Below are 115,343 nucleotides of genomic sequence, written 5' to 3' on the forward strand. Positions count from 1 at the left end.
ATGTCATGCAGCACCAACACCGCGCCGCTAAGTTTGCCCGCGTGCAAGATCGGCGCGCCGGTCAGGGTGACCGCTACGGTACTGCCATCCATGCGCTGGATAAACCTGGAGTTCTCATTGTTGCTGCCCAACTGACCGCTGAGCACATGATCAATCAGCTTGAAGCCTTCATCCGGCCTGTTGTCATCCAGGATTTTGAACAGCGCCCCTAAAGGCACGCCCCGGGCCTGTTCAGACTGCCAGTGAGTCAAGTGCTCGGCAGCTGGGTTCATGTACACAATAGCGCCATCAACATCGGTACTGATCACACCATCACCAATGGATTCCAGGGTGATTTGCGCCCGCTCCTTCTCGAGTTGCAGCGCTTCGGCAAATATGCGGCTCTGAACCAGAATCTTGTGGGTGCGCAACAACGCCAGGCAAATCAATCCCAGGGCCACGGCCAGGTTGACCGCTACCAGCAACTTCAAAATAAACCGCGAAGCCTCACCCAAGGCATCGCTGAACGCCTTGGCTGCGGGGGTCACCGCGTCGTTGATGGCATAAATCTGCGCGCGCCATTGCGCGACATCGGCCTCTGACACCTGATTCGTGCTGACCTGGCGGTGTATCTCTTGCGCCAGATTATCGAGCTTGTCCAGATACTCGTCGCCCACGCTCCATTTCGCGATGGCTTTTTCGAGGTAGCTGAAATGTCGGAAATTTTGATAAAGCCAAATCAGCCCATAGACGTCTTCGGGGCGATTGCCGCCTTGCAGAATACCTTCGCGTGCGGCCTGCATATCCGGCTCGGGCTGGTCCAGGGCTACCCGCAGTTTATGGCCGCCCTGAGGCACGCGAATGGCTTGCTGATACTGCGCATAGGTCGCGGGGTCGCGATTATCCGCATACAAGCTCAAGAAATAGATGGCGTCTTTCTGGCCCTTGGACCACAAGCTCTCGCCTGCGACATAGCCCCTTACGGCCGATAGCATGTAGAGACTCATGCAGCCCAATAAAACCTGAAACAGTACAACCGCAATAAAGGGCCAGACAATCCCGAGCAGGTGGGGCGTCCCGAGCGTACGTTTTGGCTTCATGAGTTCCCTTTGCATCACGCAGTCAGATGAAAACCAGAGGAAAAGCCTCAAAGAACTGAGACTAGGCCAACAACCGACATTAGGGATACCTCAGAGTGCTAACTAGCCCTCAAAAAACACATTAAGGGCAAATACGCTGCGCCCTCAACTTTGCTGCAAGTGGCCATACAACTGCGCGTAGAGGCCACCCTCGGCGATCAACTGGTGATGCTCACCGTCTTCGGCAATGCTGCCACCGTCAAACACCAGCACCCGGTCTGCCTGTTTTACCGCAGACAGCCTGTGCGCGATGATCAGCGTCGTGCGCCCGCTCAAAAAAGCGCCTAACGCGTGGTGCAAGTTGTATTCAGTGGCCGCGTCCAGTGCGCTGGTGGCCTCGTCGAGAATCACCACACGGGGCTCGGCCAGAACCATGCGCGCTATCGCCAGGCGCTGGCGCTGACCACCCGACAAACGCACCCCGGAACGCCCAACGATACTGTCCAGACCTTGCGGCAGGGTCATGATGGTGCCATCCAACTGAGCGATTTCCAGAGCGCGCCAGCAGGCTTCGTCCGTGCGCTCACGGCCCATGGTCAAGTTGGCGCGCACCGTGTCGTTGAACAGCGCCGGATGTTGCAACACCACCGCCACATGCTCGCGAATGGCCTCAAGGCCAATATCGGACTGGCGCACACCGCCAAACGAAATACTCCCGGACTGTGGCGTGTACAGCCCCAGCAGCAATTGCACCAAAGTGCTTTTACCACCGCCGCTGGTGCCGACAATCGCTACTTTCTCGCCAGGAGCGATGCTCAGATTGAGCGTGTCCAGCACCCGCTCTTCGCCGTAACTGAAGCTCAGGTCGCGGATATCGATGCCGACTGTTTCACGCCCGGCAAACGGATCAACGCCGCCCGGATAGTGAGGTTCATCCTCACGCGCCAGCAACTGGTTGATGCGTGTCACCGCGCCGTCCGCCGCGTAAAAAGCGTATTGCAGGTTCAGCAACTGCTCGACCGGGCCGATCATGAACCAGAGATAACTGAATACCGCCAGCATTTGCCCGATCGACAGGTCAGAGAACAGCACCGTCAACATCGCGGCCGCGCGGAAAATATCGATGCCGAACTGGAACAACAACCCGCTGGCCCGGTTCGAAGCGTCGGTTTTCCACTGCGAGTTGGCAGCAAAATCCCTGACTTCACGGGCACGCTGCTGTAAGCGACCGAGGAAAAAGCCCTGACGATTGCCTGCTCGTACTTCCTGGATTGAATCCAGGGTTTCGGTCAGCGCCTGGGTGAAACGCCCAGTGCTGTCGTTTTCGAGCTTTTTCAAATGTTTGACGCGTTTGCCCAGTTGCACCGTGGCGTAGATCACCAACGGGTTAAACAACAGGATCAGCAGCGCCAACTGCCAGTTCATCCACAGCAGAATCGCCGAGGTGCCGATCAAGGTGAGCATGGCCACCAAAAACCGGCTGAGGGTTTCGCCGACAAACTTGTCGAGGGTATCGAGGTCGGTGACTAAATGCGTGGTCACCGTGCCGCTGCCCAGGCTCTCGTACTCCGCCAGCGAGATGCGCTTCAAGCGCTCAATCAAGCGCACCCGGATACGGAACACGATGTCTTTGGCCAGCCGTGAAAACAGCCGCGATTGCAGGACGTTAAACAACAATGCGCCAACGCGCAGCAGCAACGTCACTACCAGCATCAGGCCGATGTAGCCCACCGAACTCTGCCAGGCGACTGGCAACCAGTGGTTCATGACTTTCAGGGCCGCGTCGCCATGCCCCAGCAGCACTTCGTCCACCAACAGCGGCAGCAGCAACGGAATCGGCACACTGCACAGCGTGGCCAGCACAGCCACACCATTGGCAATCCACAGGGCTTTTTTATGCCGCAGGGCCAGACGGCGAATGTCAGCCCAGCCCAACCGGTCTGGCGTGCGGGCAGTTGACGGTTTAGCCAGGGGATCAAGCACTCGTGGCACGATCCAGCCAGCGGCCGAGCAATTCAGACAACGGCTCAAGCGGTTGATAGCCATTGGTCAGCAAGGCTAATTGACCATTACACTCGGCCAGCAACGTCGGGAACCCGGCAATGCCCAAGTCCTGTACCCAGGTAAAGTCCGCAGCCGTCGCCGCCTGTTGCTCGACGCTGTCAAAGGCCGCCGCAAACTCAGCCCGTGGCAACCCGGCCTGCTCGGCCAACTCAACCAAAACACTGCTTTGCGTGACATCCCGGCCTTCAGCGTAAAACGCCTGCTGGATAAGCTTGAGCAAGCACCAGGTTTTCTGCGGTGCCAGGGCGCGTGCTGCCACTATCGCCCGGCAAGCGGGCTCGCAGTCGTAAACAAAACCCTCGGGCAAGGCTCCCTCAAAGTTGAACGGTTGCCCGGTGGCGTCAGCCACGGCCTGCCAATGCTCAAGGATGTAGCGTCGGGTCGAAGGCTCAAGCGCCGCACTGTTGCCGGTGCGCAAACCACCCACCACCAGGTGCAGTTCCACACCTGCGGCTTGCGCCTGCTCGATCAGAGCGTGCGCGACAGGCGCAAAACCCCAACACCATGAACACATCGGGTCCATCACATAGAGCAGGCGCGCAGACATATCAGGCCTCGGCAGATTTACGGTAGTTATGACCAATCGGGTGCGGCTGATTGCGGGCCTTGGCCAGTTCAATCTGCTTTTGACGATCTATCGCGCTGCGACGGGTTTTCTCGCTCAGCTTGTCCCAGCAATGCGGGCAACTAATACCCGGCTGGTAGTGCTCGGACTCACGATCTGCAGCGTTGATCGGCGTGCGGCAAGCGTGGCACTGATCGTACTCGCCTTCGCTCAGGTCGTGACGCACCGTGACGCGGTTATCAAATACAAAGCAGTCACCTTCCCACTTGGACTCTTCCTGCGGCACCTCTTCGAGGTACTTCAGAATGCCGCCCTTGAGGTGATACACCTCATCAAACCCTTGGCTGAGCATATAGCTCGAGGCTTTTTCACAGCGAATGCCGCCGGTGCAGAACATCGCGACTTTTTTGTGCACAGCCGGGTCGAAGTTGGCTTTGATGTAGTCAGGGAACTCACGAAAGCTCGTGGTTTTAGGGTCGATGGCGCCTTCAAAGGTGCCAATCGAGACTTCGTAATCGTTACGGGTGTCAATCAGCAACACTTCTGGGTCGCTGATCAAGGCGTTCCAGTTTTCGGGGTCGACATAGGTACCGACTTTTTTGTTCGGGTCTACGCCTTCAACGCCGAGGGTGACGATCTCTTTTTTCAGCTTGACCTTGGTCCGGTAGAACGGCTGGTCATCGCAGTAGGATTCTTTGTGGTCAATATCGACCATGCGCGGGTCAGTCTTGAGCCATGCCAGCAGGCCGTCAATGCCTTCACGGCTACCGGAAACGGTGCCATTGATACCTTCTTCGGCGATCAGCAAAGTGCCTTTGATGCCGTTATCCACCATTGCCTTGAGCAACGGTTCACGCAGTTCAACGTAGTCTTGCAGGGTGACAAATTTATACAGTGCAGCAACAACAATTGGCGCGGTCATCGTGAATCTCTCCAGGTGGCTACCCTCGCAAAGGGTGAACCGGATGCAAAAAAAACGCGCCGACTAAGCGGCGCGTTGCGGATTCTAGCAAAAACGTGTGTTAGTGCCCACCGCCAGCGCAGGTCGGCGAGGCCGGGGCTGCGTCGATTTTCGCCCATTCTTCAGGCGTGTACGTGTGCAGTGCCAACGCATGGAACTCACCCATCAGGTCACCCAGGGTGGCGTAAACCTTTTGGTGACGCTTGACACGGTTGAGCCCGTCGAACTGCTCGCTGACCACCACTGCCTTGAAGTGAGTCTGCAACCCACGGCTGTGCATGTGGCTCTCATCCAGCACGCTCAAATGCTCGGGTTGCAACGCGCTCAGCGTCGTTTCAATACGTTGTTGCATGCTCATTCAGACTCCGCTTACTTCTTTTTGGCCGGGGCCGGTGCAGCCGGTACCAGTTCGTTGGTCATGTCTTCCAACAACTTGTTGACCACAGGCACGGCGCTTTCCAGCTTGGCCTGAGTCATCTGGGCAGACTGTTGAGTCAGTTGCGGCATTTTTTCCAGCACTTTCTTGCCCAATGGCGACTGGTAGAACTTCACCAGGTCATTAAGCTCGGACTCGCTGAAGTTGGCGGTGTACAGCTTGACCATGTCCGGCTTCAGCTTGTCCCAGCCAATGGCTTGGTCCAGGGCAGTGTTGGCTTTGGCCTGGTAGGTTTCCAGCAAGGCTTTTTTCGCAGCCGGCGCTTTGGTTTGTTCAAAGCGTTGAGCAAACATTTGCTGCACTTGCATGTACACCGGCGTCCCCAGTTTGTCGGCGTGTGCCAGCTTGAGGAACGTTTCAGCACTGGCAGCGTGGCTGGCAGCATCGGCGAATACCTGGCCGCTGGCGCATACCAGAGCAACTGCAGTACAGATGGCGCGAAGACGAGTCATCGAGTTTCCTTTATCTAGCAAGCGAGGTCGTACCCCAGGGGCCACTATTCTGCGCCTAACAAAGTGTGTCACTCAACCCCGAGACTGATAGCGGTTCTCAACAATCCGACAAAAACCAATAAAACTAAAGTTTGAACTCCTATAGGCGATTGAGCGCCTAAGCTCACTGATCAACCTTTAGGAGAAACGACCTGATGAGCCGCATCGAAACCGACAGCCTGGGTGAAGTGAACGTACCGGATGAGGCCTATTGGGGCGCTCAGACTCAGCGCTCGCTGATCAACTTTGCCATCGGCAACGAAAAAATGCCGCTGGCCGTACTGCATGCCCTGGTGCTGATCAAAAAAGCCGCGGCCCGCGTCAACGACCGCAACGGCGACTTGCCAGCCGACATCGCGCGCCTGATTGAACAGGCGGCCGACGAAGTGCTCGGCGGCCAGCACGATGATCAATTCCCCTTGGTGGTCTGGCAAACCGGCAGTGGCACCCAAAGCAACATGAACGCCAACGAAGTGATTGCCGGGCGCGCCAACGAACTGGCCGGCAAAGGCCGTGGCGGCAAATCGCCAGTACATCCGAACGACCACGTCAACCGCTCGCAAAGCTCCAACGACTGCTTCCCGACGGCCATGCACATTGCGGCGGCCAAGGCGGTGCATGAGCACCTGCTGCCGGCGATCAGTGAGTTGTCCGGCGGGCTGGCCGAATTGTCGGCGCGCCACATGAAACTGGTTAAAACCGGTCGCACCCACATGATGGACGCGACCCCCATTACGTTCGGCCAAGAGCTGTCGGCTTACATCGCGCAACTGGATTACGCAGACAAAGCCATTCGCTCAGCCCTGCCGGCCGTTTGCGAACTGGCTCAGGGCGGCACCGCCGTGGGCACCGGGCTGAATGCGCCACACGGCTTTGCCGAAGCCATTGCCGCCGAACTTGCCGCCCTGTCGGGCCTGCCGTTTGTCACCGCCCCCAATAAATTTGCCGCGCTGGCCGGGCATGAGCCGCTGACCACCTTGTCGGGCGCCCTGAAAACCCTGGCCGTTACCTTGATGAAACTGGCCAATGACTTCCGCCTGCTGGGTTCCGGCCCACGCGCAGGGCTGGCCGAAATCAAACTGCCGGCTAACGAACCGGGCAGCTCGATCATGCCGGGCAAGGTCAACCCGACCCAATGCGAAGCGTTGTCGATGCTCGCCTGTCAGGTGCTGGGCAATGACGTGGCGATTGGCTTTGCCGCCAGCCAGGGGCATTTGCAGCTCAACGTGTACAAGCCGGTGATCATTCATAACTTGCTGCAGTCGATCAAACTGCTGGCCGACGGTTGCAGCAACTTCAATGAACACTGCGTGACCGGGCTTGAGCCGGACGCGGGCAAAATGGCCGAGCACCTGGAGCGCGGCCTGATGCTGGTGACTGCACTCAACCCCCATATCGGCTACGACAAGTCGGCGCAAATCGCCAAAAAAGCCTATGCCGAAGGGTTGACCTTGCGCGAAGCGGCGCTGGAGTTGCGTTACCTGACCGACGAAGAATTCAACGAGTGGGTACGCCCGGAAAATATGCTCAGCCCCGGCAAGCATTAAAAACAAACGCCATAACCCCGTAGGAGGGGCCGCCCCGTCTTCGACGCCGCGCTGTCGCGCAGCAAACAGGACAGCGAGTATCTTCAGCATCCCCCAATCGGTTCCCTCTCCTTCGGGAGAGGGCTAGGGTGAGGGGGCTCTTGATTTTTTGTACATATCCGTTGCTGCGGCAACGGCCACTTAGGGTTCCGCCCTTACGGCGCGTCACTTTGAAAGCGCAAAGTAACCAAACGCTTTTTGCCCCAACCCCTCGGTGCCTCGCTGAGGCTCGGCATGCCCTCACCACAGGCATTGCTCCGTGGGCCCGCCGCGATCGGCCATCCCTGGCCGTGTCGCGGCTAACCCGGCGTCCTGCCGGGTTACCCTCTGCGCAACACCTGCGTTCGGCCAGCGTGGTTTAACGGGGCCTCTAAGATCAAGATCAAAAGCCAGATCAAGATCAAAAGATCGCGAGACAAGCTCGCTCCTACAGGGTCTTTAGAATCAATAACTTATTTTGTGTTTGATAAGAGGGGCCGCAGGCTGCGATCTTTTGATGTTAAAGGTCAAAAGATCGCAGCCTGCGGCAGCTCCTACAGATCGTATGAAATCGAATTCAGGAGGCGTAGCGCGGCTCAACGCCTAGATACGAATCATGGCCTTGCCCTTCTTGACGTGTTTGTCGCTTTTGGCAAAGGCGGCTTCCAGCGCTTCGTTGATGGTGCGCAACACTTTGACCCGTGCACAGCGTTTGTCATTGGCCGCTACCAGTGTCCAGGGCGAAATCTCCGTGCTGGTGCGGTCAACCATGTCGCACACAGCGGTGCGGTACAGGTCCCACTTCTCGCGATTGCGCCAGTCTTCTTCAGTGATTTTAAAACGCTTGAACGGGATTGTTTCCCGCTCCTGAAAACGCTCCAGTTGCGTGTCTTTATCAATCGCTAACCAGAACTTGACGACGATCACCCCCGAGTTTTTCAGTTGTTCTTCGAAATCATTGATTTCGCCGTAGGCGCGCATCCAGTCGGCCTGGGTGCAAAAATCCTCGACCCGCTCTACCAGCACCCGCCCATACCACGAGCGGTCAAAGATGGTGAATTTGCCGCGCCCCGGGATCTGTCGCCAAAAGCGCCAGAGGTAAGGTTGTGCGCGCTCGTCCTGCGACGGCGCAGCAATCGGCACGATGTTGTATTGACGCGGGTCGAGTGCCGCCGCAACGCGGCGAATGGCACCGCCCTTGCCCGCTGCATCGTTGCCCTCGAACACCGTAATCAAGGCATGACGACGCATGCGCTTGTCACGCATCAGGCCCGATAGCCGTGCCTGTTCGGTGACCAGTTGCTCTTTATAGTCATCCTTCTCCAGCACCTGGGTCATGTCCAGGCAGTCGAGCAGGCTCAACCCATCTCGGCTTTCTGGCAGCAACGGCACGTTGATCGAACGCGGGCGTGCTTTGGGCGCGCTTAACGCGGCTTGCAGCCCTTCGAGTAAAATCTTGCCCACGGTCAGGCCGCGGTAGTGCGGGTCTACACCCTCAACGATGTGCCAGGGCGCGTAATCACGGCTGGTGCGACGCAGTACACGTTCGCCGTAACGCACAAACTTGTCGTAGGTTTTGGATTGCTGCCAGTCCAGCGGGCTGATTCGCCAGCTGTGCAGCGGGTCATCCTTCAAAGCTTTGAGCCGTGCTTTCATTTGTTTTTTGGACAAGTGAAACCAGAATTTGAAAATGACCGCGCCTTCGTCACAGAGCATGCGCTCCAGGCGCTCGGCCCCGGTAATCGCTTGATCCAGCACCGCGTCCTTGATCACCCCGTGCACCCGGGCCTGGAGCATCTGGCTGTACCAATTGCCGAAAAACACGCCCATGCGGCCTTTGGCCGGCAAATGACGCCAGTAACGCCACGCCGGCGGACGCGCCAGTTCTTCGTCCGATTGCTGATCAAAGGTACGCACCTCAATCAGCCGCGGGTCCATCCATTCACTCAGCAGCTTGACTGTTTCACCCTTGCCGGCGCCCTCGATGCCGTTGATCAGCACAATCACCGCTGCGCGCTTTTGCTGATGCAAGTCGTACTGTGCCTCAAGCAAAGCCTCGCGTAGGGCAGGAACTTCTCTGTCGTAGGTTTCTTTGTCGACGCAATGACCGATTTCTGCAGATTCGAACATGGAAAGCTCCCTGGCAAGATGCCACAAGCCTAGACGATTGATGCCTGCGCGTAACAACAAAACGCATAAAACTGTCATCAATCCGTCGTGCTGTGGCCGATCGGCTAGAATGGCCGCCTTGCCGATGCAGAGCCTCACATGACCATTGAAATGCCCAATGCCCAGCTCGACTGGGATGACCAGGGTCGCCCCCATTCGCGACTGTTTGACGACGTGTATTTTTCAGACAAGTCCGGCCTTGAAGAAACCCGTTACGTCTTTATTGAACAGAATGCCTTGCGCGAGCGCTTCAGCGCCTTGCCCGCAAACGCGCATTTTGTGATTGGTGAAACCGGCTTCGGGACCGGCCTCAACTTTCTCTGTGCGTGGCAACTGTTCGACGAAACGGCGCACCCTGAGGCCCGGCTGCATTTCATCAGTGCCGAAAAATACCCGCTGACCCGCGATGACCTGCAACGCGCCCTCGCTCTCTGGCCAGAGCTGGCGCACTACAGCGAGCAACTGCTGGCCAGCTATTGGGCCATCCATCCGGGGTTCCAAATCCTCAGCCTGGTCAATGGCCGGGTCACGCTCACGCTGCTGATCGGCGATGCGCTGGAGCAACTGCCACAGCTCGATGCGCAGATCGACGCGTGGTTTCTGGACGGCTTCGCCCCCGCGAAAAACCCGGACATGTGGACGCCCGAACTGTTCGCACAACTGGCCCGTTTGGCCGCTCCCGAGTCCACCCTCAGCACCTTTACCAGCACCGGCTGGGTACGCCGCGCGCTGAATGAGGCCGGGTTTAAAATGCGCCGCACGCCGGGTATCGGCCATAAGTGGGAGATCCTGCGCGGGGTCTTTCTCGGCTTGCCAGAAACCGCTTTGCCCGGCGCCACGGTCAAACCCTGGTTCGCTCGCCCACCACAGATCAGCGGCCCGCGCACCGCGCTGGTGATCGGCGGTGGATTGTCGGGTTGCGCCAGCGCCAACAGCCTGGCCAAGCGCGGCTGGAAAGTGCTGCTGCTGGAGCGTCACGAACGCTTGGCCAAAGAAGCCTCCGGCAACCCACAAGGGGTGTTGTACCTCAAGCTGTCCGCCCACGGCACGGCACTGTCGCAAATGATCGTCTGTGGCTTTGGCTACACCCGCCGCGTGCTCGAGCACTTGCAGCGCGGACGCGACTGGGATGATTGCGGCGTGTTGCAACTGGGCTTCAATGCCAAAGAGGCCGAGCGTCAGGAGCAACTGGCCGCTGCCTTCCCGCCCGCGCTGGTGCACGTGCTGGATCAACCCCAGGCACAAGCCTTGGCAGGTATAGACCTGGCCCATGGCGGGCTTTTTTACCCGGAAGGCGGCTGGGTGCATCCGCCCGCTTTATGCCAGTTTCAGACGCTGCACCCCAACGTCAGCGTCTTGACCCTCCATGATGTGCTGCAACTCAATAAAGTGCAGGGCCAATGGCAGGCATGCCAGGGTGAACAGGTACTGGCCAGCGCACCTGTGGTGATTCTGGCCGGGGCGGCCGAGGTCAAACGCTTCCCGGCCAGCAGCGGTTTGCCGCTCAAACGCATTCGCGGGCAAATCACCCAACTGCTCGAAACCCCGCAAAGCGCAGTACTTAAAACCGTGGTCTGCGCCGAAGGTTATGTGGCGCCGGGGCGTTTGGGCGAGCACACGGTGGGCGCCAGCTTCGATTTTCACAACGAAGACCTGACCACCACACCTGAAGGCCATCAGGGCAATCTGGATTTGCTGGAAGAAATTTCGCCTGACCTGGTACAGCGTCTCGGCGAAGCAAACCTCAACCCGCAGACCTTGCAAGGCTGGGCCGCGTTTCGTTGCACTAGCCCCGACTACCTGCCGATTGTCGGGCCGCTGGCCGATCCAGAAGCATTCAGCCAGGCCTATGCCGTGCTCAGCAAGGACGCCCGGCAGGTGCCCGATACCCAATGCCCGTGGCTTGACGGTTTGTACGTCAACAGCGGCCATGGCTCACGCGGTTTGATCACTGCACCGCTATCTGGCGAACTGCTTGCCGCCTGGATCAACGACGAACCCCTGCCTCTGCCCCGCCCGGTCGCAGAAGCTTGCCACCCTAACCGTTTTGCCGTGCGCGCCCTGGTGCGCAGGCTTTAAAACCGGCCTTCAATCCGGCAGTGCGCCCCCGCGCTGCCGGGGCCAACCGCCCCTTGCGTAGACCCGATCCGCGCCGCGAACAAGCACCGTTGGTAAATTTTATTGAACGATCCAGACCACGATCACTCGATAAAACACGGTCATTCATCGCGGCGCGCGGCATTTTTATCGCCTGTGCGTCGCTTGGGCTGAAGGCATGGCTAGCCGCTATGCCTTCTCTAAACCGTGCCCGCGCTGCCCACATCCCCTAGGGATGGCGACTGAAGCGGTAGTGACACACATGCCGAAATACCAAGGATTTACACACCATGTGCGGATTAGCTGGCGAGTTACGTTTTGATCATCAACCTGCCGACCTGGCGGCCATCGAACGCATCACCCACCACCTTGCTCCACGTGGCCCCGATGCCTGGGGTTTTCATAGCCAGGGGCCGATAGCCCTGGGCCATCGTCGTCTGAAAATCATGGATTTATCGGACGGCTCAGCGCAACCCATGATCGACAACCAGTTGGGCCTGTCGCTGGCGTTCAACGGGGCGATCTACAACTTCCCCGAGTTGCGCGCCGAACTCGAAGCGCTTGGCTACGCCTTTTACTCCGGCGGCGACACCGAGGTCTTGCTCAAGGGCTACCACGCCTGGGGCGAAGCCTTGCTGCCCAAGCTCAATGGCATGTTCGCTTTTGCCATATGGGAGCGAGATGCAAAACGCTTGTTCATTGCCCGCGACCGTCTGGGCGTAAAACCCCTGTACCTGTCACGCACCGGCGAACGCCTGCGCTTTGCCTCCACCCTGCCCGCCCTGCTTAAAGGCGGCGATATCAACCCGATGCTCGACCCGGTCGCGCTGAACCACTACTTGAACTTCCACGCCGTGGTCCCGGCCCCGCGCACGCTGATTGCAGGCATTGAAAAACTGCCGCCTGCTACGTGGCTGCGCATTGACGCCGACGGCACCACCGAGCAGAAAACCTGGTGGACACTGCCCTACGGCCCGCATGCAGATGAGACCAATCTAACATTTGAAGACTGGCGCGAACGCGTACTGGACAGCACCCGTAAAGCCGTCGCCATTCGCCAGCGCGCTGCGGTCGATGTCGGGGTGCTGTTGTCAGGCGGTGTCGACTCCAGCCTGCTGGTCGGTTTGCTGCGGGAAGTCGGCGTACAAGACCTGTCGACCTTTTCCATTGGCTTTGCAGACGCAGGCGGCGAGCGCGGGAATGAATTCGAGTATTCGGATCTGATTGCCGAGCATTACGGCACCCGTCATCACCAGTTACGCATTGGCGAAAACGAAATCATCGAGCAATTGCCGGCGGCCTTCCGGGCCATGAGCGAGCCGATGGTCAGTCACGACTGCATCGCCTTTTACCTGCTGTCGCGCGAAGTCGCCAAACATTGCAAGGTGGTGCAAAGCGGCCAGGGCGCTGATGAATTGTTTGCCGGTTACCACTGGTACCCGCAAGTTGATGGCGCCAGCGATCCTTACGCGGCCTACCGCGAGGCCTTTTTTGATCGCAGCTATGCCGAGTACCAGGCCACGGTGCAGCCACAATGGCTGACCGCCAACGATGCTGCCGGTGACTTTGTGCGCGAGCACTTTGCCCAGCCCGGCGCCGATGCGGGCGTCGACAAGGCGCTGCGTCTGGACAGCACGGTAATGCTGGTGGATGACCCGGTGAAGCGTGTCGATAACATGACCATGGCCTGGGGCCTTGAAGCGCGTACACCGTTTCTGGATTACCGCCTGGCGGAACTGTCGGCGCGCATCCCGGCGCGTTTCAAGCTGCCCAACGGCGGCAAGCATGTGCTCAAGGAAGCCGCGCGCCTGGTGATCCCCAGCGAAGTCATCGACCGCAAAAAAGGCTACTTCCCGGTACCCGGTCTCAAGCATCTGGAAGGCAACACGCGCAATTGGGTACGCGATCTATTGCTGGACCCAAGCCAGGATCGCGGGCTGTTTCAGCCGGCCATGCTGGATAGCTTGCTGAGCCATCCGCAAAGCCAACTGACGCCACTGAACGGTTCCAAACTGTGGCAATTGGCAGCCCTGAATCTGTGGCTGAGCGAACAAGGAATTTGATCAATGAAACCCCTTGCCACCGCCTATAGCCAACGTTTACTGCGCGGGCAAACGCCCTCCTACGAGCGACTCCAGGCGCGCTTTGCCGAAGATGGCAGCGCGCTGGATACGCAGCCGGTCGCCGTGCACTGCGGCTGGGGCCGCTTGCTGATCGGGCACACCTTCCCCGACCCGGCACGCCTGGCCAACGAACTGCTGAACGAACAAGCCGGGGAACGCGATATCGCCCTATATGTGGCCGCGCCGCAACAGGTCTTGGCGCAGTCACCGCAACAACTGTTTCTCGACCCTTCGGACACCTTGCGCCTGTGGTTCACCGATTACCGTCCGGCAACCCGGGTGTTTCGTGGTTTCCGCATTCGTCGAGTGCGCAGCGAGGCCGACTGGAGCGCGGTCAATGCCTTGTATCAGGCGCGCAACATGCTGCCGGTCGACCCGGACTTGCTCACCGCACGTCATAACGGTGGCCCGGTGTACTGGCTGGCCGAAGACGAGGACAGCGGCGTGGTAATTGGCAGCATCATGGGCCTGAACCACCACACGGCATTCCATGACCCGGAAAATGGCAGCAGCCTGTGGTGCCTGGCGGTTGACCCACATTGCTCGCGCCCCGGTGTTGGCGAAGTGCTGGTGCGGCATCTGGTCGAACACTTTATGAGCCGCGGTTTGAGTTATCTCGACCTGTCGGTGCTGCACAACAACCAGCAAGCCAAGAACCTCTACCGCAAACTGGGCTTTCGCACCCTGTCGACATTTGCCATCAAACGTAAAAACGGTATCAACCAACCGTTGTTTCTCGGCCCTGGCCCGGAGGCAGGACTTAACCCGTATGCGCAGATTTTGGTTGAGGAAGCCTACAAACGCGGCATCGATGTGCACATCGATGACGCCAACGCCGGGCTGTTCACCCTCAGCCATGGCGGACGGCGTATTCGCTGTCGCGAGTCGCTGACCGATCTGACCAGCTCCATCAGCATGAGCCTGTGTCAGGACAAGAGCCTGACCCACAAAGTGCTCAGCGCCGCAGGTTTGAACGTGCCAACCCAACAACGCGCAGGCAATGCCGATGACAACCTCGCGTTTCTCGAAGAACACCTGCGGGTGGTGGTCAAACCGCTGGATGGCGAGCAAGGCAATGGGGTAGCGGTTGATTTGCAAACCATTGAACACGTGCAGGATGCGATCAAGGCGGCGCAGGCCTTTGACAGCCGGGTGTTGCTCGAAAGCTTCCACGAAGGCCATGACCTGCGCATCGTAGTGATTGGTTATGAAGTGGTCGCGGCCGCCATTCGGCGCCCGGCCCAGGTCATCGGCGATGGCCAGCACAACGTCCGTCAACTGATCGAAGCCCAAAGCCGTCGCCGTCAGGCCGCCACCCAAGGCGAAAGCCGCATCCCGCTGGACGCCGAAACCCTGCGTGCCGTGCAAGCGGCTGGTTACGACTACGACAGCATCCTGCCTGCTGGCCAGTTGCTGGCGGTGCGCCGCACGGCCAACTTGCATACCGGCGGCTGCCTGGAAGACGTCACGGCCATCCTTCACCCGGTTCTCGCCGATGCGGCCGTGCGGGCCGCCCGGGCACTGGATATCCCGGTGGTTGGGCTCGACATGATGGTGCCCGGCGCCGACCAGCCCGAGTACGTGTTTATCGAAGCGAACGAGCGCGCCGGGCTGGCCAACCATGAACCGCAGCCCACCGCTGAGCGCTTTATCGACTTGCTGTTTCCGCACAGCCAGCCCGCCCCCTGAACGGTGGGGTCTGTTGACGTTTCTTCGCGCCTGCATTGAAACGTCAACAATCCCTATGTACTGCCTCTCCCGCAAAAGGAGCTTTTATGAGTCATGCCCTGCCAGAACCTGACCTTGAGTACCTGCAACGGGTTCTCCTGGAAATGCTTGCCATCCCCAGCCCGACCGGGTTTACCGACACCATCGTGCGTTACGTCGCTGAGCGGCTTGAAGAATTGGGCATCCCCTTTGAACTGACCCGGCGCGGCACCTTGCGCGCCACGATTAAAGGCCAGCAGAGCGGCCCGGACCGCGCCGTGTCAGCTCACCTGGACACCATTGGCGCCAGCGTTAGGGCCATCAAAGACAACGGCCGTCTGGTGCTGGCCCCGGTTGGTTGCTGGTCCAGCCGCTTTGCCGAAGGCAGCCGGGTCAGCCTGTTTACTGACAACGGCGTGATTCGCGGCAGCGTGTTGCCATTAATGGCGTCCGGCCATGCGTTTAATACCGCCGTGGATGAATTGCCGGTGAGCTGGGACCACATTGAGTTGCGCCTGGACGCCTACTGCGTGACGCGTGCCGACTGCGATTCATTGGGGGTCAATGTTGGGGATTTTGTCGCCTTTGACCCGCTGCCCGAGTTCACCGAAAGCGGCCATATCAGCGCCCGGCACCTGGACGACAAAGCCGGTGTTGCTGCCTTGCTGGCCGCACTCAAGGCCATCGTCGAGAGTGGTGAGCAACCACTGATCGACTGCCATCCGCTGTTCACCATCACCGAAGAAACCGGCAGTGGCGCGGCGGCAGCCTTGCCGTGGGACGTGAGTGAGTTTGTCGGCATTGATATTGCGCCCGTCGCCGAGGGCCAGCACTCCAGTGAACATGCAGTCAGCGTGGCCATGCAGGATTCGGGTGGCCCGTATGACTACCATTTGTCACGGCACCTGTTGGGTTTGGCGACCCACAACGACATACCGGTACGCCGCGATATGTTCCGTTACTACTTCAGTGATGCGCATTCAGCCGTCACGGCGGGGCACGACATTCGCTGTGCCTTGCTGGCATTTGGTTGCGACGCGACCCACGGTTATGAGCGCACGCACATTGATAGTCTGGCGGGATTGAGCCGCTTATTGAGTGCTTACCTGCTGAGCCCGCCGGTTTTTGCCAGCGACGCCCAACCGGCGCAAGGCTCACTGGACCGTTTTAGTCACCAGTTGGAGCACGATGCCCAGATGGAAAGCGATACCCGCGTGCCGTCGGTCGACAGCCTGGTGGGGGAAAACAGGAGCTGAAAATAATTTGCAGGAGCTAACTTGCCTCGTGATCTTTTAAAGGATCAAAAGATCGCGAGACGAGCTCGCTCCTACAGTGTTTTGCACCGCAGTTAAACCTGCGACTGGGCGCCTTCGAACCACGCCAGCTTCTCACGCAGCAACACCACTTCGCCGACGATCACCAGGGTCGGGGCATGCACTTCGTGCTCTGCGACCAAGGTCGGCAGGTCTTTCAACGTGCCGGTAAACACTCGCTGGTTAGAGGTGGTGCCTTGCTGGATCAATGCAGCCGGGGTGTCCGCCGAGCGACCATGGGCAATCAGTTGCTCGCAGATAATCGGCAAGCCAATCAGGCCCATGTAGAACACCAAGGTTTGCGCCGGAGCGACAAGATCGTTCCATGGCAAGTTGCTGGTGCCGTCCTTTAGGTGGCCTGTCACGAAACGCACGGATTGCGCGTAGTCACGATGGGTCAACGGAATACCGGCATAGGCCGCGCAACCGCTGGCGGCGGTAATGCCCGGCACCACCTGGAAGGGAATCCCGTGGGCTGCCAGCTCTTCGATTTCTTCGCCACCACGGCCAAAGATGAACGGATCACCGCCTTTGAGCCGCACCACGCGCTTGCCTTGCTTGGCCAAGTCCACCAGTTGCTGGTTGATCTGGTCTTGCGGCACTGCGTGATCAGCACGTCGCTTGCCTACGTAGATACGCTCGGCATCGCGGCGGCACAGTTCCAGAATCGCCGGTGCCACCAGACGGTCGTAGAGCACCACGTCCGCCTGTTGCATAAGGCGCAAGGCGCGGAAGGTCAGCAGATCCGGGTCACCCGGCCCGGCGCCCACGAGGTAAACCTCACCCGTGGTCACCGTCGCTTCGCCATTGATCTTGGCCTCTAGCAGACGTTCTGCCTCAGCACCCTGCCCGGCCAACTGACGGTCGGCAATCGGGCCCTGAAACACGTCTTCCCAGAAGCCGCGACGCTGTTGCACATCCGGGAACAGGTTTTTTACCTGACTGCGAAAACGCGCAGCCAAGCCCGCCAGTTGCCCATAGGTCGAGGGGATCCAGGTTTCAATCTTGGCCCGAATCAATCGCGCCAGCACCGGCGCATCGCCGCCACTGGAGATGGCAACGATCAACGGCGAGCGATCAACGATGGCAGGGAAAATCACGCTGCACAGCGCAGGCGCGTCGACCACGTTGACCGGCACGCAACGTCGATGGGCATCAGCGGACACTTGAGCGTTGAGCGGCTCATCGTCGGTGGCGGCGATGACCAGCCCGCACCCGTCAAGGTCGGCCTCGACATAACCGCGCAACACCTGCTCACCGCCGCTACTGTTTACCAACTCGCACAACTGTGGCTCTATCGCGGGCGCAACGACCCGCAACACCGCACCGGCATCGGCCAGCAGGCGAGATTTGCGCAAGGCAATCTCGCCACCGCCGACCACCAGCACACGGCGGCCACGCAGGTTATGAAACAGCGGCAGAAACTCCATTTAGCCGATGACCTCAATACCGCCCATGTAAGGCTTAAGCACTTCTGGCACACGGATCGAGCCGTCGGCCTGCTGGTAGTTTTCCAGCACGGCCACCAGCGTACGACCGACCGCCAGGCCGGAACCGTTGAGGGTGTGAACCAGCTCAGGCTTGCCGGTTTCGGTGTTACGGAAACGCGCCTGCATACGACGGGCCTGGAAATCGCCGCAGTTGGAGCACGACGAGATCTCGCGGTACTTGTCCTGGCTCGGGATCCACACTTCCAGATCGTAGGTCTTGCTTGCGCTGAAGCCCATGTCGCCGGTGCACAGCGCCAAGGTGCGGTATGGCAGTTCGAGCAGTTGCAGAACTTTTTCGGCGTTGCCGACCAGGCCTTCCAGCGCGTCCATCGACGTCGAAGGCTCGACGATCTGCACCATTTCAACCTTGTCGAACTGGTGCTGGCGAATCATGCCGCGCGTGTCGCGGCCCGAAGCACCGGCCTCACTGCGGAAGCATGGCGTGTGCGCCACAAACTTGATCGGCAGCGATTTGTGATCGACGATCTCGCCCGCAACGATGTTGGTCAGCGACACTTCAGCGGTCGGGATCAAGTACAGATCGGCTTCGCCTTCGCGGCTGATCTTGAACAGGTCTTCTTCGAACTTGGGCAACTGGCCAGTGCCCTGCAGCGCAGGTGCCTGAACCAGGTAAGGCGTGTATGCCTCTTCGTAGCCGTGTTCGTTGATGTGCAGGTTGATCATGAACTGCGCCAGGGCGCGGTGCAGGCGAGCGATCGGCCCACGCAGCAAGGCAAAACGGGCGCCGGACAATTTGGCGGCAGTTTCAAAATCCAGCCAGCCGTGTTGCTCGCCCAGGGCGACGTGGTCCTTGATCTCGAAATCAAAGGCTTTTGGCGTGCCCCAGCGGCGAACTTCGACGTTGTCGTCTTCGTCCGCACCCACCGGTACCGATTCATCCGGCAGGTTCGGCAGGCTCAACAGAATCGAGTCCAGTTCGGTCTGGATGGCATCCAGTTCAACCTTGCCGTTGGCCAGATCGCTGCCCATGGTTTCTACACTGGCCATCAGTGGCGCGATGTCTTCGCCGCGCGCCTTGGCCTGGCCAATGCTCTTGGAGATGGCATTGCGCTCAGCCTGCAGACGCTCGGTCAGGGTTTGAACTTCTTTACGCTTGGCTTCCAGCGCGTCGATGCGCGCCACGTCCAGCTTAAAGCCACGGGATGCCAGGCGATCCGCTACGTCCTGCAGGTTCGTACGTAACAGTTTGGAATCGAGCATGTCGGTTTCTCGTTTATCAAAGTTTGGTCAGGGACAGGCCAGCCCAGGTTGCAAGCAGCCCGCCGAATACGCTGATGGCTGCATAGCCCAGTGCCAAAGGCACTTGCCCGCTTTCCAGCAGGCGCACCGTATCCAGTGAAAAGGATGAAAAAGTGGTCAAACCACCCAGGAAACCGACCATTAATCCGGCGCGGACTTCAATCGGTACTTCCGGGCGGATTAAAAAAAGTCCGTAAAGGATGCCAATCAGCAGGCAGCCCACGATATTAACGGCCAATGTCGCGGTATAGAAGTGCTTTGGCCAATTGGCGTTCACCCAATTGCCCGTGGCGAAACGCAACAATGTACCTGCAATACCGCCCACCGTTACCGCAGCGATCAAAGGAATCAAGGTTTTCTCCGCTGTAGAGGGCTGGCCCGATCAAGTGCAGCCAGGTGTTTAAGCTTCTCGCCAATCTTCAATTCGAGCCCGCGCGGGACGGGCTGATACAACGGTAACGGCTCCAGCTCATCCGGGAAGTAGTCTTCACCGGCAGCATAGGCATCAGGCTCATCGTGGGCGTAACGGTATTCGTCGCCATAACCCAATTGCTTCATGAGCTTGGTCGGGGCATTGCGCAAATGCAGCGGGACTTCGAGCGAACCGTATTCGGCGGCGCTGCGCAGCGCGGCCTTGAAGCCCATGTACACCGCGTTGCTTTTCGGCGCACAGGCCAGGTAAGTAATGGCCTGGGCCACGGCCAGCTCGCCTTCGGGGCTGCCTAGACGCTCTTGCACGTCCCAGGCTGACAGGCACAGGCTCAAGGCCCGCGGGTCAGCGTTGCCGATATCTTCACTGGCCATGCGCACCACCCGGCGCGCGATGTACAGCGGGTCACAACCGCCGTCGATCATGCGCGCAAACCAGTACAACGCACCGTCCGGATTGGAGCCACGCACCGATTTGTGCAAGGCCGAGATCTGGTCGTAAAACGCTTCACCGCCTTTGTCGAAGCGCCGCTGGGTATCGCCCAGCAAGTCATGCAACAGGTCGACGCCGATTTCACTGTGGTCTTCGGCCAGGTCAGAGGCGTTTTCCAGCAGGTTGAGCAAACGTCGGCCATCGCCATCAGCGGCCCTGAGCAACGTCTGGAAACCCTCATCGCCCAAGGTCAAGCCGCGTTTGCCCAGGCCTTTGTCTTCGGTCAACGCCCGGTGTACCAACTTGCGCAACGCCGCCTCGTCGAGGCTTTTGAGCACGTAGACCCGCGCCCGTGACAACAGGGCGTTGTTGAGCTCAAAGGAGGGGTTTTCGGTGGTCGCACCGATAAAAATCAGGGTGCCGTCTTCAACGTAGGGCAAGAACGCATCTTGCTGCGACTTGTTGAAGCGGTGCACTTCGTCGACAAACAGAATGGTCCGCCGCCCGTACTGGCCGGCTTGCTGCTTGGCGATTTCCACCGCCTGGCGGATCTCCTTGACCCCGGCCAGGACGGCCGAGACCGTTTCAAAATGAGCATCCGAGACTTCAGCCAGCAGCCGCGCCAGCGTGGTTTTACCCACACCGGGCGGCCCCCAGAAGATCATCGAGTGCAGCGCGCCCTGCTCCAGCGCTTCACGCAGGGGCTTGCCCCGGGCGAGCAGGTGTTGTTGACCGACATACTCATCCAGATTGGTCGCCCGTAGACGGGCGGCCAAGGGCTGGGCAATCGGTGCACTTCGAAACAGATCCATAGCGGCGTTTGAAACCTCGTCCAGGGCTTATTCCTGGATGACATCAGCCCCTTTCGGGATATCGAACTTGAATTTGGACGCCGGGATCGGCTCGTTGGCCTTGACCCCGGTGAACAGCAGATCAGTGCGCTGACCTACGCTATCAACCAGACGCATGTTGTTGATCAGGCCACTGCGAAACGACAGGTTCAGCGAGTCAAACAGGGTGTCTTTGGTTTTTGGCTTGAGCGTGAAGTCGATCACTTCACCCGATTGTTTGGAGGTGATATCAAAGCTTTCGCTGATTTTTGAGACATCACCCGAGAGCAGCAAGGCCGGGGTCTGGGTCAGGCGCTGATCAAGCTTCTTGATGGTGACCTGCTCCAGGTCCGGGTCCCACAAAGTAACTTTCTGGCCATCGGAAACCATGGTCTGCTCGTTCGGCGCATCAGTGTGCCAGTAGAACAACCCCGGACGCTGCAAGGCCATTTGCCCTTTGGTGTCTTGCAACTGGGTGCCGCTGCCATCGAGGGTCAACTGAGAAAAATTGGCCGTCAAGGTTTTCGACCGTTCCAGAAGGTTGGTCAGGCTCTGTACATCCGCCGGAGCGGCACTGGCGGAAAAGGCAGTCAACGCCAAAACCGGTAGCAACAACATGCTGACAAAACGCATGGAAATCCTCATTGATTAGTTAAACCCTGCTTGCAGCTTACCTGCGAGCAGATCAGTCGCGCATTGGAGCCGGCGCTATCACTTCGCGCGAGCCGTTGGTATTCATTGCGGTCACGACCCCGGCCATTTCCATGGACTCGATCATGCGTGCCGCGCGGTTGTAGCCGATCTTCAGTTTGCGTTGAACCGCAGAGATCGAAGCGCGACGGCTTTCGAGCACGAACTGCACAGCCTCGTCGTACAGCGCATCGGTTTCAGCGTCATCGCCGCCTTCACTGCTACCGCCATCAAAGCCGCTACCCGGCTCTTCGACGCCCGCCAGAATGTCATCGTTATAGTCCGGTGTACCACGCTGTTTCCAGGCTTCAACCACACGGTGCACTTCTTCGTCAGACACGAACGCACCGTGTACCCGAATCGGCAAACTTGTGCCTGGCGGCATGTAGAGCATGTCACCGTGGCCCAGCAGTTGTTCGGCGCCACCCTGGTCGATGATGGTACGCGAGTCAATTTTGCTCGATACCTGGAACGCCATACGGGTCGGGATGTTGGCCTTAATCAGACCGGTGATCACGTCTACCGATGGGCGCTGGGTCGCGAGGATCAAGTGAATCCCGGCAGCCCGCGCTTTCTGGGCAATACGGGCAATCAGTTCTTCGACCTTTTTGCCGACGATCATCATCATGTCGGCAAATTCGTCGACCACCACCACGATGGTCGGCAGCTTGGTCAGCAGCGGCGCTTCGTCATGGATGCTTTCGCGCTTGTACAGCGGGTCGCTGATCGGCTCACCCGCCGCTTCGGCATCTTTGATCTTCTGGTTGAAACCGGCCAGGTTACGCACGCCCATCTTGGCCATCAGCTTGTAGCGGCGCTCCATCTCGGCAACGCTCCAGCGCAGGGCGTTGGCCGCGTCTTTCATGTCGGTCACAACCGGGCAGAGCAAGTGCGGAATGCCTTCGTAGATCGACAGCTCAAGCATTTTCGGGTCGATCATGATCAGCTTGGCGTCTTCCGGGCCCGACTTGAACAGGATCGACAGGATCATCGCGTTCACGCCCACCGACTTACCGGAACCGGTGGTACCGGCCACCAACAGGTGCGGCATTTTTGCCAGGTCGGTAATCACCGCCTTGCCGCCAATGTCATGACCCAAGGCCAAGGTAACTGGCGATTTGGCGTCATCGAACTCTGGGGTCGACAGCACTTCGGAGAAGCGCACGATCTGGCGATCTTCGTTGGGGATCTCGATGCCCACCGTGGTTTTACCCGGAATCACCTCAACCACCCGCACGCTGGTCACGGCCAGCGAACGTGCCAGGTCTTTGGCCAGGTTGGCGATACGGCTGACCTTGACCCCGGCCGCTGGCTGGATTTCATAACGGGTAATGACCGGACCCGGATGAATCGAGTCCACCGCCACCTCGACCCCGAATTCCTTGAGCTTGATCTCAAGCAAATGGCCAACAGCCGCGAGGGATTCAGGGGAATAGTTGAGCTGTTTCTTCTCGGCCGGGTCCAGAATCGAGATCGGAGGCAAGGTGCCTTCAACCGCGCTGTCGACAAACAACGGCACTTGTTTCTCTTTTTGCACACGCTTGCTCGGCTCCGGCGCTTTGGCCGGTGCCGGGGTAATTACAGCCGGCACGTGTTTTTCACGCTCGGTCATGTGCTTGGTCAGCGCCTGTTCACGTTCGATCAGGCGTTCTTTGGCCTTGGCCTGCTCACGCTTGTCGGGAACGCTTGGGGCGACCACTTCGTTAACCCGTGTGTCGACTTCACGCAATTGTGCAACCAGTTGCTTGCGCTCATTACGGTCAGACCACCAGCGATTCGCGGCGCCCTGGATCAACTCGAACAGATCAAGGGTGATTTTGCCGGTCACGTCCATGACCTTGAACCACGACAAATCGGTAAAAACAGTCAAACCGAACAGGAACAAGGCAATCAGCAGCAAGGTACTGCCTTGAATGTTAAGCGCGTTCTTCGCCAGATCACCCAGGCTTTCGCCCAGCGCACCACCAGCACCGGCGGGCAAGCCGCTGGCAGAATGGAAGTGAATGTGCGCCAGCGCGGCACCTGAAAGCACCAGAAAAATCAGGCCGACCAGCCGCCACGAAAACAGCAGGCCGCTCCACTGCCACGGCTGATGCCGCTCGCGGAAAATCTGATACGCCTTGATCGCCAGCAGCAGCGGGAAGATGTAGGCAAAATAGCCGAGCACCATGAACAGGATGTCCGCACTGTAGGCGCCCGCAGGCCCGCCAAAGTTCTGCACATCCACCACGCGGCTATTGTGGCTCCAGCCGGGGTCGTCCTTACCGTAGGTCAGCAAGGCCATCATCATGAACAGGCATAGAGCGCCAATAGCGAGCAATGCACCTTCCTTGAGCCGGTAGTGCAATTGCTGACGCCAGAGTGGAACTGTTTTAGGTGCTGCTGTGGATTTCTTCAAAACGCGTCTTTTCCTGCGCCTGTGGCGCGCCCAACAATTGATTGACTGCAAAATACTGCTCAATTCGAGCAGGTGACAAGTTCAGACATGAAACTGGACTAGCCTTGCACACAGCCTTGTAATATGACTCGTCACCCCAAGACCAGCCCGCCAGGGAGTGAGGCGAATGTTGTGCAGTTTAGAACAGCTCAAACAGGCGGGCCATTGTACGGGTTTAAGCCGTGGATGCCACGCTGACGCCAGCGCCGGGCGCGATCATCATGTGCCCGCCCGAGAGCCGCCAATTTGAGCATGCATTGCCTTGTGTGACAAAGACTTATAGCGCTGTCGCGACAGCCACGGATCCGCTCGACTCAGACCGCGGCAACGCGACAGAGTTGCAGCCCCCCTCCCCTCTTCTGTAAGACCGATTGCCATGCTGACCTGGTTAAAACGCGACACCCTGACATTCCCGCCACTGACAACGGCCATGCGCGAACCCAATGGCTTGCTCGCCGCCGGCGGCGATCTGTCCCCTGACCGGCTGATCCAGGCCTATCGCCATGGCTGCTTCCCGTGGTTTTCCGAAGGCCAGCCGATACTCTGGTGGTCGCCAGACCCGCGCACGGTGTTATTTCCGCAAGAGCTGCATATCTCGCGCAGCCTGGCAAAACTATTGCGCCAGCAACGTTACCACGTGACGTTCGACCGCGACTTCGAAGGGGTTATTCGAGCCTGCGCCGAACCGCGAAGCTATGCCGACGGCACGTGGATTACCGAAAAAATGCAAGATGCCTACATCGAGCTTCACGCACGCGGCCACGCGCACTCGGTAGAAGTCTGGGACAACGGCGAACTGGTTGGCGGCTTGTACGGCCTGGCGATGGGCCAATTGTTTTTTGGCGAGTCCATGTTCAGCCGCGCAGACAACGCCTCAAAAGTGGGGTTTGCGACGCTGGTCAGTCACTTGAAGGCCTGGGGCTTTGTGCTGATTGACTGCCAGATGCCGACCAATCACCTCGAAAGCCTGGGCGCCCGCTCAATCCCACGACAACAATTCGCCGATTACCTACACAAACATCTCGATCTACCTACAAACGCAGAGTGGGTTTGATAGGCGAGTTTTGCTGGCTGGCTTACACTTAATTCAAAGATTTCCCTGAGGGCCCATCATGACCGAGCTGGCGCGCTTGAAGTTTTATGCCACTCAACCTCACGTTTGCAGCTACCTGCCCGATGAACAGGCGACCACGCTGTTCCTCGATCCCAGCCAGCCGATGGATGTGCAGGTCTATGCCGACTTGTCCGAAATGGGCTTTCGTCGCAGTGGCGACCACCTTTATCGACCCCATTGCGTGAATTGCGATGCGTGTACACCTGCGCGCATCCCGGTACAGACGTTTATCCCCAATCGCCAGCAAAAGCGTATTTTCAAACGCAATACCGACCTCCAGGTCAAGGCCGCCAAGCCCAGTTTTAGCGATGAGTACTTCGCCCTCTACAAGCGCTACATCGAACTACGGCATGCAGACGGCGACATGTACCCGCCAAGCCGTGAGCAATTTTCGACGTTTTTGGTGCGCGACTTGCCGTTCTCGACGTTTTACGAGTTTCGTCTCGACGGACGGTTACTGGCCGTGGCGGTCACTGACGTGCTGCCCAATGGTTTGTCGGCGGTGTATACCTTCTACGAGCCTGACGAAGAGCGCCGCAGCCTGGGCCGTTACGGGATTCTCTGGCAAATTGCCGAAACCCGCCGCCTGGGGCTGAATGCGCTGTACCTCGGGTACTGGATCAAGAACTGCAAAAAGATGAATTACAAGACTGAATATCGGCCCATTGAGCTGCTGATTAATCAGAGATGGAGCACTCTTTACTGAACCCCTTGGCTTAAACCCTACTTTTCGGGCACAATGCACGCCGCTTTTGCCTGGCGCAGTTGCACCGGGCCATTCACTGGACACCGAGGGCTTTACTGCATGTCGAAAGAAGACAGCTTCGAAATGGAAGGCACTGTCGTCGACACCCTGCCCAACACCATGTTTCGTGTGGAGTTGGAAAATGGGCACGTCGTAACCGCGCATATTTCCGGCAAGATGCGCAAGAACTACATTCGTATTCTTACCGGTGACAAAGTGCGCGTCGAACTGACGCCCTATGACTTGAGCAAAGGGCGCATCACTTACCGCGCTCGTTAATCAAGTCAATACAAGACGCCCGGCTCTGCCGGGCGTTTTTGTTTGCCTGCGATATGACGAACGCCTGGCCTGACTGTAGGAGCGAGCTTGCCTCGCGATCTCTTGATCTAAGCCCCCCTCACCCTAGCCCTCTCCCGCAGGAGAGGGAACCGATTGGGGGATGCTGAAGATACTCGCCGGCCTGCTTGCTACGCGACAGCGCGGCGTCGAAGACGAGGCGGCAGCTCCTACAGGGTTTACCTATAAAAAAAGCGCCTTTCGGCGCTTTTTTTATTTCACGGTCACATCAAGCCATTTCAACGTCTGTTTCAAACTCGAAGACCAACTCGCCGTCTTTGAGGTCGATGTTAACCACACCGCCGTGATCAGCCAGCTCACCAAAGAGAATCTCTTCAGCCAGTGGGCGCTTGATTTTGTCCTGAATCAGACGCGCCATCGGGCGGGCGCCCATGGTCACGTCGTAGCCGCCAGCCGCCAACCAGCCGCGCGCGGCATCGGTCACCACCAACTGCACGTGCTTGTCTTCCAACTGCACTTGCAACTCGGTGAGGAACTTGTCCACCACGTGTTTGATCACTTCATGGCTGAGGCGACCAAATTGAATGATGGTGTCCAGGCGGTTACGGAACTCAGGGGTGAAGCTCTTCTTGATCACTTCCATTGCATCGGTGGCGTGATCCTGCAAGGTAAAGCCGATCGAGGCCCGTGAAGCCGTCTCTGCACCCGCGTTCGTGGTCATGATGATGATCACGTTACGGAAGTCAGCCTTGCGCCCGTTGTTATCGGTCAGCGTGCCGTGGTCCATGACCTGCAGCAGCAGGTTGAAGACCTCAGGGTGCGCCTTCTCGATTTCATCCAGCAGCAGTACGCAGTGCGGTTGCTTGGTGATGGCTTCGGTGAGCAGGCCGCCCTGATCAAACCCGACATAGCCTGGAGGCGCACCGATCAGACGCGATACGGTGTGGCGCTCCATGTACTCGGACATATCAAAGCGAATCAGCTCGACGCCCAGCGCCTTGGACAACTGGCGCGCAGCTTCGGTTTTACCCACACCGGTCGGGCCTGCGAACAGGAACGAACCGACAGGCTTGTCTGGCGACTTGAGCCCGGCACGCGACAGCTTGATGGCCGTCGACAAGGAATCAATCGCCGCATCCTGACCAAACACCGTCAGCTTGAGGTCGCGCTCAAGGTTACGCAGCAGCTCTTTATCGGAGCTGGAGACGCTCTTAGGCGGAATACGGGCGATTTTCGCCACGATGTCTTCGACCTGTTGCACATCGATACGCAGAGCGCGTTTTTCAACCGGCTGCAGGCGCTGATACGCCCCCGCCTCGTCGATCACGTCAATGGCTTTGTCCGGCATGTGCCGGTCATTGATGTAGCGTGACGCCAGCTCGGCCGCCGCACGCAGGGCCTCATCAGTGTATTCAATACCGTGATGCTGCTCGAAACGCCCTTTAAGGCCACGCAGAATACCGATGGTGTCTTCAACCGAAGGTTCGGACACGTCGACTTTCTGGAAGCGCCGCGCCAGGGCACGGTCTTTTTCAAAGATCCCGCGAAATTCCTGGAACGTAGTCGAACCAATGCAACGGATCTCACCCGAGGACAGCAGGGGCTTGAGCAGGTTGGAAGCGTCCATTACGCCACCGGACGCCGCGCCCGCACCAATAATGGTGTGGATCTCGTCGATGAACAAAATGGCCTGCGGACGCTTTTTCAGCTCGCCGAGCAACGCTTTGAAGCGCTTCTCGAAATCGCCGCGGTACTTGGTGCCGGCCAGCAAGGCACCCAGATCCAGCGAATAGACGATGCTGTTGGCCAGCAGGTCCGGCACCTGGTTATCAACGATGCGCTTGGCCAGGCCTTCGGCAATCGCGGTTTTACCCACGCCCGCCTCGCCCACCAGCAGCGGGTTGTTTTTACGGCGACGCGCCAGAATCTGCGCAACGCGCTCAACTTCGTTTTCACGCCCCACCAGCGGATCAATCCGGCCCTGGCGGGCCAGCTCGTTCAAGTTGCTGGCGTAAGCATCCAGAGGATTGCTTGAAGACGACGACTCACCGCCCTCTTCATCCTGCATTTCGTTCTCGTTTTCAGCGTGATCGCCATGGCCCGGCACTTTGGAAATACCATGCGCGATGAAGTTGACCACATCGATGCGGGCAACGCTCTGCTGCTTGAGAAAGAACACCGCCTGGCTTTCTTGCTCACTGAAAATCGCCACCAGCACATTAGCGCCGGTAACTTCACGCTTGCCGGAGCTTTGTACGTGGAACACAGCGCGCTGCAAGACGCGTTGAAAACCCAGGGTTGGCTGAGTTTCACGGTCTTCGTCGTGGACAGGGATCAGGGGGGTGGTGGAATCAATAAACTCTTGCAGGTCATGCTTGAGTTTGTCGAGGTTTGCGCCACAGGCGCGTAGAACGGTTGCGGCCGCCTCATTATCCAGAAGCGCTAGAAGGAGGTGCTCGACCGTCATGAACTCATGACGCTTTGAGCGTGCTTCCTTGAAGGCCAGATTGAGGGTGACTTCGAGCTCGCGATTTAACATGGCTTCACCTCATACCCAAGTGGTCGGCGTTAACCGTCCTTCTCGATTTCACAGAGTAGCGGATGCTGGCTTTCGCGTGCGTACTGGTTTACCTGCGCCGCCTTGGTCTCGGCGATGTCGCGGGTAAAGATGCCGCACACTGCCCGTCCTTCTGTATGAACGGCCAGCATGACCTTGGTCGCCAATTCGCGATTCAAGTTAAAAAACACCTCAAGCACTTCGACAACGAAATCCATGGGTGTGTAGTCATCGTTGAACAAAACCACCTTGTACATCGGCGGCGCCTGAAGCGCAGGCTTAGCCTCTTGCACAGCCAAGCCAGCGGAATCTTCGTCATCATAATCGGGCTGATCATGATTGGATGTTAGTCGAATCTGGCTGATTGCATGCATGGAAAGAAAGGTTCGTCTTTGATCGATTACAGTGATGGAGGCAGACGTAGCAAATTTCAACTGCGCCGCCGCGTGACCTTGACTATCGGTAAAACGGTGTTACAACCAATAGAACCCACAGTGGGTAATAAAGGTCCGTGCAGTCAACCATATTTCGTGGTTTCTGCGCGAGTGAACTGGATGATACTCCAGTGATGGAGTTGTTTGCAGCAGAGGGAGATGAGTATGCAAGGCAAGGTCAAGTGGTTTAACAACGCCAAAGGCTTCGGCTTTATCAATACGGAAGCCAAGGAAGGCATCGACGAGCATGGACATCCAATCGACTTCTTCGCCCATTTTTCCGCCATTCAGATGGACGGCTACAAAACGCTGAAAGCAGGCCAGCCTGTCAGCTTTGAAATCATTCAAGGGCCCAAAGGCCTGCACGCTGTGGCAATCACCGACGCCAAGGTGCTGACGCCGCAACCCGTGACTGCATCAGGGGCCACCCGCCTGTCGGTCTGAGCCCGCGAGCACAGCCCGTCATGAAGAACGGCCGATTCTCACACACGAATCGGCCGTTTTTTTATTGCGTTTGCCGCCATGCACGTGCACACCCCACCTTAAAAACCCCAGAAAAACCCTGTAAACACGGGGGCATCAAGCCAAAACCAAGGGCATTTTGCCGCAGGTTCTTAGACCAATTGATGATTTGTGTTAGGCCACCCCCCTCGCAGCAACCTTAGTGACCTATGTATACTGCGCCGGTGACCACGGAGTCACTCAGCAACACCTACTGGAATGAGTCTTTCAGGCCTAGAAAGGCTGAGCCGTTACCCCGGCTCGACCGCTTGACGCTCTACTGATGCATTCACATCACAGCGAAGAACCTCGACTTTCGGCTCATTGTTCACTGTGTACGAAAGCGCCTACCCTGCGCATCTCGAGTATCTGAGCACGCTCAGCAAAGAAGAGAGTTAATCCGAAATGCCCAACCGTTCGAAGATCATCTACACCTTCACCGACGAAGCTCCGGCGCTCGCCACCTATTCACTGCTGCCTATCATCGAGGCTTTCACCGCCAGCGCTGATATTGACGTTGAGACGCGCGACATCTCTTTGGCAGGCCGCATCCTCGCCAGCTTCCCCGAGCAATTGGGTGACAAGGCCGTAGCAGACCACCTCGCCGAACTGGGCGCCCTGGCTGTTACCCCTGAAGCCAACATCATAAAGCTGCCTAACATCAGCGCCTCGGTTCCTCAGCTGCAAGCTGCCATCAAGGAACTGCAAGCACAGGGCTTCAACATCCCTGACTACCCGGACACCGCGACGACTGACGCCGAGAAAGACATCAAGGCGCGTTACAGCAAAGTCATGGGCAGCGCCGTAAACCCGGTACTGCGCGAAGGCAACTCGGACCGCCGCGCACCACTGTCGGTTAAAAACTACGCTCGCAAGCACCCGCACAAAATGGGCGCCTGGGCTGCAGACTCCAAGTCCCACGTGGCCCACATGAGCGAAGGCGACTTCTACGGCAGCGAAAAAGCGGCCCTGATCGAAGCCCCGGACAGCGTTAAAATCGAACTGATCGCTCAAGACGGCACCACCACCGTCCTGAAGGAAAAAACCGCCGTACAAGCCGGCGAGATCATCGATTGCTCCGTCATGAGCAAAAATGCCCTGCGCAAGTTCGTAGCGGCCGAAATCGAAGACGCCAAGAAACAAGGCGTGCTGTTCTCGGTTCACTTGAAAGCCACCATGATGAAGGTTTCCGACCCGATCATGTTTGGTCAGATCGTGGCTGAGTTCTACAAGGACGCGCTGGCCAAACACGCCGACGTCCTGAAAGAAATCGGTTTCAACCTGAACAACGGTATCGGCGACCTGTACGCCCGCATCAAGGCACTGCCAGCCGAGAAGCAAGCTGAAATCGAAGCTGACATCCAGGCTGTCTACGCCAACCGCCCTGCTCTGGCGATGGTCAACTCTGACAAAGGCATCACCAACCTGCACGTACCAAGCGACGTGATTGTTGACGCCTCCATGCCAGCGATGATTCGTGATTCCGGCAAAATGTGGAACACCGAAGGCCAACTGCAAGACACCAAGGCCATCATCCCGGATCGTTGCTACGCAACCATCTACCAGGCCACCATCGAAGACTGCAAAAAGCACGGCGCTTTCGATCCGACCACCATGGGCAGCGTGCCAAACGTTGGCCTGATGGCGCAAAAAGCCGAAGAGTACGGCTCGCACGACAAAACCTTCCAGATCAAAACCCCTGGCGTTGTTCGGGTAACCGACAGCAACGGCAACGTGCTGATGGAACAAAAGGTTGAGGAAGGCGACATCTGGCGCATGTGCCAGGCCAAAGACGCGCCGATCCGCGACTGGGTCAAACTGGCCGTTAACCGCTCCCGCGCCAGCAACACCCCGGCTGTATTCTGGCTGGACCCTAAGCGTGCCCACGACGCAGAAATGATCAAGAAGGTTGAAACCTACCTGAAAGATCACGACACCAGCGGTCTGGACATTCGCATCATGTCGCCTGTCGACGCCATGAAGTTCACCCTGGAACGCACCCGCGCCGGCCTGGACACCATCTCGGTAACCGGTAACGTACTGCGCGACTACCTGACTGACCTGTTCCCGATCATGGAACTGGGCACCAGCGCCAAAATGCTCTCGATCGTCCCGCTGATGAATGGCGGCGGCCTGTTCGAAACTGGCGCAGGCGGTTCGGCACCCAAGCACGTGCAACAACTGCTGGAAGAAAACTTCCTGCGTTGGGACTCGCTGGGTGAGTTCCTGGCACTGGCTGCTTCCCTGGAGCACCTGGGCACCACCTACAACAACGCAAAAGCGTTGGTGTTGGCCAAAACCCTGGACCAGGCCACTGGCCAGTTCCTCGACAACAACAAATCGCCATCGCGCAAAGTCGGCAACATCGACAACCGCGGCAGCCACTTCTACCTGGCGCTGTACTGGGCTCAAGCCCTGGCGGCCCAAACTGAAGACAAAGAGCTGCAAGCCCTGTTTGCCCCAGTGGCAAAAGCCATGACCGAGAACGAGGCAAAAATCGTTGCCGAACTCAACGCCGTGCAGGGCAAGCCTGTGGACATCGGTGGTTACTACCACGCCGACGCCGACAAGGTGAGCACCGTAATGCGCCCTAGCGCCACGCTGAACGAGATCATCGCTTCTCTGGTGTAAGAGCAACTGGCAACAGCACAGACCCCGGCCCACGACGCCGGGGTTTGTGTTTTCAGGGTGCTCGCAACCCTGTAGTCGCTGCCGAAGGCTGCGATCGACGGTGAAGCCGGCGTAAAGCCACACCACGCAGTATTGCTGTAGTTTACGGTCGCTTCGTAACCGATCGCAGCCTTCGGCAGCGACTACAGTTTTGGGCTTGGCGCAAACTTTCTGTAGCATCCAGAAAACTCTCCCAAAAAACCGAGACCCCCCTTAATGGAATGGAAACCCCACATCACCGTCGCCACGGTCGTTGAAGACAATGGCCGTTTTTTGATGGTCGAGGAGTACAGCGGCGAGCGCGCCGTTCTTAACCAGCCCGCCGGGCACCTGGACCCGAACGAAACCCTGATTGAAGCAGCGATCCGCGAAACACTCGAAGAAACCGGCTACGACGTCGAGCTGACCGGGGTCATCGGCATTTACTTGTACACCGCCCCAAGCAACGGCGTGACGTATCAGCGCGTATGCTTTGCCGGCAAAGCTGTCAAACATCACCCCGAATACACCCTGGACACCGGCATCATCGGCCCGCAATGGCTGACCCGCGACGAGCTGATAGCGCAACGCCAGCGCTGGCGCAGCGAGCTGAGCTTGCAGTGCATCGACGATTATCTGAGCGGCCAATTGTTCGACCTCACGTTAATCCGCCCTTCGGTTTAGCCTTGAGCGCTCGGGCCTGATAGAATCGCGTCCTTTTTCAAGGCACTCATTGAAACCCTATGCGTGATCCAGCCTTAGTCGCCCCCGAACAACAGCGCGTCATCGTCGGCATGTCCGGCGGTGTAGACTCTTCCGTTTCCGCCGTTCTGCTCATGGAGCAGGGCTATCAGGTGGAAGGCCTGTTCATGAAGAACTGGGAGGAAGACGACGGAACGGATTACTGCACCGCCATGGATGACCTGGCAGACGCCCAGGCCGTGTGCGACAAAATTGGCATCAAGCTGCACACTGCCAACTTTGCCGCCGAATACTGGGACAACGTGTTTGAGCACTTCCTGGCCGAATACAAGGCCGGGCGCACGCCCAACCCGGACATCCTGTGCAACCGCGAAATCAAGTTCAAGGCGTTCCTCGACTATGCCCTGATGCTCGGCGCAGATCTGATCGCTACCGGCCACTACGTGCGCCGTCGTGACATTGACGGCCGCACAGAGCTGCTCAAGGGCCTCGACCCGAACAAGGACCAGAGCTATTTCCTGCACGCCGTCGGTGGTGAGCAGATTGCCAAGACCTTGTTCCCGGTAGGCGAACTGGAAAAACCGGAAGTGCGCCGCATTGCCGAGAAACACGGCCTGGCCACCGCCAAAAAGAAAGACTCCACCGGTATCTGCTTTATTGGCGAGCGCCGCTTCAGCGACTTCCTCAAGCAGTACCTGCCCGCGCAGCCGGGTGAAATCAAAACCACCGAAGGTGAAGTCATCGGCCGCCACCACGGCCTGATGTACCACACCATCGGCCAACGCCAGGGCCTGGGCATCGGCGGCCTCAAAGACGCCAGTGACGAGCCGTGGTACGTGCTGATCAAAGACCTTGAGCACAACGAGCTGATCGTTGGCCAGGGCAATGACCACCCGTGGCTGTTCTCCCGCGCCCTGCTCGCCTCAGAGATCTATTGGGTCAACCCGATCGACCTGAGCAGCCCGCTGCGCCTGACCGCCAAGGTCCGCTATCGCCAGAGCGACCAGCCGTGCACCCTTGAAAAAACCGCTACCGGCTATCGCGCCACCTTCGACGACCCGCAACGCGCGGTCACCCCCGGCCAGTCCGTGGTGTTTTACGACGGTGAAGTGTGCCTGGGCGGCGGCGTGATCGAAGTGGCCGAGCCGTGGACCAGCAAGGGCCACCGCGCATGAACCCGATTCAGGAGCAACTGGTAGCCTTGGGCGGCGTGTTTTTTGCCGCGGTGCTGGTCGACAAGATCGCCAAGACCGGCCAGATCAGCGAAGCCGACCTGGCCTGCATGCTGGGCAGCCTGCTGGTACGCGACCCCAAGGACACCCTTGAGGTCTATGGCGGTGACGACAGCAACCTGCGCGAAGGCTATCGGGCACTGATTGGCGCCCTTGAGCGCGACCCGAACACCCTGCAGCGCGAGCCGCTGCGCTACGCCCTGTCGATGCTCGGGCTTGAGCGTCAACTGGCCAAGCGCGACGACATGCTTGAGCTGATTGGCAAGCGCCTGCCGCAAATCCAGTCCCAGGTTGAGCATTTCGGCCCCGCCCACGAAAACGTGGTGGCGGCCTGCGGCGGGCTGTATCAGGACACCCTGAGCACCCTGCGTCAGCGCATCCAGGTACATGGCGACATGCGCAACCTGCAACAACCGAACAATGCGGCAAAAATTCGCGCGCTATTGCTGGCCGGTATTCGTTCCGCGCGGCTGTGGCGCCAATTGGGCGGTCATCGCTGGCAGCTGGTTTTCAGCCGCCGCAAGCTGCTCAAAGAGCTTTATCCGATGCTGCGTGGCAACTGAAACACGCCAGTACGAACACGTTGCAACCTCGTTACGCGTAAGACGCCGGTCAGTTGGCAGCGGACCGGCTGTTTTTTTCATGTATGATACGCGCCCCATTTCGTTGCCCGACTGTCCGAGAACACCCCATGCAGCTCTCTTCGCTCACTGCGGTTTCCCCTGTTGACGGCCGCTACGCCGGCAAAACCCAGGCCCTGCGCCCAATTTTCAGCGAGTACGGCCTGATCCGTGCCCGCGTTCTGGTTGAAGTTCGCTGGCTCCAGCGCCTGGCCGCTCACGCTGCCATCCCTGAAGTCCCGGCCTTTTCCGCCGAAGCCAACGCCGTTCTGAACGAACTGGCCGAAAACTTCTCTCTGGAGCACGCCGAGCGCGTCAAAGAGATCGAGCGCACCACCAACCACGACGTTAAAGCCATTGAGTACCTGCTCAAGGAACAAGCCGCCAAGCTGCCTGAGCTGGCCAACGTCAGTGAGTTCATCCACTTTGCCTGCACCAGCGAGGACATCAACAACCTGTCCCACGCCCTGATGCTGCGCGAAGGCCGTGATGACGTGATGCTGCCGCTGATGCGCCAGACCGCTCAAGCCATCCGCGAACTGGCCATCCGTTTCGCTGACGTGCCAATGCTGTCGCGCACCCACGGCCAACCGGCTTCACCTACCACTCTGGGCAAAGAGCTGGCCAACGTGGTGTACCGTCTGGAGCGTCAAATCGCTCAAGTCGCTGCAGTACCGCTGCTGGGCAAAATCAACGGCGCTGTCGGCAACTACAACGCCCACCTGTCGGCCTACCCGCAGATCGACTGGGAAGCCAACGCCCGCGCCTTCATCGAAGACGAGCTGGGCCTGGGCTTCAACCCGTACACCACGCAAATCGAACCGCACGACTACATCGCCGAGCTGTTTGACGCCATTGCGCGCTTCAACACCATCCTGATCGACTTCGACCGCGATATCTGGGGCTACATCTCCCTGGGCTACTTCAAGCAGCGCACCATCGCGGGCGAAATCGGTTCGTCGACCATGCCGCACAAGGTCAACCCGATCGACTTCGAAAACTCCGAAGGCAACCTGGGTATCGCCAACGCCTTGTTCCAGCACCTGGCCAGCAAACTGCCAATCTCCCGCTGGCAGCGCGACCTGACCGACTCCACCGTACTGCGTAACCTCGGTGTCGGCTTCGCCCACAGCGTGATCGCATACGAAGCCAGCCTCAAAGGCATCAGCAAGCTTGAGCTGAACGCTCAAAAAATCGCTGCTGACCTGGACGCGTGCTGGGAAGTATTGGCCGAGCCAATCCAGACCGTGATGCGTCGCTACAACATTGAAAACCCGTACGAGAAGCTCAAAGAGCTGACGCGCGGCAAGGGCATCAGCCCTGAAGCACTGCAAACGTTCATCGACGGTCTTGAAATGCCGGAAGCGGCCAAGGCCGAGCTGAAGCTGCTGACGCCTGCCAACTACATTGGCAACGCGGTCGAGCAAGCCAAGCGTATCTGATCGCTGCAACGACCTATTAACGCCCGGCCGTGCCGGGCGTTTTTATTCCTGATTACAAAGCGCATTTTTTCAATAGGTTACACATGAATCCTGATACTCCTCTTCAACTTCTGGGCGGCATCACGGCGCGCGAGTTCATGCGCGACTACTGGCAGAAGAAACCACTGCTGATCCGCCAGGCAATTCCTGACTTCGAAAGCCCTATCGATGCCGACGAACTGGCCGGTCTGGCGCTGGAAGAAGAAGTCGAATCGCGCCTGATCATCGAGCACGGCGAGCGCCCATGGGAACTGCGCCGCGGCCCGTTCGCAGAAGACGAATTCGGCAAACTGCCAGAGCGCGAGTGGACCCTGCTGGTTCAAGCCGTTGACCAGTTCGTACCGGAAGTCGGTGAACTGCTGGAAAACTTCCGCTTCCTGCCAAGCTGGCGCATCGATGACGTAATGATCAGCTATGCAGCCCCGGGCGGCAGCGTTGGCCCGCACTTCGACAATTACGACGTGTTCCTGCTGCAAGGCCACGGCAAACGTCATTGGCAGATCGGCCAGATGTGCGACGCCGACAGCAAGCTGCTGGAACATGCCGACCTGCGCATTCTGGCTGAGTTCGAGGCCACCGATGAGTGGACCCTGGAACCCGGCGACATGCTCTACCTGCCGCCACGCCTGGCCCACTGCGGCGTTGCCGTGGACGACTGCCTGACCTACTCGGTCGGTTTCCGTGCCCCGAGCGCAGCCGAAGTGCTGACTCACTTCACCGACTTCCTGAGCCAGTATCTGCCAGACGAAGACCGCTACACTGACGCCGACGCGCAACCGGTGAGCGATCCGCACCAGATTCAGCACGACGCTCTGGGCCGCCTGAAGAACCTGCTGACAGAGCACATGAGCGACGAGCGCATGCTGCTGACCTGGTTCGGCCAGTTCATGACCGAGCCACGCTACCCGGAACTCGTGGTCGGCCCGGAACTCGAAGAGCCCGAGCTGATCGACAGCCTGGAACAGGGCGCTATCCTGATCCGCAATCCGAGCGCCCGCTTGGCCTGGTCTGAAGTGGACGAAGACCTGCTGTTGTTCGCCAGCGGCCAAAGCCGCCTGTTGCCGGGTAAACTGCGCGAGTTGCTGAAAATGATTTGCGCGGCCGATGCCCTGCACAGTGATAACCTCGGCCCATGGCTGGCCGATGAAGACGCAAGCAACCTGCTCTTCGAGCTGGTTAAACAAGGAAGCCTGGGGTTTGCTGATGAATAAGACTCACGTAAGTGTCGCCGACTGGAAAAAGGACAACTCCGATATTCGACGCATTCGTGAGGCAGTGTTTATTGCCGAACAACAAGTCCCGCCAGAGCTTGAGTGGGACGCAGACGACGCAGATGCCGTGCATTTTCTGGCTTATGAGGGCGACTTTCCGATTGGCACTGCCCGGCTGTTGCCGGACGGCCACATTGGCCGGGTGTCTGTCCTCAAAGACTGGCGTGGCCTCAAAGTGGGCGACGCTTTGATGCAGGCCGCGATCAACGAAGCTGAAAAGCGCGGCCTCAAAAAGCAGCAGCTCAGCGCGCAAGTGCACGCCACGTCGTTTTATGAACGCCTGGGTTTCAAAATCGTCAGCGAGGAATTCCTCGAAGCAGGCATTCCGCACGTTGATATGGAACGCGGTAGCTAACCACTACGCCCACCTTTGTGGGAGCGGGCTTGCTCGCGATACGGATAACGCTGCTTTGCAGAAAGAATGAGTCGTCTGCATCGCGAGCAAGCCCGCTCCCACATGCGTGACAACAAAACGCCCTGCCATCTTCGGATCGCAGGGCGTTTTGCTATCTGCCACACTCCGGGGATACTTTTCACGTATTGCGGAGATAACGGACATGTCCCTACGCGCCTTCATCGCCAGCCTGCTCATGGTCTTCAGCATTAGCGCACTGGCCGATACTAAAGTCATCACCTTACAAAACCGTACCAGCGCCGATCTACTGCCGATTGCGCAGAACTTTATTGGTAAAAACGGCAAAGTCAGTGCCTACGGCAATCAACTGATTGTCGAAGCAGCCCCCTCAAAAATTCAAAATCTGGAAAACCTGCTGGCGCAACTCGACACACCCGCCAAGCGCTTGCTGATTACGGTCGACACCCGCGATAACAACCTCCCCGAATCCAACTCAGACACCCGCGTAATCAGCACCGCCAGCCGTGAAGGCGGTATTCAGCAAATCGAGGCCACTGAAGGTGTGCCCGCGCAAATCCAGATCGGCCAGAGCGTGCCCCTCACCAGCACCCAGACAGACGCCTATGGCCGACTGCTCACACAGACCGAGTACCGCGATGTCACCCAGGGTTTTTTCGTCACCGCCACCGTCACAGGTGAAACGGTACACCTCGCGATCAGCACGCATCTGGACAGTATGAGCCAGGAGCGTCCCGATGTAGTGAACATGCAAAATGCCAACACACAGATCAGCGGCCCCCTCGGCCAGTGGATCACCGTGGCAGGCAGCAGTAACCAGAGCCAGACCGAAAATAACGCTACAACCCTTACGTACTCTACTCAAGGGCGCAACGACATGACGGTGCGGGTCAAAGTAAACACTCTCGACCAGAGGACCCAAAACTGACTGACGGGTCGTATTAGACTAAATATGTAGTGCTGTGAAAAAAGCACTACAAAGTGTTTGACGACACAAAAATGCAAAGGCATGATGGCCCCGCTCCCGCCAATCAGAGCCCCGTAAAAGGGCCCAGGATGACTCTTGGCGAGCAGCCATTCACGCACTTACACAAACATAATTGCTGTGTGCTGGCGGAGCAAATTTTTCAACCCAGACCTATGCGACGAGGTTTATCTCCATGGCACTGACACGCGAACAGCAAATTGCAGCCCTTGAAAAAGACTGGGCCGAAAACCCACGCTGGAAAGGCGTGAAACGCGATTATTCCGCTGCTGACGTGGTCCGCCTGCGTGGTTCGGTTCAACCCGAGCACACCTTTGCAAAATTGGGCGCTGACAAGCTGTGGAAACTGGTGACACAGGGCGCACACCCGTCCTTCCGTCCTGAGAAAGATTTCGTCAACTGCATGGGCGCCCTGACCGGGGGCCAGGCAGTTCAACAGGTTAAAGCCGGCATCCAGGCTATCTACCTGTCGGGTTGGCAAGTGGCAGCAGACAACAACTCTGCTGAATCCATGTACCCCGATCAGTCGCTGTACCCGGTGGACTCGGTTCCAACCGTGGTCAAGCGCATCAACAACTCGTTCCGTCGTGCCGACCAGATCCAGTGGAAAGCTGGCAAAAACCCGGGCGACGCAGGTTACATCGACTACTTCGCTCCTATCGTGGCGGACGCTGAAGCCGGTTTCGGCGGCGTACTGAACGCTTACGAACTGATGAAGAACATGATCGAAGCAGGCGCCGCCGGCGTTCACTTCGAAGACCAACTGGCCTCGGTGAAAAAATGCGGCCACATGGGCGGCAAAGTACTGGTACCTACCCAGGAAGCCGTACAAAAGCTGACTGCAGCGCGTCTGGCTGCTGACGTGGCTGGCGTACCGACCATCATCCTGGCCCGTACCGACGCTAACGCCGCAGACCTGCTGACTTCTGACTGCGACCCGTACGACCAGCCGTTCGTGTCTGGCGAACGCACCAAAGAAGGCTTCTACAAAGTACGTGCAGGCCTGGACCAAGCCATTGCCCGCGGCCTGGCCTACGCCCCTTACGCCGATCTGATCTGGTGTGAAACCGCCAAACCGGACCTTGAAGAAGCACGCCGCTTTGCCGAAGCGATCAAAAAGGAATACCCGGACCAACTGCTGTCGTACAACTGCTCGCCTTCCTTCAACTGGAAGAAAAACCTGGACGACGCGACCATCGCCAAGTTCCAGCGCGAGCTGTCGGCCATGGGCTACAAGCACCAGTTCATCACCCTGGCCGGTATTCACAACATGTGGCACAGCATGTTCAACCTGGCGCACGACTACGCCCGCAACGACATGACTGCCTACGTGAAACTGCAAGAGCAGGAATTCGCTGACGCAGAAAAAGGCTACACCTTCGTGGCACACCAACAAGAAGTGGGCACCGGCTACTTCGACGACATGACCACCGTTATTCAAGGTGGCTCTTCATCGGTAACCGCCCTGACCGGCTCGACCGAAGAAGAACAGTTCCACTGATAGCTGCTCCTCAGTGATTGGCGCCCCGACTGGTTCGGGGCGTTTTTTTTTGTGTGTGGGTATCGCTCATCTTTGTAGTCGCTGTCGAGGCACGCAGGCTGCGAGCTGTTTATAAGCAGCCATGACGATCAAGAGCTCGCAGCCTGCGTGCCTCGGCAGCGACTACGAGATCAGAGGGGGGATCAGGTCAATCCAACAAAACCCTGACTCAGATCCATAAACTGAAACGTGAAGCAGGTTACAAAGCCAAGTTCAAAACTTGCCAAGTGCGTCTATATAAGCCAAGTTCAACGGGTTAACCGTACTGCGTCACAACAGCGCAGCGCTTAAACGATATTAATTATCATTTAGAGTTGCTTTTGTTGATTACCTGCGTCGTAAAACATAATCCTTGAAACACGCTGTAATCCACGGAACACAAGGCCTGCGTAGACTTTGAGGAGTGCTATACCACTAAAGGATTGAATTAATTCATCTTAGAAAATTTACTTGCTGGGTGTTTAGCCATAAAATCCCGGCAATCAATAGCGCTGCGACATATCGTCACTGCTTTATTACCTTTTTAAGCTCAGAGACCTTTGCTCTCTGTTAAGGATTTCCAGCATGCCCGAAGCGACAGGACTCATAGCCCACAACTGGGGCTTTGCCATTTTCCTTCTCGGCGTTGTCGGCCTCTGTGCCTTCATGCTCGGCGTCTCCAGCCTCCTTGGGTCAAAAGCCTGGGGCCGCAGCAAAAACGAACCGTTCGAGTCCGGCATGCTGCCTACCGGTGGCGCCCGCTTGCGGCTCTCTGCAAAATTCTATCTGGTCGCGATGCTGTTCGTGATCTTCGATATCGAAGCCCTCTTTCTCTTTGCATGGTCTGTGTCTGTTCGCGAAAGCGGCTGGACCGGATTCGTCGAAGCTCTCGTTTTCATAGCAATTCTGTTGGCAGGCCTTGTCTACCTATTTCGGGTGGGTGCTCTTGATTGGGCACCGGAAGCTCGTCGTAAGCGGCAGGCCAAGCTGAAACAATGAGGCTTTGGCAATGCAATACGAACTCACCAGGATCGACCCGGATGCTCCTAACGAGCAATACCCGATCGGCAATCGGGAAACCGTTGCCGATCCGTTAGAAGATCAAGTCCACAAAAACATTTTCATGGGCAAGCTGGAAGACGTGCTGAACGGCACGGTCAACTGGGGGCGTAAAAACTCCTTGTGGCCGTACAACTTCGGCTTGTCGTGCTGCTACGTGGAAATGACCACCGCCTTCACGGCGCCCCACGACATCGCGCGCTTTGGCGCCGAAGTGATCCGGGCATCGCCGCGTCAGGCGGATTTCATGGTTATTGCCGGTACCTGCTTCATCAAGATGGCGCCGATCATTCAGCGTCTCTATGAGCAAATGCTTGAGCCTAAGTGGGTTATCTCCATGGGTTCTTGCGCCAACTCCGGTGGCATGTACGACATCTACTCCGTGGTTCAAGGGGTCGACAAGTTCCTGCCCGTGGACGTTTACGTGCCAGGCTGCCCACCCCGCCCAGAGGCTTTCCTGCAAGGCTTGATGCTCTTGCAAGAGTCGATTGGCCAGGAGCGTCGCCCACTTTCCTGGGTTGTCGGTGAACAAGGCGTGTACCGCGCCGAGATGCCGTCCCAAAAGGAACAGCGCCGCGAACAGCGTATTCAGGTCACTAACCTGCGCAGCCCCGACGAAGTCTGATCCAGCGCCGTTTCTATAAATAGAACGAAACACTGGCTTCATTCTTTACGTTGAACGAAAGCGATAAAAAAACCATGACTACAGGCTCCGCTCTGTACATCCCGCCTTACAAGGCTGACGACCAGGATGTGGTTGTCGAACTCAATACCCGTTTTGGCCCTGAAGCGTTCACCGCACAGGCCACACGCACCGGCATGCCGGTGCTTTGGGTTACCCGCGCAAAACTGGTTGAAGTACTGACCTTCCTGCGCAACCTGCCAAAACCTTACGTCATGCTCTATGACTTGCACGGTGTGGACGAACGTCTGCGCACCAAGCGTCAGGGCTTGCCATCGGGTGCAGACTTCACAGTCTTCTACCACCTGATGTCGCTTGAGCGTAATAGTGACGTAATGATCAAGGTTGCCTTGTCCGAGAGCGACCTCAGCCTGCCGACCATCACCGGTATCTGGCCAAACGCCAACTGGTATGAGCGTGAAGTCTGGGACATGTTCGGTATCGACTTTAAAGGTCACCCGCACCTGTCGCGCATCATGATGCCGCCGACCTGGGAAGGTCACCCGCTGCGCAAGGACTTCCCGGCGCGTGCGACCGAGTTCGATCCGTACAGCCTGACCCTGGCCAAAGTACAGCTGGAAGAAGAAGCCGCGCGCTTCCGCCCTGAAGACTGGGGCATGAAGCGTTCCGGCGAAAACGAGGACTACATGTTCCTCAACCTGGGCCCGAACCACCCTTCGGCTCACGGTGCCTTCCGTATCATTCTGCAACTGGACGGCGAAGAGATCGTCGACTGCGTGCCAGACATCGGCTACCACCACCGTGGTGCCGAGAAGATGGCCGAGCGCCAGTCCTGGCACAGCTTCATCCCGTACACCGACCGTATCGACTACCTCGGCGGCGTGATGAACAACCTGCCGTACGTGCTCTCGGTCGAGAAGCTCGCCGGGATCAAGGTGCCGGACCGGGTCGACACCATCCGCATCATGATGGCCGAGTTCTTCCGTATCACCAGCCACCTGCTGTTCCTGGGTACCTACATCCAGGACGTGGGCGCCATGACCCCGGTGTTCTTTACCTTCACCGACCGTCAGCGCGCTTACAAAGTGATCGAAGCCATCACTGGTTTCCGTCTGCACCCGGCCTGGTACCGCATCGGTGGCGTTGCCCACGACCTGCCAAATGGCTGGGAGCGTCTGGTCAAGGAATTCGTCGAGTGGATGCCAAAGCGTCTGGACGAATACCAAAAAGCCGCATTGGACAACAGCATTCTGCGTGGTCGTACCATCGGCGTCGCCCAGTACAACACCAAAGAGGCCCTGGAATGGGGCGTCACCGGTGCCGGCCTGCGGTCCACCGGTTGCGACTTCGACGTGCGTAAAGCGCGCCCGTACTCCGGCTACGAGAACTTCGAATTCGAAGTCCCGTTGGCAGCCAATGGCGATGCCTACGACCGCTGCATCGTGCGCGTCGAAGAAATGCGCCAGAGCCTGAAAATCATCGAGCAGTGCATGCGCAACATGCCAGCCGGCCCGTACAAGGCGGATCACCCGCTGACCACGCCGCCGCCTAAAGAGCGCACGCTGCAGCACATCGAGACCTTGATCACGCACTTCCTGCAAGTTTCGTGGGGCCCGGTCATGCCGGCCAACGAATCCTTCCAGATGATCGAAGCGACCAAGGGCATCAACAGTTACTACCTGACGAGCGATGGCGGCACCATGAGCTACCGCACCCGGATTCGCACCCCAAGCTTCGCCCATTTGCAGCAGATCCCTTCGGTGATCAAAGGCGAAATGGTCGCGGACTTGATTGCGTACCTGGGGAGTATCGATTTCGTTATGGCCGACGTGGACCGCTAAGCATGAACAGCACGCTTATCCAGACAGACCGTTTCGCCCTGAGCGAAACCGAGCGCTCGGCCATCGAGCACGAGATGCATCACTACGAAGATCCACGCGCAGCGTCGATCGAAGCCCTGAAGATCGTTCAGAAGGAACGCGGCTGGGTGCCGGATGGCGCGGTATACGCCATCGGCGAACTGCTGGGCATCCCTGCCAGCGACGTTGAAGGCGTGGCCACGTTCTACAGCCAGATCTTCCGTCAGCCGGTGGGCCGCCACATCATTCGCGTGTGCGACAGCATGGTGTGCTACATCGGTGGCCACGAGTCCGTGGTTGGCGAAATCCAGAGCAAGCTGGGCATCGGCCTGGGCCAGACCACTCCGGACGGCCGCTTCACGCTGCTGCCGGTGTGCTGCCTGGGCAACTGCGACAAGGCGCCGGCGTTGATGATCGACGACGACACATTCGGTGACGTGCAGCCTGCTGGCGTCGCTACGTTGTTGGAGGGCTACCCATGACCCTGACTTCTTTCGGCCCTGCCAACCGCATTGCGCGTTCGGCAGAAACCCACCCGCTGACCTGGCGCCTGCGTGACGACGGCGAGCCTGTATGGCTCGACGAGTACCAGGCCAAAGACGGCTACGCGGCGGCGCGCAAGGCGTTCGCGGACATGGCGCAGGACGATATCGTCCAGACCGTGAAAGACGCGGGCCTTAAGGGTCGTGGTGGTGCTGGCTTCCCCACGGGCGTGAAGTGGGGGCTGATGCCTAAAGACGAATCCATGAACATCCGTTACCTGCTGTGTAACGCCGATGAAATGGAACCCAACACCTGGAAAGACCGCATGCTGATGGAGCAACTGCCCCATCTGCTGATCGAAGGCATGCTGATCAGTGCCCGCGCGCTTAAAACCTACCGTGGCTACATCTTCCTGCGCGGTGAGTACACCACCGCCGCCGTGCACCTGCGTCGTGCCGTCGAAGAAGCCAAGGCAGCCGGCCTGCTGGGCAAAAACATCCTCGGTTCGGGCTTTGACTTCGAACTGTTCGTGCACACCGGCGCCGGGCGTTATATCTGCGGCGAAGAAACCGCACTGATCAACTCCCTCGAAGGCCGTCGCGCCAACCCGCGTTCCAAGCCGCCGTTCCCGGCCGCTGTGGGCGTATGGGGCAAGCCGACCTGCGTGAACAACGTAGAAACCCTGTGCAACGTACCGGCCATTATTGGCAACGGCGTTGACTGGTACAAATCCCTAGCCCGCGAAGGCAGCGAAGACCACGGCACCAAGCTGATGGGCTTCTCCGGCAAAGTGAAGAACCCTGGCCTGTGGGAACTGCCGTTCGGCGTGACCGCACGCGAGCTGTTCGAAGACTACGCCGGTGGCATGCGCGACGGCTTCAAGCTCAAGTGCTGGCAGCCAGGCGGCGCCGGCACCGGCTTCCTGCTGCCAGAGCACCTGGACGCACAAATGTACGCCGGCGGCATCGGCAAAGTCGGTACCCGTATGGGTACGGGCCTGGCGATGGCGGTGGACGACAGCGTCAATATGGTCTCCCTGCTGCGCAACATGGAACAGTTCTTTGCCCGTGAATCGTGCGGTTTCTGCACCCCTTGCCGTGATGGTTTGCCATGGAGCGTCAAGCTCTTGATGGCCCTCGAGAAAGGCGAAGGTCAGCCCGGCGATATCGAGACCCTGCTGGGTCTGGTCGGCTTCCTCGGCCCAGGCAAAACCTTCTGTGCTCACGCACCGGGCGCCGTGGAGCCATTGGGCAGCGCGATCAAGTACTTCCGTCCAGAGTTCGAAGCCGGTATTTCGCAAGCAAAACCTGGCGCCGTACCGCTGGCTCGCCCGATTGTAATCGGCGCGTAACGCTTTGACTGAGGGTGGTCCGTGCCACCCTTTGATCGTTCGATGACGCCGTAAAGGCTGTGTTGATTCGAACGCATAACAAGATTCCATTAGCCACGCCCGCTGACACCGGGCCAACGAAGAACTTTGAACCATGGCCACTATCCACGTAGACGGCAAAGAGCTCGAAGTCGATGGGGCAGACAACCTGTTACAGGCCTGTTTGTCGCTAGGACTCGATATTCCGTATTTCTGCTGGCACCCTGCCCTGGGCAGCGTCGGCGCCTGCCGCCAGTGCGCAGTCAAGCAGTACACCGACGAGAACGACACCCGTGGTCGTATCGTCATGTCCTGCATGACCCCGGCCACTGACGGAAGCTGGATTTCCATCGAAGACGAAGAAGCGAAAGTGTTTCGCGCCAGCGTCGTCGAATGGCTGATGACCAACCATCCGCACGACTGCCCTGTGTGCGAAGAAGGCGGTCACTGCCACCTGCAAGACATGACCGTGATGACCGGCCACAACGAACGCCGTTATCGCTTCACCAAGCGTACCCACCAGAACCAGGAACTCGGCCCGTTCATCGCTCACGAGATGAACCGCTGCATCGCCTGCTATCGCTGCGTGCGCTACTACAAAGACTACGCAGGCGGTACCGACCTGGGTGTGTTCGGCGCTCACGACAACGTGTACTTCGGTCGCGTTGAAGACGGCGTGCTTGAAAGCGAGTTCTCCGGCAACCTCACCGAGGTCTGCCCGACCGGTGTGTTCACCGACAAAACTCACTCCGAGCGCTACAACCGTAAGTGGGACATGCAGTTCGCGCCAAGCATCTGCCACGGTTGCTCCAGCGGCTGCAACATCAGCCCGGGCGAACGTTATGGCGAGCTGCGCCGCATCGAAAACCGTTTCAACGGTTCGGTGAACCAGTACTTCCTGTGTGACCGTGGCCGTTTCGGCTATGGCTACGTCAACCGCACCGACCGCCCACGTCAGCCGCTGCTGGCCGACGGCACCAAGCTGGGCCTGGACGCTGCGCTGGACAAAGCGGCTGAGCTGCTGCGCGGTCGCAACATCGTCGGCATCGGTTCGCCACGCGCCAGCCTCGAAAGCAACTACGCGTTGCTTGAACTGGTCGGCGCCGAGCACTTCTACTCCGGCATCGAAGCCGCTGAGCTGGAGCGCATCCGTCTGGTGCTGCAAGTGCTGAAAGACAGCCCGCTGCCAGTGCCTAACCTGCGCGAGATCGAAGATCACGACGCCGTGTTCGTACTGGGTGAAGACCTGACACAGACCGCCGCCCGTATGGCGCTGTCGCTGCGTCAATCGGTCAAGGGCAAAGCTGAAGACATGGCCGACGCCATGCGCGTTCAGCCTTGGCTCGACGCTGCGGTGAAAAACATCGGCCAGCACGCGTTGAACCCGCTGTTTATCGCCAGCCTGGCTGAAACCAAGCTCGATGACGTGGCTGAAGAGTGTGTACACGCTGCCCCTGAAGACCTGGCGCGCATCGGTTTCGCCGTGGCTCACGCCATTGACGCCAGCGCTCCGGCCGTACCTGGCCTGGACGCCGAAGCCCTTGAGCTGGCCCAGCGCATCGCTGACGCCCTGCTCGCGGCCAAACGCCCACTGATCGTGGCCGGTACTTCGCTGGGCTCCAAGGCCCTGATCGAAGCCGCAGGCAACATCGCCAAGGCCCTGCACCTGCGTGAAAAAGCCGGCTCCATCAGCCTGGTAGTGCCAGAGGCCAACAGCCTCGGCCTGGCCATGCTCGGCGGTGATTCGGTTGATGCGGCGCTGCAAGCGGTTATCGACGGTAAAGCCGATGCCATCGTGGTGCTGGAAAACGACCTGTTCACCCGTGTTGACGCGATCAAGGTGAATGCGGCACTGGACGCTGCCAAAGTCGTCATCGTTGCCGATCATCAAAAGACCGCAACCACAGACCGCGCTGACCTGGTTCTGCCAGCCGCCAGCTTCGCCGAAGGCGACGGTACCCTGGTCAGCCAGGAAGGCCGCGCCCAGCGCTTCTTCCAGGTCTACGAGCCGCGCTACCTGGATTCGAGCATTTTGATCCACGAAGGCTGGCGCTGGTTGCACGCCCTGCGCAGCACCCTGCTGAACAAGCCGGTTGACTGGACGCTGCTCGACCACGTAACTCAAGCCACTGCCGCCAGCACCCCGGAACTGGCCCAGATTGTTGATGCTGCGCCGTCCGCTGCGTTCCGTATCAAAGGTTTGAAACTGGCCCGTGAACCGCTGCGTTACAGCGGCCGCACGGCCATGCGCGCCAACATCAGCGTGCACGAGCCACGTATTCCACAAGACCCGGACACCGCGTTCGCGTTCTCGATGGAAGGTTACTCGGGCTCGGTAGAACCGCGCAAACAAGTGCCGTTCGCCTGGTCGCCGGGCTGGAACTCGCCACAAGCGTGGAACAAGTTCCAGGACGAAGTCGGTGGTCACATCCGCGCTGGCGACCCGGGCACCCGCCTGATCGAAAGCAAAGGTGATGCACTGAGCTGGTCCGCCAACATTCCGGGCGCGTTCAACCCGGCACGTGGCACCTGGCAAGTGGTGCCGTTCTATCACCTGCTGGGCAGCGAAGAGAACTCTTCGAAAGCCGCGCCGGTGCAAGAGCGTATCCCTGCCGCCTACGTGGCCCTGGCCAAGTCCGAAGCCGACCGTCTGGGTGTCAACGACGGTGCGCTGCTGAGCTTGAACGTGGCGGGCCTGACCCTGCGTCTGCCGCTGCGTATCAATGAAGAGCTGGGTGCAGGTCTGGTGGCATTGCCAGCCGGTCTGCCAGGTATTCCGCCCGCTATCTTTGGCCTTACCGTTGACGGTTTGCAGGAGGCAGCCCAATGAGCTGGTTTACGCCTGAAGTGATCGACGTGATCATCACGGTGGTGCAGGCCATCGTGATCCTGCTCGCCGTGGTGGTGTGCGGCGCGCTGCTGAGTTGGGTCGAGCGTCGTTTGCTCGCCCTTTGGCAAGACCGTTACGGCCCAAACCGCGTAGGCCCGTTCGGCGCGTTTCAGATCGCCGCCGACATGATCAAGATGTTCTTCAAGGAAGACTGGACCCCTCCGTTTGCCGACAAGATGATCTTCACCCTGGCACCGGTTGTGGCCATGAGCGCTTTGCTCATCGCCTTTGCGATTATCCCGATCACCCCGACCTGGGGCGTGGCGGATCTGAACATCGGTATCCTGTTCTTCTTCGCCATGGCCGGTCTGTCGGTGTACGCGGTGTTGTTCGCTGGCTGGTCCAGTAACAACAAGTTCGCCCTGCTCGGCAGCTTGCGTGCTTCGGCTCAGACTGTTTCGTACGAAGTGTTCATGGGCCTGTCGCTGATGGGCATCGTGGTACAGGTTGGCTCGTTCAACATGCGCGACATCGTTGAATACCAAGCGCAGAACCTGTGGTTCATCATTCCGCAGATCTTCGGTTTCCTGACCTTCTTCATCGCTGGCGTCGCTGTGACTCACCGTCACCCCTTCGACCAGCCGGAAGCAGAACAGGAACTGGCCGATGGTTACCACATTGAATATGCCGGCATGAAATGGGGCATGTTCTTCGTCGGTGAGTACATCGGGATCGTGTTGATCTCGGCGTTGCTGGTGACTTTGTTCTTCGGTGGCTGGCACGGGCCTTTCGGCATCCTGCCGCAGATCCCGTTTATCTGGTTCGCCCTGAAGACCGCGTTTTTCATCATGATCTTCATCCTGCTGCGCGCTTCTATTCCGCGTCCACGGTATGACCAAGTGATGGATTTCAGCTGGAAGTTCTGCCTGCCGCTGACCCTGATCAATTTGCTGGTAACCGCTGCAATCGTGTTGATGAACACGCCTGCAGTCGCGGTTCAGTGAGGATAGAGACCCATGTTCAAGTACCTGTTTGACATCGTGCATGGCACCTACACCCAGCTTCGCAGCTTGGTGATGGTGTTTGGCCATGCCTTCCGCAAGCGTGACACGCTGCAATACCCGGAAGAACCGGTCTATCTGCCACCGCGTTACCGTGGCCGAATCGTCCTGACCCGCGACCCGGACGGCGAAGAGCGTTGTGTAGCCTGTAACCTGTGCGCCGTAGCGTGCCCGGTGGGCTGCATCTCGCTGCAAAAAGCCGAAACCGAAGATGGCCGTTGGTACCCGGAGTTCTTCCGCATCAACTTCTCACGCTGCATTTTCTGCGGTCTGTGTGAGGAAGCCTGCCCGACCACCGCGATCCAGCTGACACCGGATTTCGAAATGGCCGAGTTCAAACGTCAGGATCTGGTCTACGAGAAGGAAGATCTGCTGATCTCCGGCCCGGGCAAGAACCCTGATTACAACTTCTATCGTGTTGCGGGTATGGCCGTAGAAGGCAAGCCGAAAGGCGCTGCCCAGAACGAAGCCGAGCCGATCAACGTGAAGAGCTTGCTGCCTTAAGGAAGAACGATGGAATTCGCTTTCTATTTCGCATCGGGTGTCGCTGTCGTGTCCACGCTACGCGTGATCACCAACACCAACCCTGTGCACGCCCTGCTCTACCTGATTATTTCGCTGATTGCCGTGGCGATGACCTTTTTCAGCCTCGGCGCACCGTTTGCCGGTGTGCTCGAAGTGATCGCCTACGCCGGTGCCATCATGGTGCTGTTTGTGTTCGTGGTGATGATGCTCAACCAGGGCCCGGCCTCGGTGACGCAAGAACGCCACTGGCTCAAGCCCGGCATATGGGTTGGCCCGAGCATTCTGTCGGCCTTGCTGCTGGCTGAACTGCTGTATGTGCTGTTCGCTCACCAGAGCGGCGCGGCTATCGGTCAAACCACCATTGATGCAAAAGCCGTGGGCATCAGCCTGTTCGGCCCGTATCTGCTGGTGGTCGAACTCGCCTCGATGCTGCTGCTGGCTGCAGCGGTGACGGCGTTCCACTTGGGCCGCACTGAGGCGAAGGAGCAATAAGATGCCTGGAATACCTTTGGAACACGGGCTTGCGGTAGCAGGCGTACTGTTCTGCCTCGGTCTGGTTGGACTGATGGTTCGCCGTAACATTCTCTTCGTATTGATGAGTCTGGAAATCATGATGAACGCCGCTGCACTGGCGTTCATTGTGGCCGGTGCACGTTGGGCGCAGCCGGATGGACAAGTGATGTTCATCCTGGTGATCACCCTGGCAGCTGCCGAGGCCAGTATTGGCCTGGCGATCTTGCTGCAACTGTATCGCCGCTTCCACACGCTTGATATCGATGCTGCCAGTGAGATGCGCGGATGAACCTTCTCTTTCTGACTTTCGTATTCCCCCTGATCGGCTTTTTGCTGCTGTCGTTCTCCCGTGGACGTTTCAGCGAAAATCTCTCGGCACTGATCGGCGTCGGCTCCATCGGCCTGTCAGCCATCGTTGCCGCGTACGTGATCTGGCAATTCAACGTTGCACCACCTGAAGGCGGCCACTACAGCCAAGTGCTGTGGCAGTGGATGTCGGTAGGCGACTTCAAGCCTAGCTTCACCCTGTACCTCGACGGCCTGGCAGTGACCATGCTCGGCGTTGTTGTCGGTGTGGGCTTCCTGATCCACGTATTTGCCTCCTGGTACATGCGCGGTGAAGACGGCTACTCGCGCTTCTTCTCCTACACCAACCTGTTTATCGCCAGCATGCTGTTCCTGATCCTGGCCGATAACCTGCTGTTCGTGTACTTCGGCTGGGAAGGCGTGGGCCTGTGCTCTTACCTGTTGATCGGTTTCTACTACAGCAACCGCAACAACGGTAACGCCGCACTCAAAGCCTTTATCGTGACCCGTATCGGTGACGTGTTCCTGGCCATCGGCCTGTTCATCCTGTTCCAGCAACTGGGCACACTGAACATTCAGGAACTGCTGGTGCTGGCGCCGCAGAAATTCCAGGCCGGTGACTTCTGGATCGTTCTGGCGACCCTGATGCTGCTGGGCGGTGCGGTCGGTAAGTCGGCGCAATTGCCCCTGCAAACCTGGTTGGCAGACGCGATGGCGGGCCCGACACCGGTTTCGGCACTGATCCACGCCGCAACCATGGTAACCGCCGGTGTTTACCTGATCGCGCGGACCCACGGCCTGTTCACCCTGGCCCCTGAAGTGCTGCACCTGGTCGGCATCGTCGGCGGTGTGACACTGGTGCTGGCAGGTTTCGCAGCGCTGGTTCAAACCGACATCAAACGTATCCTCGCCTACTCGACCATGAGCCAGATCGGCTACATGTTCCTGGCGCTGGGCGTTGGCGCCTGGGACGGGGCGATATTCCACCTGATGACCCACGCCTTCTTCAAGGCCCTGCTGTTCCTTGCATCGGGTGCAGTGATTGTTGCCTGCCACCACGAGCAGAACATCTTCAAGATGGGCGGCCTGTGGAAAAAACTGCCACTGGCTTACGCCAGCTTCATCGTCGGCGGCGCGGCCTTGTCGGCCTTGCCATTGCTGACAGCTGGCTTCTACTCCAAGGACGAAATTCTTTGGGAAGCCTTCGCCAGCGGTCACAGCGGTCTGCTGTATGCCGGTCTGGCGGGTGCGTTCATGACCTCTCTGTACACCTTCCGTCTGATCTTCGTCACCTTCCACGGTGAAGCCAAGACTGAAGCTCATGCAGGCCACGGCGTAACCTACTGGCTGCCACTGAGCATCCTGATTGTGCTGTCGACCTTCATCGGCGCCCTGATCACGCCTCCGTTGGCTGGCGTACTGCCACAAAGCGTTGGCCATGCTGGCGGCGAAGCCAAACACAGCCTGGAAATCGCCTCGGGTGCCATTGCCCTGGCCGGTATCCTGCTCGCTGCCCTGCTGTACCTGGGCAAACGTCGTTTCGTTACCGCTGTTGCCAATAGCGGCATCGGTCGCTTCCTCTCGGCCTGGTGGTTCGCTGCCTGGGGCTTCGATTGGCTGTACGACAAACTGTTCGTCAAACCGTACCTGTTGATCTGCCGCGTGCTGCGCAAAGATCCGCTGGACCAGACCATTGGTTTGATCCCGCAGATGGCCAAGGCCGGGCATAACGCCCTGAGCCGCAGCGAAACCGGTCAACTGCGTTGGTACGCTGCTTCCATGGCCGCCGGTGCTGTACTGGTCATGGGCGCCATCGTACTGGTAGCGGTCTGATATGAACCTTCGACATTGCGAAAGGAATTGAGCCCGTCATGATTCTGCCTTGGCTAATCCTGATCCCCTTTATCGGCGGCCTGCTGTGCTGGCTGGGTGAGCGCTTCGGCCCTACCCTGCCACGCTGGATTGCGTTGCTGACCATGTCCCTCGAACTTGCCCTCGGCCTTTGGCTGTGGGCGCACGGGGACTACCATCTGGCACCGAACCCGGGCGCTGCCCCGGCGTGGGCGCTTGAGTTCCAGCACACCTGGATCGAGCGCTTCGGCATCAGCGTGCACCTGGCGCTGGACGGCCTGTCGCTGCTGATGATCCTGCTGACCGGCCTGTTGGGCGTGTTGTCGGTACTGTGTTCCTGGAAAGAAATTCAGCGTCACGTGGGCTTCTTCCACCTGAACCTGATGTGGATCCTGGGCGGCGTAGTTGGCGTGTTCCTCGCCATCGACCTGTTCATGTTCTTCTTCTTCTGGGAAATGATGCTGGTGCCGATGTACTTCCTCATCGCGCTCTGGGGTCACAGCTCGTCCGACGGCAAGAAAACCCGTATCTACGCCGCGACCAAGTTTTTCATCTTCACTCAGGCTTCCGGCCTGATCATGCTGGTGGCGATCCTGGGCCTGGTGCTGGTCAACTACAATGAAACCGGTGTGCTGACCTTCAGCTACGCCGAGCTGCTGAAAACCAAGATGTCGCTCACCACCGAGTACATCCTGATGCTTGGCTTCTTCATTGCGTTTGCGGTGAAACTGCCGGTTGTACCGTTCCACTCCTGGTTGCCGGACGCTCACGCCCAGGCACCTACCGCAGGTTCGGTCGACTTGGCCGGTATCCTGCTCAAGACCGCTGCTTATGGTCTGCTGCGTTTCGCCTTGCCGCTGTTCCCGAATGCTTCGGCCGAGTTTGCGCCGATTGCCATGACCCTGGGTCTGATCGGGATTTTCTACGGTGCTTTCCTGGCCTTCGCACAAACCGATATCAAGCGTCTGATCGCGTTCTCCAGCGTTTCGCACATGGGCTTCGTTCTGATCGGCATCTACTCCGGCAGCCTGCTGGCGTTGCAAGGTGCAGTGATCCAGATGCTCGCGCACGGTGTTTCGGCAGCGGCGCTGTTTATCCTCAGCGGCCAGCTGTACGAGCGCCTGCACACCCGTGACATGCGTGAAATGGGTGGCTTGTGGTCGAAGATCGCTTACCTGCCGGCCATCAGCCTGTTCTTCGCTGCCGCGTCGCTGGGCTTGCCAGGCACCGGTAACTTCGTGGGTGAGTTCCTGATTCTGATGGGCTCGTTCGCCAGCTTCCCTTGGGTCACGGCCATTGCAACAACCGGTCTGGTGTTTGGTTCGGTTTACTCGCTGATCATGATTCACCGCGCCTACTTCGGCCCGTCCAAATCGGACGCGGTACTGGCCGGCATGGATGCTCGTGAACTGATCATGGTGCTCGGTCTGGCGGTACTGCTGATTTTCATCGGCGTGTACCCGCAACCGTTCCTCGATGCCTCTGCTGCGACCATGCATGGCGTGCAGCAATGGCTCGGCACCGCCTTCACTCAACTCGCTTCGGCCCGGTAAGAGCGCTATGGAATTCACGATCCAACACTTTATCGCGCTTGCTCCACTGCTGATTACCAGCCTCACCGTTGTGGTGGTGATGCTGGCAATCGCGTGGCGCCGCAATCACTCACAGACCTTCCTGCTTTCGGTGGCGGGTCTTAACCTGGCACTGCTGTCGATTTTCCCGGCATTAAAAGTGGCACCGCTGGCTGTCACCCCGCTGTTGATGATGGACAACTTCGCCTATCTGTACACCGGGCTGATCCTGGTCTCGACGCTGGCCTGCGTCACCCTCGCCCATGCTTACCTGGGCGAAGGCGGCACCGGCTACCCGGGCAACCGCGAAGAGCTTTACCTGCTGATCCTGCTGGCTGCGGCTGGCGGTATCGTGCTGGTGAGCGCGCAACACCTGGCGGGTTTGTTCATCGGCCTGGAGTTGCTCTCGGTTCCGGTCTACGGCTTGGTGGCTTACGCCTTCTTCAACAAGCGTTCGCTGGAAGCCGGCATCAAGTACATGGTGCTGTCGGCTGCAGGTTCTGCGTTCCTGCTGTTCGGTATGGCCCTGCTGTACGCCGAAGCCGGCAGCCTGAGCTTCAGCGGTATCGGCCACGCCTTGGCGTCGACTGGCGCGCCAAGCGCCATCGCACAGCTGGGTCTGGGCATGATGCTGGTGGGTCTGGCCTTTAAACTGTCGCTGGTACCGTTCCACCTCTGGACCCCAGACGTGTACGAAGGTGCTCCGGCGCCTGTGGCGGCTTTCTTGGCCACCGCTTCGAAAGTTGCCGTGTTTGCCGTCATCGTGCGTCTGTTCCAGATCTCCCCGGCCGCGACTACCGGTGTGATGAGCGACGTACTGACCGTGATCGCGATTGCTTCGATCCTGTTCGGTAACCTGCTGGCCCTGACCCAAAACAACCTCAAGCGTCTGCTGGGTTTCTCGTCCATCGCCCACTTTGGCTACCTGCTGATCGCCCTGATTGCGAGCAAAGGCATGGCCGTTGAAGCGATCGGCGTGTACCTGATCACCTACGTGCTCACCAGCCTCGGTGCGTTCGGCGTCATTACCATGATGTCGTCGCCGTACAAAGGCCGTGACGCAGACGCACTGTACGAGTACCGCGGCCTGTTCTGGCGCCGTCCGTACATGACCGCCGTACTGACCGTGATGATGCTGTCCTTGGCCGGTATCCCGCTGACCGCTGGCTTTATCGGCAAGTTCTACATCATTGCGACCGGCGTTGAAGCTCACCAATGGTGGCTGGTCGGTTCCCTGATCCTGGGTAGCGCCATCGGCGTGTTCTACTACCTGCGTGTGATGGTGACCCTGTACTTGGTCGAGCCGAAACTGCATCGCCACGATGCTCCGCTGAACTGGGAGCAGAAAGCAGGTGGCGTGATGCTGCTGGCGGTTTCGATTCTGGTGTTCGTACTGGGCGTGTACCCACAACCGATGCTGGAACTGGTGCAACACGCAACGCTGTACCTGCACGGTTAAGCGTTAAACGGTTGTCCCGATACCCCGTGAAGGCCCGGCCTTCACGGGGTATTTTTTTTGATCCTGCCAGCCCCTTTAGGAGCGAGCTTGCCTCGCGATCTTTTAAAGATCAAAAGATCGCGAGGCAAGCTCGCTCCTACAGTTAGGTGGGGCTGTGATTGTCTGACAGTTGCGAGTGATTACGGGCTTGTATAGGCTGGCGCGCCGCCCGCCCATCGTCCTGGAATGCCTGTTAATGCGATCTGCCTTGTCTTCGTTTCTGCCTTTGGCGCTTGTCTGCGCTGCGCCCGCTTATGCTAACCCGCTGGAGTTGGGTGAGGTTCAGGTTCGCAGTGAGGAAAGCAGCGACCTGCAAGCCGCACAGGAGGCGCTCAAGCAGGTGCCCGGCGCCAGCAATGTGATCGACATGAACGCGGTCGAACAGGGCCGCGTCGCGACCAACAGTGATGTGCTGGCGTATCAACCCGGTGTGTATGCGCAATCTGGCGGTAATGAGGGCACCAAGGTCTCGGTGCGCGGTTCGGGCATCAACCGCGCCCCCGGCGCCCACGGCTCGGGCCTGTATGTGATGTTTGATGGCCTGCCGCTGACCGGCCCCGGCGGTACGCCCTATGAGTTGTTCGAGCCGTTGTGGCTGAGCCGTGCTGAGGTGTTGCGCGGAGCAAATGGTTTTGATGTCGGCGCGCTGGCCTTGGGTGGCTCGATCAATTACGTCACCCACACCGGCTATGACGCCGCGCCCCTGCAAGTGCGCTATGAAACGGGCAGTTATGGCTACCAGAAACGCCAAATCAGTTCCGGGCAAGTGTTGGGGGATCTGGACTACTACGTGTCGCTGAACGACGCTGAGACCAACGGCTATCAAGACCACACGTCAGGCAACAGCAAAGGCATCGCTGCCAATATTGGCTATCGTTTCAGCCCGCAGTTGGAAACACGCTTTTATCTGCGTTATCGCGAAACCGATAACGAACTCGCAGGCCGGGTCACCAAAGAGCAAATCAAGCATCACCCACGCGCTGCCAATCCGGCGTATATGAGCGGCGACTACACCCGCCCGCAACCCGGCAGCACCTGGCTGGGCAACAAGACCACGCTGTACCTGGACGATGATTCGCAGCTGGAAGTCGGGCTGGTGTACCACGATTACCCCATGGATCTGCGCGAAGGGCCTAACCGGCTGAAGGTTGCCTACTCCGACGTCAGCGGTACCTTGAACTATAAGCGCCGCGACACCCTGTTTGGCCTTGAAAGCAAAACCACGGTGGGTCTGCGCAGCAGCAAGCATTTGCCCAACAGCGGCGCGTCGGAATACGTGCGCATCCCGCGCGGCAATACCGCCAGCTATGCGCCGGGCACCAAAATGCGCGACTTCAGTTATCAGGGATCGGACAGCGTGCTGCACGCCAGCAATGATCTGGAGCTGATGCCCGACCTGTGGCTGACCACGGGTATGGCGCTGATCTATACCCGCCGCGAAAGTGAAGTGAGCTACCCCGACAGCGGCGGCAAAGTCAGCCGCCATGATTGGGATTACGCGCCGCGCCTGGGCTTGCGCTATGAGTTCAACCCGCACTTGCAGGTGTACGGCAACCTCAGTCGCTCGGTCGAGCCGCCGCACCCGTGGTCGATGATCTGGAGTTCGCCGTACGTATTCCCGGTGGGCAGCGGCCCGGCCACCGGGCGCCAAAGCACCCCGATTGCCATGCAGAACCAGACCGCGACCACCCTTGAGCTGGGCACACGGGGCGACTCGGGGATCGGCCAATGGGATCTGGCCTGGTACTACTCGGCCGTGCGCCATGAACTACTGACGGTTGAGCTGCAAGCTGCCACGGCTGACCTGGCACCGATTGTCGGCGAGTCCAACGCCAGCCCGACCGTACACCAAGGCATTGAAGCCGGGCTCAATAGCCGCTTGTGGGAGCGCGATAGCGTGGGCAGCCTGTCGTTGCGTCAGGCCTACACCTTCAGCGACTTCCATTACCGCGATGACTCACGCTTTGGTGACAACCGCTTGCCGGGCATCCCACAGCACTACTACCAAGCGGAGGTCCGCTATGACCACCCGCAAGGCTTCTACGCGGGGGTCAACACACAAGTGGCCTCACGCATGGCGGTGGACTATGCCAACACCTACTACGCATCGTCTTACACGCTGTGGGGCGCAACGCTGGGCTACGCCTCCCCCAAGCGCGACTGGCAGACCTGGATCGACCTGCGCAACCTCACCGGCGAGCGCTACGCCGCCACGGTGACACCGGGTTACGACGACAAAGGCCAGGACGCCGCCCGTTCCACCCCCGGCGAAGGCCGGGGCGCCTACGTCGGGGTTTCGTACAGCTTTCGTTAGTCGAGGGTGATTTTGTCAGCGGGCAAGCGGACCTTGCGCCGGGTGCCGCTGAACAATCCCCAGCTCGACAGGAACAGGGCGGCGATCAATGGCCCGATGACAAAGCCATTGAGGCCGAAAATCGCCATGCCGCCCAAGGTCGAGATCAGGATCAGGAAGTCCGGCATTTTCGTGTCTTTGCCCACCAGGATCGGGCGCAATACGTTGTCGACCATACCGATGACGAAGACGCCAAACAGCGCCAGCACCACGCCTTGCCAGATCATCCCGGTGGTCAGGAAGTAAATCGCCACCGGCGCCCAGACGATGCCCGCTCCGACGGCAGGCAACAAGGACAGGAACATCATCAGCACCGCCCAAAACAGCGAGCTCTGGATGCCCAGGATCCAGAAGATTACCCCGCCCAGCGCGCCCTGCACCACGGCCACCGCCAGATTGCCTTTGACTGAAGCCCTGACCACGCGACGCAATTTGATTTGCAACAGGCGCTTGTGCTGTTCAGCCATGGGCACCGCGTTGCGGATCAAACGCACCATGGCCTGGCCGTCACGAATAAAGAAATACAACAGGTAGAGCATGATGAAAAAGCTCACCACCAGCTCAAAGGTGCTCTGACCAAAGTTGAACACTTGGGTTGCAAAGAACTGGCTGCCTTCAAGCGCGCCCTTGGAGATTTTGTCGCTGACGCCTTCAATGCTTCTCAAGCCCAGCCGGTCGAGCCATTCAATGACCTGATGGGGCAAGCTGCTTTGCAGTTGGGCGATATAACCGGCGACGTTGATCTTGCCGCTTTGCACATCGCTATAAAGGGTGGCCACTTCTTGCACCAGCAGGATCGTGGTGAAAATCACCGGCAGAATCGCGATCAGGGTGCAGGCTGTGAGCGTGACAAAGGTGGCCAGGTTACGCCGACCTTTGAACCTGAGGAGCAGCTTGCGCTGCAGGGGCGCGAACAGAATACCCAGCGCCACCGCCCAAAAAATCGCCCCATAGAACGGCAGCAAAATCCAGATAAAGGCAACGGTGACGAAGGCCAGAAGCAGGAGCAGGGTTTTACGTTGCAGACTTGTTTCGTTCATACACCTTCCATGTCTTAAGTAGACCTGTAGTCGCTGCCGAAGGCTGCGATAAGGACCGCAGGACCTTCGCTGTTGACTTCAACGGTGAGGGCCGTTGCGCAGCCCATCGCCGCCCATCGCAGCCTTCGGCAGCGACTACAAGTGCAGTTCTTTAGCCCTGCGCCTCTGGATCTTCATGCGCATGGCGCAGGCGTTCGCGGCTGTTGGTCAGGTGTAAACGCATGGCCGCACGGGCGGCGTCGGAGTCCTGGCGGGCAATGGCGGCGTAGATTTCTTCGTGTTCACGGCCCAGGCGGCTCATGTACTGCCCCTGATCATCATGGGCCAGGCTCGCCGAGTTGAGGCGGGTGCGCGGGATGATACTGGTGCCCAGGTGGTTCATGATGTCGGTGAAATAGCGGTTGCCGGTGGCCAGCGCAATCTGCAGGTGGAATTGAAAATCCGACGCCACGGCATCGCCGTTACGGGCAGTGTTTTCGTTAAGGGCATCCAGGGCGGCACGCATGGCGGCCAACTGTTCCGGGTTACGACGCTGCGCGGCCAACCCGGCCGACTCAACCTCCAGGCTGATACGCAACTCCAGAATCGCCAGCACGTCGCGCAATGTCACCACGGTGGCCGGGTCGATACGAAAGCCGCTCGGGCTCGGCGTGTCCAGCACGAACGTGCCGATGCCATGCCGCGTCTCGACTTGCCCTGCCGCCTGCAAACGGGAGATTGCCTCGCGCACCACAGTGCGGCTGACGCCATGGGCTTCCATGATCGCGGACTCGGTGGGCAGCTTGTCGCCGCGCTTGAGCAAGCCGTCGCGAATTTGCTCGGACAGCACCGTCACCAATTCCTGCGCGAGGCTACGGCGTTTGCGAGGAAGGCGTGGAACGTCAGTGGGGTTTTCCATGGTCAACATTTATCTCGGGGTCTAAGTGCGAACTGCAAGTTATCGCATGATAGCTCATGGCGGTTGTACGATCACCCTTCGCCAGTGAGTTCAACCACCCCCTGCCCCGATGAAACCCTGATTTGTTTGCTTGACCCTGCATTGACAAAGGCCTCCGAAGGTGCAAATAATCCGCCAAAGTTGTACGACAACGGATAACACAACAATAATAATCAGGGAATTCCGTATGACCGCACTCTCTCGCATTACGCCCCTCGCACACCCCGGTCGAGCCCGATTGCACACGGGCCGATTGCCTGCCGCTTTTGCTGAACGTCTGTCTGCAGCAAAAGACTCTGCCGTCACAACGGTTTGAGTCAGCGCCCTGACACCAGGGCAACACACACCGCCTTCACATTGCAGGCCGCTTCTGTCGGTCACGTGAGGACGGCTTTGTCAAAAATGGGAGCACAACAATAATGAGATCTCACAACACCCGTTCATTGATTCTTATGGGGCTGGGCAGCATGTCGTTTACGCTGCCGCTGACAGGCATGGCAGAAGGGTTTATCGACGACACCAAAGCGACCCTTACCCTGCGTAACGCGTACATCAACCGCAACTACACCAACCCGGACTACCCCAACAGCCGCGCCCCGCAAAGCAAGGCCGAAGAATGGACGCAAAACTTCATTCTTGACGTCAAATCCGGCTTTACCCAAGGCACCGTCGGTTTCGGGGTGGACGTGCTGGGGATGTACTCGCAAAAACTTGATGGCGGCAAAGGCACGGCGGGCACGCAGTTGCTGCCGACCGGCAGTGATGGCGAACCGGCCAAGAATTTCGGGCGCCTGGGTGTCGCCGCCAAAGCCAAGTTCTCGAACACTGAACTGAAAGTCGGCGAGTGGATGCCGGTGCTGCCAATTTTGCGTTCAGATGACGGTCGCTCGCTGCCTCAGACCTTTCGCGGTGCACAGATCACCTCTAAAGAAATCACCAACCTGAACCTTTACGGCGGGCAGTTCCGCGCCAACAGCCCACGCAATGACGCGAGCATGGAAGACATGTCGCTCAACGGCAAAGGCGCCTTCACATCAGACCGCTTCAATTTTGCCGGCGGTGATTACACCTTCAACGAAAAGCGCACCCAGGTCGGCGCCTGGTATGCCGAACTGGAAAACATCTACCAGCAGCAATTCCTCAACCTGATCCACAGCCAGCCGGTGGGCGATGTCACCCTGGGCGCGAACCTCGGTTACTTCTGGGGCAAGGAAGACGGCAGCAAACGTGCCGGTGAACTGGACAACAAAACCGCATCTGCCCTGCTCTCGGCCAAATACAAAGGCAACACCCTGTATGTCGGCCTGCAAAGAGTGTACGGCGACGACGGCTGGTTCCGCGTCAACGGCACCAGCGGCGGCACCCTGGCCAACGACAGTTACAACTCCAGCTATGACCTGGCCAAGGAACGCTCCTGGCAACTGCGTCATGACCTTGATTTCGCCGTACTTGGGGTCCCGGGTCTGACCATGATGAACCGCTATATCAGCGGCAGTAACATCCACACCGCCACCACCACTGACGGCAAAGAGTGGGGCCGCGAATCGGAACTGGCCTACACCGTGCAAAGCGGCACCCTCAAGGACCTGACAGTGCGCTGGCGTAACGCGAGCATCCGTCGCGACTACAGCGCCCATGAGTTTGACGAGAACCGCATCTTTATCAGCTACCCGCTGTCGTTGTTGTAACCCGCCCGCTTGTCTCGTGATCGGTTTAAAGATCGCGAGGCAAGCTCGCGCCTGCAAAGGGTTGAGGCGCAATGATGGCACTTGGCAAAATCGCGCATTGACAACACCGCCCAGGGCTGTGAATAATCCGAACCAAGTCATACGACAACAGATGACATTAATAAGAAATGCAGGGGTCCTTGATGACTAACACTCGTACTGTCCAAACTCCCTTCAATCGCCTTCTTCTCACCGGTGCTGCGGGTGGTTTGGGGAAGGTGCTGCGCGAAACCCTCAAGCCTTATGCCAAGGTGCTGCGACTGTCTGATATTGCGCCAATGGCCTGCGCAGCCGACAGCCATGAAGAAACCATCGTGTGTGACCTCGCCGACAAACAGGCCGTGCACCAGTTGGTCGAAGGCGTGGACGCCATCCTGCATTTTGGCGGGGTGTCAGTTGAACGCCCCTTTGAAGAAATCCTCGGCCCCAACATCAGCGGCGTGTTTCATATTTACGAAGCGGCGCGCCGACACGGGGTCAAGCGTGTTGTGTTTGCCAGCTCCAACCATGTGATCGGTTTTTACCAGCAAGACCAGACACTCGATGCCCGCTCCCCTCGCCGCCCCGACGGTTACTACGGGCTGTCGAAGTCGTATGGCGAAGACATGGCGACCTTTTATTTCGACCGTTATGGCATCGAAACCGTCAGCATCCGCATCGGCTCTTCCTTCCCCGAACCGCAAAACCGCCGAATGATGCACACCTGGCTGAGCTATGCCGACCTCACGCAGTTGCTCGAACGCGCGCTCTACACGCCGAATGTCGGGCATACCGTGGTCTATGGCGCCTCGAACAATTTGAACGTGTGGTGGGACAACCGCTATGCGGCGCACTTGGGTTTCGCCCCCAAGGACAACTCAGAGATCTTCCGCGACAAGGTTGAAGCTCAACCCATGCCGCCTGCCGGTGACCCCAGCAGAATTTATCAAGGCGGTGCCTTTGTGGCAGCCGGCCCTTTTGGCGACGAATAAGAACAACAACGCAGGGATCAAGCCGCATGACTGCCGAACTGATTCTAGACGCACGCAATGCCACGGGTGAAAGCCCGGTCTGGAGTGTTGCCGAACAAGCGCTGTACTGGGTTGATATCCCGGCCCGGCGTCTGCACCGCTGGCAGGCCGCCGATGGCTTCAGCCAAAGCTGGGAAGCCCCGCAAATGCTTGCGTGTATCGCCAGAGGCCATGATGGCCACTGGATTGGCGCAATGGAAAGCGGCGTTTTCACCCTCACGCCCCAGACCGATGGGCGCCTGAATACCCGCCTGTTAAGCAGCGTGAACCATGCCCAAGCGGGCATGCGTTTCAATGATGGTCGCTGTGATCGCCAGGGCCGCTTCTGGGCCGGCACCATGCTGCTGGACATGGCCGCAGGGGTGCCCGCCGGTGCGATGTATCGCTATGAAGCCGGGCAACACGAACCTCTGAAACCGCAGTTGACCGGGTTTATCGTGCCTAACGGCCTGGCGTTCAGCCCCGACGGCCTGACCCTGTACCTCTCGGACTCGCACCCGGACGTGCAAAAGATCTGGGCCTTCGATTACGACATCGACACGGCCACCCCACACAACCGCCGCCTGTTTGTCGACATGACACAACATCCGGGCCGCCCTGACGGCGCCGCTGTCGACGCCGACGGCTGCTACTGGATTTGCGGCAACGATGCCGGGTTGATTCACCGGTTTACCCCCGAAGGCACACTTGACCGCTCGCTGGCCGTCCCGGTCAAGAAGCCTGCGATGTGCGCCTTTGGCGGTGCGAATCTGGACACCCTGTTCGTCACCTCGATTCGCCCCGCAGGCGACCTCAGTGACCAACCTTTGGCGGGCGGCGTGTTTGCCCTTAACCCTGGTGTTAAAGGGCTGGCGGAGCCCGCGTACACAAGCTGACTGTTTAATCCTGCTGATCCAGAACCTTTAAATAACAAAAACAATATGTGGAGTGACCCATGGATTTCAAACGCACCTTACTCATCGCTGCATTGCCGCTTGCCTTCTGCCTGTCGGGCGTAGCCCAGGCCGAAATCAAGATCAAATTCGCTGAAGTTCACCCGGTCGGCTATCCGCCGGTAGTGGCTGAACAAGAGATGGGCAAAAAGCTGGCGGCGCAAAGCAACGGCGACATTTCGTTCAAGATGTTTGCCGGTGGCGTGCTCGGCTCCGAGAAAGAAGTGGTTGAACAGTTGCAGTCTGGCGCCGTGCAAATGACCCGTGTCAGCCTCGGCATCCTGGGCCCGGTGGTGCCGGAAACCAATGCCTTCAACCTGCCTTTCGTGTTCCGCGATCAAGCGCACATGCGCAAAATCATCGACGGCGAAATCGGCCAGGAGATGCTCGACAAAATCACCAACTCCGACTTCAACATGGTCGCTCTGGCGTGGATGGACGGCGGTACCCGCAACCTCTACACCAAAAAACCCGTGCGCGAGATAGCCGACCTCAAAGGCATGAAGATCCGCGTGCAAGGCAACCCGGTGTTTATCGACACCATCAATGACATGGGCGGTAACGGCATTGCCATGGCCACCGGCGAGATCTTCAGCGCCCTGCAGACGGGCGTGATTGATGGCGCCGAAAATAACCCGCCGACTTTCCTTGAACACAACCACTACCAGAACGCCAAGTACTTCACCTGGACTGACCATTTGATCCTGCCGGAACCCATCGTGATTGCCAAAACCACGTGGAACAAGCTCAACCCCGAGCAACAGGCACTGGTGCAGAAACTGGCCCGCGAAGCGCAGATGGAAGAGCGCGTGATCTGGGATAAAAAATCGGCCGAGAGCGAAGCCAAGCTCAAAACCGCCGGTGTGGAGTTCATCACCCTCACCCCGGACCAGAAAAAAGCCTTCTACGACGCCACCCAACCGGTTCGTGACAAATACGGCGCCAACTACAAAGAGCTGATCTCGCGTATCGAAGCTGTTCAGTAAGCCTGTCCGATAACGCCGCGGTGGCGGGCGCCAGCCCGTTCACCGCCACAGGGGTGAGCCTCCATGAAAAATGCCGTGCTGCGTTTTAACGACTTACTGTACAGGGTCTGTATTGCGATCGCCGGGTTGTCGGTGTTGACCATGACCCTGATCATCCCTTGGGGCATCTTCGCCCGCTACGTGCTGGGCTCAGGGTCCAGCTGGCCAGAACCCACCGCCATTTTGTTGATGGTGGTGTTTACCTTCTTCGGTGCGGCAGCCAGCTATCGCGCAGGCGCACACATGGCCGTGGCCATGGCGGTTGAGCGCATGCCGCTGCACGTGCGCAAACCGGTGGCGGTGCTGGTGCAAATCCTGATGGTCATCGTCTGCCTGTTCATGGCGGTCAAGGGTTTCAAACTCTGCGCCACCACCTGGAACCAATTTCTCGGCGAAATGCCGTCCATGCGGGTCGGCATTTCGTACTTGCCCATCCCCATCGGCGGCTTGATCACGCTGATCTTTGTCCTGGAAAAGCTCTTCCTGGGCGACCAGAGCCACCGCCGTGTTGTGCGGTTCGACATCGTAGAAGCCAGCGAAGAGGCCGTATAAATGGACGCTTTGGTACTGTTAGGCAGCTTTGTTGCGCTGATTCTGATTGGCATGCCGGTGGCTTACGCGCTGGGCCTGTCGGCGTTGATCGGCGCCTGGTGGATTGAAATTCCGTTCGACGCGCTGATGATCCAAGTGGCCGGGGGCGTGAATAAATTCTCGCTGTTGGCGATCCCGTTCTTCGTTCTGGCGGGCGCGATCATGGCCGAAGGCGGCATGTCGCGCCGGCTGGTCGCCTTCGCCGGGGTGCTGGTGGGCTTTGTGCGCGGTGGTCTGTCGCTGGTCAACATCGTCGCCTCGACCTTCTTTGGTGCCATCTCGGGCTCGTCGGTGGCCGACACCGCCTCGGTGGGGTCAGTGTTAATCCCGGAAATGGAGCGTGCGGGCTACCCTCGCGAGTTCTCTACGGCGGTGACGGTCAGCGGCTCGGTACAGGCCCTGCTCACGCCGCCGAGCCACAACTCGGTGCTGTACTCGCTGGCGGCCGGTGGCACGGTGTCAATTGCTTCGCTGTTTATGGCCGGGATCATGCCGGGGCTGTTGCTCAGTGCGGTGATGATGGGCCTGTGCATGATCTTTGCGCGCAAGCGCAACTACCCCAAGGGTGAAGTGATCCCGCTGAAAAAGGCCCTGAAAATCGCCGGTGACGCGCTGTGGGGGCTGATGGCCATGGTCATCATCCTGGGCGGTATTTTGTCGGGGATTTTCACAGCCACCGAGTCGGCGGCCATTGCAGTGTTGTGGTCGTTCTTCGTGACCATGTTTATCTACCGCGACTACAAGTGGCGCGACCTGCCCAAGTTGATGCACCGGGCGGTACGGACTATTTCCATCGTGATGATCCTGATCGGTTTTGCCGCCAGCTTCGGTTACATCCTGACGCTGATGGAAATCCCGATGAAAATCACCACGGCGTTCCTGACCCTGTCGGATAACCGTTACGTGATCCTGATGTGCATCAACGTCATGTTGCTGCTGCTGGGCACGGTGATGGACATGGCGCCGCTGATTTTGATCCTGACGCCGATTTTGCTGCCGGTGATCATCGGTATCGGCGTTGATCCGGTGCACTTCGGCATGATCATGCTGGTGAACCTGGGCATCGGGCTGATTACCCCGCCGGTAGGTGCCGTGCTGTTTGTCGGTGCGGCGGTGGGCAAAGTCACAATTGAAAGCACCGTTAAAGCTCTGCTGCCGTTCTACCTGGCGTTGTTCGGCGTGCTGATGCTGGTGACCTACGTACCGGCCATCTCGCTGTGGTTGCCAAGCCTGGTGTTGTAACCCTCCCCTCTGTAGGAGCGAACTTGTCTCGCGATCTTCTAAAAGATCAAAAGATCGCGAGCAAGCTCGCTCCTACAGAGGGTTCGGTATCTTTCCAGCCAAGGAGGCTGGTTGCTTATGTCTGCTCCTGCTCTGTTTCCCCGTCATGTTGCGGTGTTGATTCTGGTGCTGCTGGCCTGTGCCTTTGCCGGGAACCACATCGCTGCGCGTATTGCGTTCGATCACGACACCGGCCTGCTACTGGCGATTCTGTGCCGCGCCGGGGTCACCCTGCTGGTGCTGACGGCCTTGGTGGTCTGGCAACGCGAACGACCTCGCCTGACCGCTGCCAACTGGCGCTGGCAACTGTTGCTGGGCCTGCTGATTGCGGCGCAAAGCTTTTTCCTCTATTCAGCGGTGGCGCGCATCCCTGTAGCACTGGCGTTGTTGATCGGCAATATGGCGCCGATTCTGCTGGTGTTGCTGACATGGGCGCTGGGCGGCGCTGCGCCTACCCGCCGCGCAGCCCTGCTGATGGGCCTGATCATGTGCGGCCTGGTGTTTGCGCTGGACGTGCCCGAGCGTCTGGCCAATCAGGGCAGCACCGAGGCGCAATGGCTGGAGGGCATTTTGTTTGGCTTTGGTGCCGCCTCGGTGTTCGCCTGTGCGCTGTGGATCACCGATCACAAATTGTCGAGCCTGCGCGGCAGCGTACGCAGCATGCTGACCATGTTGATTGTGTTCAGCGCCGCCACACTGGCCGGAATCAGCGGCGTGTTGCCCGGCGGCGTGTCGTTGCCCAGCTCGTCCACCGGCTGGACCGCCCTCGCCTGCCTGGTCACCTTGTATGGCTTCGGGTTCTGCTTGCTGTTTATCTGCATGACGCGTTTGAACATGGCGCAAAACGCCCCGGTGATGAACGTTGAGCCCGTGGCGAGTTTGCTGTTTGGCTGGCTGATCCTGGACCAGGTGCTGAGCAACGGCCAGGTAATCGGCGGGCTGATTGTGGTCGCCGGGATCGTCATGCTGGCCTTGCAACGGACGGCGCGTTAAGCCAGGTACGGGTTTTTAGATCCAGATCAATAAGCGCGCCCAAAGGCTCGACTACCATCGCGCCTTTTTGCGAAAGACCCGACCATGCGCCTTGCTCCACCCGAACTCCTCGCCCCTGCGGGCACCCTGAAAAACATGCGCTACGCCTTCGCCTATGGCGCGGACGCGGTTTACGCTGGCCAGCCGCGTTACAGCTTGCGGGTGCGCAACAACGAGTTTGACCACGAAAACCTGGCCATCGGCATTCGCGAGGCCCAGGCCCAAGGCAAACGCTTTTACGTGGTGGTCAACATCGCCCCGCACAACGCCAAGCTGCGCACCTTCCTTAAAGACCTGGAGCCGGTAATTGCCATGGGCCCGGATGCGCTGATCATGTCCGATCCCGGGCTGATCATGCTGGTGCGCCAGCACTTCGCGCAGATGCCAATTCACTTGTCGGTGCAGGCCAACACAGTGAACTGGGCCAGTGTGGAGTTCTGGCGCCAGCAAGGCTTGAGCCGGATCATCCTGTCCCGCGAGCTGTCACTGGAAGAGATCGAAGAAATCCGTCAGCAGGTGCCGGACATGGAACTTGAGATTTTCGTCCATGGCGCGTTGTGCATGGCCTACTCCGGACGTTGCCTGCTGTCTGGCTACATGAACAAGCGCGACGCCAATCAAGGCAGTTGCACCAACGCGTGTCGCTGGAAGTACGAAGCCAAGCCCGCCACAGAAAACGAACTGGGCAATGTGGTGAAAGTGGTTGAGCCGACCCTCGGTCTGGGCGCGCCGACCGACGAAGTGTTTGTGCTGCACGAAAGCAATCGCCCGGACGAACCCATGTCGGCATTCGAGGACGAGCACGGCACCTACATCATGAACTCCAAAGACCTGCGCGCGGTACAACACGTAGCACGGCTGACAGAGATGGGCGTGCATTCACTGAAAATTGAGGGGCGTACCAAGTCGCACTTTTACTGTGCGCGGGCGACGCAGGTCTACCGCAAGGCGATTGATGATGCGGTGGCCGGCCGTGAGTTCGACCGCAACTTGATGAATGATCTGGAGTCACTGGCGCAGCGCGGCTACACCGAAGGCTTTTTGCGTCGGCATGTGCATGACGAGTACCAGAATTATCTACACGGCAGTTCTCTGTCACACCGCCAGCAGTTTGTCGGTGAATTGACCGGCGAGCGACGAAAAGGTCTCGCGGAAGTCAAAGTCAAAAACCGTTTTGCCGTGGGCGATCACCTGGAGTTGATGACTCCACGCGGCAATTACCACTTTGACCTGGACCAATTGCATAACACTGCAGGATTGCCGATCGAAGTCGCGCCGGGGGATGGGCACACGGTTTACTTGCCGATCCCCGAACAGGTGGACCTGAGCTATGCCCTGCTGATGCGTGATTTGACGGTGAGCGAAAGCCTAGAGAGAGCGCTGTAAACCTGTAGTCGCTGGCGCAGGCTGCGATCTTTTAAAAATCAAAAGATCGCAGCCTGCGGTAGCGACTACAGATTATTTAGCCCTTGAACACTTCATCCAGCAGGTTGTGCATGGCGGTGAAGGCGCGGTGTGCGGTCTTGGCGTCGTACATCATTTTGCCGGGCACGTTGGCGTGCGGGTCGGTGAACGAATGCACTGCGCCGCCATAGCTGGTCAACTGCCAGTCCACTTCGGCCGCATTCATCTCGGCTTCAAAAGCCGGCAATTGCTCATGGGGCACCAATGGGTCTGACGCACCGTGCAACACCAAAACAGAGCCAGTGATGTTGTTGGCGTCTGCCGGGTTTGGTGTATCCAGCGAGCCATGGAACGACACCGCAGCCTTTAGCGCAGCACCATCACGGGCCAGTTCCAGCGAACAGCACCCACCAAAGCAGAAACCAAAGGTCGCCAATTGCTGGCTATCGACCTTGGCCTCAGTTTGCTCTTTGAGCACTGCGTAGGCCGCCTGCATGCGCTTGCGCAGCAAGGCACGGTCATTTTTCAGCGGCATCATGGCAGCGCCGGCTTCATCTCCGTTGGCGGGACGAACACCTTGGCCGTACAGGTCCGCAATCAGCACCACATACCCTTGCTCAGCGACCTTTTTGGCGATGTCCTCGGCGCCTGCGCTGATGCCCATCCAGTTCGGTGCCATCAGCAAACCCGGCAGCGACTCTTCGCGGCTTGGGTCATATGCCAGGCGGCTTTCGTAAGCTTGGCCATCGATTTGATAGACCACAGAACTGACCGTAATTGATTTCATTAAAAACTCCCGAATTCAAAGCAAAAAAAACCCGCCGAAGCGGGTTTTTTATAGACGTGTTACACGGACAACTCAACTAACAACTTATTTAGGCGACGGACATACGCCGCCGGATCTTTGAGGCTGTCACCAGCCGCCAGGGCAGCCTGGTCGAAGAGGATGTGCGACAGGTCGTCAAAACGCTCTTCGCTCTGCTCCGCATCCAGTTTTTCGATCAGCGGGTGACCCGGATTGAATTCAAAGATCGGCTTGGAGTCCGGCACTTTCTGGCCGCTGGCTTCAAGGATCTGGCGCATTTGCAGGCCCAGGTCTTGTTCACCAATCGCCAGAATGGCTGGCGAGTCGGTCAGGCGGTGCGACACACGCACTTCGCTGACGCTTTCACCCAGCGCGGTCTTGATGCGCTCAACCAGACCTTCTTTGGCCTTGGCCACTTCTTCTGCGGCTTTTTTGTCCTCTTCGGAGTCCAGGTTGCCCAGATCGAGGTCACCGCGCGCAACGTCAACAAAGCTCTTGCCGTCGAACTCGGTCAGGTAGCTCATCAGCCACTCGTCGATACGGTCGGTCAGCAGCAGCACTTCGATGCCTTTCTTGCGGAAGACTTCCAGGTGCGGGCTGTTTTTGACCTGAGCGTAAGTTTCGCCGGTCAGGTAGTAGATCTTGTCCTGGCCTTCTTTAGCGCGTGCCAGGTACTCGGCCAGAGAAACCGTTTGCTCGCCATCATCACCGTGGGTCGAAGCAAATCGCAGCAGACCGGCGATTTTTTCTTTGTTGGCGAAATCTTCTGCCGGGCCTTCTTTGATGACCTGACCGAAGTTTTTCCAGAAGCCCTGATATTTCTCTGGCTCGTTCTTCGCCAGTTTTTCCAGCATGTCCAGAACACGCTTGGTCAGCGCCGACTTCATGGAGTCGATGATCGGATCTTTCTGCAGGATTTCACGCGACACGTTCAGCGACAGGTCGTTGGAGTCAACTACACCTTTGATGAAGCGCAGGTACAGCGGCAGGAACGACTCAGCCTGATCCATCACGAATACGCGCTGTACATACAGCTTCAGGCCTTTAGGCGCTTCACGCTGGTACAGGTCGAATGGTGCACGGGCCGGGACATAGAGCAGCGAGCTGTATTCGAGCTTGCCTTCAACCTTGTTGTGGCTCCAGGCCAGCGGGTTCTCGTAGTCGTGGGCAATGTGCTTGTAGAACTCCTGGTATTCCTCGTCCTTCACTTCAGTGCGAGGACGGGTCCACAGGGCGCTGGCGCGGTTAACGGTTTCCCATTCCAGTGCCGGTGCTTCCTCACCTTCGGCTGCGGCCTGCTCTTTAGGCAGTTCGATCGGCAAGGCGATGTGGTCGGAGTATTTTTTGATGATGTTGCGCAGGCGCCAGCCATCGGCGAACTCTTCGTCGCCTGACTTGAGGTGCAGAACGATCTTGGTGCCGCGAGAGGCTTTTTCGACGTTCTCAACTTCGAACTCGCCTTCGCCTTTGGAAGACCAGTGCACGCCTTCGCTGGCAGGTGTACCGGCGCGGCGGCTATATACGTCAACTTTGTCAGCGACGATAAAGGCCGAGTAGAAGCCCACACCGAACTGGCCGATGAGGTTAGAGTCTTTCTTTTGATCGCCCGACAGGTTTTTCATGAAATCGGCGGTGCCGGACTTGGCGATCGTACCCAGGTGGGCGATCACGTCGTCACGGTTCATGCCAATACCGTTGTCTTCGAGGGTGACGGTTTTAGCGTCCTTGTCGAAGCTCACACGGATTTTAAGTTCGTCGCCGCCCTCCAGCAGTTCTGGTTTGGACAGCGCTTCAAAACGTAATTTGTCGACAGCATCAGAGGCGTTCGAGATCAATTCGCGAAGGAAGATTTCCTTGTTGGAATACAGCGAATGGATCATGAGGTGCAACAGTTGCTTGACCTCGGTCTGGAAGCCCAGGGTTTCCTTTTGAGTTTCCACGCTCATTGTTATCAAACTCCGATTAGATGGCATGAGCCACGCCCAAGAGGGTTAGCGGCGGGATGTGATGAAAGTTGGGGCCTGAACTCTGGATTTCAAGGCCTGATACTTTTTACCAATAGATTCTGTGCAATCGGCACTACTTATATATCTGCAGGGCGATGGAACTTAAGTACCGCGGGCTGGCTCAAACGCCCCGTAGAACTACTCACAAGGAGAAACATCCCATGCGTAATACCGTTGCTGTTGCCTTGATGCTGGCCGCTTCTCTGGGCCTTGCTGCTTGCGATAAAAAATCCGAAGACAAAGCCCAGGACGCTAATCAGCACGCAGAACAAGCTCAACAAAACATGTCTGAAGCGCAAGACAAGGTAAACGACGCTGCTAAAGAGAACGCTGAAGCAGCTAAAGCCCAAGCTGAATCCAATGAAGCTGCAGCAAAAGAAGCCGCTCAGGATGCTCCAGCGGCTGAAAGCAAGTAATTCGCTGTAGCTGACCTTGTAGGAGCGAGCTTGCCTCGCGATCTTTTGATCTTTTAAAAGATCGCGAGGCAAGCTCGCTCCTACAGGTAAGCGCCATAAAAAAAGCCCTGTATCTCATCGATACAGGGCTTTTTTATTAACACTGTGGGCACGCTTTTGGCGGGCAGTGTCGTCAGGCAATGGCTTCTTGCGACTTGCCCAGCAGGCGGTCGTAAATGAACGCACCTACCAGAACGATCAGCGACGGCACCAGCCAGGCCAGGCCTTGCTCGCTGAACGGCATGTGAGTCAGCCAGTTCGGCAAGCCATCCGCCAGGCCTGCGCCTTTAAGGGCATCGACCACGCCGAAGATAAACGACACCAGCATCACCGGGCCGACGATACGAGTCTGCTCATGCCAGAAGCCTTTGCAGAAGCTCAAGGCCACCAGCACGATACATGGCGGGTAAATGGCGGTCAGCACCGGCACGGAGAAGGCGATTAACTTGGTCAGGCCCAGGTTGGACACCACCAGCGAGAACACGGCAAGGATAATCACCAAGGCCTTGTAGGACAGAGGCAAGATCTTGCTGAAGTATTCTGCACAGGCACAGGTCAGGCCTACCGCTGTAACCAGACACGCCAGGGCAATCAGCACAGCCAGGAAACCACTGCCGAGCGAGCCGAAGGTGTGCTGAACATAGGCGTGCAATACCGCAGCCCCGTTGGTTGCGCCGATAGCCACTTCATGGCTGCCGGAACCCAGGCGGAAGAGGCTGATGTACACCAGTGTCAGACCAACGCCCGCCACCAGGCCAGCAATGATCGCGTAGCGGGTGATCAGTTTCGGCGACTCGACACCACGGGAACGGATCGCGTTAACGATCACGATGCCGAAAACCAGTGCGCCCAAGGTGTCCATGGTCAGGTAACCCTGAATAAACCCTTGAGAGAACGGCGCAGCCTCGTAGACCGGGGTCGCGCTACCGATATCACCGGCAGGCAAGGCAAACGCGGCGATACCGAGAATGGCCAGGGCGATGATTTTGAGCGGAGCCAGGAAGCGCCCTACCGTGTCCAGCAAACGACCTGGATACAGCGAAACGAAGAACACGATCAAGAAGTACACGGAGCTGTACAGGAACAGCGCCAACGGGCTTTCACCGGTCAGGGGCGCCAGACCCACTTCGAACGACACGGTTGCCGTACGCGGTGTGGCAAACAGCGGGCCCACAGCCAGGTAGGCCGCAGCCGCGAGCAAGCCACCGGCGATTTTGCCAATCGGGCTGCTCAGTGCATCCATGCCGCCGCCAACTTTGGCCAGGGCGACAACAGTGACAACCGGCAAACCCACAGCCGTAATCAAAAAGCCCAGCGCGGCGATCCAGACATTAGGCCCGGATTGCAAACCAACGATTGGCGGGAAAATGATATTGCCAGCCCCAACGAACAGGGCAAAGGTCATAAACCCAAGTGCCAGAATGTCCTGGCCTTTCAAAACTTTCATTACGGAAGTACCACACTAGTAAATCGGGATTTAGAGGGGAATTTCCCGTGCGGATATGGGAAATGTTGTCAGTCTGAATAAGACCGACCCGTCTAGCGCGTGGCTTCCTTGTGGGACGCACACGCAGAAAAGCAGAATGGCGGCAAGATTACCGAGTTTTTAAGATGAACGCACTGTTGCAGGGCATTCTGTCCGATGAACGAACGCAGTTGTCGCCTGGATGACATCGAAATTTAAACTGGTGTGATTTTCCTACATTGGTATTCCCACATCGCTGTAGGAGCGAGCTTGTCTCGCGATCTTTTTTAAGGTCAAAAGATCGCGAGGCAAGCTCGCTCCTACAGGGATTTAAGTAGCCAGAATGCACAAAGGCCACCCGAAGGTGGCCTTTGCCTGGTGTAGCAATCAGTTAAGCGCGTGGCTTACTTGACAGCCCAACCGGTCAGCTCGGCCAAGGCCTTGCCGATGTCTGCCAGCGAACGCACGGTTTTTACGCCTGCGTCTTGCAGAGCAGCAAACTTCTCGTCTGCAGTGCCCTTGCCGCCAGAGATGATTGCGCCAGCATGGCCCATGCGCTTGCCTGGAGGGGCAGTCACACCAGCGATGTAGGAAACAACTGGCTTGGTCACGTGTGCCTTGATGTAGGCAGCCGCTTCTTCTTCAGCCGAACCGCCGATCTCACCGATCATGACGATCGCTTCGGTCTTCGGGTCTTCCTGGAACAGTTTCAGGATGTCGATGAAGTTCGAGCCAGGGATCGGGTCACCACCGATACCTACACACGTCGACTGACCGAAACCGGCGTCAGTGGTTTGCTTCACAGCTTCGTAAGTCAGGGTGCCGGAACGCGACACGATACCTACTTTGCCTGGCAAGTGAATGTGACCTGGCATGATGCCGATCTTGCACTCGCCCGGGGTGATCACGCCTGGGCAGTTAGGGCCGATCAGGGTAACACCCAGCTCGTCGCACTTAACTTTAGCGTCCAGCATGTCCAGGGTAGGAATGCCTTCGGTGATGCAAACGATCAGCTTGATGCCGCCGAACGCTGCTTCAAGGATGGAGTCCTTGCAGAAAGGAGCCGGAACGTAGATCACGCTGGCGGTGGCGCCAGTGGCAGCTACGGCGTCTTTCACGGTGTTGAACACTGGCAGACCCAGGTGCTCGGTGCCGCCTTTGCCCGGAGTTACGCCGCCAACCATCTTGGTGCCGTACTCGATGGCTTGCTGGGTGTGGAAGCTACCTTGCGAACCAGTGATGCCCTGGCAGATAACTTTGGTGTCTTTATTGATCAGGACGCTCATTACTTGCCCTCCGCAGCTTTAACAACTTGTTGAGCAGCGTCGGTCAAGCTGGTAGCAGCGATGATGTTCAGGCCGCTGTCTGCCAGTACTTTAGCGCCCAGTTCAGCGTTGTTGCCTTCAAGGCGCACAACCACCGGGATTTTCACGCCGACTTCTTTCACTGCGCCGATGATGCCTTCAGCAATCATGTCGCAACGAACGATGCCGCCGAAAATGTTAACCAGTACTGCCGCGACATTGCTGTCGGACAGAATGATTTTGAACGCTTCAGTTACGCGTTCTTTAGTTGCGCCGCCACCTACGTCGAGGAAGTTGGCTGGCTTGCCGCCGTGCAGGTTAACGATGTCCATGGTACCCATGGCCAGACCGGCACCGTTTACCATGCAGCCGATGTTGCCTTCCAGCGCTACGTAGTTCAGTTCGAACTGGGCAGCGTGCGCTTCGCGCGGATCGTCTTGCGACGGATCGTGGAAAGTTTTCAGCTTGGGCTGACGGTACATGGCGTTTGCGTCGATGTTGATTTTTGCATCGAGGCAGTGCAGGTCGCCGTCAGTCTTGATAACCAGCGGGTTCACTTCCAGCAGGGCCAGATCGTGATCCTTGAACAGTTTGGCCAGACCTACGAAGATCTTGGCGAACTGAGCAACTTGCTTGCCTTCCAGACCCAGCTGGAATGCCAACTCGCGACCCTGGAATGGCTGAGCGCCAACCAGTGGATCGATGGTTGCTTTGAGAATTTTTTCTGGAGTGTCGTGTGCGATCTTCTCGATGTCCACGCCACCTTCAGTGGAAGCCATGAACACGATACGACGGCTGGAACGGTCAACGACAGCGCCCAGGTACAGCTCTTTAGCGATATCAGTGCAGGATTCAACCAGGATTTTGGTGACCGGCTGACCATTGGCGTCAGTTTGGTAAGTCACCAGACGCTTGCCCAGCCACTGCTGTGCAAATGCTTTAGCGTCTTCTTTGTTGCGAACCAGCTTAACGCCGCCCGCTTTGCCGCGACCGCCTGCGTGAACCTGGGCTTTTACAACCCATTCGGTCCCGCCAATTTTGTCGCAAGCTTCAGCCGCTGCTTCCGGGGTGTCTACTGCATAACCCTTGGATACTGGCAGGCCGTACTCAGCGAACAGCTGCTTACCCTGATACTCGTGAAGATTCATGCTTTTTACCGTCTTCGTTAGGTACTGCGCATTCGGCGCTGCACTTTTATTAGTGCCGCACCACCTGTGACTGCTGCTTGTGCTGCTTTAGCAAACCCGGCCATTGCGTGAGCAAAGGCCGGGCCTGGATAAAACAAGACAAGACTGCGTCCGGCGGAAGTTCCGCGGTGAGGCTTGCTAGCAAGGCTCACGACGGGCAAACCGCCGTGGTTTCTTATTGTCTGGTCTTAACGTTTCTTACGGTTGGCAATGTGGATGGCGCCGCCATTCACTGCCAGCGCTGCTTCATGCAACGCTTCGGACAGGGTTGGATGGGAGAAAACCATCATGCCCAGATCCTCGGCACTGGTGCCGAATTCCATACCGATTGCGCCCTGCTGTACCAGCTCTGCTGCGCTCGGGCCAATCACGTGGACGCCCAGTACGCGGTCAGTTTTGGCATCAGCAATGACTTTAACAAAGCCACCGGTGTCGTTTGCTGCCATGGCACGGCCACTGGCTGCGAACGGGAAGGTGCCGACGTTAACTTCAACGCCTTCAGCTTTCAAGGCCTGTTCGGTTTTACCTACCCATGCGATCTCCGGGTGAGTGTAAATAACCGATGGAATCAGGTCGTAGTTCATCTCGGTCTTGTGACCTTTGATGCGTTCAACCACCATGATGCCTTCTTCAGACGCCTTATGTGCCAGCATCATGCCGCGAACCACGTCACCGATGGCGTAAACGCCCGGTACGCTGGTCGCGCAATGATCGTCAACAAACACGAAACCGCGCTCGTCGATGGTCACACCGCTGTCAGCTGCCAGCAGTTCGGTGGTCACAGGGCGACGACCTACCGCTACGATCAGCTTGTCGAAGGTGATGGTCTGTTCGCCGTTGGCGTCGGTGTAGGTCACAACGACTTCGTCGCCGTTTACCTTGGAACCGGTCACGCGAGCGCCCAGCTTGATGTCCAGACCTTGTTTGGTCAGGGTTTTGTAGGCTTCTTTGGACACAGCAGCGTCAGCCGCCATCAGGAACGTGTCCAGTGCTTCCAGAACCGTTACCTGAGCGCCCAGACGGGACCATACCGAACCCAGTTCCAGACCGATAACGCCAGCGCCGATAACGCCCAGACGCTTAGGTACGGCCTGAAATTCCAGAGCGCCGGTCGAATCAACGATCACGTTGTTATCAACTGGAGCTGGCGGAATGTCGATAGGACGCGAACCGGAAGCCAGGATAACGTTCTCGGCTTCGATGATTTCAACGCTGCCGTCTGGCTTGGTCAGCTCAACGCGCTTGCCGGCCAGCAGTTTGCCGTGGCCTTGCAGGGAGGTCACACCGTTGGCTTTGAACAGGGTCGCAACGCCGGAGGTCAGGCCTTTAACGATGTTGGCTTTACGGCCAACCATCGCTGGCACGTCCATGTTCACTTCACCGGTGGTGATGCCGTGGATAGCAAATGCATCCTTGGCTTCGTGATACTTCCAGGAGCTGTCCAGCAGCGCCTTGGATGGAATGCAACCAACGTTCAGGCAAGTACCGCCCAATGCCAGTTTGCCTTCTTTGTCGGTGTATTTTTCGATGCATGCAGTCGAAAGGCCCAGTTGCGCGGCCTTGATCGCGGCAACGTAGCCGCCAGGGCCCGCACCAATCACTACAACGTCAAATTTCTGAGACATGGGAATAGATCCTCTATTAGCTACAAGCTTCAAGCTCGGAACTTCAAGCTGCAAGCCAAGCTGCGTTACAGGCAGCTTGAAGCTCGCAACTTGAAGCTGCTCCTATTAAATATCCAGCAGCAGACGAGCTGGGTCTTCCAGCAGGTTTTTGATGGCTACCAGGAAACTTACAGCTTCTTTGCCGTCGATCAAGCGGTGATCGTAAGACAGAGCCAGGTACATCATCGGACGGATTACAACCTGACCGTTGACTGCCATTGGACGCTGAAGGATGTTGTGCATGCCCAGGATCGCGGCTTGCGGCGGGTTAACGATCGGGGTAGACATCATCGAACCGAAAGTACCACCGTTGGTGATGGTGAAGGTACCGCCGGTCATTTCGTCGATCGACAGTTTGCCATCACGGGCTTTTTTGCCGTAAGCAGCGATGCCGCCTTCGATTTCAGCCAGGCTCATCAGTTCAGCGTTACGCAGTACTGGAACTACCAGGCCACGGTCGCTGGACACTGCAACACCGATGTCGGCGTAGCCGTGGTAAACGATGTCCGAACCGTCGATCGAAGCGTTGACAGCCGGGAAGCGTTTCAGGGCTTCGGTAGCGGCTTTAACGAAGAACGACATGAAGCCCAGGCGTACGCCGTTGTGGGACTTCTCGAACAGGTCCTTGTACTTCGAACGCAGTGCCATGATTTCGGTCATGTCAACTTCGTTGAACGTGGTCAGCATCGCCATGTTCGACTGAGCTTCTACCAGACGCTTGGCCACGGTAGCGCGAACGCGGGTCATCGGAACGCGTTTTTCTACGCGGTCGCCAGCAGCGAATACCGGAGCAGTGGCAGCAGGCGCAGCAGCTTTGGCAGGTGCGGCAGCCGGAGCGGCTTTCTTGGCAGCAACAGCAGCCACAACGTCTTCTTTGGTCACACGACCGCCTTTGCCAGTACCGGCAACGGAAGCGATGTTGATGCCGTTTTCTTCAGCGATCTTGCGTGCAGCCGGAGCAGCCACTGGATCGTCTTCGCCGTCAGCAGCGGCTGGAGCAGCAGCTTGGGCAGCCGGTGCAGCAGCGGCGGCTGGAGCAGCGGCAGCAGCACCGCCTTCAACGATGGAGCCCAGTACTTCGTCGGACAGAACGGTGTCGCCTTCGTTTTTCACGATTGCGCCCAGAACGCCGTCAGCAGTCGCCAATACTTCCAGTACGACTTTGTCGGTTTCGATGTCAACGATCAGGTCGTCACGCTTTACAGCGTCGCCTGGTTGCTTGTGCCAGGTGGCAACGGTGCCATCGGCAACCGATTCCGGAAATGTTGGGGCTTTGATCTCGATAGCCATGTTCTTTGGTTCCTTTAATTCGGTTTCAGTGCGCGAAGGCGTTAAACAGTGAACGCGTCTTGCAACAGTTTGGCCTGTTGTTCAGCGTGCATCGATGCGTAACCACAAGCAGGTGCAGCTGAAGCGTCACGGCCCGCGTACTCAAGTACGAGAGATTTATCGTGACCGCCAATGATGCGACGCATGTGGTGCTGGCTGCAGTACCAGGCGCCCTGGTTCATTGGCTCTTCCTGACACCAGACAATGTGCTTGGCGTTTTTGTACGGAGCCAGGACTTCAATCAAGTCGTCCTCAGGGAACGGATACAGCTGCTCAAGACGCACGATAGCGATGTCATCACGACCTTCGGCACGGCGTTTTTCCAACAGGTCGTAGTAGACCTTGCCGCTACACAGCACGATACGACCGACGTTCGCCGGATCTTGTGCATCGATTTCTGGAATAACGGTCTGGAACGAACCTTCGGCCAGATCTTCCAGTGTCGAGATTGCCAATTTGTGACGCAGCAACGACTTCGGTGTCAGTACCACCAGCGGCTTGCGCAGCGGACGGATAACCTGACGGCGCAGCAGGTGGTAGATCTGCGCTGGAGTGGTTGGTACGCACACCTGAATGTTGTGCTCAGCGCACAATTGCAGGTAACGCTCAAGACGTGCCGAGGAGTGCTCAGGGCCCTGACCTTCGTAGCCGTGTGGCAACAGCATGGTCAGACCGCACAGGCGACCCCACTTGTGCTCGCCGCTGGTGATGAACTGGTCGATAACAACCTGTGCACCGTTGGCGAAGTCACCGAACTGGGCTTCCCAGATCACCAGGCCGTTTGGCGTGGTAGTCGAGTAGCCGTATTCGAACGCCAATACCGCTTCTTCCGACAGCAGCGAGTCGTACAGGTCAAAGCGAGGCTGACCTTCGTACAGGTGCTGCAGAGGAATGTAGGTGCTGGCATCTTTTTGGTTGTGCAACACAGCGTGACGGTGCGAGAACGTACCGCGGCCGATGTCCTGACCGGTCATGCGGATCGGGTGACCTTCGAACGCCAGGGTCGCGTATGCCATGGTTTCGGCATAACCCCAGTTGATCGGCAGGCCGCCGGCTTGCATTTTTTGACGGTCTTCGTAGATCTTCGACACCTGACGCTGCATGACGAAGCCTTCTGGAATTTCCAGCAGCTTGGCCGACAGTTCTTGCAGGGTTTTCAGATCAAAGCGTGTGTCGTGACGCGCAGTCCAGGCGTGGCCCAGGTACGGGCGCCAGTCAACGAACAGCTCTTTGTTCGGCTCTTTGACCAGACTTTTCACAACATGCAGACCGTTGTCCAGCGCGTTGCGGTATTCGTCGATCTTGGCTTGAACGCGCTCTTCGTCTACCACTTTCTCTTGAGTCAGACGCTCGGCATACAGTTCACGCGTGGTGCGCTGCTTGGCGATTTGCTGATACATCAACGGCTGAGTACCGTTTGGCTCGTCGGCCTCGTTGTGACCGCGACGGCGGTAGCAGAACAGGTCGATCACGACGTCACGCTTGAACTGCATGCGGTAGTCGATTGCCAGTTGGGTCACGAACAGAACGGCTTCCGGATCATCACCATTAACATGGAGGATCGGCGCCTGAATCATTTTCGCGACGTCAGTGCAGTACTCGGTCGAACGCGAGTCTTCAGGGTTGCTGATGGTGAAGCCAACCTGGTTGTTGATCACCAGGTGAACCGTACCGCCAGTCTTGAAGCCGCGAGTCTGCGACATCTGGAAGGTTTCCATGACCACGCCCTGACCTGCGAATGCAGCGTCACCGTGGATGGAAATAGGCAGTACTTTTTCGCCCGTTGCGTCGTTACGACGGTCTTGACGTGCACGTACCGAACCTTCAACCACTGGAGAAACGATTTCCAGGTGGGAAGGGTTAAACGCCATGGCCAGGTGAACTTCGCCACCCGAGGTCATCACGTTGGACGAGAAGCCCTGGTGGTATTTAACGTCACCGGAACCCAGCTCGATTTGCTTCTTGCCTTCGAACTCGTCGAACAGGTCGCGCGGGTTTTTACCGAAGGTGTTGACCAGCACGTTCAGACGACCACGGTGGGCCATGCCGATAACGATTTCTTTGGTGCCGTAGTTGCCCGAACGCTGAATCAGCTCGTCCAGCAACGGAATCAGGCTCTCGCCGCCTTCCAGACCGAAACGCTTGGTGCCCGGGTACTTAGTGCCCAGGTACTTCTCCAGGCCTTCAGCTGCGGTCACGCGCTCAAGCAGGTGGCTTTTGATGTCTGCCGAATAGGTCGGACGGCCACGTACGCTTTCGAGACGCTGTTCAAACCAGTGGCGTTGCTCGGAATCGACGATGTGCGTGAACTCGGCGCCAATGGTGCGGCAATATGTCTGCTGCAACGCTTCGAGAATTTCGCGTAGGCTCGCTTCCTCTTTGCCGATATACAGGTCGCCGGCACGGAAGGTCGTATCAAGATCGGCATTGGTCAAGCCGTAATGATTGATCGACAGGTCTGCAGGTGCAGGACGCTGCCACAGCCCCAGCGGATCAAGCTGGGCTGCCTGGTGGCCGCGCATCCGATAGGCCTGGATCAATCGCAGCACTTCAACCTGCTTCTTCTCGTGTTCGCTGCTCACGCTTCCGGCAGATACCGGTTGGGCGCGGCGCTGGTTCTTCGCCAGCAACACGAAATGATCGCGGATTGTGGAGTGCGAAACATCGTTGGCAGAGTTGCCCTCAGTAGGCAACGTCTGAAATTTGGTGCGCCATTCTTCTGGCACAGCGTTAGGGTCGTGCAGGTAGAGCTCGTAGAGCTCTTCCACATAGGCAGCGTTACCACCTGAAAGATAGCCGCTGTTCCACATGCGCTGCATCACGCTTTCTTGCATGCTTGGTCACCCTCGGTTAGGGGACACCATCGGCGAAAACACCACAGCACTTGAGAAAGTCCGAATACAGCGACTAAAACAAGCCACTTGAGTCACGCTGATAGTCCGGGTACCAGCCCGGATGCCCCTGCTGGTCTCATTTCTTCAAAATAAGAGCCGCAACTTTGTGAGCTGCTGCTCAGGTTATAACTACGGCGCCGGTTGAAGCCTGCGCCGTAGCATCTACGGTTACAACGATGTTGCAGTGCAGCTTTGAATCACACGCCGCTTTGCAGCAGCATGCTACGCACGTGACCGATGGCCTTAGTCGGGTTCAGGCCCTTCGGACACACGTTTACGCAGTTCATGATCCCGCGGCAGCGGAATACGCTGAACGGGTCATCCAGTGAAGCCAGACGCTCGCTGGTCTTGGTGTCACGGCTGTCAGCCAGGAAGCGATAGGCTTGCAGCAGTGCAGCAGGGCCCAGGAACTTGTCCGGGTTCCACCAGAAGGACGGGCACGAAGTCGAGCAGCAGGCGCACAGGATGCACTCGTACAGACCGTCGAGCTTTTCACGCTCTTCTGGCGATTGCAGACGCTCGATGGCCGGAGCCGGAGTATCGTTCTGCAGGAACGGCTTCACCTTCTCGTATTGCTTGTAGAAGATGCTCATGTCGACGACCAGGTCACGGATAACCGGCAAACCTGGCAGCGGACGAATCACCAACTTGTTACCTTTTACAACGGAGGACAGCGGCGTTACGCACGCCAGGCCGTTTTTACCGTTGATGTTCATGCCGTCGGAGCCGCAAACGCCCTCACGGCAAGAGCGACGATAGGAGAAACCTTCGTCCTGCTCTTTGATCAGGGCCAGTACGTCAAGCACCATCAGGTCTTTACCGTTGGTATTGACCTGGAATTCTTGCATGAACGGCGCAGCGTCCTGATCCGGGTTGTAGCGATAAACACTGACTTTCAACATATCGGCCACCCTTAGTAAGTACGAACCATTGGCTGGAAGGTCGGAACGGTTTTCGGCGAGAAGTTCACCGCACGCTTGGCTACGCGTTTCTCACCCGGGAAGTACAGGGTGTGGCACAGCCAGTTAACGTCGTCACGATCTTCGAAGTCTTCACGGGCGTGAGCACCGCGCGATTCCTTACGGGTTTCAGCAGCGATAGCAGTGGCTTCAGCCACTTCGAGCAGGTTTTGCAGCTCAAGAGCTTCGATACGAGCAGTGTTGAACGCCTGGCTCTTATCGTTGATCTTGACGTTGGCAATGCGCTTGCGCAGGTCTTGCAGTTGGGTAATACCCTTCTGCATGTATTCGCCAGTACGGAATACACCGAAGTAATTCTGCATGCAGCTCTGCAGTTCTTTGCGCAGGGTCGCAACGTCTTCGCCATCAGTGCGCGAATTCAGACCGTCAAGACGTGCCAAGGCAGCGTCAATGTCGGACTGACGTGGACGAGCGTAATCAACGCCTTCTTTAAGCGTCTGCTCAAGGAACAGACCGGCAGCACGACCGAATACCACCAGGTCGAGCAACGAGTTGCCGCCCAGACGGTTGGCACCGTGAACCGATACGCACGCCACTTCACCCACTGCGAACAGGCCAGGGATGATCTGGTCGTTGCCGTCGGCGTCCTGAGTGATCGCCTGGCCATGAATGTTGGTGGCAACGCCGCCCATCATATAGTGGCAAGTTGGAACCACTGGAACTGGAGCCAGTACCGGGTCAACGTGGGCGAAAGTCTTGGACAGTTCGCAGATACCTGGCAGACGGCTGTGCAGAACTTCTTCACCGAGGTGGTCAAGTTTCAGCATTACGTGGTCGCCATCTGGACCGCAACCGTTGCCCGCGATGATTTCTTTAACCATCGAGCGTGCTACTACGTCACGACCAGCAAGGTCTTTGGCGTTCGGAGCGTAACGCTCCATGAAACGCTCGCCGTGTTTGTTGATCAGGTATCCACCTTCACCACGGCAACCTTCGGTAACCAGTACACCGGCGCCGGCAATACCGGTTGGGTGGAACTGCCACATTTCGATGTCCTGTACCGGTACGCCTGCACGCAGGGCCATGCCGATACCGTCGCCTGTGTTGATCAGGGCGTTGGTCGTCGAAGAGTAGATACGGCCTGCACCGCCAGTCGCCAATACGGTGGCGTTGGCACGAACATAGGAAGTTTCGCCAGTTTCGATGCAGATAACGATCATGCCGACGAAATCGCCAGCTTCGTTTTTAACCAGGTCGACACCGTAGTATTCGTTCAGGAATACAGTGCCGGCTTTCAGGTTGGCCTGGTACAGGGTGTGCAGCAGTGCGTGACCGGTACGGTCAGCAGCAGCGCAGGTACGGGCAGCCTGGCCACCTTTACCAAAGTCCTTGGACTGACCGCCGAAAGGACGCTGGTAGATACGGCCTTGCTCGGTACGGGAGAACGGCAGACCCATGTGCTCGAGTTCGAATACGGCCTCTGGGCCTACGGAACACATGTATTCGATAGCGTCCTGGTCACCGATGTAGTCGGAACCCTTGACGGTATCGTACATGTGCCAGCGCCAGTCATCGTTTGGATCCGCAGACGCGATCGCGCAGGTGATGCCACCCTGAGCCGATACGGTGTGGGAACGAGTCGGGAAAACCTTGGTGATTACAGCAGTCTTGTGACCGCCTTGAGCCAGTTGCAACGCAGCGCGCATACCGGCACCGCCGCCGCCAATAATGATGGCGTCGAAGGAAAGTGTATTAACTGTGTTAGCCATGAATCAGATACCCCAAAGAATCTGCACACCCCAGACGAAGTAAGCGAACATCGCAACGCCGCATACTGCCTGGAAGAGGAAACGTACTGCTGTCGCGGACTTGCCCAGCGCCATTGGCGTCAGGTAGTCAGTCGCGATGGTCCACATGCCGACCCAGGCGTGAGCGCCAAGGGCAACCAGGGCCAACAGGCTGAAGATACGCATCCAGTTGCTTGCGAACAGTTCGTGCCATTGGGCGTAGCCAATGCCAGGGTTCGCAACGAGGTATCCGATCAGGAAAATGAAATAAGCCGCTAGAACGACCGCAGACACACGTTGTGCCATCCAGTCATAGAGGCCCGAACGCGATAGGTTCGTAACGCTGGTTACCATATCCAAACTCCTGCCAGAACAATCATCACTACGGAAATGACGATTACGATTTTCGAGCCCAGCTTGCCGCCTTCCAGCGTCTCACCGATGCCCATATCCATGATCAAGTGGCGCACACCGGCAACCAAGTGATACAGCAAGGCAGATAGCAGGCCCCATGCAATGAATTTGGCCAGCGGGCTGGTCAAGCATGCCTTCACCTCGGCAAAACCTTCTTCGGAACCCAGGGATTTGCTCAATGCATAAAGCATGAAGCCCAGGCCGAGAAAAAGAATGATGCCCGATACGCGGTGCAGAAACGACGTAACGCCGGTGATGGGGAGTTTGATGGTCCTTAGGTCTAGGTTTACAGGTCGTTGGCTATTCACGGCTTTTTTCACACTGAAGAGCCCCTAACAATCAGGGCAAGTTTGTTGGGATGCGCACTGGTCAGGTACCCACCACCCGGGAGTGACGACCCCCATCTAAACAGGCCCAAAAGCCTCTGGCGGTCGGCTGCCGAGTATAGACAGTTAGGTTACTAATGACAACGCAATCACCTCCCTCTAATAGAGCATTGCACTCTTCGCATAAAAGGCGTAAACGGCGGGGATATTCGAGAAAAATGACTCCTGAAAGCCTTGTACAGCAAGACTTTAGGCAAATTGACATTCAAATTTATCTAACTATAGTGGTGCGGGCCCTGCGTGGGGGGTCTGTCTGATGATTTCAAGCATAAATAGGAGGCCACATGGCTGACAAAAAAGCGCAGTTGATCATCGAGGGCGCTGCCCCCGTCGAGCTGCCCATTTTAACTGGCACCGTTGGTCCCGATGTAATCGATGTGCGCGGCCTCACGGCCACGGGCCGATTCACATTCGACCCAGGCTTCATGTCGACTGCATCCTGCGAGTCGAAGATCACCTATATTGATGGTGACAACGGTATCCTGCTGCACCGCGGCTACCCGATCGAACAACTGGCTGAACACTCTGACTACCTGGAAACAGCTTACCTGCTGCTGAACGGCGAACTGCCGACGGTAGAACAGAAGGCTCAGTTTGTCAGCAACGTGAAGAACCACACCATGGTTCACGAGCAGTTGAAGACCTTCTTCAACGGCTTCCGTCGTGACGCTCACCCGATGGCCGTCATGTGCGGCGTGGTCGGCGCACTGTCGGCTTTCTACCACGACTCCCTGGACATCAATAACCCGCAGCATCGCGAAATCTCCGCGATCCGTCTGGTTGCCAAGATGCCAACGCTGGCAGCCATGGTTTACAAGTACTCCATGGGTCAACCCATGATGTACCCGCGTAACGACCTGAGCTACGCCGAAAACTTCCTGCACATGATGTTCAACACACCGTGCGAGATCAAACCGATCAGCCCGGTACTGGCCAAGGCCATGGATAAGATCTTTATCCTGCACGCCGACCACGAACAGAACGCATCGACCTCTACCGTACGCTTGGCGGGCTCTTCGGGCGCCAACCCGTTCGCGTGTATCGCTGCAGGCATCGCAGCACTGTGGGGCCCGGCTCACGGCGGCGCCAACGAAGCTGTTCTGACCATGCTCGACGAAATTGGCGATGTGTCCAACATCGACAAGTTCATCGCCAAGGCCAAGGACAAGAACGATCCATTCAAACTGATGGGCTTCGGTCACCGCGTTTACAAAAACCGCGACCCACGCGCCACCGTGATGAAAAAGACCTGCGACGAAGTACTGAAAGAGCTGGGCATCAAAAATGACCCACAACTCGAACTGGCCATGCGCCTGGAAGAGATCGCTCTGACCGACCCTTACTTCATCGAGCGCTCGCTGTACCCGAACGTCGACTTCTACTCGGGGATCATCCTCAAGGCGATCGGCATTCCTACCAGCATGTTCACCGTAATCTTCGCCCTGTCGCGGACTGTCGGCTGGATCTCGCACTGGAAAGAAATGCTCTCCAGCCCGTACAAGATTGGCCGTCCGCGTCAGCTGTACACCGGCTACGAGTCGCGTGACTTCAGCAAGCTTGAAGACCGCAAATAAGACCATTGATACCACGATAGCGTCTTAGCTGCTGCCGATACGGCCTCTACTTGTTAGAGGCCGTATTTTTTTGTGCCCACAAAAACCGTAGTCGCTGCCGAGGCACGAAGGCTGCGATGGGATTTGAAGCAGCTCTGTGCACAAGGCAGGCAGCCCCTATCGCAGCCTTCGTGCCTCGGCAGCGACTACAAGGCGCGCCCTCCCCCCAAATAAAAACCCCCCTGCCTCACGACAGGGGGATCTCATTAAACAGACCGCTTCTAACTTGCAGCTTGCAGCTTGCAGCTAACAACTTGCCGCTGCTTTAGTGGTCTACCGCCCCGCTTGCCCCCAACCCGGTTTGTGAACGAACAAACTGCGGGAAGAACAGCGCTCGCTCTTTCGCAGCCGACTTGGATTTGTCGGTCACGGAGAAGAACCAGATACCCACGAACGCAATGATCATGGAGAACAAGGCTGGATATTCGTAAGGGAAGATCGCTTTTTCATGATGCAGAATCTGCACCCAAATGGTTGGACCCAATACCATCAAGCCAACAGCGCTGATCAGACCCAGCCAACCGCCGATCATGGCGCCGCGCGTGGTGAGGTTCTTCCAGTACATCGAAAGCAGCAGTACCGGGAAGTTACAGCTCGCCGCGATAGAGAACGCCAGGCCCACCATAAACGCGATGTTTTGGCTTTCGAACAAGATACCCAGACCAATCGCCAACACGCCCAACGCCACCGTGGTGATTTTGGAGACGCGGATTTCATCTTTATCGTTAGCTTTGCCCTTTTTGAACACACTGGCGTACAGGTCGTGAGACACCGCCGAAGCACCGGCCAGCGTCAGCCCTGCAACCACCGCGAGAATCGTCGCGAAGGCCACGGCCGAGATAAAGCCCAGGAAGATGCTACCGCCCACCGCGTCAGCCAAATGCACCGCCGCCATGTTGTTACCGCCCAACAAACCGCCCGCTGCATCTTTGAAAGCCGGGTTGGTGCTGACCAGAATGATCGCGCCGAAACCAATGATGAAGGTCAGAATGTAGAAGTAACCAATAAAGCCAGTCGCGTACAGCACGCTCTTGCGGGCTTCTTTAGCGTCACTCACGGTGAAGAAGCGCATCAGGATGTGCGGCAGGCCTGCGGTACCAAACATCAGCGCCAGACCCAGCGAGAAGGCCGAAATCGGATCCTTCACCAGGCCGCCCGGGCTCATGATGGCCTCGCCTTTGGGGTTAATCTTGACCGCTTCAGCGAACAGCGAGTTGAAGTCAAAGTTAACGTGCTTCATCACCATCACAGCCATGAAGGTCGCACCGGACAACAGCAACACCGCCTTGATGATCTGCACCCATGTAGTCGCCAACATGCCGCCGAACAATACATACAGGCACATCAGAATGCCGACCAGAATTACCGCAACGTGATAATCGAGACCGAACAGCAATTGAATCAGCTTGCCCGCACCGACCATTTGCGCAATCAGGTAGAACGCGACAACCACCAGCGAACCACACGCTGACAGCGAACGGATCTGGGTTTGGCCCAGACGGTACGACGCCACGTCTGCAAAGGTGTATTTACCCAAGTTACGCAGACGCTCGGCAATCAGGAACAGAATGATTGGCCAACCCACCAAAAAGCCAATCGAATAGATCAGGCCATCGTAGCCAGAGGTATACACCAGCGCGGAAATACCCAAAAACGATGCGGCAGACATATAGTCGCCCGCAATCGCCAGACCATTTTGAAAGCCGGTGATCTTGCCACCTGCGGCATAGTAGTCCGCAGCTGACTTATTACGCTTGGAGGCCCAGTAAGTAATACACAGGGTCGCGCCTACAAACGCGAGGAACATAATAATTGCAGAGACGTTAAGCGGTTGTTTTTGAACTTCCCCCGTCAAGGCGTCAGCCGCCCAGACACCTTGAGACAAGGCAGCAATGCCCAGTGTTGCCAATAGACGCCGGATCATTGCTCAGCCTCCTTCAGAATTGCATTGTTCAGGTCGTCAAACTCGCCATTGGCCCGGTGAATATAAATAGCAGTCAGAACAAAGGCCGAAATAATCAGCCCGATCCCGATCGGTATTCCCCAGGTTATAGCGGAGCCGGGGTACAACTTGGCCCCCATGATGTGCGACCCGTAAGCAATCAACAGAATAAAGGCGGCATATAAACCGAGCATGATCGCTGAAAGAATCCAGGCGAACCGCTCCCTTTTTTTGACCAGCTCCTTGAAACGCGGGCTGTTTTGAATCGAGAGGTAAATGCTGTCGTTCATTATTTTTGTCCTCGCAGCACAGAAGAGATGTAACGGTTTCACTATTAGGGGGCTTCGATCTCTAAGCCAGACGACTTTAGTAGTAGAACCGAAATACCCTACAGGCCCCGTATTCTCTAGGCTGCGCGAATAACGACATCATTTGGCCAGTGCTCAAAATAGAAAAACCGCCCGGCGATTAAACCGGGCGGTTCTGTGTGCTGCGAGCTAGACACTTCGCGGTTATTTAGCCGTCCACTCAGCGACACGCTCAGGGTGTTTGGCAACCCAATCTTTGGCGGCAGCTTCTGGCTTGGCCCCCTCTTGAATGGCCAACATAACCTCACCAATTTCGTCTTTGGAGTTCCACGAAAACTTCTTCAAGAACGCTTCAACTTCGGGTGCTTTCTTTTCCAGGTCCTTGCTACCGACGCTATTGACAGTTTCTGCAGCGCCAAAGACGCCCTTTGGATCGTCCAGGAAGCGCAACTTCCACTTGGCGAACATCCAGTGCGGTACCCAGCCCGTCACTACAATCGGTTCATTTTTAGCGTATGCACGCCCAAGCTCAGAGGTCATGGCCGCACCCGAACTGGCTTGCAACTTATAATTCAAACCGTAGTCCTTGATTGCTTCGTCCGCTTTCAACATCACGCCCGACCCTGCATCAATCCCTACGATTTTGTTTTTATAGCCTTTATCGTCCTTCAGATCAGCAATCGATTTGGCCTCTACGTACTCCGGCACAATCAAACCAATTTTTGCTTCTTTAAAGTTGGGGCCAAAATCCACCACTTTGTCTTTATTCTTGGCCCAGTATTCGCCGTGAGTCACTGGCAGCCAGGCAGACAGCATCGCATCGAGTTTGCCAGTGGCCACGCCCTGCCACATGATGCCCGTGGCTACCGGCATCAATTTCACGTCGTAACCCAACTTCTGCTTGATCACCTCTGCGGCCACGAACGTTGTCGCCACACTGTCGGACCAACCGTCGACATAACCGATATTAAGGGTGGGCTTGGTCTGAGCAATCGCCAACCCCGCACTCATCGCCAGCACCAAGGCAGCTCCCGCGCTCAAGAGTCGTCGCATCTTCATCTATGATTCCTCGCTGTGCCGGGCCCGACGAGTGCCGGACCACATCAGGTTCCAGGGCTTTATCAACACCCCGACATAACATCCCCCCTGATAATCGGCCTCGCCTGCCAAGTGCCCTGCTCTGACGACGACGCCCAGCCAACCATCAACGACATCTGCCGCTGCCTCAAAGCACTTTGCCCGGACACCCACCTGAACTTTGCATGACAAAATTATACGGAGGCTCTAGGCGCAGCTGATTGCAGGTAAGATGCGCGGCTTTGCTCCCATACGGCCTGACCATGTCCGCGACTGCCCGCTCCCCTGTGTTGCCCTACCTCCTTGCCTGCTTGCTGGGCGTGTGTGCCATTGCCGGTTTCTGGTATGGCCTGGGCAAACCCGTCATCCTGCCCGATGCCGCCACCCCTACGCACAAACTGCAATGTGCGTCTTACACACCGTTCGACAAAGACCAGTCCCCGTTCGACCAGCCTTTCGTACCCCGCGTAGAACGCATGGACGCGGACCTGGCATTGTTGGCGACACGCTTTGAGTGTATCCGCACGTACTCCCAGGCCGGGCTTGAAGCCCTCCCGCAACTGGCCCGCAAGCACGGGCTGAAGATGATGAGTGGCGCCTGGGTTAGCAGCAACGCGGTAGAGACCCAAAAAGAGGTCGACGCACTGATCGCCAACGCCAATGCCAACCCGGATGTCATCAGCGCCGTGATTGTCGGCAACGAAACCTTGCTGCGCAAAGAAATCACTGCACCCCAACTGGTCAAGCTGATCACGCAGGTCAAAAGCCAGATCAAACAACCTGTCACCTACGCCGATGTGTGGGAGTTCTGGTTGCAACACCCTGAAATCGCTCCAGCGGTAGACTTTCTGACCATCCACTTGCTGCCGTATTGGGAAGACGACCCTGCGGGGATCGACCAGGCCGTCAACCACGTCGCCCAGGTTCGCAAGGAATTCGGCAGCAAATTCGATAAAGACATCCTGATCGGCGAAACCGGCTGGCCCAGCGAAGGCCGCCAGCGCGAAACCGCCCTGCCGAGCCGCGTCAACGAAGCCAAATTCATTCGTGGCTTTGTCACCCTGGCCGAACAGAACGGCTGGAAATACAACCTGATCGAAGCCTTCGACCAACCTTGGAAGCGTGCAAGTGAGGGTGCAGTGGGCGGTTACTGGGGGCTGTTTGATGCCGACCGCCAAGATAAAGGCATACTTGCAGGCCCCGTAACCAACCTGCCCCATTGGCCAGCCTGGTTGGGACTGGGCATCGCCCTGTTTGCAGCCACATTGTTGATCGGTGGACGCGTACGCAGCACGCGCTCGGCCCTGTTACTGCCGGCCTTGGGGGCCGTGGCGGGTTGTAGCCTGGTGGCATGGGCCGAACTGGCATCAGTCACCAGTCGCTTTGCCGAAGAATGGACATGGGCCGGGTTGTTGGTTGTGCTCAATCTGATTGTGCTCGCCCACGGCGCTTTGGCGCTGGGGCAACAACAGGGCTGGCGTAAGCGCCTGTTCAACGTGCTCGAGCGTCATGCAGGGTGCTGGATCGCAGCCGCCGGGTTTGCCGGTGCAGTCATGATGCTGGGCCTGGTATTTGAACCCCGCTATCGCAGCTTCCCGAGTGCCGCTCTGATGCTGCCAGCTTTGGTTTACCTGCTGCGCCCGGCGAGCGGACCACGGCGTGAACTCAGCCTGTTGGCGCTGATCATCGGCGCGGGCATCCCGCTGCAACTGTACCGCGAAGGCCTGAACAACCAACAAGCCTGGGTATGGGCCTTGGTCAGTGTATTGATGGTCATCGCGCTGTGGCGCAGTCGCCGTCAATAACCCAAAAATCTACAGGAGCGAGCTTGCCTCGCGATCTTTTGATCTTTAAAAAGATCGCAAGCTCGCTCCTGGACTGGATTATTTTTGCGGTTTTGCCCGAACCAGCCGCAACCCCGCAATCACCACGGCAAAGACCGCTAAACTGGCGTTGTAGAGCGCCAATGCCGGCAAGCCAAACAGCAACGCCAACACCGCCAGAGCATTGCCAACACGTCCCCGTACAAAAAAAGCCAGCACCGACGTCACCAACGCCGCCCAGCCCAACGCCCTGAAGTGAATCAACCAGCCAAGGTTTGAGCGCAACTGGCATTCCCAACGCCCGGCCTCAGCAACGCACGTTCCCACCCATTGCGGGTCCTCCATCAAGCCGTAACGCAGGCCATAACTGGCCGCCAGCCACAATGGCAAGGCAATGAGCAGCAAGATCCACGGCAAACGAGGGCGCATACAAAACTCCAATAGGCAAAAGCGGCGCCCAGCTTAATCGCCCTTTAGGGGTATGCAAGCCTTGCAATCAGATAACTGTTCACTAAAGTCATTCAACGTGTATCTTCTGGTAGTTCATTGCCTGCTTTCTTCTGCCCGGGGGATGTATTTTGTGTCAGACAATGGCACTTCGACTGTAGCCCTGTGGTCATAGCCTGCGAATCATTTTCCGCACTTTATTAGGGATAGTCGTCATGCTTCGTTCTCTACCCTTTGCCGCCTTGCTGTGCGGCCTTATTTTGAGTGCGTCCGCACAAGCGGTCGATGTCGATCCCGCCACTTATGGCTACCCCCTGACCAACCCCTTCGAAGCCACAATTGCTACAACCCCGCCGGAAATGCGCCCACTGCTGCCCAGCGAAGATGACATCAACCAATCGGATTACACCCTCAAGCTGCGACCAGAGCGCGAGTTCACCTTGCCGGCCAACTTCTGGGCAGTGAAAAAGCTCACCTACCGAATCGCCAAGCAAGACCACGCGGCCCCGCTGATCTTCCTGATCGCCGGTACAGGGGCGCCCTACGACAGCAGCCTCAACGAGTTTTTGAAAAAGCTGTTCTATCAAGCCGGCTACCACGTTGTGCAATTGTCGTCGCCAACCAGCTATGACTTTATGAGCGCGGCTTCACGCTTTGCCACACCCGGTATCAGCCAATACGATGCCGAAGACTTGTATCACGTCATGCAAGCGGTTCGCGCCCAACAAGCCAATGTGCCGGTGACTGAGTACTACCTCGCGGGTTATAGCCTTGGCGCACTGGACGCGGCCTTCGTCAGCCACCTGGACGAAACCCGCAAAAGCTTCAACTTCAAGAAAGTCTTGATGCTTAACCCGCCGGTGAACCTGTATACGTCCATCAGCAACCTCGACAAGCTGGTACAAACGGAAGTTAAAGGCATCAATAGCAGCACCACGTTCTACGAGTTGGTACTGAACAAGCTCACCGAGTACTTCAAGCAGAAAGGCTACGTCGATCTCAATGGCGCGCTGGTCTACGACTTGCAAAACTCCAAAGAGCGTTTGACCAACGAACAGATGGCAATGCTGATTGGCACTATGTTCCGGTTTTCATCCGCCGACATCGTGTTCACTTCAGACCTGATCAACCGTCGCGGTCTGATCACGCCTCCCAACTACCCCATTACCGAAGGCACTAGCCTGACGCCATTCCTCAAGCGCTCACTGCTGTGCGACTTCGATTGCTACCTCACCGAGCAAGTCATACCGATGTGGCGCGCCCGCACCGATGGCGGCAGTTTGCTGCAACTGATCGACCAGGTAAGCCTGTATGCCTTGCAGGACTATTTGAAAAACAGCCCCAAAATTGCCGTTATGCACAATGCCGACGACATCATCCTGGGCCCTGGTGATTTGGGCTTCTTGCGCAAGACCTTCGGCAACCGCCTGACTGTCTACCCGTATGGTGGCCACTGCGGCAATCTCAACTACCGCGTTAACACCAAAGACATGCTGGAGTTCTTCCGTGGCTAAACATCTCGTGCTTCTCGCCGCCCTACTCAGTGCCGGCTACGCCCAGGCAGACGACAGCAAAGCCAACATCGAACCTACACACGACGTTGATGGCTTTACACAACCCTTAAAACTGTTGAAGTTCAATCCAGGCCTCGATCAGCGTGAATTTGAACGCGCCACCATGGGCGCGCTCAATGTGTACGACCCGCTGGAGTCGATCAACCGGCGCATTTACCACTTCAACTACCGCTTCGATCAATGGGTATTCCTGCCAGTGGTCGATGGCTACCGGTACGTCACACCCAGTTTTGTGCGCACTGGTGTCACCAACTTCTTTAATAACCTGGGCGATGTACCGAACCTGTTTAATAGCTTGCTGCAACTCAAGGGCGACCGCTCCTTGAAAACCACCGCGCGCTTACTGTTTAACACCACGCTGGGGGTTGGCGGGCTGTGGGATCCTGCTACCGCCATGGGCCTACCGCGTCAGAGCGAAGACTTCGGGCAAACCCTGGGCTTTTATGGTGTACCGGACGGCCCCTATTTGATGCTGCCGATCCTGGGCCCATCAAACCTGCGCGACACCACGGGGCTGGTGGTCGACTACGGCGCCAATCGAGAAATCAACTTCCTCAACGTACCGCGCGAAAGCTCGCGCCACCCGGAAATCTGGCTGCTGCAAGCCATCGATAAACGCTACAACACCAGCTTCCGTTACGGGCAATTCGACTCGCCATTTGAATATGACAAATTGCGTTACATCTACACGGAAGCTAGAAAGTTGCAGATTACTGAATAAGCCGTAAAGCAAAAGGCAGGCGGGTAGGTGCGAATACTAATATTTCAATCCTGCCAGCCTTCCTACAGAATTGTCCGAGTAATTCCCACATATATTTATCCGAAATAAACACAGCCTTACAGCACATTCTCAATTTCTTGAAGAAATATCTTACATAGTCCTTCCTACATGTTTGTTAGAGTGCACGCGCTCACCTTATCAAGGAACGAATGAGAACGTGCCATCATCCACTCTCCTCAATAAGCTTTATCATGAGCCAACCCGAGTGATTATTGCCGATGATCACCCTGTCGTATTGATTGGCACACGCATTTCCCTAAGCACATTAATCAACCCGACTACCTGCATCACCCACGAGGCATCCACCCCTGAGACACTTATTCAGCTATTAGAGCAGGAGCCCTGTGACCTGGTTGTTACCGACTTCTTTATGCCTTCAGAAAACTTTCCAGATGGATTAGCGCTGATTAGCTACATTCGCCGGAACTTTCCTCACGTAAAGTTGCTGGTCATGACCATGATGAAGAATCCAATGATTCTAAGGCAATTGCTCAAATTGGGCGTCACCTGCCTGCTTGACAAGCACTCCCCCGCTGAAGAATTTAAAAGTGCAGTGCGGGCGGCAATTCAAGGTCGGTGTCACCTGAGCCCGAGCTTTGGCCTGGTATTGAGAAGCCCTAAAAAAGGCGAAATCATAAATAGCAGACTGTCGATCAAAGAGTTGGAGGTTGTGCGCCTATTTGCTCAGGACCTTTCAGGACGTGAAATTGCAAGACGCTTGAACCGCAGCGAAAAAACGATCAGCCGACAGAAACGTAGCGCCATGAATAAGTTGGACATCCAAAGCAACAGCCAACTCGCAGCATTTGGCCAAAGCTTTTAAAACCCGAACACCCTAAAGTCTACTCTATAAAAAAGGCGCCATTAACAATTAATGGCGCCGTAACACAAAGAGTACAGGCTTAAATCCAAACGCTTAGCAATTAAGGCGCAGCACTACTTACAGATATCAAGCGACTTAAGTCATCATATTTAAGAACTCTTCCACACTCATCGATAATGAGATTCCCATTCGCATCGTAGTCCAGAATCAATTCACGAGGAACTGCTGATGCGTGGGTATTTGTAACACGACTCAGTTGAACAGGATCGTCGTCATTCTCATAGTAGTAAGCGGCTGTATTTGACTCAAGGCCAAACGAGGTTCTGACGCGAGTGATATTATCCAAGTGATCAAATCGAAAAATCTGCTCATCGATAAGATTGCCATAGGGGTCTACGGGTTTCTGGCTACCCAGGCAGGTGTACTTGGTTAACCGAGCTCGTGCATCGTACTCATAGGCTTCATCACGTAGAACTTCGAGTACATTACCATCTATATCAAGGGCAGTGAGTTCACGTTGTACTAGGTTATCAACGGCATTATAACGCTGAACCAATTTCTGCTTGACGCCGTTCAGATCAAAAACGCGCTCTGTTTCACGTCCATACTCGTCATAGTGCAAGTTAATGCTAACCGCCAGCGGATTTGCTGAGTCAGTTGTGTCTGTGGTGGTTATGGTAGTCGTTTGACCCAACTCGTCGTACGAGAAAATCGATTCTGTGAGCCCTAGCTTGGTTGATACAATTCGCCCTCCGCGTTCAAAATCATAGTGGTAACTCTGAGTATTACCCAGCACATCGGTATAACCCAAGATCAATCCTTGCAAGCTGTAGTTATAAACCATCGAATGCACGCCCTGAGTTTCGGACTGTATATCTCCAGTGCTGAAGTATTTACGGGTCAAACTCAGTCCAGCCTCTGAACAAGAGTCAAGCCGCGCATTTTTAAGATCATAGGTATAGGTTGCCTCCTCTCCATTAGCGAATCTTTTCTCCGGCTCTTCACCCAATAGGGGATTGTAGCGATACTCAACCACTTGCCCCCCAGCCTTGGTAACCTTAGAAGGTTGGGTCTGCCCAGGTAGATACTCATAAGCTTGGCAGCGGCCTCCGGTAACCGATGAACACATGCGCCCAAGACCATCAAAAGTTTGAGCCCCCAACTCGATAGTATTAACGCTGATCGAGACAGGCAGATCTTGAGTACTGTGCGACGCATAACTGCGTACGACCACAGCCCCACCAGGTAAATCCGTTTGTACTACCCGCGCATAAGCATCATAGGTATAGAGGGTGACGTTAGATAAAGCATCAGTCTCTTTCGCTGTACGTCCAAGGCCGTCATATTCATAAAAATGAGTGCTGACCAATGCCGCAGCCAAATTCCATCGTTGCTCCTGCACGGGTTTTTCAAACTTATTGACTAGCGTGACAGACTTACCCGTTGCCTTGATCACTTCACCCGCGCTGTCGGTAAACTGCCGCCAACTGGTAGTAACGACCCCATCTTGCCAATCGGCTGTCCCACGCGGCTCAGTCACTTCATAGACTTCAACTTTATCCGGCCCCACAGTACAGAATTGCTGCCCCCAATCATCATAGCGAAAACTTGTGGTCATTGGCCTGTCAATATCGCCCTCCCAATCGACCACAGTTTCTTCAATCAATTGGTTCTGTGCGTTATACAGGGCAGTGTAAATCGGCCTTAATAAATCAGCCTTCAATTTACTATCAGCATTAATACGTAGTTCTCTGACAGGCCGGTTGAGCCCATCCATATACGTCACCGTCTTGACGTTTTTAACGTTGATAGCGGTCTGAGTTGCCTGATCCCCAGCCTTGGCACACAAGGTGTAACTATACTGACGTGTCGCTTCGGCATCTTTACCTGGTGCAACAGTTTCACTAAGTACCCGTTGCAAAGCATCGTACACATAAAGAATTTCTACACCATTATCATCCCGGGTCAGTAATTCTTGACCGGAAAACAAGGAGGTTTCATTGGTCACCGCCTTAGTGAACACATCCAAATCTGAGTGCTGTTGCACCACCGTGGTTAAAACAGTAAATGCCTCACTCTCGCCGGGAGCAGGTACAGGGCCTAAGTTATACTGATACGAAGTAGTCAGTGAATGACCATTTAGTGTTAGTACCTCAGAGGAGACCTTGCCGTGGCGCAAACTATCGGTGACAGCGTCAACATAGTGATACTGAGTGGTCTGCAAGGTCGTTGAAGCACCGTTTAGATCTTCTTGCAGCAACTCTGTATCCAGCACATGCCAGGGATAAATTGCGTCACTAACCGCCGCTAGAGTTTTATGTCGATAGGTAGTACTGAGCGTCGGCGCATGAGCAGCAGATGCGGGTGCTGGAATGATAACTTTCCTTTTTAGATGCCGTACAAAGCCAGCTTGGTCAGGCGGGCACGCGTCCACTTCCCCCTCGACCGGATAGTAAACAGACTCCTCGGTTACACCATTGGCCTGCCTGTGCAGTGTTACATTGCCTTGGTTATCATATTCGCTGTACTCAGTTTCAGTACGCATCAATGACTCAGTACTCAAACGCCAAGTGGTGCTGACATTTTTTGGCAATTGGCAATAAGGTAATTGCTGACTGAAAGGTACATCGGGATCAACGTAATAAACGGTGAAAACTTCCTGAATGTTATTACCCTGCGTGGTGGATTCACTGATCAACAAGTGAAAACAGTTAAAACTGCGCTTGATGGTGCGCACGGCGCTACCCTCAACCATCAACAGCTCGACCGTTTCATAAACATAATCCGATGCTGCTTGATACAGATTATCAACCCCGGAGTCATTCCAAGTCACAGCACTGTCGCCCGCACCTAAAAAGTTCTTGGCTGAATAGGTGTAATGAGTCTCTACCGTCGCCTGACCAAATCCAGGAACAACAGTGTAACTAGAGACACGAGGCAACGTTGAGGGCGAAGCACCCACAGGTAACTGATGCCCACCCCACTCATAAGTAATGAACTCACTGCCACCCACAGGCGAGAAGGCCTCGGTGATAAACATCAGCGCTGTATTGATATCTTGCTTGTAAGTGAACCTCCATCTGGCACGCTCAGGGGTCGGCAGCACAATAGAATCAACGACACCGTTGGCGCCGAGCTCCAATTCGTACTTTGCGAGCGCCGCGCCTTGCTCACCGGCGAAAGGATATAACAACACTTCAATATTCGCATTGGCGTTGCGCTTGGCACTGAACACTGTATTTCCCAGCTCATCCTCAATACGCGTCAACATCAGTGGATAAGCAGTGTCTTCATAATAAAACGAGACACTACGACCCTCAACTGAATACAACCGTACTGGCAAAGCAATGCGTGACTCTGCGCGACCAAAGACTAGCAACTCTTCGATATTTCCGGATTTATGTACAATTCGATAACGCTCACCACCATCATCGTACAATTTGAAACTGAGGAGTTTTTGCTCCTCCATTTTGCAGAGTCCATCAGTGACTGAAGTGACTTTAAAGGTTTCGCCTGCCCCCAACGACACAATCGAACGTTTAGGATCAAACTCAGAACGTTGCAGACTCCAGCCCAAGCCCCAGCCAACGTCTTGGCTACTGAGCGGATTAAATGCTAATCCTATAGAGGGGGCAGGGCCTGCCAAATTGTTAGCCAACACCGTGGGTAAGTTGATGGCAACGGTGTACAGGCCAGTACGGGGATCTACACCACTGTTCAAAAAACTAAGAAAGTTAAATGCGTTAGAATGCACTGCTGTGTTCGTAGCCATACGACTCTCCAAGCAATAGAAATTACACAAAAGTTGTATATATATTCCAGCACACCAAAACATTGATACCAATGAATGCTATGACGCACTGATAAATAAAGTGCCCGAGGACACTTTAATAGCTAACCATCAAAAACCAATTAGAGAGAGCGCACGATTTGCACACATGATAGTTTACCATCTATCTGCGCACCATTTTTATACCGTTTCTTCTCTAGCCTAAGGCCTGGCACAATCACTGCCTTATCATCAAAGGTAATGGTATTACTTATAGATACAAAATCTGTAGTCGTTTCGAATTTGATAGTTTTGAACAGGAAGTCAAAATTCTCTTGATCCCTTCCACAATTTGCATCATCGGTCATTAAAATGGTAGCTGCCGAAGGAACATGATGAAGCTTAAAAAAGTAAATATTATCGTTGGGGCACTTATTGGTTGACTCATTCGTAAAACCATAAGCACCCGTTACGAAGGGTATAACACATTTACTTTTTTGGTCTTTATCGAAAAACTCAATAGTTCCGTCCTCAGCAGTAACCTCCGGAACCTTCGCGGAACCCTCAGCGAGCGTGAGACCAGCACCGAAAAACGCTGCCAAGAAAGCAACAACTATTACAATTTTAGATGGGACATTCATTATAATTGCCTCTTGTTAAGAATAAAATATATAAAACACACGACCAACCTCACAGGAATTTTAACTCCATATTTTGTCGGTCATGAATCGACTCAGCAGGAAACCCTACTACACACTTATAGGTATTACCGTATTGATCAACAAATGCAATATTGATATCGCTATAAAGTCTATCGCGGGCCACAATATCCTCTTGTGCAACTAAAGCACCATATCGCACATCGTCAGTTCGATGCATGCTAACAATAAAATCCCCTTCAGCTATAGCCTTCTCAAGAGGGAAAGTCGGCACAGTTTGTGTCAACATGATATTTTTCATCCAAGGGTCGACATATATATTACTGCTTTTTTCTTCACCTGATTCTACATCAGTCAATTTAGCGGGATTCCAGGCGTATCCGGAGAAACTAAACATAGTTTCTTCTAACAGTCTTGATTCCCAGCGCACCGTCGATTTGTGTCCAAAACCTGTAGCTGTTGGAAGGAAACTCAAGCGCGCCATCTTGCAATTGACAAACTTTAACTCGTAATAATCAATCGTATTCAAGTGGAAATCATAATAATCACCTGGTTCCGGCTCAAGCTGCTCGTGTTGATTTATTGCCTTGGTTATTCCAGTTTTAAGCGTACCATCAGAAATCATTATTTTATCGAATGTGTAGTCTTTATTGACTATCAACCGAGGGGGATCTACAGGCGTGAGATTGACTTGACCGTTGATGGCATCGGAGGTATTTGAATAAAACGTTTCCTCATTATTCCCGCCAACAAATGAGAGATGGAATGTACCATTTTCTTTTGCCGGCATTGTCGTTTGTACATACAATTCAAAATTGGCAGTACTTTGTTCGCTCAGGGGCTCCGCTGAGGCTAAACCCAGCGCTGGAACTCCAGCCCCCGGAAAAAGATGATAGGCGTTGGCAATAGTCGTGGTTGCCCATGCGCCAACACCTGGTGAGATCCCCACCTGTCCTGGCGGCAATGGATTAACCTGCGCCCCCCCGGAAGTCACTAATCGCAGTGATTGCAATTCTAAACTTGAAGGCCGTTGCGGGTTATTATTAAGCACCGTAGTTTCTATACTGACAGCCAATTTAACCTGTTGTAAACCGTTACGATATACATAACCAGTCGGGCCTAAGTTGCCCGAGCTGTCCCGTACTTTTACAGTGAACTTTGCCAACTTTGTCCAGCCAGGCCCTCTTCAAACTTATCGAACTCAATGGTGCTGTAACCCGTGAAAGTGAAAATACCCGAGGTCTTGACACACTTAACTAGCGTCACTGGATCTACCACTGGATCGGGAGCAGTAAATATACCTGATTGAGGGTTTTCGAATGCTCCCCCGCCTCGAATCACACTCCATGTAGTTGTATCCGCTGGAAAGTCATCCTCCACCGCAAAAGTAACAGTTTTACCTCTTGTCAGATGTGAGGTATGAGCAGGGCTTACCCCAAGAGACAAATAATTATTGAATAAAACTACCGTTGACTGGGCTGTTTCTTTAAGCGCTTCATCATAAACACTAATAACTTGAACCGTCTCGAAGGTTGCTTGCTCTGCAGTAGGAGGCGTATAAATGGCGGTATTTCCACTGCCCAACACCTCTAGTTTCCCCACCAAAGGTAACGACAGCGACCATGTCAATTTTGAGGTCGCACTAGTCGCAGCAAACAAGGTAACTGTCTTCGGGGTTAACTCAATAATTCGGCTACTGACCTGAGGCGCAATTACCATACGCTCAGCTGTAACCATGACAGCCGCTGACACCTTATAAAATACATCATCAAGAATAACCGTGCCGGTAATAACCACCCGTGCCGTATCGGCTTCAATATCATCCACGCCCATCGCGGTATAAATACCGTCTGAATTAATAGCACCATCTCCTTTCAGGGTATGACTATTCAGACTCTTAGCGGTCCATGTCACGCCCGATACGGCTGTACCATCGCTGCGTTTCACACTAAACGCTTGGGTCTGTCCCACCTTCAAGGTAGACAACAAAGGATGAATCACCAACTGCGTGGCCGAAGGATTCACATTACCGAAGTTAATATAATCAAACGGTTCAGCACTGTCTTTGCTGAGGAAGCTATCTGCTCCAGGAACGAGCAAATTACTCAGTTGCTCGATGCTTTTATCATTGACATAATCACTCCACTTTTGCGTAACAACAACCGCAGCTGAATAAATATCCTGGCCCAATTCATCTTGATCATCCGGGATCAAGTATGGAAAACCAGAGCCTTCCCTCGGTAGATTGCCTATTTCTGTATCAGCGGCGACACGCACAAATACAACAACGCCACCATCTCCATAATTAGAGGCTGTTAAATTGTCCGCGCCAGGTGCACGCTGGGTAAGTATTGAAAACTCTTTGGGTGCAAGAGGGTCATAACTCCCCATGTCCAAGACCCCCAGCACAAACACCCGTTGAGTCTCTGGCAAGGAATTAAAAAAATCCTTGAAACCAGTCCCTAGTGGCACTTGGTCTAGAGCGTCAGGCAACAAATTACAGCTGAAGTCTACACCTTTGGACAAGTCCATCATTACAACGCCCAACTCCGATACACTACCCGTAATCATCGAGAGTTGGAGGCGCATGGTCACTTGATAACCATGCGACTCTCGAATTTTCAAACTGGTATTCACACGTGCGGCTTTTTCACCCGGCTGCATCAGTAATAAATTGCCAGAAACAATATTCAGAGTAACGGTTGCCATTGACTCGTCAAGTGATGCCGCCTGTTCGAAAGACAATAACGGTTTTCCAAGTATAACGGAGTCCAGCTTTACAGTTGCATTTGAACTGCTTGATAACGAAATTTCGCCTGCAAACCCAGGAAAAAAACTATTGCCCTCCATGCGGGATACATACTGCTGCTCTAACAATCGATTAAGCCTAGTCTTGTTAAAAACAGTGACAGCCCCCCAACCAAACGTGACGGACTGGCCAGCCATTTGCTTTAGTATTTCTTCACGCGAGTTAATACCCATTACGGCACCTCATTCAAAAATTTAAAAAAATTTATCTGCCCTACACATCAAGGTGCAGCATAGGCAACCAGCGGCAAGGGTATTACGATAAAAGAGCTAAATGTAAAAGGCCCGCTTGCATATTTGCACTTTACTATTGCAAAAGTATCGCTATTATTTTCAGATTGGGTATAAAGACCCTTTGCATCAATCGTACCACTGCCCACGACTGTAAGTGTCGTGGCCGCTTCTGCGATTATATCAGCCCCCCCAGTCACCCATTCTAATTGCACCGTAGTGGCTGTTGAACTACCCTCGACCATCGCAGCGCCCGCATCCGCAGTGCGATTAACGATGACAGTGGCGACAACTTGATTGCCTGACTCATCTGTCACGCTAACACTATCGATATCATAAGGACTTGTTGAATCCGTATAGTTAGGCGTATAGACATTACTGTAGCCAATCTTATCTTGCAGTCCACCTTGACCCGGGCCAATCAGCTCCCATGAAAGTGAAGCCCCACTCACATGATTGGCACTGAATGAGACGTTGTCGCCTTCAATTGGAGTCTTACCAATTGTTTTCACTGTTAGTAAAGGATTCACTGTAATGGTTTTTTTCAGCACACTGACTAATGCATAGCTGACATAATTGCCTTTTTTTGCAACTACGCGTTCGCGGATAAAGTCACCTTTAAAACCAGATAAATCAGGCGGTGTATACAGGCCAGTGCTGGTATCAATAGTTCCCTTTAACGTGCCGTCGCCAGAAACAGATTCAACTGACCATACCACATCTGTTACGGTGGCAGGCTCAACTCTAAACTGATGAGTGGTGCCAACAGGCATTATGTGTGCCATAGGCGTTATTTCGTAAGCTGAAAATGAATGGCCCACTGTACCTTGCATGACCAGATCGTTAGGCAGGCTACAACTGTTCAGGCTGACGGAATCTTCATTTCTGAAAAGTATACTCTCAAGAACGAACGTGTTCAGTTCTGGCAAACCAGCGAGGGCATTGTGGGTTGCAGCTTTAATCTTACCGATCATCTCTGGCACGTATTCACTTTTGTACTTAATACACAGCCTGTTCATAACGTCATTAAGCGCGTCAGTGGCGGCGGGTATGCTAGTGCACTTAATTGTCTCGGATCGGCTAGGCTCATTATCCATGACCGAGCTAACTTCCAAACCACTGCCATCGGCCTTAACTTTATAAGATGCCTTTGATGACCCCGCCCAAGTTTGAGCTAAAGTCCCAACCCATTGTGAACCCCAGTTATTAAAATAACCTGCTGAAATATCAACTGTATTCTGGCCACTCCAAGCAGCTGTAATGTACTCGCCCGCCGCAGTCACCTTTAGTTGATTACCTTCACCTGCAAACTCCAAGGTTTGGTAAGCAATGGTCACCGGCAATGTGGCCCCTTCACTCTCAGTTACATAGTTGTAGCTTTTGTGTTGCACATCAGCACTTCCACTTAGCGTTTTAAGTACATAGTCATTCTCTTCTTTAACAGCGGTACTGGTCATCGAAGAATAAAACGACGAGAGTTGCGGGTGTACCACTTTTTCAAGCAGTGTTTTTTGCCCTAACATAATAATTGCAGAGTCTCTGCTCGTCAGGTAGGGAAAATCAGCTGGAAGTGCTGTCCCGACAAGGTCTCCCTGCATCGCTACCAGCACCAACAACTCGCCGTCGGCAATACCTGTAGAACCAGGAAGTTGACGAACATAAAGTACTATCGACGCAGGCTTAAGGTATTGATTCTTACTTTTGTCAATCGTACTCAAGACCCAGACTTTTTGATCCAGAGGTAGTTTTTCTTTAAAGTAGGCCTGAATCGCTTTACCTACATCTTCCTGATCCATACTATGTTCATTAACATCAACTGTGAAACCGGTTCCTTCACTAATATCAAAAACCACCTGGTCTTTGTCATTTACCGCACCTTTCCTGGCCATCAGGTCAAGTGTCATGGTTAACACTTGGCCGTCCAGCGGGTCCAGTACACTAATCGACGTGACAATCCCCTTGGCTGCGACAGTTTTATATGAACCGGCAATGATCGGCAGCCGAAGCTTACAACGCGGATCATTACTGACATCTCCATCCGTATGATTTTCGAAGGACATGAGTGGCGCATCAAACTCATATCCAGATAGCTGCTTCGTCTCTGCCCCTCCTGACACCGAAAGACTGATAGGTAGCGCAACGCTTGCCGAATTGAAGCGCTGAATGTACTCCTGCTTTAACACTTTATTGGCTGATTGACGGTCATATGCCAAAATAGCACCCCAGCCATAGGTTCTTGACCCTTCAGCAAACCACTGATTAAGTTTTAAAATATCATTCACTGCTGGCACAGTTTTAGTTAACTTGCTCAACGCCCTGAATTCTTTTGACATATTGCACCTCAGTGTTTTTAATTGCCATTGTGACTTTGGTTAAGCAACCAATTTAAATTCAACAGTCGGGAAAGTTTGATAGCTCTCCCCACCATCGAAACTGACACTGGTTTTAATCGAAAATATTTCACCCAACGTCAACCCATTGAGGTAACTCAACGGTAAGATCACATCAAACTTCCCGAGCTGAGCCTCAGCCAGCACTACTTTTCGGCTGCGGCATAAATCATAGTTTTCACCCGCATCACTTACTCCGCCATTAGCCTCAATGGTGACTAATTGATCTGCTGCCATGAATTTCCACTTATCCAGATAAAACGGGGCACCGCTACTTGGCACTTTCGCCCGTGAAATCTCTGTTACTGCGCCCTCCAACGCACATTTCAAACGTGTGTATTGGTTGACGGGCAATTTATTAATCTCAATATTGAAGGGGGCTGAATAGTAAATTTCCTTATCATCCACCGGGTGCTCAGGTACGACGCTATACACGACATCTATTCGCTTACCCATATAGGCCGGAATAAACTCCAACGGAACTTTGAATTCTCGTGGATTACTTTCTAGTGCCGCCCCCGTGTAAGCTGCACTCCCATCTACAAAAGCCCATTCAACGTGTACCGTATCGCCCGCCTCAATAATTGCAGCATCCGGGACTATCACACTCGCCCCGCGCACTGCCCCCTCCATTGCATCATACATAAACTGATCTTCATCATCCGGATAGGCTGTTTTAACCATTGGCGCAATTAAACTTCGCGTTTGGCGAACTTGGAACTCTAATACATTAGAAGTTCTCGATAGCTTATGACGGCCCCACTGATAAAATAGTTGGATCGTCTGCCAGTTGTTAGCCTTTAACCAATTAGCGTCAAACACACACTCCACTCTGCCACTGTCTAGGTTCGATGGGTCAACGCGCAGTGTTTTTAATGCACTTAATGTCTGCACAGTGCTCATTCCGTACACTCGAATGTCATCTCCTATTCGGGCCCCTTCGTACAAAGGGATACGTACAGTAATACCGTTGGGGTACTTATCCGGGTTAACGTCCGCGCCACTAAAACTATCAAATATAGGCGCTTCCAGTTTTGGCTCTACAGCAGGAATGATCTCATAGCGTTGTCGGCTTGCAATTGAAGTTAAACCACTGTCATTCGGCGCATAGTCAATTGTGTAATCCAGGTAGCCAAAGCCATTTTCGATAAAGTCAAATAAAGACTTCTCAATAATCCATGACAGCGGTTTACCAATATCGTTGCTTTGCAGAATATATTGATAAGTATCCGAGTCACCCGGATCACTCGGGTCGCCCGGATCGCTGCCCTGCATATACCCAGACCAAGAAAAAGTAACTTTGTCTCCTACGGCCATTGCTTGATAGGGCAGTACGCTGACACTGCCCCCCTCCCCAGGAAGCTCATCAATATTGATACACAGTGCATGAGACTGCGTAATATGAGCGGCCGGAAGTAACTGTGCAGGACGTTTACCGATATAAATCATTAAACGTCTGGACTCTGCACTTATTGTCGTTTCGCCCTTGAGTCTTACTGCATAAGAATAAAAAGCCCAGCCCTGATCCAGTGGCGCAATTGCAATGTTAGGTAGATTGACCAGCATCCCCTTGGCCAGCTCGGCTTCTGATCCTGAAACGTCAACGGGGGAATCAATAAAATCGATGACCTCACCGCTTTCACTGCACCCACGCCAATTCGGATAAAGTGTATCGCCTTCTATAATACCGTCGTATTTGATATAGGTCAGAAGGGGGCCTGAACCCAACTCCTCCAAATCCAAAACTTTTTCGGCATCTAAACTTTCAATGATAGGTAGCGGAAATGTATCAGCCACGACAATTACTCCACAGAGGCATTTAATAAGCAGACACTTAACGCCAGTGTCCCCAGCTTGAGCCTGACGATTTTTTTCAGGTTACGCTCTAAATCATCATGCGCCTACTAGCTAATCTGATAGGTTCGCGCCGCGCTTACAGCTGTTAGTCTTGGCTTACACGCTCACGTATTCACCTTGCTACCAGGTTTATTTTGTACATGATTACCGGCCTTTTTAATTTCGTGAGCTCATCGCTCTGAGGTCAGCATTGCCTATCGTTAACCATAATAACCATTCACTTATTGCCCACTCTTTAAGAAGAGACCCAGACTCATGACCACTCCAACTGCGGTGCACTCCAATGCTTTCAATTTTCTAGGTGCCCTACAAAGCGGCGTTGATCAACGCACGGGGCAATACACCCTGTCGATCAATTTGCCAGAGATTAAAAGCAACTCTCTCAACGGCCCCAGTATCCCGCTGGTATTGAGCTTTAGCCCCATTAGCCGTATCGATCGAGGCTTTGGTTATGGCTGGAATTTATATCTCACGCATTTTGATATAAGCACTCAAATTATTTCACTACGCTCCGGTGAAACCTTCAAAGTCACTGAATGGGACAGCATTACCTCACGCGCAATTATCCCCGAGCAGCGGCTTGATACGTTTCATTTATACGATGAGGGTAATAATCAATATCGCGTCATGCATCTTTCAGGAGAGATGGAAATCCTGGTTAATCAGGGCACTGTCGCGATGCCTGAAGAATTTTATTCTGCACAAGGTCAAAAAATCACTTTGGCCTATACGGACTTTCAAGGTGAGCCTTTTTTAAATGCTATTACCGACTCTGACGATTTGCCGATATTGTCTATAGAACGCGACCCCAATGATGACTTCGTGCACATCGACATATACCCATTTTCCGGAGGTCAGGGGCAGCCGATTGCGCGCTATAGCTTGGAGCTAACGGGGGTCGATAATCACGTCACTAAAATCCACTTGCCTTCTGACGATTTGGCTTCTTGGGCATTTGAATATAGACAGGTTTTTGAATGCCTGTGTCTGGAAAAAGTCACCACGCCAACCGGTGGGCATGAAGCCATTACTTATGACAGTCAAGGTCATTTGCACCCAGCATCCGGCACCAGCCCGCTGCCACGTGTTGCTACCCATGTGGTGTTTCCATTGTTTGATCAACCGCCGATCGAGTACCACTATAGCTACAGCGACGAGAACTTTATGGGCTATGGCGCAGGCGGCTTTGACTGGGATGACGATGGCCTTGATAACCTATTCAAGGTGAATAACGATTACACCTATCACAGTACCGAATCATTGATTGTTGAGGGTAAGGCCGAACGAATAATAGAACGCAGGTTTAATCGTTATCATTTGTTGAGCCATGAAGTCACCACACAAAATGATCATGTTCACCGTGTCATCAATGAGTACCCACTTTATAGTGGTCAATCTTTTTACCAGCAAATGCCATACTGCCAAATGCCGATCAAAGTTAAAAGTACCTGGTATTTGGCTAATGATATAAATCAACTGCGTAGCGCATCAACCTCTACAACTTATTCTCACCGAGGAAACGTGTTGAGCCATACCACAGAAGAAGGGATGGTGGAGCTTTACACTTACTACAGCGCAAAAGGTGAAGACTCTGACGGCTACTTCTGCCCTCCCGACCCAGAAGGCTTTGTGTACCGAGTACGTGATAAGAAAGTTATTCCGGCTCCCACTTCAACCGGCGAACCTGCAAACGCCTTGCTCACACGTTATTCTTATATGGCATTACCCTCTCTGGCTAGAGAGCGCGTCGACACTTTCTGTGTGCAGGAGAGCGAAACTCTCTTCGAAATCAAAGATGAACTCATTTTTGAACTGCAGAACAAGGTGGTGAGTTATTTTGATCTCCCGCAAGATCCACTGCTGCATGGTCGCATCCAACAGGAAGCCTTAACACTCAACAACAACACCACGACTACTGAATACACGTACACGCGCCTTGACGACTTATCAGTGTTGGAGATCACGGAAACTATCAAGAGTGAGTTAGACCCAAAAACTCCGTTGAGTAAAACGCTGTTGAGGCAAGTATCCCTCTATACCGGCCTGCTGCAATACACGCTGGAAGGCGATGTTGCCCTACAGTACAGCTATGACGCGCTGGACAGGCTCATTCGACAAACTGTTGCTCCCGGCACTGATGTCGAAACCTCACTGTCCTATGCCTATGCACTCAGTGTAGAAGGCACCCAAGCCAAGCAAGTTGTGACAAATGCAGATGGCATTGAGACTCATACGTATGTTGATGGACTTAATCGCGCCGTTCGTACGACCCTGATTGATCCCGGCAGCCCACTAACTGTAGAGCGCCAAGTGTATTCCGCGCTTTACGACGTACGAGGCAATCTGGTCAGGGAAACCGAACATGACTGGATTGATGATGAGGAACGCTTATCCAGCAGTTTGATCGACTATGACGATTGGGGTCAGCAATTTTGTGTCACTGCGGCCGATGGCGTACAGACAGTCGAATATAACGACCCGATTGGTATTTCTGTAGGCACGCCGCCTGTCAAGCGGGCTACACAGACCCTCTACACCCAAAACAAAACAACGCCACAGCTAATCAGCGGCCTGACAATCAGCGTATTCAATGCATTCAAAAAACCGATAAAAACTGAAATATACACTGCCAACCGCACGCTAATGTCGGTCGATACTTATACATATGACGGTTTTGGACGCTGTATTGAGACAACCGACACGGCCAAACTCACTACGCGCTTTACTTACGATGCATGGTCCCGTCTGACAAGCACAACATTGCCCGATCTTACCCGAGTCAGCAGCGAATATGCCTCACACAGTAGCGGCGAGCTACGTGTTGCCACGCGCGTTCAACCCAATAATCACTTGCTTAAAGAGTACCTCGCGGGTGAACAGCAGTTTGATGGATTTGCACGACTCACCCAAATGACAACCGGTAAACGTAGCGAGCTTTATGACTATGTCGACGGGCAAAATCTGATCAGTCGCCTGACCAAAGCCAGTGGGACGCCCATTGACTATACCTATGACCTTAGACTTACCACTCAGGCGAAAACCACAGACGTCGCAGGCGAGGAGCTGTCCACCTTCAAATATAACGCTGTTAATGCATTGATGAGCTCAGCCGTCAACCCTGAAGGTAGATTGACCTACCTCTACAATAGTCATAAACAAATGATCAGTGAAACACGCACTGATAACAGTGGGACAACTTGGGAAACGCAATTTACCTATTCATTACAAGGTCTGCCCCTTAGCAAAACCGAATACAACGGCATGCGCAGAATCTACGAATATGATGACAACGCGCGTCTTTTACGCGTACAACAGTCTGAAGACGATGAGGATAAAGCGCTGAGTGTGAGCTTTGCTTACAACAGCCTGGGCCAGTTATCGCAGACGATAACGAGTGACCGTGCAGCCGATACCCTATTAACAGTTGAGATTGGGTATAACGATCAAGGACAGGAAGTGCTGCGCTCACAAACCTTGAACAGTGAAGCGCCACGCATTCTCGGCCAGACGTGGTACCCCAATAACCTGCTACGCACACGTGAACTTAACAGTGACGGTGCCCTGCTATTGAAAGAAACATTTGAATATGACGCCCGCGGCCGACTGCGGCTGCATATATGCGAAGGTGATAACTTACCCAAGGATCGTTATGGCAATGCAATTACTCGACAAACGTTCAGGTTTGATTCGCTTGACAATATTCAACGCTGCGCCACCATATTTGCCGACGCTACAACGGATCTTGCCCAGTTCACCTACGACATTGAAGATAAGTGCCGCCTTCTAAACGTGACCCATACTCACCCTTCCTACCCAGCAACTCAGGCATTCGAGTATGACGCTAATGGCAACATGCTCAATGATGAGCAGAACCAGCGTCTTATCTATGACTCCCAAGGCCGACTGCTGCAAGTTGAGGCGGTCCGGGATGCGCAGATCAGCGGGCGTTATCGCTACGATGCACACAATCAATTAATCACCACTCAAGTCGGCGAGCAGCCTGAAACCTTGCGCTTTTATGAAGGTAATCGCCTGAGCCTTTCAGTTCAAGAAGGTATTAGCACTCACTTTCTGACCATCAGCGGGCAGCCGATCGGCCAACAACAGGCTGGCGACGACAGTAAAACCCTGGTGTTACTGACTGACGCCAGTCATACCGTAGTCGGCGAGTGCTTGCAAAATCAGTTATTGACCGCTAGCTACACTGCTTATGGCGAACGCAGCAGTGAACAAAACCTGCAAAGCCTGATGGCATTCAATGGCGAAGTGCGTGATGAGGCCAGTGGTTGGTATTTACTCGGTAAAGGCTACCGAGCTTACAACCCACAACTGATGCGCTTCCACAGTCCCGATTCGATGAGTCCATTTGGTGCGGGTGGGCTAAATCCATATGCGTATTGCCTGGGCAATCCCATTGCATTAAGTGACCCCACCGGGCATGCGGGTTCAGGTCGCAACATTCGTCCTAAATATGTAGCGCCGCGTAGCAGCGGTGGCGGTATCGGCGCCTGGATAGGCGTGATTATTGGTGCTGTGCTTTTAGTTGCAACTGTAATCGCAACGGTATTTTTCCCACCTGTGGCAGCCATAGCTTCGAGTGTGGCAACCAGTTTCACAACAGCTCTGTCTGCACTGACAAGTTCTACGCCAGTACTCATGGCTGGCTATGCAGTTAGCTATTGGACTTCGACCATCATCACCACCTTCATCACAGCACCGACAATTTTGGAAAAAACTTTTGTGGCTCTTGATGCAGTGACGACCAGCTTAGATGCGATATCCATAGGCACAAAGAGTCCAACATTAGCCAATGTTCTGGACAAGGCTAACTGGACACTGCTGGCTGCAGACGCTACGTTGGCAATCACGCGAATACTTGACCTTGACCTTGCCCTTGACCTTGCTAAAGCTGCGACCTCCAGTGGGCTTAGAGCTACACGCAATGTACAAAAATCTTTAGCCTCATTTACACCTATAGAGGCTGGAGTAACGACATCAGTAGGAGATGCTAAATTATTTAATCCAGCAACCTCTTCGACTGACGTCTATACGATTGATATCTATTCAAAAGTGCCAGATATAAAACCCCTTAATCCTTACCGTTTGGCTAAAACTTACCCTACTGTCGAGACTCCAGATCGCGTCATAACTACTGAAGCAGGTGTTCGCAATACCAGGGCGTGAATATAGGGTAATTCTTAAAAACTTCTCGCCCAAGTGAAACATTTGGCTCGAACAAGCTGAACAGTTCAGTCAGTAGACACAGATACCTTTCGCGTGAAATACATTATTTTACGTGAAGGGTATTATGTGACTGCAGCACTTATATCCCCCCTATAAGCCGCACGCGCTATGCGCTTGATCCAGTTGAACCGATGTGAGAGGCGGACCTGCCCAGTTCACTCAACCGCTGGAATATTAAATTCTAAATTTTCACCACCTGATAATTGAGAGTTCTCTCATATCTCAACCCGCTCAACCCCTGCAAAATCTGCCCTCTGAAACAACGCTACCCCTTTATAATCACCCTTATGTGCACTCGGCAATGTTTCGCATTTATACGCCGAACACATTTCCAAACAGGTTATACACCATGAAAAGCTCATTAATAACCTTGGGTCTTCTGACAGCCCTGACAGGTACCTCTGCCTTTGCCAACACCGGCACTATCAACTTCGTCGGTAAAATCGACAGTTCAACATGCCCTATAGAAGTGGTAAACCCAGGCAGTGGTGCGGTGACCAACGAGGTCAGCATGGGTTCTATATCACCCTCACGCTTTACTGAAGTCGGCCAGGAGTATCCGGGGAATGACTTTATTCTTCGTATACCCTTAGATGCGGATTGCGCTGTTGTAAATGCTGGAACCGTAACCTTCACCAGTAATGCTGCTGGTGATAATTATGCAACTAAAGTATATACAGGCGCAGCCACCGGGGTTGCAATTCTTATAAAGGATCATACAGGTGAGCCTGTGAAGAACGGCATCGCATCCAAATCCTATGTCTTGGACCCTCTCAAGGTTAACGACATGAAGTTTGATGCTTATTATGTCTCAACCTCAAAAGACGTGAGTGCCGGACCGGCTGATGCCGATATAAACTTCCTCGTCACTATCAAGTAATAGCCCACTGTTTGCCCTTGCCAGCCAAGGGCAGCACTTATCTGACTCGCCAACTTCTCACCTCGCTGACAGGTCTGCACTCCATGTTCGGTTTTATCAGAAAGACCACTGATTCAAAGCCTGCTTTGCTTATGATTACACTGTTATCTATATGCACTTTCTATAGCGCTTCCAACCATGCCGCCCTAGTTATAAGTGGCACCCGCATCGTGTATGACAGCGACAAGCGTAGTGTCTCCACTATTATTTCCAACCCCAGCAAAAAACCGTTTGCCGTTCAAACCTGGGTCAATACAATTGACGATGACAACACCACGGCAGTGCCTTTTATTCCATCCCCCGCTTTATTTCGATTAAATGCAGGAAAAGAACAGCACGTTCAAATCAACCTGCTCCCCCATCAATTACCTGACAACCAAGAGTCGGTCTTTTATTTTAATGTACAAGAAATCCCTCAAACCACTAAGTCCCAAGACGGGATATTAAATATTGCATTACGCACTCGAATTAAATTGTTCTATCGCCCTACAGCGATCAAGGGCAACCCAGAGCTTCGATTAAAAGAGCTGCAATGGTCCATGAAAAAAATTGAGGGCAAGACTTATCTGGAGGTATATAACCCGACCCCCTATTACGTTTCCTTTCTACGCTTGGATGTTAGTTCAAACGGCCATATTCAGTCCCCTGAAAATCCGCCAATGGCTGCCCCCCTTTCTCATCAGGTTTACCCGATGGACAACACCAAGCTGGCCTCCGATATACAAGTCACGTTCTCTGCAATCAATGACTACGGCGGCTTCAGCACACCTTTATCCCGCCCGGTAGCGTTCGCTAACTAAAGCTTATCCCCGCATTGACCTACCAGGACCCTCCATGATCTACACACCCGGCCTATGCAATGCTCATGCGCGCCTGAAATTAACACGACTTTTTATCATGAGTGCCAGCTTAAACCTCACGTTCACAGCTTTTACATTCGCAAACGCGACAACACAGTTTCAAT

At 56.0% G+C, this 115,343-nt stretch carries 89 protein-coding genes (2 of these 89 cut by a window edge); 50 read left to right on the forward strand and 39 right to left on the reverse strand.

Going from position 1 to position 115,343, the window contains the following annotated elements; translation table 11 throughout:
- From TU84_RS07980 to TU84_RS08005, 6 genes are all read right to left on the reverse strand, one after another.
- Positions 1-1,079: the 5' end (the start) of an EAL domain-containing protein gene (locus tag TU84_RS07980; protein WP_048368518.1), read on the reverse strand. The gene continues 1,381 nt to the left of window position 1, outside the view; 1,079 of the gene's 2,460 nt are visible here — the first part of the coding sequence; it begins with the start codon at positions 1,077-1,079; its stop codon lies beyond the left edge, outside the window.
- 144 nt (positions 1,080-1,223) lie between these two features.
- Positions 1,224-3,041 carry an ABC transporter ATP-binding protein gene (locus TU84_RS07985; RefSeq protein ID WP_048368519.1) on the reverse strand — a complete coding sequence of 606 codons (1,818 nt, stop codon included), beginning with the start codon at positions 3,039-3,041 and terminating at the stop codon, positions 1,224-1,226.
- Positions 3,034-3,669: a DsbA family protein gene (locus TU84_RS07990; protein WP_048368520.1), complete on the reverse strand. Its 636-nt coding sequence runs from the start codon at positions 3,667-3,669 to the stop codon at positions 3,034-3,036. Before TU84_RS07990 ends, TU84_RS07985 begins: the two co-directional genes overlap by 8 nt.
- Position 3,670: 1 nt before the next feature.
- Complete coding sequence (trhO, locus tag TU84_RS07995; protein WP_048368521.1) at positions 3,671-4,609, reverse strand: oxygen-dependent tRNA uridine(34) hydroxylase TrhO; 939 nt, start codon at positions 4,607-4,609, stop codon at positions 3,671-3,673.
- A 100-nt stretch (positions 4,610-4,709) separates the two neighbouring features.
- Positions 4,710-5,006, reverse strand: coding sequence for a BolA family protein (locus tag TU84_RS08000; RefSeq protein WP_048368522.1), 297 nt, complete (start codon positions 5,004-5,006; stop codon positions 4,710-4,712).
- Positions 5,007-5,017: 11 nt separating this feature from the next.
- Positions 5,018-5,536 (reverse strand): DUF2059 domain-containing protein, encoded by a 519-nt coding sequence (locus TU84_RS08005; protein WP_048368523.1) that lies wholly within the window; start codon positions 5,534-5,536, stop codon positions 5,018-5,020.
- Between the two features lie 194 nt (positions 5,537-5,730).
- Here TU84_RS08005 and TU84_RS08010 point away from each other — a divergent pair, with 194 nt between their 5' ends.
- Positions 5,731-7,122, forward strand: a complete 1,392-nt coding sequence (locus TU84_RS08010) for a class II fumarate hydratase (protein ID WP_048368524.1) — start codon at positions 5,731-5,733, stop codon at positions 7,120-7,122.
- Positions 7,123-7,743: 621 nt separating this feature from the next.
- On the opposite strand, the gene pap is transcribed toward TU84_RS08010, so the two are convergent.
- Positions 7,744-9,270: a polyphosphate:AMP phosphotransferase gene (gene pap / locus TU84_RS08015; protein WP_048368525.1), complete on the reverse strand. Its 1,527-nt coding sequence runs from the start codon at positions 9,268-9,270 to the stop codon at positions 7,744-7,746.
- 138 nt (positions 9,271-9,408) lie between these two features.
- Here pap and mnmC point away from each other — a divergent pair, with 138 nt between their 5' ends.
- From mnmC to TU84_RS08035, 4 genes are all read left to right on the forward strand, one after another.
- Positions 9,409-11,388 carry a bifunctional tRNA (5-methylaminomethyl-2-thiouridine)(34)-methyltransferase MnmD/FAD-dependent 5-carboxymethylaminomethyl-2-thiouridine(34) oxidoreductase MnmC gene (mnmC, locus tag TU84_RS08020; protein ID WP_048368526.1) on the forward strand — a complete coding sequence of 660 codons (1,980 nt, stop codon included), beginning with the start codon at positions 9,409-9,411 and terminating at the stop codon, positions 11,386-11,388.
- A gap of 308 nt (positions 11,389-11,696) precedes the next feature.
- The gene (locus tag TU84_RS08025; protein ID WP_048368527.1) at positions 11,697-13,469 is read left to right on the forward strand and encodes an N-acetylglutaminylglutamine amidotransferase; all 1,773 of its coding nucleotides are present in this window, start codon (positions 11,697-11,699) and stop codon (positions 13,467-13,469) included.
- Between the two features lie 3 nt (positions 13,470-13,472).
- Complete coding sequence (gene ngg / locus TU84_RS08030) at positions 13,473-15,218, forward strand: N-acetylglutaminylglutamine synthetase (protein ID WP_048368528.1); 1,746 nt, start codon at positions 13,473-13,475, stop codon at positions 15,216-15,218.
- 86 nt (positions 15,219-15,304) lie between these two features.
- Complete coding sequence (locus TU84_RS08035; RefSeq protein WP_048368529.1) at positions 15,305-16,492, forward strand: osmoprotectant NAGGN system M42 family peptidase; 1,188 nt, start codon at positions 15,305-15,307, stop codon at positions 16,490-16,492.
- A 92-nt stretch (positions 16,493-16,584) separates the two neighbouring features.
- Here TU84_RS08035 and cysG read toward each other — a convergent pair whose 3' ends face one another.
- The 6 genes from cysG to TU84_RS08065 are packed head-to-tail and all read right to left on the reverse strand — an operon-like array spanning position 16,585 to position 24,121.
- Entirely contained in the window at positions 16,585-17,979 is a 1,395-nt protein-coding gene (gene cysG / locus TU84_RS08040) for a siroheme synthase CysG (protein WP_048368530.1), read from the reverse strand.
- Positions 17,980-19,260, reverse strand: coding sequence for a serine--tRNA ligase (gene serS / locus TU84_RS08045; protein ID WP_048368531.1), 1,281 nt, complete (start codon positions 19,258-19,260; stop codon positions 17,980-17,982). It lies immediately after the preceding gene.
- Positions 19,261-19,276: 16 nt separating this feature from the next.
- Positions 19,277-19,651: a fluoride efflux transporter CrcB gene (gene crcB / locus TU84_RS08050; protein ID WP_048368532.1), complete on the reverse strand. Its 375-nt coding sequence runs from the start codon at positions 19,649-19,651 to the stop codon at positions 19,277-19,279.
- Positions 19,648-20,973 (reverse strand): replication-associated recombination protein A, encoded by a 1,326-nt coding sequence (locus tag TU84_RS08055; protein WP_048368533.1) that lies wholly within the window; start codon positions 20,971-20,973, stop codon positions 19,648-19,650. The genes crcB and TU84_RS08055 overlap by 4 nt, the downstream gene beginning before the upstream one ends.
- Positions 20,974-21,000: 27 nt before the next feature.
- Positions 21,001-21,624 carry an outer membrane lipoprotein chaperone LolA gene (lolA, locus tag TU84_RS08060; RefSeq protein WP_048368534.1) on the reverse strand — a complete coding sequence of 208 codons (624 nt, stop codon included), beginning with the start codon at positions 21,622-21,624 and terminating at the stop codon, positions 21,001-21,003.
- Between the two features lie 52 nt (positions 21,625-21,676).
- On the reverse strand, positions 21,677-24,121 hold the full coding sequence (locus TU84_RS08065; protein WP_371928870.1) for a DNA translocase FtsK: 2,445 nt from the start codon (positions 24,119-24,121) through the stop codon (positions 21,677-21,679).
- A gap of 373 nt (positions 24,122-24,494) precedes the next feature.
- Between TU84_RS08065 and aat the strand changes: the two genes are divergently transcribed.
- From aat to infA, 3 genes are all read left to right on the forward strand, one after another.
- Positions 24,495-25,172, forward strand: a complete 678-nt coding sequence (gene aat / locus TU84_RS08070; protein WP_048368536.1) for a leucyl/phenylalanyl-tRNA--protein transferase — start codon at positions 24,495-24,497, stop codon at positions 25,170-25,172.
- 58 nt (positions 25,173-25,230) lie between these two features.
- On the forward strand, positions 25,231-25,938 hold the full coding sequence (locus TU84_RS08075; RefSeq protein WP_048368537.1) for an arginyltransferase: 708 nt from the start codon (positions 25,231-25,233) through the stop codon (positions 25,936-25,938).
- Between the two features lie 99 nt (positions 25,939-26,037).
- Positions 26,038-26,256: a translation initiation factor IF-1 gene (infA, locus tag TU84_RS08080; protein ID WP_002553999.1), complete on the forward strand. Its 219-nt coding sequence runs from the start codon at positions 26,038-26,040 to the stop codon at positions 26,254-26,256.
- 286 nt (positions 26,257-26,542) lie between these two features.
- Here the strand turns inward: infA and clpA are convergent, their stop codons facing one another.
- Positions 26,543-28,813 carry an ATP-dependent Clp protease ATP-binding subunit ClpA gene (gene clpA / locus TU84_RS08085; RefSeq protein WP_048368538.1) on the reverse strand — a complete coding sequence of 757 codons (2,271 nt, stop codon included), beginning with the start codon at positions 28,811-28,813 and terminating at the stop codon, positions 26,543-26,545.
- Between the two features lie 29 nt (positions 28,814-28,842).
- Positions 28,843-29,205, reverse strand: a complete 363-nt coding sequence (gene clpS / locus TU84_RS08090; protein ID WP_048368539.1) for an ATP-dependent Clp protease adapter ClpS — start codon at positions 29,203-29,205, stop codon at positions 28,843-28,845.
- Between the two features lie 225 nt (positions 29,206-29,430).
- Here clpS and TU84_RS08095 point away from each other — a divergent pair, with 225 nt between their 5' ends.
- The 24 genes from TU84_RS08095 to TU84_RS08210 all read left to right on the forward strand — a co-directional run bounded on the left by TU84_RS08095 (position 29,431) and on the right by TU84_RS08210 (position 58,480).
- A complete protein-coding gene (locus tag TU84_RS08095) occupies positions 29,431-29,709 on the forward strand; it encodes a cold shock domain-containing protein (protein WP_048368540.1) in 279 nt (92 codons plus the stop codon).
- Positions 29,710-30,171: 462 nt separating this feature from the next.
- Positions 30,172-32,397 (forward strand): NADP-dependent isocitrate dehydrogenase, encoded by a 2,226-nt coding sequence (locus tag TU84_RS08100; RefSeq protein WP_048368541.1) that lies wholly within the window; start codon positions 30,172-30,174, stop codon positions 32,395-32,397.
- 255 nt (positions 32,398-32,652) lie between these two features.
- Positions 32,653-33,099 (forward strand): NUDIX hydrolase, encoded by a 447-nt coding sequence (locus TU84_RS08105; protein WP_048368542.1) that lies wholly within the window; start codon positions 32,653-32,655, stop codon positions 33,097-33,099.
- A gap of 59 nt (positions 33,100-33,158) precedes the next feature.
- Positions 33,159-34,292 carry a tRNA 2-thiouridine(34) synthase MnmA gene (gene mnmA, locus TU84_RS08110; RefSeq protein ID WP_048368543.1) on the forward strand — a complete coding sequence of 378 codons (1,134 nt, stop codon included), beginning with the start codon at positions 33,159-33,161 and terminating at the stop codon, positions 34,290-34,292.
- The gene (gene hflD, locus TU84_RS08115; protein ID WP_048368544.1) at positions 34,289-34,912 is read left to right on the forward strand and encodes a high frequency lysogenization protein HflD; all 624 of its coding nucleotides are present in this window, start codon (positions 34,289-34,291) and stop codon (positions 34,910-34,912) included. Before mnmA ends, hflD begins: the two co-directional genes overlap by 4 nt.
- A 128-nt stretch (positions 34,913-35,040) precedes the next feature.
- Positions 35,041-36,411 (forward strand): adenylosuccinate lyase, encoded by a 1,371-nt coding sequence (gene purB, locus TU84_RS08120; protein ID WP_048368545.1) that lies wholly within the window; start codon positions 35,041-35,043, stop codon positions 36,409-36,411.
- A gap of 83 nt (positions 36,412-36,494) precedes the next feature.
- Entirely contained in the window at positions 36,495-37,661 is a 1,167-nt protein-coding gene (locus TU84_RS08125) for a ribosomal protein uL16 3-hydroxylase (RefSeq protein ID WP_048368546.1), read from the forward strand.
- Positions 37,654-38,076, forward strand: a complete 423-nt coding sequence (locus TU84_RS08130) for a GNAT family N-acetyltransferase (RefSeq protein WP_048368547.1) — start codon at positions 37,654-37,656, stop codon at positions 38,074-38,076. Before TU84_RS08125 ends, TU84_RS08130 begins: the two co-directional genes overlap by 8 nt.
- 202 nt (positions 38,077-38,278) lie before the next feature.
- Entirely contained in the window at positions 38,279-39,022 is a 744-nt protein-coding gene (locus TU84_RS08135) for a secretin N-terminal domain-containing protein (RefSeq protein WP_048368548.1), read from the forward strand.
- A gap of 232 nt (positions 39,023-39,254) precedes the next feature.
- A complete protein-coding gene (aceA, locus tag TU84_RS08140) occupies positions 39,255-40,580 on the forward strand; it encodes an isocitrate lyase (RefSeq protein WP_048368549.1) in 1,326 nt (441 codons plus the stop codon).
- 603 nt (positions 40,581-41,183) lie between these two features.
- On the forward strand, positions 41,184-41,597 hold the full coding sequence (locus TU84_RS08145) for an NADH-quinone oxidoreductase subunit A (protein WP_003446990.1): 414 nt from the start codon (positions 41,184-41,186) through the stop codon (positions 41,595-41,597).
- Between the two features lie 10 nt (positions 41,598-41,607).
- Positions 41,608-42,282 carry a NuoB/complex I 20 kDa subunit family protein gene (locus TU84_RS08150; RefSeq protein ID WP_048368550.1) on the forward strand — a complete coding sequence of 225 codons (675 nt, stop codon included), beginning with the start codon at positions 41,608-41,610 and terminating at the stop codon, positions 42,280-42,282.
- Between the two features lie 74 nt (positions 42,283-42,356).
- A complete protein-coding gene (nuoC, locus tag TU84_RS08155; RefSeq protein WP_048368795.1) occupies positions 42,357-44,141 on the forward strand; it encodes an NADH-quinone oxidoreductase subunit C/D in 1,785 nt (594 codons plus the stop codon).
- 2 nt (positions 44,142-44,143) lie between these two features.
- The gene (nuoE, locus tag TU84_RS08160; RefSeq protein WP_048368551.1) at positions 44,144-44,641 is read left to right on the forward strand and encodes an NADH-quinone oxidoreductase subunit NuoE; all 498 of its coding nucleotides are present in this window, start codon (positions 44,144-44,146) and stop codon (positions 44,639-44,641) included.
- Positions 44,638-45,993 carry an NADH-quinone oxidoreductase subunit NuoF gene (gene nuoF / locus TU84_RS08165; protein WP_048368552.1) on the forward strand — a complete coding sequence of 452 codons (1,356 nt, stop codon included), beginning with the start codon at positions 44,638-44,640 and terminating at the stop codon, positions 45,991-45,993. The genes nuoE and nuoF overlap by 4 nt, the downstream gene beginning before the upstream one ends.
- A 133-nt stretch (positions 45,994-46,126) precedes the next feature.
- Entirely contained in the window at positions 46,127-48,841 is a 2,715-nt protein-coding gene (gene nuoG, locus TU84_RS08170) for an NADH-quinone oxidoreductase subunit NuoG (protein ID WP_048368553.1), read from the forward strand.
- On the forward strand, positions 48,838-49,845 hold the full coding sequence (gene nuoH, locus TU84_RS08175; RefSeq protein WP_048368554.1) for an NADH-quinone oxidoreductase subunit NuoH: 1,008 nt from the start codon (positions 48,838-48,840) through the stop codon (positions 49,843-49,845). Before nuoG ends, nuoH begins: the two co-directional genes overlap by 4 nt.
- 12 nt (positions 49,846-49,857) lie before the next feature.
- The gene (nuoI, locus tag TU84_RS08180; protein ID WP_016780194.1) at positions 49,858-50,406 is read left to right on the forward strand and encodes an NADH-quinone oxidoreductase subunit NuoI; all 549 of its coding nucleotides are present in this window, start codon (positions 49,858-49,860) and stop codon (positions 50,404-50,406) included.
- A 9-nt stretch (positions 50,407-50,415) separates the two neighbouring features.
- Positions 50,416-50,919, forward strand: a complete 504-nt coding sequence (nuoJ, locus tag TU84_RS08185) for an NADH-quinone oxidoreductase subunit J (protein WP_048368555.1) — start codon at positions 50,416-50,418, stop codon at positions 50,917-50,919.
- 1 nt (position 50,920) lies between these two features.
- Positions 50,921-51,229, forward strand: coding sequence for an NADH-quinone oxidoreductase subunit NuoK (nuoK, locus tag TU84_RS08190; RefSeq protein ID WP_003446970.1), 309 nt, complete (start codon positions 50,921-50,923; stop codon positions 51,227-51,229).
- Positions 51,226-53,079, forward strand: coding sequence for an NADH-quinone oxidoreductase subunit L (nuoL, locus tag TU84_RS08195; RefSeq protein WP_048368556.1), 1,854 nt, complete (start codon positions 51,226-51,228; stop codon positions 53,077-53,079). The genes nuoK and nuoL overlap by 4 nt, the downstream gene beginning before the upstream one ends.
- Before the next feature lie 38 nt (positions 53,080-53,117).
- Positions 53,118-54,650, forward strand: coding sequence for an NADH-quinone oxidoreductase subunit M (gene nuoM, locus TU84_RS08200; protein WP_048368557.1), 1,533 nt, complete (start codon positions 53,118-53,120; stop codon positions 54,648-54,650).
- 7 nt (positions 54,651-54,657) lie between these two features.
- Positions 54,658-56,127, forward strand: a complete 1,470-nt coding sequence (gene nuoN / locus TU84_RS08205) for an NADH-quinone oxidoreductase subunit NuoN (RefSeq protein ID WP_048368558.1) — start codon at positions 54,658-54,660, stop codon at positions 56,125-56,127.
- 235 nt (positions 56,128-56,362) lie between these two features.
- Positions 56,363-58,480, forward strand: a complete 2,118-nt coding sequence (locus TU84_RS08210) for a TonB-dependent receptor family protein (protein WP_048368559.1) — start codon at positions 56,363-56,365, stop codon at positions 58,478-58,480.
- On the opposite strand, the gene TU84_RS08215 is transcribed toward TU84_RS08210, so the two are convergent.
- Positions 58,477-59,559, reverse strand: a complete 1,083-nt coding sequence (locus TU84_RS08215; protein ID WP_048368560.1) for an AI-2E family transporter — start codon at positions 59,557-59,559, stop codon at positions 58,477-58,479. The two genes, TU84_RS08210 and TU84_RS08215, sit on opposite strands and share 4 nt — an antisense overlap.
- A gap of 151 nt (positions 59,560-59,710) precedes the next feature.
- On the reverse strand, positions 59,711-60,457 hold the full coding sequence (locus tag TU84_RS08220) for a FadR/GntR family transcriptional regulator (protein ID WP_048368796.1): 747 nt from the start codon (positions 60,455-60,457) through the stop codon (positions 59,711-59,713).
- 458 nt (positions 60,458-60,915) lie between these two features.
- Here TU84_RS08220 and TU84_RS08225 point away from each other — a divergent pair, with 458 nt between their 5' ends.
- The 8 genes from TU84_RS08225 to trhP all read left to right on the forward strand — a co-directional run bounded on the left by TU84_RS08225 (position 60,916) and on the right by trhP (position 69,480).
- A complete protein-coding gene (locus TU84_RS08225; protein ID WP_048368561.1) occupies positions 60,916-62,184 on the forward strand; it encodes an OprD family porin in 1,269 nt (422 codons plus the stop codon).
- Positions 62,185-62,366: 182 nt separating this feature from the next.
- A complete protein-coding gene (locus TU84_RS08230; protein ID WP_048368562.1) occupies positions 62,367-63,194 on the forward strand; it encodes an NAD-dependent epimerase/dehydratase family protein in 828 nt (275 codons plus the stop codon).
- 26 nt (positions 63,195-63,220) lie between these two features.
- Complete coding sequence (locus TU84_RS08235; RefSeq protein WP_048368563.1) at positions 63,221-64,108, forward strand: glucurono-1,5-lactonase; 888 nt, start codon at positions 63,221-63,223, stop codon at positions 64,106-64,108.
- 59 nt (positions 64,109-64,167) lie between these two features.
- Positions 64,168-65,151, forward strand: a complete 984-nt coding sequence (locus tag TU84_RS08240; RefSeq protein ID WP_048368564.1) for a TRAP transporter substrate-binding protein — start codon at positions 64,168-64,170, stop codon at positions 65,149-65,151.
- 63 nt (positions 65,152-65,214) lie between these two features.
- Positions 65,215-65,742 carry a TRAP transporter small permease gene (locus tag TU84_RS08245; RefSeq protein ID WP_048368565.1) on the forward strand — a complete coding sequence of 176 codons (528 nt, stop codon included), beginning with the start codon at positions 65,215-65,217 and terminating at the stop codon, positions 65,740-65,742.
- Positions 65,743-67,023: a TRAP transporter large permease gene (locus TU84_RS08250; protein WP_048368566.1), complete on the forward strand. Its 1,281-nt coding sequence runs from the start codon at positions 65,743-65,745 to the stop codon at positions 67,021-67,023. It begins immediately after the preceding gene.
- Between the two features lie 117 nt (positions 67,024-67,140).
- On the forward strand, positions 67,141-68,055 hold the full coding sequence (locus TU84_RS08255) for an EamA family transporter (protein WP_048368567.1): 915 nt from the start codon (positions 67,141-67,143) through the stop codon (positions 68,053-68,055).
- 84 nt (positions 68,056-68,139) lie between these two features.
- Positions 68,140-69,480 (forward strand): prephenate-dependent tRNA uridine(34) hydroxylase TrhP, encoded by a 1,341-nt coding sequence (gene trhP, locus TU84_RS08260; protein WP_048368568.1) that lies wholly within the window; start codon positions 68,140-68,142, stop codon positions 69,478-69,480.
- A 76-nt stretch (positions 69,481-69,556) separates the two neighbouring features.
- On the opposite strand, the gene TU84_RS08265 is transcribed toward trhP, so the two are convergent.
- Both TU84_RS08265 and htpG read right to left on the reverse strand, forming a co-directional pair.
- Positions 69,557-70,285, reverse strand: a complete 729-nt coding sequence (locus TU84_RS08265) for a dienelactone hydrolase family protein (protein WP_048368569.1) — start codon at positions 70,283-70,285, stop codon at positions 69,557-69,559.
- Between the two features lie 59 nt (positions 70,286-70,344).
- Positions 70,345-72,249 carry a molecular chaperone HtpG gene (gene htpG / locus TU84_RS08270; protein WP_048368570.1) on the reverse strand — a complete coding sequence of 635 codons (1,905 nt, stop codon included), beginning with the start codon at positions 72,247-72,249 and terminating at the stop codon, positions 70,345-70,347.
- A gap of 221 nt (positions 72,250-72,470) precedes the next feature.
- Here htpG and TU84_RS08275 point away from each other — a divergent pair, with 221 nt between their 5' ends.
- On the forward strand, positions 72,471-72,725 hold the full coding sequence (locus TU84_RS08275; protein WP_048368571.1) for a hypothetical protein: 255 nt from the start codon (positions 72,471-72,473) through the stop codon (positions 72,723-72,725).
- A gap of 172 nt (positions 72,726-72,897) precedes the next feature.
- Here the strand turns inward: TU84_RS08275 and brnQ are convergent, their stop codons facing one another.
- From brnQ to sdhC, 10 genes are all read right to left on the reverse strand, one after another.
- A complete protein-coding gene (brnQ, locus tag TU84_RS08280; protein ID WP_048368572.1) occupies positions 72,898-74,211 on the reverse strand; it encodes a branched-chain amino acid transport system II carrier protein in 1,314 nt (437 codons plus the stop codon).
- A 422-nt stretch (positions 74,212-74,633) separates the two neighbouring features.
- Positions 74,634-75,515 carry a succinate--CoA ligase subunit alpha gene (sucD, locus tag TU84_RS08285; RefSeq protein ID WP_003223019.1) on the reverse strand — a complete coding sequence of 294 codons (882 nt, stop codon included), beginning with the start codon at positions 75,513-75,515 and terminating at the stop codon, positions 74,634-74,636.
- A complete protein-coding gene (gene sucC, locus TU84_RS08290; protein ID WP_048368573.1) occupies positions 75,515-76,681 on the reverse strand; it encodes an ADP-forming succinate--CoA ligase subunit beta in 1,167 nt (388 codons plus the stop codon). Before sucC ends, sucD begins: the two co-directional genes overlap by 1 nt.
- A 227-nt stretch (positions 76,682-76,908) precedes the next feature.
- Positions 76,909-78,345, reverse strand: a complete 1,437-nt coding sequence (gene lpdA, locus TU84_RS08295) for a dihydrolipoyl dehydrogenase (RefSeq protein WP_048368574.1) — start codon at positions 78,343-78,345, stop codon at positions 76,909-76,911.
- Between the two features lie 105 nt (positions 78,346-78,450).
- On the reverse strand, positions 78,451-79,674 hold the full coding sequence (gene odhB, locus TU84_RS08300; RefSeq protein WP_048368575.1) for a 2-oxoglutarate dehydrogenase complex dihydrolipoyllysine-residue succinyltransferase: 1,224 nt from the start codon (positions 79,672-79,674) through the stop codon (positions 78,451-78,453).
- 41 nt (positions 79,675-79,715) lie between these two features.
- On the reverse strand, positions 79,716-82,547 hold the full coding sequence (locus TU84_RS08305) for a 2-oxoglutarate dehydrogenase E1 component (protein WP_048368576.1): 2,832 nt from the start codon (positions 82,545-82,547) through the stop codon (positions 79,716-79,718).
- A gap of 257 nt (positions 82,548-82,804) precedes the next feature.
- Complete coding sequence (locus TU84_RS08310; protein ID WP_048368577.1) at positions 82,805-83,509, reverse strand: succinate dehydrogenase iron-sulfur subunit; 705 nt, start codon at positions 83,507-83,509, stop codon at positions 82,805-82,807.
- A gap of 11 nt (positions 83,510-83,520) precedes the next feature.
- Positions 83,521-85,296 (reverse strand): succinate dehydrogenase flavoprotein subunit, encoded by a 1,776-nt coding sequence (gene sdhA, locus TU84_RS08315; protein ID WP_048368578.1) that lies wholly within the window; start codon positions 85,294-85,296, stop codon positions 83,521-83,523.
- A gap of 3 nt (positions 85,297-85,299) precedes the next feature.
- Positions 85,300-85,668, reverse strand: coding sequence for a succinate dehydrogenase, hydrophobic membrane anchor protein (gene sdhD / locus TU84_RS08320; RefSeq protein WP_003446906.1), 369 nt, complete (start codon positions 85,666-85,668; stop codon positions 85,300-85,302).
- Positions 85,662-86,048 carry a succinate dehydrogenase, cytochrome b556 subunit gene (gene sdhC, locus TU84_RS08325; RefSeq protein ID WP_019408939.1) on the reverse strand — a complete coding sequence of 129 codons (387 nt, stop codon included), beginning with the start codon at positions 86,046-86,048 and terminating at the stop codon, positions 85,662-85,664. Before sdhC ends, sdhD begins: the two co-directional genes overlap by 7 nt.
- A 350-nt stretch (positions 86,049-86,398) precedes the next feature.
- Here sdhC and gltA point away from each other — a divergent pair, with 350 nt between their 5' ends.
- Positions 86,399-87,688 carry a citrate synthase gene (gltA, locus tag TU84_RS08330; RefSeq protein WP_048368579.1) on the forward strand — a complete coding sequence of 430 codons (1,290 nt, stop codon included), beginning with the start codon at positions 86,399-86,401 and terminating at the stop codon, positions 87,686-87,688.
- Positions 87,689-87,992: 304 nt separating this feature from the next.
- Here the strand turns inward: gltA and TU84_RS08335 are convergent, their stop codons facing one another.
- The 3 genes from TU84_RS08335 to TU84_RS08345 form a co-directional block, all read right to left on the reverse strand.
- The gene (locus TU84_RS08335; RefSeq protein ID WP_048368580.1) at positions 87,993-89,651 is read right to left on the reverse strand and encodes a cation acetate symporter; all 1,659 of its coding nucleotides are present in this window, start codon (positions 89,649-89,651) and stop codon (positions 87,993-87,995) included.
- Positions 89,648-89,959 carry a DUF485 domain-containing protein gene (locus TU84_RS08340; RefSeq protein ID WP_048368581.1) on the reverse strand — a complete coding sequence of 104 codons (312 nt, stop codon included), beginning with the start codon at positions 89,957-89,959 and terminating at the stop codon, positions 89,648-89,650. The genes TU84_RS08335 and TU84_RS08340 overlap by 4 nt, the downstream gene beginning before the upstream one ends.
- Positions 89,960-90,181: 222 nt before the next feature.
- Positions 90,182-91,036: a glycine betaine ABC transporter substrate-binding protein gene (locus TU84_RS08345; RefSeq protein WP_048368582.1), complete on the reverse strand. Its 855-nt coding sequence runs from the start codon at positions 91,034-91,036 to the stop codon at positions 90,182-90,184.
- 281 nt (positions 91,037-91,317) lie between these two features.
- Here TU84_RS08345 and TU84_RS08350 point away from each other — a divergent pair, with 281 nt between their 5' ends.
- The gene (locus tag TU84_RS08350) at positions 91,318-92,859 is read left to right on the forward strand and encodes a glycoside hydrolase family 17 protein (RefSeq protein ID WP_048368583.1); all 1,542 of its coding nucleotides are present in this window, start codon (positions 91,318-91,320) and stop codon (positions 92,857-92,859) included.
- Positions 92,860-92,937: 78 nt separating this feature from the next.
- Here TU84_RS08350 and TU84_RS08355 read toward each other — a convergent pair whose 3' ends face one another.
- Positions 92,938-93,306, reverse strand: coding sequence for a hypothetical protein (locus TU84_RS08355; protein ID WP_048368584.1), 369 nt, complete (start codon positions 93,304-93,306; stop codon positions 92,938-92,940).
- A gap of 233 nt (positions 93,307-93,539) precedes the next feature.
- On the opposite strand from TU84_RS08355, the gene TU84_RS08360 reads away from it, so the two are divergent.
- The 3 genes from TU84_RS08360 (at position 93,540) to TU84_RS08370 (ending at position 96,502) form a co-directional block, all read left to right on the forward strand.
- Entirely contained in the window at positions 93,540-94,838 is a 1,299-nt protein-coding gene (locus TU84_RS08360; protein WP_048368585.1) for a serine/threonine protein kinase, read from the forward strand.
- Positions 94,831-95,619: an MlaA family lipoprotein gene (locus TU84_RS08365; RefSeq protein WP_048368586.1), complete on the forward strand. Its 789-nt coding sequence runs from the start codon at positions 94,831-94,833 to the stop codon at positions 95,617-95,619. Before TU84_RS08360 ends, TU84_RS08365 begins: the two co-directional genes overlap by 8 nt.
- A gap of 217 nt (positions 95,620-95,836) precedes the next feature.
- A complete protein-coding gene (locus TU84_RS08370) occupies positions 95,837-96,502 on the forward strand; it encodes a response regulator transcription factor (RefSeq protein ID WP_048368587.1) in 666 nt (221 codons plus the stop codon).
- A gap of 100 nt (positions 96,503-96,602) precedes the next feature.
- Here TU84_RS08370 and TU84_RS08375 read toward each other — a convergent pair whose 3' ends face one another.
- The 6 genes from TU84_RS08375 to TU84_RS08400 all read right to left on the reverse strand — a co-directional run bounded on the left by TU84_RS08375 (position 96,603) and on the right by TU84_RS08400 (position 108,156).
- A complete protein-coding gene (locus TU84_RS08375) occupies positions 96,603-100,274 on the reverse strand; it encodes an RHS repeat protein (RefSeq protein WP_157403791.1) in 3,672 nt (1,223 codons plus the stop codon).
- Between the two features lie 140 nt (positions 100,275-100,414).
- Entirely contained in the window at positions 100,415-100,912 is a 498-nt protein-coding gene (locus TU84_RS08380) for a hypothetical protein (protein ID WP_048368588.1), read from the reverse strand.
- Positions 100,913-100,961: 49 nt separating this feature from the next.
- Positions 100,962-102,095 (reverse strand): hypothetical protein, encoded by a 1,134-nt coding sequence (locus TU84_RS08385; protein WP_157403792.1) that lies wholly within the window; start codon positions 102,093-102,095, stop codon positions 100,962-100,964.
- A complete protein-coding gene (locus TU84_RS08390) occupies positions 102,077-103,912 on the reverse strand; it encodes a hypothetical protein (protein WP_048368590.1) in 1,836 nt (611 codons plus the stop codon). Before TU84_RS08390 ends, TU84_RS08385 begins: the two co-directional genes overlap by 19 nt.
- A 47-nt stretch (positions 103,913-103,959) precedes the next feature.
- Positions 103,960-106,302, reverse strand: a complete 2,343-nt coding sequence (locus tag TU84_RS08395; RefSeq protein ID WP_048368591.1) for a hypothetical protein — start codon at positions 106,300-106,302, stop codon at positions 103,960-103,962.
- 39 nt (positions 106,303-106,341) lie between these two features.
- On the reverse strand, positions 106,342-108,156 hold the full coding sequence (locus tag TU84_RS08400; protein WP_048368592.1) for a hypothetical protein: 1,815 nt from the start codon (positions 108,154-108,156) through the stop codon (positions 106,342-106,344).
- 315 nt (positions 108,157-108,471) lie between these two features.
- On the opposite strand from TU84_RS08400, the gene TU84_RS08405 reads away from it, so the two are divergent.
- From TU84_RS08405 to TU84_RS08420, 4 genes are all read left to right on the forward strand, one after another.
- A complete protein-coding gene (locus tag TU84_RS08405; RefSeq protein WP_053225202.1) occupies positions 108,472-113,400 on the forward strand; it encodes an RHS repeat domain-containing protein in 4,929 nt (1,642 codons plus the stop codon).
- A 409-nt stretch (positions 113,401-113,809) separates the two neighbouring features.
- A complete protein-coding gene (locus TU84_RS08410; protein WP_048368593.1) occupies positions 113,810-114,340 on the forward strand; it encodes a fimbrial protein in 531 nt (176 codons plus the stop codon).
- 83 nt (positions 114,341-114,423) lie between these two features.
- Positions 114,424-115,179: a fimbrial biogenesis chaperone gene (locus TU84_RS08415; protein WP_048368594.1), complete on the forward strand. Its 756-nt coding sequence runs from the start codon at positions 114,424-114,426 to the stop codon at positions 115,177-115,179.
- A 34-nt stretch (positions 115,180-115,213) separates the two neighbouring features.
- On the forward strand, positions 115,214-115,343 hold the 5' portion of the coding sequence (locus TU84_RS08420; RefSeq protein ID WP_048368595.1) for a fimbria/pilus outer membrane usher protein. The gene runs 2,381 nt beyond the window's last position; 130 of the gene's 2,511 nt are visible here — the first part of the coding sequence; it begins with the start codon at positions 115,214-115,216; its stop codon lies off the right edge, out of view.

It is taken from the genome of Pseudomonas helleri (assembly GCF_001043025.1).
Lineage (GTDB): Bacteria > Pseudomonadota > Gammaproteobacteria > Pseudomonadales > Pseudomonadaceae > Aquipseudomonas > Aquipseudomonas helleri.

Coding starts and splice junctions, on each gene's coding strand:
- TU84_RS08345 (WP_048368582.1), bottom strand. CDS start 91,036: ATGAAGATGCGACGACTCTTGAGCGCGGGAGCTGCCTTGGTGCTGGCG.
- clpS (WP_048368539.1), bottom strand. CDS start 29,205: ATGCATGCAATCAGCCAGATTCGACTAACATCCAATCATGATCAGCCC.
- cysG (WP_048368530.1), bottom strand. CDS start 17,979: ATGGAGTTTCTGCCGCTGTTTCATAACCTGCGTGGCCGCCGTGTGCTG.
- TU84_RS08375 (WP_157403791.1), bottom strand. CDS start 100,274: ATGGCTACGAACACAGCAGTGCATTCTAACGCATTTAACTTTCTTAGT.
- nuoF (WP_048368552.1), top strand. CDS start 44,638: ATGACCCTGACTTCTTTCGGCCCTGCCAACCGCATTGCGCGTTCGGCA.
- TU84_RS08340 (WP_048368581.1), bottom strand. CDS start 89,959: ATGAACGACAGCATTTACCTCTCGATTCAAAACAGCCCGCGTTTCAAG.
- TU84_RS08035 (WP_048368529.1), top strand. CDS start 15,305: ATGAGTCATGCCCTGCCAGAACCTGACCTTGAGTACCTGCAACGGGTT.
- TU84_RS08005 (WP_048368523.1), bottom strand. CDS start 5,536: ATGACTCGTCTTCGCGCCATCTGTACTGCAGTTGCTCTGGTATGCGCC.
- nuoE (WP_048368551.1), top strand. CDS start 44,144: ATGAACAGCACGCTTATCCAGACAGACCGTTTCGCCCTGAGCGAAACC.
- TU84_RS08025 (WP_048368527.1), top strand. CDS start 11,697: ATGTGCGGATTAGCTGGCGAGTTACGTTTTGATCATCAACCTGCCGAC.
- TU84_RS08250 (WP_048368566.1), top strand. CDS start 65,743: ATGGACGCTTTGGTACTGTTAGGCAGCTTTGTTGCGCTGATTCTGATT.
- sucD (WP_003223019.1), bottom strand. CDS start 75,515: ATGAGCGTCCTGATCAATAAAGACACCAAAGTTATCTGCCAGGGCATC.
- aceA (WP_048368549.1), top strand. CDS start 39,255: ATGGCACTGACACGCGAACAGCAAATTGCAGCCCTTGAAAAAGACTGG.
- brnQ (WP_048368572.1), bottom strand. CDS start 74,211: ATGAAAGTTTTGAAAGGCCAGGACATTCTGGCACTTGGGTTTATGACC.
- ngg (WP_048368528.1), top strand. CDS start 13,473: ATGAAACCCCTTGCCACCGCCTATAGCCAACGTTTACTGCGCGGGCAA.
- purB (WP_048368545.1), top strand. CDS start 35,041: ATGCAGCTCTCTTCGCTCACTGCGGTTTCCCCTGTTGACGGCCGCTAC.
- TU84_RS08095 (WP_048368540.1), top strand. CDS start 29,431: ATGCAAGGCAAGGTCAAGTGGTTTAACAACGCCAAAGGCTTCGGCTTT.
- TU84_RS08000 (WP_048368522.1), bottom strand. CDS start 5,006: ATGAGCATGCAACAACGTATTGAAACGACGCTGAGCGCGTTGCAACCC.
- TU84_RS08275 (WP_048368571.1), top strand. CDS start 72,471: ATGCGTAATACCGTTGCTGTTGCCTTGATGCTGGCCGCTTCTCTGGGC.
- TU84_RS08360 (WP_048368585.1), top strand. CDS start 93,540: ATGCTTCGTTCTCTACCCTTTGCCGCCTTGCTGTGCGGCCTTATTTTG.
- nuoN (WP_048368558.1), top strand. CDS start 54,658: ATGGAATTCACGATCCAACACTTTATCGCGCTTGCTCCACTGCTGATT.
- nuoC (WP_048368795.1), top strand. CDS start 42,357: ATGACTACAGGCTCCGCTCTGTACATCCCGCCTTACAAGGCTGACGAC.
- serS (WP_048368531.1), bottom strand. CDS start 19,260: ATGCTCGATTCCAAACTGTTACGTACGAACCTGCAGGACGTAGCGGAT.
- nuoG (WP_048368553.1), top strand. CDS start 46,127: ATGGCCACTATCCACGTAGACGGCAAAGAGCTCGAAGTCGATGGGGCA.
- TU84_RS08220 (WP_048368796.1), bottom strand. CDS start 60,457: ATGGAAAACCCCACTGACGTTCCACGCCTTCCTCGCAAACGCCGTAGC.
- TU84_RS08210 (WP_048368559.1), top strand. CDS start 56,363: ATGCGATCTGCCTTGTCTTCGTTTCTGCCTTTGGCGCTTGTCTGCGCT.
- TU84_RS08310 (WP_048368577.1), bottom strand. CDS start 83,509: ATGTTGAAAGTCAGTGTTTATCGCTACAACCCGGATCAGGACGCTGCG.
- nuoK (WP_003446970.1), top strand. CDS start 50,921: ATGCCTGGAATACCTTTGGAACACGGGCTTGCGGTAGCAGGCGTACTG.
- TU84_RS08055 (WP_048368533.1), bottom strand. CDS start 20,973: ATGGATCTGTTTCGAAGTGCACCGATTGCCCAGCCCTTGGCCGCCCGT.
- TU84_RS08135 (WP_048368548.1), top strand. CDS start 38,279: ATGTCCCTACGCGCCTTCATCGCCAGCCTGCTCATGGTCTTCAGCATT.
- TU84_RS08305 (WP_048368576.1), bottom strand. CDS start 82,547: ATGCAAGAAAGCGTGATGCAGCGCATGTGGAACAGCGGCTATCTTTCA.
- TU84_RS08405 (WP_053225202.1), top strand. CDS start 108,472: ATGACCACTCCAACTGCGGTGCACTCCAATGCTTTCAATTTTCTAGGT.
- lpdA (WP_048368574.1), bottom strand. CDS start 78,345: ATGTCTCAGAAATTTGACGTTGTAGTGATTGGTGCGGGCCCTGGCGGC.
- sdhA (WP_048368578.1), bottom strand. CDS start 85,296: ATGGCTAACACAGTTAATACACTTTCCTTCGACGCCATCATTATTGGC.
- aat (WP_048368536.1), top strand. CDS start 24,495: ATGCTGACCTGGTTAAAACGCGACACCCTGACATTCCCGCCACTGACA.
- mnmC (WP_048368526.1), top strand. CDS start 9,409: ATGACCATTGAAATGCCCAATGCCCAGCTCGACTGGGATGACCAGGGT.
- TU84_RS08105 (WP_048368542.1), top strand. CDS start 32,653: ATGGAATGGAAACCCCACATCACCGTCGCCACGGTCGTTGAAGACAAT.
- trhO (WP_048368521.1), bottom strand. CDS start 4,609: ATGACCGCGCCAATTGTTGTTGCTGCACTGTATAAATTTGTCACCCTG.
- TU84_RS08225 (WP_048368561.1), top strand. CDS start 60,916: ATGAGATCTCACAACACCCGTTCATTGATTCTTATGGGGCTGGGCAGC.
- TU84_RS08255 (WP_048368567.1), top strand. CDS start 67,141: ATGTCTGCTCCTGCTCTGTTTCCCCGTCATGTTGCGGTGTTGATTCTG.
- nuoM (WP_048368557.1), top strand. CDS start 53,118: ATGATTCTGCCTTGGCTAATCCTGATCCCCTTTATCGGCGGCCTGCTG.
- TU84_RS08395 (WP_048368591.1), bottom strand. CDS start 106,302: ATGTCAAAAGAATTCAGGGCGTTGAGCAAGTTAACTAAAACTGTGCCA.
- TU84_RS08335 (WP_048368580.1), bottom strand. CDS start 89,651: ATGATCCGGCGTCTATTGGCAACACTGGGCATTGCTGCCTTGTCTCAA.
- TU84_RS08265 (WP_048368569.1), bottom strand. CDS start 70,285: ATGAAATCAATTACGGTCAGTTCTGTGGTCTATCAAATCGATGGCCAA.
- pap (WP_048368525.1), bottom strand. CDS start 9,270: ATGTTCGAATCTGCAGAAATCGGTCATTGCGTCGACAAAGAAACCTAC.
- TU84_RS08390 (WP_048368590.1), bottom strand. CDS start 103,912: ATGGGTATTAACTCGCGTGAAGAAATACTAAAGCAAATGGCTGGCCAG.
- sucC (WP_048368573.1), bottom strand. CDS start 76,681: ATGAATCTTCACGAGTATCAGGGTAAGCAGCTGTTCGCTGAGTACGGC.
- TU84_RS08150 (WP_048368550.1), top strand. CDS start 41,608: ATGCAATACGAACTCACCAGGATCGACCCGGATGCTCCTAACGAGCAA.
- TU84_RS08125 (WP_048368546.1), top strand. CDS start 36,495: ATGAATCCTGATACTCCTCTTCAACTTCTGGGCGGCATCACGGCGCGC.
- TU84_RS08075 (WP_048368537.1), top strand. CDS start 25,231: ATGACCGAGCTGGCGCGCTTGAAGTTTTATGCCACTCAACCTCACGTT.
- clpA (WP_048368538.1), bottom strand. CDS start 28,813: ATGTTAAATCGCGAGCTCGAAGTCACCCTCAATCTGGCCTTCAAGGAA.
- TU84_RS08355 (WP_048368584.1), bottom strand. CDS start 93,306: ATGCGCCCTCGTTTGCCGTGGATCTTGCTGCTCATTGCCTTGCCATTG.
- nuoJ (WP_048368555.1), top strand. CDS start 50,416: ATGGAATTCGCTTTCTATTTCGCATCGGGTGTCGCTGTCGTGTCCACG.
- TU84_RS08010 (WP_048368524.1), top strand. CDS start 5,731: ATGAGCCGCATCGAAACCGACAGCCTGGGTGAAGTGAACGTACCGGAT.
- TU84_RS08235 (WP_048368563.1), top strand. CDS start 63,221: ATGACTGCCGAACTGATTCTAGACGCACGCAATGCCACGGGTGAAAGC.
- TU84_RS08230 (WP_048368562.1), top strand. CDS start 62,367: ATGACTAACACTCGTACTGTCCAAACTCCCTTCAATCGCCTTCTTCTC.
- TU84_RS08410 (WP_048368593.1), top strand. CDS start 113,810: ATGAAAAGCTCATTAATAACCTTGGGTCTTCTGACAGCCCTGACAGGT.
- TU84_RS08100 (WP_048368541.1), top strand. CDS start 30,172: ATGCCCAACCGTTCGAAGATCATCTACACCTTCACCGACGAAGCTCCG.
- htpG (WP_048368570.1), bottom strand. CDS start 72,249: ATGAGCGTGGAAACTCAAAAGGAAACCCTGGGCTTCCAGACCGAGGTC.
- TU84_RS08245 (WP_048368565.1), top strand. CDS start 65,215: ATGAAAAATGCCGTGCTGCGTTTTAACGACTTACTGTACAGGGTCTGT.
- hflD (WP_048368544.1), top strand. CDS start 34,289: ATGAACCCGATTCAGGAGCAACTGGTAGCCTTGGGCGGCGTGTTTTTT.
- mnmA (WP_048368543.1), top strand. CDS start 33,159: ATGCGTGATCCAGCCTTAGTCGCCCCCGAACAACAGCGCGTCATCGTC.
- TU84_RS08145 (WP_003446990.1), top strand. CDS start 41,184: ATGCCCGAAGCGACAGGACTCATAGCCCACAACTGGGGCTTTGCCATT.
- trhP (WP_048368568.1), top strand. CDS start 68,140: ATGCGCCTTGCTCCACCCGAACTCCTCGCCCCTGCGGGCACCCTGAAA.
- TU84_RS08350 (WP_048368583.1), top strand. CDS start 91,318: ATGTCCGCGACTGCCCGCTCCCCTGTGTTGCCCTACCTCCTTGCCTGC.
- TU84_RS08130 (WP_048368547.1), top strand. CDS start 37,654: ATGAATAAGACTCACGTAAGTGTCGCCGACTGGAAAAAGGACAACTCC.
- TU84_RS08215 (WP_048368560.1), bottom strand. CDS start 59,559: ATGAACGAAACAAGTCTGCAACGTAAAACCCTGCTCCTGCTTCTGGCC.
- TU84_RS08380 (WP_048368588.1), bottom strand. CDS start 100,912: ATGAATGTCCCATCTAAAATTGTAATAGTTGTTGCTTTCTTGGCAGCG.
- nuoL (WP_048368556.1), top strand. CDS start 51,226: ATGAACCTTCTCTTTCTGACTTTCGTATTCCCCCTGATCGGCTTTTTG.
- lolA (WP_048368534.1), bottom strand. CDS start 21,624: ATGCGTTTTGTCAGCATGTTGTTGCTACCGGTTTTGGCGTTGACTGCC.
- TU84_RS08415 (WP_048368594.1), top strand. CDS start 114,424: ATGTTCGGTTTTATCAGAAAGACCACTGATTCAAAGCCTGCTTTGCTT.
- sdhD (WP_003446906.1), bottom strand. CDS start 85,668: ATGGTAACCAGCGTTACGAACCTATCGCGTTCGGGCCTCTATGACTGG.
- odhB (WP_048368575.1), bottom strand. CDS start 79,674: ATGGCTATCGAGATCAAAGCCCCAACATTTCCGGAATCGGTTGCCGAT.
- nuoI (WP_016780194.1), top strand. CDS start 49,858: ATGTTCAAGTACCTGTTTGACATCGTGCATGGCACCTACACCCAGCTT.
- nuoH (WP_048368554.1), top strand. CDS start 48,838: ATGAGCTGGTTTACGCCTGAAGTGATCGACGTGATCATCACGGTGGTG.
- gltA (WP_048368579.1), top strand. CDS start 86,399: ATGGCTGACAAAAAAGCGCAGTTGATCATCGAGGGCGCTGCCCCCGTC.
- TU84_RS07990 (WP_048368520.1), bottom strand. CDS start 3,669: ATGTCTGCGCGCCTGCTCTATGTGATGGACCCGATGTGTTCATGGTGT.
- TU84_RS08240 (WP_048368564.1), top strand. CDS start 64,168: ATGGATTTCAAACGCACCTTACTCATCGCTGCATTGCCGCTTGCCTTC.
- infA (WP_002553999.1), top strand. CDS start 26,038: ATGTCGAAAGAAGACAGCTTCGAAATGGAAGGCACTGTCGTCGACACC.